Here is a 115,343-nt window from a genome sequence, read left to right as displayed (position 1 = left end):
GCTGCCGAAGCACCGCTCTGATCATTCCAAAGGTTCTTGAAGAAAGTCATGTCTTTTACCCCTATTTCACCGGAAACCAGTTTCCAGCTGCTCTCGCACAGTTCTGCGGAGGGGCCTTTGCCACCTGGCGACCCTAGCAGTGTTTTCCACTCGCCAGGCAGTTGGGCAGTTTCCCGTAGAACTTGTTCCTCAAATTGGCTCAAAGACGGGGTAAGTCAACATGGTAAAAAAAGACTATATTTTACAATATCTTATGCCAATTTTTTGTTAACCATTTTTGATTTCCATACCCACATTCGCAAGTAATGATACAGAATTATTTAGTATATCCTTGGTTATATATCGATTGAAATCAACAGAAATCGATCTATTTACTGTAGGACATTTTTTCGTTTCTACTAATATATCTTGCGAAACTAACAGTAAAACCACGAAAATCGGAAATCTATACTTTTACTTCTTAACAGTATAAAGGTCTAATTAACGATATATATCCATGGCTCTTGGTGGTCCGCCGGACCCCATGCTCGCCGCCAATAGCTCCACCGACCCTTCCGCCCCGTCACCTTTTAAGGGTACCTTCTCGCACCGCCACTCGGCGTCGCCCTCACGCTCCATCGCGAATCAGCAACAACCCGCCGCGCCTCACGGCCCGCGAATCACCCGCATTTTTTTAGAAACGAATCAGCTTGGCTCGCCGCTCTGCCGAACCACGCGATCAGTCCGGCATCACCCGAACGCTCTTCAGGCGCTCACCCGGTTGCGAAAAGTGATGTTCACCCGCTCCGACAGCAGCAGATAGGGCAGCCATAGCGCCGCACTGATCAGCACCTTCTTCATATTGCCGGTCAGCAGGTCGACCAGCGCCAGCTCAACGGCATGGGGCACATCCCCGATGCGCGCCACCAACTGGGCAATGCCCAACTGCGCCATCAGGTCCACGCCCCACACCATCACCAGAAACCGGGGGAACAGCGGCACCATGCGCAACGCCATGGCAAAGGCGAACATGTAAAGGCAGGACAACAAGACCACATCGGCCAGCATCACCGCATACAGGCTGACGAACCAGCCCGGCGCATAGCTGCCCAGTGCAGGCACCGCGCTCAAAAACTCCAGCGTCCGCACCGGGACATTCAGCGCGATACCCAGCAGCAGCGACGCCATCACGCCATACAACCCGAACTGCGACATCTCGCGCGCCTTCAGGCAATCGATCTTACGCCACCGGCCGACCTTGGCCAGCCGAATGCTCGGCTGCGCATGCACGCGCTCGGGCGGAAACAGCTTTAGGCCCAGCAGCAGCGTGGCCACCGGAGCGCCGACGACCAACAGATAGGGCAACAGCCCCGCCTCGCTCGCCCAGGGAACGCTGGCATAGGGCGTAGCGGGAAAGGCCAGCCGCACCCCACAGGCAAAGGCCGCGATCACGACCCAGGCGGCAATGATGCGCTCCAGGTTCAACTGCAACGACAGCACCAGCGCCACGCTCTTGCGGTAAAGATGATCCTGAACCAATCGCACCATGGAAACCCGGACCTCCGCCCCGCCACCTAGAAGGGCCGACTATCAATCATTCTGGTTAACCCCCGGTAAAACGCCTCATCACCCCAAATGGTTCGCCCCAAAAATCCTCCCCATCGAAGATGGGGAGGGGGACCGGCGAAGCCGGTGGAGGGGAAAACGCGCAACACCACCCCAACGCCCCGCCGTCACCCCAGCCCACTCTACCGAGCCCCACCCCCTCACTTCCGAGGCACGGTAATCTGAATCATCGTCCGCCCGCCCAGATTGTGCAAATACACCTCGCCGCCCAATCCCTGTATCCGCCGCATCAACGATCGCGACTGCACCGCGCCGGTAGACCCCAGCCTTGCCAGATTGGGCACACCATCATCCGTCACATGCAACGCGATCCGGTTGCCCGCCGGTCGCAGGGAAAATTCCATCGTCCGCGCCCCGGCATGGCGCACCGCATTGGCGACGATCTCGCGCACGGCAAAGCTCAGTTCCCGGCCGATCATCGCGCTGGTGGCGCAATTGCCTTCCTCCACGCGCAGGTCGCACTGGATGCCCCATTGCTGCGCCAACGACCGGACGACCATCGACAGCGTTTCGGGCAGATAGGCAAAATCCTCTTCATCCAGAACCGGATTGATGATCCACCGGATGGTGCCGATCTGATCCTTCGCAATCTGGTCGATAGTGGTCAGCACGGGTATGGCGTCTTTTACCGTTCCGTTCAGCACCGGCGCGGCCTGATAGCGGATGCTTGCCAGCGCCTGTAGCACGCTGTCATGCAATTCCCGCTGCAACCGCTCGCGCTCCCGCGCTCCCGCGATGACATGGGCCAGGTCCAGGCTGTTGCGGACCATCAACTCCTCGCACGCGCTCTCGAACACTCTCTGCGCGATAGCCGCCACATCCTCATGCGTCGGATCGTCCAGCTGAACCGCACCCGCTGCCTCGAACGTGCCCAGCGAAACGTGCAGCGTCATCACCGTTTCAGCATCCAGCAGGGCCGCCCAGGCCCGGCCACCCCGCGTCAGGGGCAATATCTGGCTCACGCCGTCCTGCGACAGGCTGATCGACGCGCCACGGCGGCAGTCATGCCATCCCGTCTCAACCGCCAGCAATGCGTCGCTGCCCTCCGGCACCTTCTCCCCGGAACGGCTTGATGCAAAGCGATAGGCTTCCGTGCTGGCGGTACGGAACAGCAGCGCGCCATTTTCACCGCCCGTCGCAATCTTCAACGCCTGCAACAGGAAAGCGCCAGCGCCTCCCTTCACCAGTGGCAGGCTGCCTTCCGTAAACCGTCTTGCCCGCTCCTCCTGAAGCAGCTTTTCGCGGCGTGGGCCAAGCAACATGCCCGTCACCGCTATCACCACGGCAAGGTATAGCACGCGCAACGCCACCCATTCCGCCTGTGGTTCCGATGGAATCGCGACCACATCGTCCACCCATATGGTCAGCAGCGCGGTGATCGTGACAAAGGCGCCGATCAACAGATGGAAACGCCGCCGCACGATCAGCGCGATCTCGACGGCGACGAACAGGCTGCCCGGATAATAGGGGCTGGTCGATGCGTTAGTGACGACCAGCAGCCCCAAAAACAGCAATGCGTCCAGATAGACCACCGGCTTGCGAATGCGCATTTCCGTGACCCATGACCGCCCGGACAGGATCAATGCACCCACGGCAAGCAGCAGCATGGCGGCGATGATGCCGTTCTCCGCCGCCTCGGCCCAGGACCGCGGCGTTGCGAAAACGAAGCTCACAAAGCCGTAGACGCTGGCCAGCACAAGCCGCGTGACGTCCAGCATGCGCCATGGCCGAAGCGCGGACAGGGCAAACGAACGACGCATGCTCAAAGTCCGCAGCAGTTCGGCATGTCTTCTGATCATGCTCTCATAACTCCGCCCGCCCATCCTATATGGATGGACATATGTCTTCGGATAAGTATCTGTTGATTTCACTCAATAATGATGAAGTGAACCTAAATGATATATCCGAACAAGAGCAATCATAGATTGCAACGGACGTAGTAAATTAGCAAAAATAGTTGGTGATGATGAACGAAAGCTCATCTTCCTCACGACCCCTTCTCCTGAACCCGCGCCATGATTGTCAGCGTCTAACCGAACCATCGCAGGCCCGCCTTCATTACGCAAGGGCAACAGGAAAAATCAGGGCAAAGTCAATCACATGCCCCACTCATTGCTTCGACACCGAAACAAGATTTCAGGAGATGATTCTTCTCACCATCTCATCCATGAAAATAATCAAAAATCTGCTGCGCCACCGCCTTCGAAACGCCCGGCGCTTTCAGCAAATCTTCCAGCGCCGCGCTTTTCACCGCCTTCGCCGTTCCAAAATGCATCAACAACGCCCGCTTTCGCGACGGGCCAATTCCCGGCACCTCATCCAGCGAACTGGTCGAAATCGCCTTGCTCCGCTTCTGCCGATGCGCCCCGATCGCAAAGCGGTGCGCCTCATCTCGCAATCGCTGCAGGTAGAACAGCACCGGATGATTGATCGGAAAACTGATCTCCCGACCATCGGGCATATGGAAGACTTCCCGTCCATCACGCCCATGATGCGGCCCCTTCGCGATACCGATCATGCAGATATCTTCGATCCCCAAATCTTCCAGGATCGCCCGCGCCGCTGACAATTGCCCCTTGCCACCATCGATCAGCACCAGGTCGGGCCACTCCCCACTATCGCGATCCGGATCTTCCCGCGCAGCCCGGCCAAAGCGCCGCTCGAACATCTCGCGCATCATCGCGAAGTCGTCGCTCGATGTTTCGGGGTTCTTCATGTTGAACTTGCGATAGGCATTCTTGCGGAAACCTTCCGGCCCCGCGACCACCATCGCGCCCAGCGCATGACTTCCCTGGATATGGCTGTTGTCATAAATCTCGATCCGGTCAGGCACGCCATCCAGCCCGAATGTCTCGACCATCTCTTCCAGAATCTTAGCCTGCGTCGTCGTCTCCGCCAGCCGCCGGTCGAGCGCCTCCACCGCATTGCGCTGCGCCTGACGGATCAGCCGTGTCCGCGCACCTCGCTGCGGCACCTCAATCCGCACCTTGCCCCCGGCTCGTTCTCCCAGCGCCTGCGCGATAAGTTCACATTCCTGCGGAGCACGATCCGACAGGATCAGCCGGGGCGGCGGCACTTCCTCGTAAAATTGCGCCATGAAGCTCGCCAGCACCTCATCCTCTGCGACTTCAGCCGTGTGGACAGGGAAGAAGCTGCGATGTCCCCAATTCTGGCCGCCCCGAATGAAGAAGGCCTGGATGCACATCGCCCCACCCTTCGTAGCCAGCGCGAAAATGTCCGCATCGCCCAGCCCTTCGGCGTTGATCGCCTGACTACCCTGAATGAAGGTCAGCGCCTTCAGCCTGTCGCGCAGAACCGCAGCCTGTTCAAAATCCATCGCCTCCGAAGCGGCCTGCATCGCCTCGCCCAGCTTCTTCTGCACGGCAGTCGATTTGCCGCCCAGGAAATCCTGCGCATCCTTCACCAACTCCGCATAGCCCGCCTCGTCGATCCGCTGGACACAGGGGCCAGAGCAGCGCTTGATCTGAAACAGAAGGCAGGGCCGCGACCGATTGGCAAAGAAGCTGTCCGTGCAACTTCGCAGCAGAAACAGTTTCTGCAGCGCATTGATAGTGCGCGTTACCGACCCCGCGCTGGCAAAGGGGCCATAATAGCGCCCCTTATACTTGCGCGCGCCCCGATGTTTCTGGACCCGAGGAAAATCATGATCTTCCCGCAGCAGAATGAAAGGGAAGCTTTTATCGTCCCTCAGCAGCACATTGTAAGGCGGCCGAAACCGTTTGATCAGTTGCGCTTCCAGCAGTAGCGCCTCGGCCTCGCTGTTAGTCGTCACAATTGTCATCGACCGCGTTTGCGCCACCATGCGCTGCAATCGCTTCGGCAGGCGATCCACCTGCGTATAATTCACCACCCGATTGCGCAGCGCCCGGGCCTTGCCAACATAGAGGACATCACCGCGAGCGTCCTGCATCCGGTAAACACCGGGCCGCGTCGGCAAAGTCTTCAACGTGGTACGGATCGCCTCAACCCCCGCCTCAATATCGGGCGTACCTGCTCCGCGTACGGTGAAACTAGCCTTGTCCTCATGAAAGCGGTCGGGAGATTGGGGATGCGACATTGGTGAAGAGATAGCGGTGACACAGACAAGCGCAATGGCTGGGCTCCGCTTCCTGAACCTTGGGGCCTAAATCAGCGCGAACCACCTTGACCATCTTCGGGGTTTTTCACGCGTGGTTTGGCGTCCGCGACATCCGGCCCCCTTTCCAACATCAGAGCGCGGATGGCTGGAAATAATCGTAGAGACTTTGATCCCCGGCAACCCGGAGATGCACGACATCCGCGCGGACAGGGAATCGTTTCCGAGATCGGGATCGTCGCCGTGCACGATATTCAAACTGCTTATAATCGGACGCAGAGGAGCACGCCAAATTCCGCTTCATCACCGACAACAGCAGGCATGCTGATCGATCTTCTCCGGCTCGCACATCGCGCGAAATATTACCTGGTAACAAACAAGGCCGATCCACATCCAGACATGAAAAAGGGCCGGTGCGACAAACCGCATCGACCCTTTTCGAGACGAAATCGTCAGCTTCAGACGCTGGGGCCAAGACCCTTGATTGCGCTATCCACCAACTGCCGATCCGCGCCCGCGTCATGGTTCTGCGCGATTAGCGTTGCAGCCGCGCTGGTGGCAGCGTTGACGGCCTTTGTACGGATGCCCGCAATGGCAGCGCGTTCTGCCGCACCGATCTTGTCCTCGGCCATCTTTTGGCGACGGGCAACCAGCGCCACCGCATTGGCCTTGGCATCTTCAAGCAGCGTTGCCGCTTCGCTCTCGGCCGACTTGCGCATCGCTTCGGCTTCACCAGCCGCATTGGCCAGCTTCGCCTCATATTCAGCCTTCAGCGCGTCAGCCTCGGCGCGCAGCTTGGCAGCTTCCGCCAGCTGTTCCTTGATCTGGGCGATCCGGCCATCGAGCACATTGCCGATCAGCGCGGGGACCTTCTTGATCAGGAGAATGAGGATGAAGACCGCCATCGCCAGGCTGACCCAGGCGGTCGCGTCCATGCCGACGGCCTTCGGATCAGTATGCGGCGCTACCCCTTCATGCGCGACGGTGCCTACCGGCTCCATCCCTTCGGAGTGAATTGCGTCGTCAAGATGCGGAGGCGTACCTTCGCTATGCTGTGCTGCTGCCTCAGCCATGGGCCAGTGCCGCCTTTACTGCGTTGCGGGCCGCTTCGTCCGACGCGTTCACGCCGGATATACGAGCCACCATGTCGCGCGCCGCTTCGGCGGCGACGGTTTCAATCTCTGCCATCGCTGCCTGGCTGGCCGCCTGGATGCGGGCTTCAGCAGCACCGATCCGCGTGGCGATTTCAGCGTCGGCGGCAGCAAGCTGTCCTTCGGAAGCCTTCGCAGCTTCCGCTTTGGCGCGGGCCAGCGTCGCCTGAGCCGCAGCTCGGCTTTCGGCGTCACGGGTGCGATAATCAGCCTCTGCCTCATCGGCGCGGGCGAAGGCAGCCTTGGCCGCGTCCAGATCACCTGTGATCTTCGCGTCGCGCGCGTCGGCCGTCGCCTGAACCTTAGGGACCATACCCTGGCCGATGACGAAGAAGACAAAGCCGAATGTCAGCAGCATCCAGAAAATCTGCGATGCATAGGTTTCGGCAATTTGCGCGATTTGAGGCATTATAGGTCCGTCCGATCAGGGCGCCGTCAATTCATGCGTGCGGACGGGACGGCGACAGCCGCCCTGCCCGCACACCAAGTGCTTGTCAGGCCACGAACACCAGGATCATGGCGATAACGAACGCCAGCAGACCCAGAAGTTCGGCTGCGGCGAAACCGATGAACAGGCGGCCCTGCTGACCGTCAGCGGCGCCCGGATTGCGCAGCGCGCCTTCCAGGAACGATGCGAACACGTTGCCCACACCGAGCGAGGCGAGGCCCGCACCAATCGCGGCCAGGCCAGCACCGAGCAGCTTTGCGGCTTCTGCGTCCATGTCGTAAACTCCCTTTTCTAAACTCGAACAAATGGTTGGAAAAATAAACTTAATGCAGGTTCTCGGCATCGTTCAGATAGACCGAAGTCAGCAGCGCGAACACATAGGCCTGGATCACCGCCACCAGCACTTCCAGAGCGCTGATGCCGATCATCAGGATGAAGCTGGCGGAACCGACCGTCAGGCCATATCCGGCACCCGCGTTGGAGCTGTTGATGACGAACCCGGCCAGCACCTTGAGCAGAACGTGCCCGGCGGTCATCGCAACGAACAGTCGCAAGCCAAGGCTGAACGGCCGCACCATGAACGATACCAACTCGATCGGGAAGATCACCGGGATCATAGGCAGCGGCGTACCATGGGGCACGAACAGCGAGAAGAAGTGCAAGCCATGCTTCCAGAAGCCAACGATCAGCACGATCGAGAAGCTCAGGATCGCGAGGACGCCGGTAGCCGTGAAGTGGCTGGTAAAGGTGAACGGATGCAGACCGATCAGGCCCAGCGGCAGCAGGCCAAGCAGGTTCGCCAGCAGGATGAACATGAACAGCGAGAAGACATAAGGAATATACTTCTTGCCGCCTTCACCCACATTGGCGATCAACAGGCTTTTGATGAAGCCGGTCATATATTCGACCGCCATCTGCCAGCGGCCGGGCACCAACTCACGCTTCATGCCGCCGATCACGAAAATCCACAGCACCACAGCAGCAGCCACCATGTAGAGCGCGCTGTTGGTAAAAGCGATGTTGAAGCCGCCAAGCGACAAGTGATCCGTACCGAACAGCGGTTCGATCGCAAACTGGTGCATCGGATCGATTTTGCCGGATTCTGCCACGTTGACCCCTGTAACGTCTGGTATTCGGACTAAGATAAAAGCGCCCCTATTCGCCGGGACGCTTCGTCGTCGTCAATCTGATGATGTTCCTGAAAGCAACCACGATCCCAAGACCGAGGAATGCCAGCAGGAGCCAAGGGGATGTTCGCAGAAAGTAGTCCAAAGTCCCACCAACCACGGCACCACCGGCAAGACCACCGATCAGTTCTGCGAGAACCCTGTTGCCCAGGCGTGATCCATCGTCCGCCTGTTGCTTAGTGGTCCCTTGTCTGACCTTTTCGGCTCGTTCGGCCTTTGCGATCCGCTCCTCAAGAGAAGTGATACGCTCGTCCTCATCTGCCGGGTCTTGCCCGGGCACATCCTGCGTCATGGCCATTCCTTTTCGTTCAAGCAGATAAGCCAACGTCAGGCGGCATGGCGCGTGCGGTTGCACCCGTCAAGGCGCGGCCCGTTTAGAAAGGGCTTTCGGGATAGTCAACCGTAGTTGGACAGGAGAATTGCGCTTCCGTCGGGCGCAGCGGCGAAACTCCCCGCAGTCGCGTAATTACCCTGCGGTCGCGCAATAGCTCGGCAGGGCGATCGGCCCGGCACCCTTGGTTTGCCAGGGTCCTGCGCCCACGCGATAAACCTGGCCCTGCTTCACGCGGTTGCTCAATGTCTGGCAGCCCGTGGCTGCCGCCATATCCTGAACCGTGACGCCGCGCTTGCTGGCAAGGTCGGTGTAGGCCGCACGTCGTTTGATGTTGATCGATTCGACCTCCGATCGCACCGCCGCGCTCACCGATCCAGCGATGCCCAAATAGCCGTCCGCCTGTTCGCCCACGGCGCCCTCCGCCATTGCAGCGGCAACCGCGCCCGACTGCGCGCGAGCAGGCGCACTTGCAACAAATCCCGTGGCGAGCACAACGGCCGCACCTGCGACGATCATCAAAAGCTTGCGTGTCATTGCGGGAACAACTCCGGGTTATTCTGGATAAGATCCTGTGCATCACGCTGAAGGCGTACGACGACCTCCTGCTGCACCTTTACATTCAGGTTGATTTCGATCGGCTTGTCCGGTGCCTTCACCTGGATGCAGCCCGTCAGGGCCAAACCGGCGAAACCCGCCGCAAAGATAGCTTGTGTCTTCATTTCTGTTCCCTGTTTCTCACAGTGTCGCTTTCCGCAGGGTTAACTGCAATCCCTTCGCGAATCTTCTCCTGCATCTGATCCCCTATGCTGTTCTGGATAAGCGTTGTCGGATCGATGAAGGACTTTGCCGTGCCCAGCAGGCCGCGAAATGGCGCAGCGATCCGCACATTGAAGATGAAGGGCAATCCGGTCAGGTTGCGCGCCATGCCCGCCGGAACATCGCCCAGCTTCCCCCGATTGACGCCGTTGAACACGACATTGGTTACCATCTCCCCATCAAGCGCGCCGTCCATCAGGATGGTGAGGCATTTATATTGCAGATTCTTGAGCGCATCGAAGGCCAGCTTGCCCATCACGCCCAATTGTTCGTTCGAAACCGGCCCAACATAGGACAACGTCCCCGACTGGCGGTTGGGATCACACGGCACCGTGGGCAGCACCCCTTCGGGCATGATGAGCGGCGGCATGCCCTGCTGCCTTGCGGTCAGCACGCCACCCGCGACACGCCCGCCCTGGGCATTGAAGATCAGCGGCATGATCCCATCGAACGTGCCCGTGGCCGATATATTCTCAAGCTCCATCGTCTGGATGAAGGAACCCGCATCAATGCCGATGACGCGGAACGTCAGATAGCGGTCCACATCGGCACTGAAGTCCATGGTCGTCGGCAACAAAACCAGCTGCCCGCCGGAAAAAGGCCATCCGCCGCCCTCGACGCGGACCTTCTGCCCAGGTTCCAGCCTGTAGCGGACAAGGCCGTCGCGCACTTCGACGCCGGGATTGACCATCCTCATCCGCACTTCCTGCCCCAGCGCGCTCACCAGCCCCAATAGATCGGTAAAGCGCAATTCGCCGGACATTCCCTCAACCGGGCCGAACGCCGCCGCCAGCTTGGCGTTGTCGGTGCGGAACACGCCGTCGCTGGTCACATCCGTGCCGTTCCACCGAATATGCCCTTCGCCCGTTACCGTCGCATCGACATTGGCGACAACCCCCAGCGCCAGGCGGCTCACCTCCTCGGGCTGCAAATTGGGACCGAATACCAACCCCGGCACGGTCAGGTCAGCCTTGCCCCGGCCAGAGCCCAGATCATGCACAATGTCCGCACGCGCGACCAGGGCATCGTTGCGCGGCGCCCGCAGCGTTCCTGTCGCCAGGATTCGGCCGTCCCGCAAGCTGAGGGCGAAGTCCGGCACCTTCAACGGCTCGAACCGTCCCGGCGTCTGGGCATCGCGCACCATCACCAACGCGGAGAGCTTCAACGCTCCTTGGGCGAAGCTCCATTCGCCCGCACCATCCTCCACGATCAGCGGAACGGAACCGATTCGCGCGTTGGTTCCTGCCAGCTTTCCCGTCAAGCCCTGCGCCGTAGCCCTGCCGGTCAGCGTTTGCGCGACCAGCCGTACCGGAGATGCTTCAGGCCCGATCGCCAGTTCCGCCCGAGCTAGCGAAAAGCCCTCCTGACCGATGGCGACCCTTGCCCGCTCTGCCGACAGCCGCATCGGGCTTTGGCCGCTACGCCCTCGCAGGTCGAGATCGCGAATCTCGGCCCCCGCGCTCACCCCGCCCGGCCCCGTCGCCACCAGAGCGCCGCCGCCGATTGGGCACAGCGTCTGCCGGGTACGCCCGACCGAAAAGCTGCCGTAGCGCGCCTCCTCCAACGCCAACGGCACGCAGCGTCGGTTGATAGCGATCGCCCCATCAGCATTCAGCTGTCCCGCAACCGGCAGCACAAGCCCGCGCAGACGTCCGCCGGGCAGTGGGCCGTCCAGCCTTGCCACTGTTGAAAAGAGCGTATCTCCCCCAGGTCCGGCGGTGAAACGTACCGGCTCGAGCGCCAGCCTGGCGTCACGAGCAGCATAGGGGTCGATAAAAAGTTGACCGCCCAATCCGCCACCCGGACGCCGCGCCAACCGCAGCGCAGCCTTCGGCAACCCGCCGCCGTCCGTCGTGAGCGCGCCATCCAGCGCCCAGTCGACAGCCGCTCCCGCCTTGCCCGGCCAGGCAATGGTCACCCTGCCATCACCGGGAATCGCCACGCGCGCGCCGCTGCGCGATTCGAATCCACTGTTCGTCAGCACCACGCTTCCACCCTGACCGCTTTGCGCGAAGGCCAGGCTGGTTCGCAACACATTATCCTCCCCGGCGCGGCGCACCGCATCGGCCAGCCGTTCGGCCAGCGGCGCCAGAGGCGTGCCCGCCGCAGACCGCTTCAACCCCGCCAGAGGATCGCGTCCGGGAAGGCTCAGTTGATGCGCCGACAAACGCCCGCTCGCTTGTGACTTGCCTTCCGCTAGGCGCCATGCGCCAACAACCTCCGACCGGCCTGCCTTGAGGCCCGCCATGCCCAACGCCGCCGCACCGATTCGCGCACGACCGGCCGTCTGCGATGCATTGCCGTCGAAGTCTATTCGCCCGGCGGGATTCGCCAGTACCATGCCCGCGGACTTCAACGCCTCCGCTCCCAGCACGACATGGCCGTTCCATCGATCCAGCGCCCTGCCGATCCAGACGTCCATGTCCGCCCTCGGCTTGGCCGCGCCGGTAGCGCCGCTCCTGCATCCAAGAGCCGTCGCCTGCGCCGGTCCGACCAAGTGCGGTCGCTCATTCCTTATTGCGACTTCCAGCAACGCGGTCATACCGGCCAGCTTGCACCCCGCGAACGCCGCCCGTGGCATGGCGGCGGCAAGGCGGCCGTCGAAGCCCGACCTCAGATTACCCTTGCCGTCGATCTGCATGCCGACCACTCCGGCGTCGGTTTCAAGCCGCATGCGCGCATCGCGCAGCGCGAGGACGATGTCCGGCAGACTGAACGGCGCCTTCGACGCAGGATCGCGGAACTTGTCCAGTTCCCCCAGCCGGAGCACCCCGTCACGATAAGAACCGCGCAGCCGCACTCCCCCTGCCCTTACCGCAACCACATGCGGGGACAGGCCAGTGAAGCCCAGATCCACTTCCACCCAACGGGCAGTCAGATCGGGATTCGCGGGATCGCCAAGGACGATATTCTCGATACGCTGGGTGCGCAGGCCGATCTCCTTGAGGTCATAGCTTGCCTGGACGCCGCGCCGGTTCATCTCCCGCCCGATGAAATTTTCTGCGATCGGGGCTCGCTGGGTCCACAACGCAACAAGGATCAGCGCCAGGGACCCCGTCCCTACGCCCAGCCAGCGTAACCAGCCACGGCGAGTTTCCACTTCGCCGTCCTCAACTTCCATGCTTATGGCCAACCCCGGCTTTCACACTTGATCCGTAACGCCTGCATAACGTCTGAGGCTCCCTAAATATCCTTGCTCGATATTTGCGCAACGCATAGGTCATTTTCTCTGAACGGGGGATTATAAGGCATTGGCGGACAGGGATGTTGTGGTCAGCCATGACGGCGTGGGTCATCGCGCCCGGCTGCGGCAAAAGCTGGCGGAGAGCGGCGGTGATGCGTTGCACGATCATGAACTTGTCGAATATCTGCTGGCCCTTGCCATTCCGCGCCGCGACACCAAACCGCTCGCCAAGGCGCTGCTGCGTGAATTTGGCGGCATAGGCGGCCTGATGACGGCGGATTGGCAGGCGATCGCGCGCGTTCCCGGCATGGGCGACACCAGCATTGCTGCTGTCAAGATCGTGCATGCCACCCTGCTGCGCATGCTCCGCAATGAGGTGTCACAGCGCCCGGTCCTTGCAAGCTGGCAGGCCCTACTCGATTATCTGCGCGCTGACATGGCCTATCTGTCGGTGGAGCGCGTCCGCGTGCTTCACCTCAACAGCCGCAACATGCTGATCCGCGACGAACATATGGGCGACGGCTCGATTGATCAGGCCGCCATCTACACACGTGAAGTCATACGCCGCGCTATCGACCTCGGGTCGTCAGCGCTGATCCTGGTCCACAACCACCCCAGCGGTTCGCCCGAACCCAGCCGTCAGGACATCGAAATCACGCGCCAGATCGCCGAAGCGGGCAAGCGCCTCAACATCGCGGTGCATGATCATATCATCATTGGATCGCAGGGGCACAGCAGCCTGCGCGCGATGGGGCTATTGTAGGATCGTCCTTCTTACCCACCGGCAGGAAGGACGTTCCACGGACGTTCCTAACCCTCGAATCCCACCGAAAGGAATTCAGGCACAGGCCCGTTCCAGCCCTCATCCGGACCTTCGTCCCGAACATCGGGGCGACGTGACTTTGCGCCATTACCCTGCTGGCGGGCAGGACGAGGCTCTTCCCGCCGTTCGTCGTCCTTGCGCTTGGCGGGCTTGCGCTCCACATTCCGGCGCGGCTCTTCGGCTTCATCCACCTTTGCAGAGGCACCGGCAGGAGCTGCGATCGTTTCGATCTTCTGCCCGATCAGTTTCTGGATATTGTCGATCGCCTCTGCATCTTCCGGGGTCACAAAGGTATAGGCGACACCCGATGCCCCCGCACGCCCGGTACGGCCAATACGATGAACATAATCGTCCGGATGCCAAGGCGCATCGAAATTGAAGACGTGGCTGACACCCTTGATATCCAGCCCGCGCGCAGCGACATCGGACGCTACCAGGATATTCACCGATCCCGCCCGGAATCGTTCCAGTTCGGCAATTCGCGAAGACTGATCAATGTCGCCATGAATCTCGCCCGACTTGAAACCGTAGCGCTGCAGGCTCTTGTTCAGTTCACGAACCGTCGTCTTGCGGTTGCAGAAGATCACCGCGCTCAGCACTTCCTCATGCTCCAGCATCGCGCGCAGGGCTTCGCGCTTCTTGCGCGAATCAACCTTCACCAGCCTCTGGGTGATGTTGGTGGAGGCAGTGGCGGGCCGCGCCACCTCGATCGACTTGGGATTGCTCAGGAACCGATCCGCCAGCTTCTTGATCGGCGCGGGCATGGTCGCTGAAAACAGCAGTGTCTGCCGCTGCGAGGGCAATTTGGTACAGATTTCCTCAATGTCCGGGATGAAACCCATATCCAGCATGCGGTCAGCTTCATCGATGACCAGCATTGAACAGCCGTTCAGCAATATCTTGCCGCGCTGGAACAGGTCCATCAGTCGGCCCGGCGTGGCGATCAGCACATCGACGCCCTTTTCCAGGGCTTTGAGCTGATCGCCCATCTGCACGCCGCCGATCAGCAGCGCCATGTTGAGCTTGTGATATTTTCCGTACTTCTCGAAATTCTCGGCAACTTGCGCCGCGAGTTCGCGCGTCGGCTCCAGAATGAGCGAGCGCGGCATCAACGCTCTGGCGCGGCCATGGGCCAGAATGTCGATCATCGGCAAAACGAAGCTGGCGGTCTTGCCCGTCCCCGTCTGCGCGATGCCGATAATGTCCTTCATCATCAGCACGGGGGGGATCGCCTGCGCCTGAATCGGCGTGGGCGTATCGTATCCGGCCTCGTTAACGGCCTTCAACAGTTCATCGGAAAGGCCGAGATCGGCAAAAGTCATTCAATTGTCCGGGACAGAGGCTCTCCGCAACGCGCTCATGCATCACGGAAATCGCGCGCGCCTTGCGGAAATATTGGCATCTTGTCAAGAAAATCGCGCATCGCAGCGCGTTTCCATAGACGGTCAATCGTCACCGTCCGCCTCTTCCAATCGCCGGAAACTGTCGATCACGCAACTAAGCCCGCTGCGCGCCTGCAATTCATCGCGCCCAGAACAAAGCGACCCATCCTCATCCGGCTCGACATAAAAGCCTGAGTAGAAGCCTGTCGAACTGCACCCCCGCTCCAGCCGAGCCCTGTAGCGGTGATTATCTGCCAGCAGCAAATCGACGCCATTATCCACAATGACGCTGGCCGACCGGATCGACCGCAAGGCGATGCAGCGCGGCCCCTTCTTTTCCTTCCACGCACGCCGCGCCTGCGGAGCGATGCGCGCGGGCGCTCGTCCCTTTTTCGCCATCGGCACGCGAATGATGATCCGTTGCTCGATCGACATCTGCGCCAATTGCACGGGCTCACTCACGGGCGCGACAAGGAGCAACAGGACGGAATGAAGCAAATCGAACCCCTTTTGGGGCGGCACGCTATGGGCCGGTGGTTGAACCGTCGATGAATTCCGGGGCATAGCATTGCAATATGATAGGGCAAGACATCATCGACAGGTTCACAGCCTTGCTGGGGCCAAAGGGCGTTGTCACCGACGCGGACGACATCGCTCCCTGGCTCACCGATTGGCGGGGACGTTTTCACGGCGCCGCTGCCGCCATTCTCCAGCCTTCCAATACGGAGGAGGTTGCGGCAACCGTGGCGCTCGCGGCCGAACTTCACGTGCCTCTGGTTCCTCAGGGCGGCAATACCTCAATGGTCGGCGGCGCGACTCCTCCGGATGACAGGTCAGCACTCATCCTGTCTCTGCGCCGGATGAACCGCATCCGTTCCCTTTCTCCCGATGACAATCTCGCAATATGCGAAGCAGGCGTCATCCTCGAAACCCTGCACGATGTTGCTGAGGAAGCCGGACGCCGCTTCCCACTCAGCCTCGGCGCGAAAGGATCGGCCACGATCGGCGGCCTCATATCGACCAACGCGGGCGGCACTCAGGTGCTGCGCCATGGCACGATGCGCGCCTTAGTTGAGGGGCTGGAGGCAGTCCTCCCCGACGGCACCATCCTGCATGGCCTCGACGCGCTTAAGAAAGACAATCGCGGCTATGACCTCAAACAATTGCTGATCGGCGCGGAAGGAACGCTCGGCATCATCACCGCCGCCTCGCTCCGCCTCGTCCCTGCGATCGCGATCCGCGCAGTCGGCTGGGTCGGCGTCCGATCGCCGGCCGATGCGCTCGCCCTGCTCCGCCTGACCGAAAGGCAATTGGGTGACAGCGTCGAGGGGTTCGAGATTATCGCCGACGATGGCCTGGGCCATGTCCTCTCCCACATTCCCGGCACCCGCTGCCCGATAGAGACGCGCACGCCCTGGCATGTGCTGATCGAAGTCGATCATGCCGACCTGTCCAGCCCATCCCCCGCCGAGCGTCTTGAGGGAGCGCTGGCTCAAGCGCTCGAACAGGGTCTCGCTGTCGATGCCACGATCGCCGCCAATGATGCTCAGGCAGCGGCGTTCTGGCGCCTGCGCGAATCACTGTCCGAAGCGGAGAGGGCACAGGGACCGGCGCTGCAATATGACATCAGCGTGCCCGTGGCCCGCATGCCCGCCTTCATGATCGACATGGCCGCAGCGGCCGAACGCGCCTTCGCGGGAACCACCGCCTCCTCCTTCGGTCATCTTGGCGATGGCAATGTCCACTTCCATGTCCGCGCGCCCAAGGGAACGACGGACGGCCCCGCCTGGATCGCGGCAGAAGGGAAGTCGATCAACGCCTTCGTCCATGATGCCGTCGTCGCGGCGGGCGGCTCCATTTCGGCGGAACATGGCATCGGCCAGATGAAACGGGCCGAACTCGGCCGCCTTGCCAGTCCTGCCCGGCTACATGCCCTGCGCGCGATCAAGGCTGCGCTTGATCCCCTTGGCCTCATGAACCCGGACAAGCTCATTCCCCGTCCCGAAGAGGGCTAGAGGCGGCGGGGCGGCGGGGCGGCGGGGCGGCGGGGCGGCGGGGCGGCGGGGCGGCGGGGCGGCGGGGCGGCGGGGCGGATCGACAAAGCAATTGCCTCCCACCCACAAGGTCTTTATCGCCCACACCCAGTTTTTAGGAAAGGCAGCGCTGCCAACATGCGCTGCTTCGATAGGATGGAAGAACAGCATCATGGCTAGCGCGCCCGCCAATAATCTCCCCGTGTTTTACAACGACCTGCTCCCGCTCAGCAGCGTCGATCATGCGAGCTATCGCAGCCGCTCGGTGGAATCCGCGCCCTTCCTCACGAAACAGCATGCCGTTCCCCTGACCGTCGATGAATTCGTCGCGGCCCAACGTTTCGTGCCGATCATCTTCTCGGCCGGTGACGAAGCGGTGCCGCTGGCGCTGATGGGCCTGAACGAAGGCGTAAACACCTTCCTCGACGACGAAGGCAAGCTGCGCGGCCCCGCCTATGTCCCCGCCTATGTCCGCCGCTATCCCTGGATGCTGGCGAAGCTGCGCCCCGACACCGACGAACTGTCGCTCTGCTTCGATCCGACCAGCGAAGCGGTCGGCGAGTTTGAGGAAGGCCAGCCCCTTTTTGAGGATGGCAAGCCGACCGAACTCACCCAGGGCGTCCTCAAATTCTGCGAGGATTTCGAACAGGCTGCCGCGCGTACTGGCCAGTTCATGAAGGACCTGAAGGAACTGGACCTGCTGATGGACGGTGAAGTCGCCATCCAGGTGCCCGGCAACGATCAGCCTTTCGTCTATCGCGGCTTCCGCATGGTGAACGAGGAAAAGCTGCGTGACATGCGTGGCGATCAGCTGCGGAAGATCAGCCAGAACGGCATGCTGCCCCTTATCTACGCGCATCTTTTCTCGCTGCAGCTCATACGCGAAGTTTTCGAGTCGCAGATCACGCAGGGCAAAGGTCCGATTTCCGTCCCGGCGGCGCCCCAGACCGCCGACGCCTGACCCTGTAATTTAACCTGCATCAATAATGCGATAGAAAAGGTTTCTGCTCGCCACTTGAAAGTGAGCGGGACCTTCTTTATCTTCCCAAACATACGGCGCACCTGCCCCCCTTTCGGGTGTGTCGTATGGGCGCCTCCCCCTTTTGGAGGCGTCTCCTCCCTGAACCTTGGCCACCCCATGTAATACATGGGGTGGTTTTTTATGGGCCGAACTGGGCAAGGGGTTTCACTTGACGGCGAACCCCTCTCCCCCTAAACGCCACCGCCTGCCAGCCGCCCATGCGGCCATGGCCCCTTCGTCTAGCGGTCAGGACGCGGCCCTCTCACGGCTGAAACACGGGTTCGATTCCCGTAGGGGTCACCATCTGCCCATTTGGGCGCGGAATGCTGCGATTCAGCCTTTCTTGACCTCTCGCTGGTACAGCGCCTTGGTACAGCGAGACGAGAATGGCACAGATGGCACAGCCGTGGCGGCACCCCAAGACAGGCGCATATTACCTCCGCAGACAGATCCCCGAGAACCTCCGCCCCGCTTTCGGCATGCGGGCGGTGCACAAGCAGTCGCTGCGCACGAAGGATTTCGTCCGGGCGGCCCAGTTGTTCATCGCCGTGAACGCGGAGTTCGAGCAGCAGCTCGAGATCGCGCGGCAACGGCTTGCCGCGACGGGAGACCCCCGCCCCTGCCAACGCGACCAAGCTGAGCAGCTCATCCAAGCCTATTTTGAAGGGGGCGCCCCTGACGGTGGGCTGGACGGGCATGAGCGGCTTCGTCTCGCCTTTCAGGAAGTCGATCGGGGCCTATTTGCGGAGGAGCTCTTCGCCTGCCTCAACATACCATTGGCCTCTGCCGACCGCTGGTGGGAGCTTTCGACCAACGCAGCCTTGTTTCGGGCCCATGAAACCAAGCTGCGAGAGAGGGGAGCCGGTCGCTCTTGGCCGAAGCAGGGGATGTGGCGGTCATCTGATCCCATCGCGCAACGGGATGCCCAGCTCGCCCAGGCAGATCGCCTCGTCGAACAGATCGCCCGCTATGCGAATCCTTGTCGCGCTGAAATGCCGGATGGCATCGGCGAGGTCGTTGCCGCCTATCTGGACCTGGCCCGGTTGGAGGAAGAAAGCTCCGCGCGCAAACCTGTCGGCGCGACGTCCCGGCTCCGGCCCGACATGCGGCTCCTCGAACTGTACGAGAAGTGGAAAGAGGGTATGAACCCTCGCCCCCAAACCGCCCGTGAGTATCGCCGCGCAGCTGAGGAATTCATCGATTATATCGGCGACATTCCGGCTATGGAGGTGACCGAGGACGACATCCACAACTGGCTCGATGCGGTGGTCAAGATGCCGTCCCGAATGCCTGCGGCGGACCGCGCCCTCACGTTCACCGCGCGTCTTGCGAAATTCGGCGAGGTCGAGGGAGGAAAAATCAGCGCTACGACCGTCAAGAAGCAGTTGGGCGCGCTTCAGGCAATCCTCGGATAATCATCAACGTTGCGCGCCTCGTGACCGGGCCATAATAGCAGGTCAGCGGGAGCAGCGGTTGTGAGACGGAAGACAGAGGCTAAGCGCACACAGATACTGGAAGGAGCCGCACGCGTCTTCCAACAGCGGGGATATCACGGCACCACGCTCAACGACGTCGCCCGTGAAGTCGGCTGCTCCAAAGTCACGATCTACAATTATTTTGAATCGCGTGAGGATTTGCTGAAAGCCATTATCGTGCAGGGTTCCCGCCCCACGATGGACTATCTCGCGGCCGCTCTTCGGGGCGAAGGCAGTTTGATCGATCGACTTAAGACATTCGCCCGCACTTACCTTATTCTCGTCATGAATGATTATTCCCTGGCGATGATGCGGCTCATGATCGCGGAGAGTGCGAACCATAAATTTTCTCAGATGTTCGCGGATGGGAGCGAGCATGACATCTGGCAGCATGTCAGACTTGCCATCGAGAGCGGGACACAGGGCCGATCATCCTCAATCGATGCAGGTGAACTGTCCAGAAGCTTACGCTCACTTCTGCACGGCGGATCGCATTTTCAATGCCTGATCGGCGCTCAGACAGGGCCGCAAATGGAGGCGCTGCTCGCCGAAGCCGACACCGCAGTCGACCTCATCTCGACCCGCCTGAACGTTTAGAGCGCGCTACGTTTAATCGGACGCAGGTCGCGCGCTCTAGTTTTTTTGTTATCGCATCGTTTTAGGCGCAAAACCGGTTCCCACTTTTGCGCACGAGACTCTAATTCCTCCTACAAATAGCCTCTTGACCACGCCTCCTTAAACTGTACTCATGGGTTCATAATAGAACAGTTCAGAGAGGATGCATTGGGATGATATTTTCACCGTAGCTGCACTCCCCAGCCAAATTTAGTTCTTTTGCAACGGTAAACACACCGGCGGACATCGACCGGTGATCGGGCCACTGTGCCCGAAACAGGGGGGATTATATGCGCTTCAATCGTATCTCGCTTCTTTGCTCGGCGGCCACCGGCGCCCTCATCTTGGCCTTGCCCGTGGCACCTGCCTCCGCGCAGTCCGAAAGTGGCGCCGCTGTGGTGACGGCCGATATCATCGTCACGGCACAAAAGCGTGAAGAGCGGCTTACCGACGTACCGCAGTCGATCAACGTAGTGACCGGGCAGGAAATAGAGCGGTTCAATCTGACCAACTTCTCTGACATCCAAAAGCTTGTACCCGGCCTTGATGTCAGCGGTGGCACCGTTTCCCTGCGAGGCGTCAAGTTCAACACGTTGACGCTGACCCGACCGACCGTGGATGTCTATTTCAATGAGGTGGTTTCCGAACGCGCCGCACAGATCCAGGCGCAATATGACGTCGGCCAGATCGAAGTCCTGCGCGGACCGCAGGGGACTCTGCGGGCGGGCACAGGACCATCGGGTGCAATCCTTATCGCCTCCCGCCGCCCCCTGCTCGACCGCGCCGATGGCTATGCCATGGCAAGCTATACCGATCTGGATGCCCTGAATATTCAGGGTGCGGTATCGATGCCTATCGTCGAGGGTTCGCTCGCCCTGCGCGTTGCGGGCCTGTACGAAAAAGGGCGCGGCGCGGACATCCGCAATGTCGTAAACGGTCAGCGCGATCGGTCCAGGACCAGCAGCGGGCGTGCCAGCCTGACGTGGCAGCCGAATCCCGACCTGCGCTTTGACCTCGTTCATCAACGCCTGCAAAGCCGGGGCAGATCTAGCGCCCAGGTCGAAGGATCAGGTGAATTTGGAACGTTCAGCGCCTCTGATCGCGCATCGGTCGCTGACCTTGCGGGCAGGATCGAGACCGACACGCAGATCACGACCCTCAACGCGGTCTGGGACTTTGCAGGCCACCGGCTAAGCTATACCGGCGGCCATTCCAAGGCGCGTTTTGGCACCACATCGGACAGCGATTCCGGGAACGCTTTGCTAACCACGCCCTTCAGCCGGATACCCATCGCACTGTACACCGACACGATATCAGATCAGCGCGACTGGACGCATGAGGTGCGTATCGAACGGACCGGCGACAACTTCTGGAACTATCGTCTGGGCATCTTCCGCCGAAGCGTCGAGCAGAACGTCAATGTCCTGATCGACTTCACCGGCGCCAATGGCGACTGCCGGACAACGCCGGGGCCACTCGCTGCTTTCGGGCTGCCCTGTACCTTTGTCGATACCTCGGGCTCTCCATCGCAAATCGAAATGGGCTATTTCATGACCCATACCTTCAACCTGTCGCATCGTGACAAGGTCGAAGTCGGAGTAAGGCGTGCAGTCACGGACTCGGCAAAGGCCTGGACCGGCAGCGCGAGCTATACGCATAAGTTCAACGAGAACCTGACGGCTTATGCGAATTGGGGGCGCGCTTTCCGGCCGGGCGGAGACGAGGAATATCTGGTCCTATCCAATCCCCAGATCCCCGCGACCGAGTTCGGATACAAGGCGGAAACGTCCAACTCCTTTGAAGTCGGTTTCAAGGGTTTGTTCTTCGATGAAAAACTCAGCATTGCCGCAGCAGCCTTCTATCAGAAGTTCAACGGCTATATTTCCAACGTCCAGGGCATCGTCTGCACCGGCAATCCTGCGGGCGTAGGGCTGATCCCAGGAACGGTCTTCGCGACGCAGGACGGCCTGCCGCCAAATGGCACCAACCCTTGCGGGACCGGATCGCTCGGCCCGACCTTCAACGGCGATGCAAGCGCGCGCGGCGTCGAGTTCGATGCGCGCCTGGCGATGGCAAAGGGCTGGATGTCGCAACTGACCGTCAGCTACGCCAATGCCCATTTCGACGACGCAGAAATCCCGTGCAACGATTTCAATGGTGATGGCGAGGCTGACTCCCAGGGGATTCCTGCTGTGCAGGCAGGCCGCTACTTCAGCCGTTGCACGTCACGCGCATCCTTGGGCGGTTTGCCGAAATGGCAAGTCAGCGCCAACACGGAATATACCGCTGCCCTATCGGGCAGCCTTGATGGCTTCGTGCGGCTGCTGGCCGATTACTCGCCAGTCGCCCGCGAGCCTGCCGATGGACGCCGCGTTCCATCTTCCTTCCAGGTCGACATGTTCGCCGGTTTGCGTCTCGACAAGGCGAACGCTTCCATCGAACTCTTCGCCCGCAATCTCCTCAACGAACGGAAAAGGATGCCGGGCGGTGGCGAAATCTACAGCCTGTTCGGTGCGCCGACCGGATATTTTCCGGTGAGCATCGGACGCGGCCGCGAAGTCGGCGTACTTGGGCGGGTGTCCTTCTAATGGCCTTCATGGGACAACAAAAAATGCGTCGTTCAATTTCGTCACTCGCCTTCTTGTTGATGATCGGCGCTGTACAGCCCGGCCATGCAGCCGCGACGGTCGGGGCGGGCGCTACGCTGACCGTCAACGATGCCGATGGCCTTGGCCGGGTCGGCGACAAACGCCTCTCGCTGGCCGAAGCCATCCGCCTGGCGAATGGCAGCCTGACCCTTACGCAATTGAGCAAGGCCGAGCGGCGGCAGGTGCGGGGATCGCCTGGGCCTGCGGCTGCTGATCTCATCCGCTTTTCCGTGCGGGGCAATGCCGTTCGCCTTCCCCTTCAGATACTGGCCAAACCCGATCAGCCCTTCGCGCCTTTGATCGTCGACAGCCTGATGCCGATACTGCGGGACAATGATGGCGACACGATCGGCGGAAGGGGCGTGAGACTCACCAACGGCGCAGATGACATGCGCGACACAGTGAACGCTGTCCCCCTTTTCAAAGGCGCGCCGATCGGAGGACTTGGCCTTATCGTGGAAAGCGCCAATGTCACCATCAAGGACCTGGCGTTCGAGCGGTTTGCGACGCCGCTTTCCTTCAGGTCCGCTGATGGTAAAAAGGTGCTTTCCGGCATGCGCGTGACCGGCAACAAATTTCATAATGGAGGCGGCATCACCTTCAGCGCGGTCACTGCCGCCGGGGAGCGTGGCACACTCCGCGACCTTGTCATCAGCGACAATGATTTCCGCGGGCCGCGTCAGTTCGGCGAGGAATTTCCCAGCATGCTGCACAGCGCCATGTCGATCGTGGGCGTCGATAACGGCGTCAAGGACACCAGCGCCTCCGCCCCCGACGGTGTGATCGAAGACGTGACGATTGCTCGCAACAGCGTCAAGGACTTCGCAGGCGGAGTGCATGTCATGCCGCTGCAAACGGTGTTCGCGCCCAATCGGGGGGCTCAGCTGTCGCGCCTGACCGTCGCTGGCAACGACATCGCGCTGCTCGACGAAGCGACGGACCCCGCCATCTACCTCTGGGGCGCGGTTGCCGTGAACGGCCATGCATCGGACGTATCCGTCTCTGATGTACGGGTCGAAGGCAACAAGGTCGTCGGCAACGGCTTCATTGTCTTCATCGCGGGCGTGGAAGCGTTGATGGGGGGGCAGCAGCCTCCCCGCAACATCCACATGAAGGGCATCCGTGTGCGGGGCAACCAGATCAGCCCACGCAAAAGCTGTTCCGTCGGCATCGCCACCATCGGGGGGTTCCCAGAGATGAATGGGCCGCCGGTGACTGAAATTTCCGTCAGTGACATCGAAGTGTCCGGCAACACGGTCGCAGGGTGCGCAACGGGGCTGCTGGCCTCTCCCGTGGTCAACGTCGGTGCGCCGGGGAAAAGTACCGGCAACATGGTTCGCGGCATCAAATATGACGGGAACACCATCACGGGTGCAAAGACCGGCATATTGGTGGCCGGTGGAGCATTGATCGCGGCTGGCGAAGTCAGCGGCTCGGCCGATATCGTGGGCAACCATGTCCACGACGTTCAGGTTATGCGCAACAGCATCGATGCTGACCAGGCTGGCATATTAATCGCTGGCGGCTATGTCGCCAGCAAAGTGAAGGGTTATGTGACCAACAATGAAGTCCAGATCACCCGGATTGCTGACAACAAAGGCACAGGCACTACTCCCTTGTGTCGGGTGGCCGACCAGTTCACCGACGGGGCCGCTCAAGCAGAGGTCCATGGCAATCACGTCATCGCGCAAGGAACCAGTTGTGGGCGGTAGGAACTCGCCCGCAGCCGGAAGCAGTTCGAACTGAACAGGTCGACCTGTTTTCTGCTGCATCACGATCGCGCGTGATCGGACATGCCCTCCGCTCACAATGTCACCAATTTTCATCCGTACCAAGTCACAGCCACGGAGCTTACTGTCGATCGCGCGGTCAAACAGTGCGCGATCGCGCAAAGGGCGGTGCTGATTGAGGTAGAAGCGAATCTCCCATATCTGCTTTGGCTTCAGCGCGCGTTTCGCACCGACGGTCAGACCTGACGCTTGGTCTCAGCGGGTTCTGTTTCAGACATCTCCATTTTTATTCTCCAAGGGCCAGATTAGCCATCTGAAGAACGTTCGCTCGCCTGAAAGGTAGGAATGCCACGAAACTCCAGTCGACCAAAACCTGTCATTCACTCCATCGCGGTGAAAGTCCGGTATTTGACGCAAGCTTTCGATCGCGCCGGTCGCAGCGGACGGTTCCAGCAGTCTGAACAACGCCGACTGGGCGCTCGCTTGGCCGATGTTGGGAGCACCGAGGCTGAGCCGGATTGCCGTCGGCGATATCCTTGTCGAATTCGCTTCGCCAACTTCGCGCCGAACTCCAGCAGCCGCAGGCGCCGGCCGCGGGGCTGCGTCCGGCGGGACGAAATCTGTCACCAGCCGACTTGGGGACGCGTCAACGATCCTGCTAAGTACCCGGAACTGCTGCAAATCATCCTGACCAGACCTTGACTGTATCGGACACGAGGAAATTGCCACCGCCGAGTGGTGGTAGCTACCAACAGTCCGGCCTGTACCGTATGAAGAAGGATGGGTTCATGCCCGTAACATTGCCGCTTGACGGGATAACGACCAATCTACTGAAGTAGCAGATCCCGCCTAGCGCAGCCGATCAGTTAGCTGCGGGTCCAAAAAGTCGTAGGTGCACATAGGGCTTAAGTGATGGAGATCGGCTTATTCTTGGAGACGAGACACCGAAAGGGCTCGACCCGACCGAGGCCGTTTTGCGCGAGCTCTTCCTGAAGTCAAGAAACTTGTGCGTCTAGCCGGGTTGCCGCTCGGCACCGGTGTCGTTTGGCCAGCACCATCTTAACGACCACAGATTGATCAGCACCACAGGGCGATCAATCAGACTAATATTATGTCGCCTAAATATATTGACGGGCGGACCATTGTCGCATTAGGATGCATGCTAACAATAATGAGAGGATCTATATGCGGCTTGATGGAAAGTGGCCATCGCGTCTGGTGCCGCCATGGTCGCAATATCGGCCAGGTGATCGCCCCCTCCCTGCCTGATCGTGTTTGCAGGAGTATCCCTAATGTTCACTAAGATGTTCATGCGCTATCCGATCCGGCAGGTCGCATTTTATGTACCCGACGTGCGCGAGGCTGCCCGTCAGCATGCGGAGGCTTTCGGTTCAGGCCCTTACTTCGTCATGGAGCATATTCCCATGAGCTTGGCGCGTTACCGGGGCAAGCCGGGCGTTTTTGATCATTCCTCCGCCTACGGACAATGGGGTGACGTCATGATCGAAATGGTTCAAGTCCACAGTTCCGAACCCTCGGTCTTTTCAGACCTGTTTCCGAATGGCGGGACCGGTTTCCATCACATCGCGCTGATCGTCGACGACTTACCCGCGGCCATGAAGGAATTCGAAGCCGCGGGATTTCCGGAGGGCTTTTACGGTGAAGTCCAACCGGGGGCCGGATTTGCGATGATGGATGCGACCAAACAATTCGGCCACTTCGTCGAATTGTACGAACCGTCGATACCGCTCCTGTCGGTTTATCACCGGGTCAAGAGCGCGTCCGTGAATTTCGACGGGACCGATCCGGTACGCGATTTCTCCCTCTTGTAGAAGCGATCGAAAACAAGTTGCCGACCGAGAAAATACGAGGATTTTGAGTATATGGCCGATTTGACCTACAATTTCGCGGGCAAGACAGCGTTGGTCACAGGAGCAGCCGGTGGTATCGGTCGGGCGACGGCAATCGCTTACGCTTCTTCTGGTGCGAATGTGGTTGTCACTGATATCCAAGCGGAAGGTGGTGAGGAAACGACACACGCCATCACGGCGGCTGGTGGCACGGCCATTTTCGTCCGCTCCAATGTGACGTCATCCGAAGACGTCGATTCACTGATCGACACTTGCATTGCCACCTACGGACGTCTCGATTTCGCCTGCAATAACGCGGCAGTGGAACTGGAGGATACTGCGCTTGCCGATGTGCAGGATGAGCAGGCCCGCCGCGTCGTCGATATCAACTTCATGGGCGTATTTTTGTGCATGAAACGCCAGATCTCCAAAATGCTCGATCAGGGTGGCGGCTCGATCGTGAATGTCGCCTCAATGAATGCACTGAGGCCGCGGCCCGATAGTGCCGTTTACGATGGCACAAAAGCCGCTGTTCTTGCCATGACGCGAAGCGCGGCTTTGGCTTACACGTCGCGCAAGATCCGCATCAACGCGGTATGCCCTGGCGTGACTGACACACCGATGTTGGCGTATAAAATGGACCTTGTGGGGGCGAAGCGGTCCATGATCGAACAGGTCGCCAATCTGGAAAAACGTCTCGGACGCCCCGACGAGTTGGCTGCTGCCATTCTTTGGTTGAGTTCGGACGCAGCTTCATTGGTCACCGGTCACGCGCTTCCTGTTGAAGGTGGCTATTTGCTGACGGGTGCGATTCCAGCGGGGTGATGCGGCCCGCGAAAGCTACGCGGGATAGCCAGCTTGGATTGACCCAGCCACGATGGGAGATTGAACCATGACTCATTTCGATACCAACGGCGCACCCGATTACCGGGACAGCCCTGCTCCGACATATCAGCAAGTGATTGCGCGCGATCCCATTGAGGCACCCGCGAGTTTACGCCAAATCCATCCCACGCATATCGAAATGCCGCGCGTCCCTCGCGAGCGCTATACCAGCCAGACTTTCTTTGACTTGGAAAAGGAACGGATGTGGTCGCGGACGTGGCAAGTCGCCTGCCGTGTCGAAGAAGTAAGGGAAGTTGGCGATTGCGTATTGTATGAATCGCCCGGTGCGTCGCTGATCATCATGCGCAGTGCTCCGGACGTGATCAAAGCTTTCTATAATGGATGTCTGCATCGCGGCATGAAATTATGCGCGTCGGACACGAGCGTAAACAAAATACGCTGTCCCTATCATGGCATGACTTGGAACCTCGACGGCTCCCTTCAGAATTTACCTGCTCGCTGGGACTTCGATCCGGTCGAAGATTCCGAACTCGCTCTACCAGAAGCGCGCGTTGGCCTCTGGGGAGGTTTCGTATTCGTCAACCACGACCCCGCATCACCATCGCTGGAAACATATTTGGGTCCGCTGATCGCGGAATTTGCCGACTGGTCGCGGGACGACGTCTATCTGGACACCCGCGTAACCAAGGTCATGGAGGCGAACTGGAAGTGTTGCATTGAAGGGTTTGTCGAAGCATTCCATGTCGCCGAACTTCACTCGCAAGCTCTTCCTTTTGGGGGCGACGCCAGCACGCAATATGACGTCTGGGCCGACAATGGTCATGTCAGTCGTTTCTGTGCTCCCACCGGAATTCCCAGCGACCAATACCCCCAGCCGATTACCGAAGCCGAGATATGGAAAGCAACGTTCGGCGCCGTCACTGGCGATACCGATAACGCTCCGCCGCTGCCGGAGGGCAAGACTGCGCGGGGCTATCTGGCAGATATGAACCGCACTGAACTGGGCAAGGTCTACGGACAGGACTTCAGCCATCTGACGGACGCAGAAGCATGTGATCCCATTCAATATTCGCTGTTCCCCAACTTTCTCCTATTCAAGGGATTGCCTTATCCATTCGCCTATCGGTTCGTTCCGATCGACAATAGTCCAGATCGTACGCGCTTCGATTTCATGATCTTCCGGCCAAAGCCGCAAGACGGATCCGATTTTCCAGAAGTCAATCAAATCGACCTTGGCCCTGACGATACTTATGCGGCCAGTGGCGCTTTTCAGCCGTGGCACGGGCTAATCTATGATCAGGACTGCCAAAATCTGGCGCTGCAACAGCAAGGCCTGAAGGCAGGTGGGGTGAAGGACGTCATGTTAAGCCGTTATCAGGAAGTCCGCATTCGTTTCCTTCATAAAACTTTGATGGAATATCTGGACCGGGACTCTTGCCTTAAATAGCTGGAGACTCAGCGCGGTACGCAACCAATAGATTGTGGAAGTGCGTTGCACATCTCTCCATCGTTGAAACCAACACACATTGACCAAAACCCGTGCGTCCACGACCTACGGGCCGGGTATACAGGCGCTGCTGGTGGACTCAATCAGCATTCGGGGTGAGCAGAACGTTAAATCCTATGCTGCCTTTGGCCAGCTTACCTATCCCATCACCGATAACACCAATGTGACGGGCGGCCTGCGTTACACGACCGACAGGGTTGCTGGCCGCAGGACGACCACGACATTGTTCATTCCGGAGCTGCCGTTCCTGCTTCAGAATGTCCCTGCGGTCGCGGGTGCATTCGGTGCGCCGGCCGGAACCGTCTTCGACGCAGCGACAGCCAATGCAGTTGTGGCCGCCGCCCAGACGCCCGTGGACAATGTGCCGGGGGGCGGTGTGGCGCGCAAGACGTTCAAGAAATTGACGTGGAAGGCCTCAATCGATCATGAGTTCAACGACGACATGATGGTTTATACCAACTACAGCCGTGGCTACACAGCAGAGACGTTCAACACGCTGCCCCTAGACCAGGCGGAGCCGCTATCCCCTGGAGTGGTTGATGCCTAGAAATCGGGTTCAAGATGGAACTGGCTGACCGTCGTATTCGCCTGAACGGCGCCCTGTTCTGGAACGACATCAGCAAACCGCAGGTGCAGGCGCAGCGCAATGGTTTGGTTTTCCTTAAAAATGCCGGTTCTGCGCGGACCAAGGGCGCCGAGTTGGACCTGACCGCCGTCGCGGCCGAAGGCCTAACGCTTCGATTGGCTGGGACATATTTGATCGCAAAGTTCCGTGACTTCCCGGATGCCCCTTCCTACTGCCCCAATCTTCAGGTGGATGCAGTCACATGTCAGGCGCTCACTCCTAAAATGCCGCTTGCTCCGGGTAATTTAGACAGCATTATGGTGGATGCTTTTGGCAATTATATGCCCTATGCATCAAAATGGAGCACCTTCTTTTGGACAGCTCTGTTTCCTTCACGCCAACCGCTGCGGAGCATCTGACCTTTCGCTTCTGGATGAAGAACATCACGGGTGAAAAGTTCAACATCAACTATTATGCTCAAGACTCCGGCTCGGCCTTTTCGAGCGCTCCGGGCACACCGCGCACCTATGGTGGTGAACTGATATTCAAGTTTTGAACTTCAGATATATGGTGACGGCGGCGATCGACAGTATCGGCCGCTCAGATTTTGAAATATCCTGCAAGCGAACGGAACAAGCCGGTCGAAGCATGGCATTGTTTCGACTTACCATTACCTTCGTGTGCAGGTCTGATTCTGCCCCTTCTTATCCATAGGAAGTCGGTCGCTTGACGACCTTTGTGGCGCGCATGGGGAAGGTGATCTACCTATGGATGTGGATGACACCAAAGACTGGGAAAAGCAGGCCTCAAGCTTTGTGCCTCACGGCTTTAGACTAAACAGGAGAGCCGCAAGCGCCTGGCGGCGCCTCATTGTTGCTACGGAACGACAAATGCTGTTTTTATGTGGCTTTATCACGACTCTCCCATAAGGACAGCGGATGAAGCAATCACCCAGACATCGCGCGCGGCCCCCGGTTCGGACAGGATTCGACGAGAAGTGGGTTGCGCCCTCGGAATTCGACGCCAAGCTCACTACACCTTATCTCATCACGATGGTGGCTCGCCTCCAGTCTCATCTTTATGCCGTCAGGACCGCCGAAGCCGATGTGAGTCAGGCTGCGGCCTTTCTTCTCCTTGAACTGTATCAAGAAGAGCCTCTTTCGCATTCCGAACTGACCAAGCGGCTCTCGATAGCGCATGCGACGGTATCACAAACACTCAAGCGGTTGGAGCAGCGAGGTCTCGTTGAGCGAAGCGTTTTTGAGGTTGACGCGCGGCAGGTGCGCGTGAGGCTTACTGGTAAAGGCCGCGAAGTGTGCGCGCCGCTACGTGCGGAAGGTGATGTCCTCACTGACGAGATTCGGTCAGTTTTGGGTGCCGAGAGGGAAGAGGCATTGCGAAAGAGTTTAGCGGACCTTGCCGAACACTTCCGTTTTGGCCAGCGGTAGGCCGGGTCCGACCCGTCTTTCGCTCAACGTGCTTTTCTTACCCCATCATCGCATTCACGGACTCAACAAAGTCCTAGCGAAACACTCTCACCTCTTAGGATAATGCAGACGAGGATGCCTGGGGGGCACCTTGCACTTGGCTGCGAAGTCGGGCGATAGCGCATCCCCGGCATTCACGAGCACTGCGGAACCCCGAATCCCGCAGAAGATGCGAACGGGCGCTCCGGCCACCGGCTAACATATTGGAAGCGGGTCCGGCACTCAGAGATTGACCTTGGATGGTCTCGCCGGGCTGCCGCCCAATCGGCTTGCCCAGCGCCAGATTTCGTCCGGACCCATGAACAAAGGCATCAAGCGCTCTCACGGTGCCGCCGCCGAGGCCGGGGCCGGTCAACCCGCAACGTGGATCGGTGACGACCCGTGGGCCGACATCAGTCCGGTTCAGTGCTGCGAAAGCTCGGCAATTTGGGTGTCGTCGTCGCCATCGCCCGAAGTGCTTCCAGTGTGTCGGCGGTAGCCGCCTGGAACGCGGGACGCATGGTCATCCGGCCGATATAGGCTTGGATTTTCGGCATATCCTCGAACCAATTATCAAGATTGGCGAGGAAGAGCGGGAAGCTCAGCATGAAATCGGCCCCGGTCAATTCATCGCCAACGACCCAGCCGGTTTCGCGCAGGTGAGCTTCGAGCATCCGCGCATAGCGCACCGCCTGGCGCTTCCCCTCAAGACCGACGGCGGGAACCGTTTCGATCAGGCAGCCGGGTGGCGGTGCGCAATGGTCCCAGTAGATGCGCTGGTGCACAGCAAACAAGCCTTCCGCCCAGAACATCCATTCATCGACCAGCACGCGCTCATCGCTGCCTTCGGGAACGGCAAAGCGACCATCGCCGTAGCGGCGGAGGATGTGGTTGATCATTGCGCCAGATTCGGTGATCGCGAGAGCGCCATCCGTCATTGTCGGCACCGATCCCATGGGGTTGATCTGGCGATATGCGGGATCATGGCGGTCATAGCGATAGAAATCGAGCGTGACCGTCTCGTACGGGAGGCCCAACTCGTTCAGCAGCCACTTGATGCGGAGCGAGCGTGTGGTCGGAGCGTGGAATAGTTTCAGCATGGAGTTTACTTTCTCGAATCGGGCCGCCGCTAGTAGAGATCATGTAATTCAAGCTAAGTGTAGTTTTGGGCCTTCCTTGGGTGAAACCGGCTAGCGTGGCTGTGCATGCCGTGCCGGTGGCTCGATCTGGAATCTTCCCAAGCGAGCATTTACGCCAGCGAATAGGTGCACAGGCCACGGATGAGCTCTCGGCAAATTGGTTCTGCCTGGGCTTCCCTGAGGCGTTGTAGGGCCACTCGATCCGCATGGCCTGCGATGTACAGACAGGATTATTCGCAAAGCTGATCTGGCCGCGATCATGAATATTGGTATGCACGAATATCATATGCAGACAAACGCATAGCGGCGCTTCGCTAACTCTGCAAGAAGCGAAATAGCATGGCTCATCATCTTTTGTCGGAACGACGCAAGTTGACATCGATCCCCCATGAAATCGATGTGCTTCAGATCGCATTCTTGGTCGGCGTCGGTCCGCTCGTCGACGCCATGTGCAACAGGTTGGTGCGATTCGACCGTTCTATCGCCCCTATCGACCCTCGCGCTGATCAGGCTGCTGTGCCTATTCTACCGACCGTGGCTGTCGGGCGTCAGTATGTCTCCACCAGCAGTCGACTGATGCTGAGCGATGCAATCTTCCACGCGCCGTCGATGCGGCGATAGCGTTCATGGTAATGCCCGTATCCGTAGAAGCGTTCGAAAGGCGTGCCGGACGGCATCCGCAATATGTCCGCCAACGCCCAGATTCCAGTAGCGGCGTCCTCTGACAAGATATCGATTTCTGGCATGTGCCCGTAATGGGCACTGTTGATCGGGTCGATGCCGCTGCTGACATATTCAACAATCGCGGAACGGCCGATGATCGGCTCTTGATCCGGCCCAGGATTTTCGTCGAGCGCTCCACGCACGTCGAATATAGCATCCTCGGTAAATAACTCTGCAAACCCGTGCCAGTCCTTCGTATCCATTAGCCGGAAATAGCGCGCCTTCAGCCGCTTTATTTCTTCGATCGCGAGCAAAGTTTCGACTGTATTCGGCATTAGTCTCTCCGTCGGCAAACAGGTGATGCGCCAGCATTCGATACGCTAGAGTCTCTACCCAAGTAGAGCATGGCAATGAAGGAGCAAGTTGTCTGAGAGGTCCTTTGCGATATCGAAACTAGCGCGGACTTCGCCGTGAGCCTGCCCCATGATGTCAACATCGTTGACTCGATCGGGCTACGCCAAATCTTCGCCACCGATCCCGATGACGTCCGTGTGGAGTTGAACTTCAGCGGCGACTGATATGCCGGATGGCTGACTCGCTTATCAGTGCCACCCGCCCAAAGATCTTCAGCCATCCGTCGGGCTGAAGATCTTTTCCTTGCCGTCCCAGTTAGCGCCAGCCTGCTGAATCATATCGAAAAGGTTCTGGACCCCGGGCTTCAACACGCCGATCTCCAGGATGTTGTTTTCCTTAGCATCCATCGCGAAATAGGCGATCTGGGACCCGTCTGCGAATTCAGCTCCCTGCAGTCGCGTGCCGCCGTGTTCAGCGACCCAAGTTTCCGCATCTTCCATGCTGTCGGAGAAAGCGCATAGATGATGGACGCCTTTACGGCCAGCATCCAGAAACTCTTGGAAGATCGACGGGCCTCGCGGTTCGATAAGTTCGACCATCAGGTCCCCGGAAAATGCGATCGCCGCGCCGTACTGTGCGAAATACTCTTTACCGCGATAATCGCCTCGAACCATCTCGAAAGCAGGAAAGATGAAAAAGGGGCCCACGCCCATCACTGCGGTCCACCAATCGATCGCCTTGTTTAAGTCAGGCACCATATAGGCGATTTGGTTGAGCCGCCCCCAAGGCTTGTGCGCCATAATAATATTGACCTTCCATCTATGTTGATGCGCCAGATAATAATATGTAAGCATTCTATCGGGAAGCTCGGGATGAACCAACTTATAAAATATGGCAGATGAGCATGCATAGGACGAAAAGCCCCGGGCCGCCCGGCCGGATCGATCATCAACTGGTCTGGCTTGCCGCCTTTGCGCGGCGGTAGAGCGATTGGTTGAAGAAATTCGAGCTGATTGAACTCGAACTCAAAACGCGGGAAGCACGCGATGGCGTGGAGGTGATCGATGGCTATCTGACCAGCAGGCCAAGCGATTGGGTAGCATGGATCGGGCGATCGCCTATGAACTCGATCTCTTGTTTGCCGCTGCTGGAGCAGATCGATATCGCCCGGGCGGCGCGACCTCGATCGACATCACGCGCGAGGGCGTGGACAAGGCTTATGGCCTCAAGAAGCTGCGCGACGCGAGCAGGATTGCGCTGGATGACATGATGCTCATCGGCGACGCCCTCTTTCCGGGTGGCAATGACTACCCTGCGAAGGAAATGTGCCTCAACACAGTGCGGGTCCGCGATCCGGAAGAACCGCTGGCGGTCATCGCCGCGATCGTCGCCTGCCAGAAATGAATGTGCGGGGCGGCTGCGGTCGGCCCTTTCACGTCACGCCTTCGCTGCGGATCGCCTACCGGGCAGCGCATTCAACACCGGTGGGTCTGGCTCCGTGGTCCATGCAGCGACCGGGGCAGTCGCTGCATTGCTCAGTCCCAAAACCTCCATCAGCAAGCTATTCACCTTGTCGACGTCATAGATATGGACCGCCTTTTGTCGCGCCGCCTGCGCCATCGCGGCAAGAAGATCGGGATTGTCGAGCAGATGCGTCATGGCCGCAGCCAGTGCGGGCGCGTCACGCGGGGGAATCAGCAGGCCGTTCACCCCCTCCTCGATAGGCTCCCGGCATCCGGGCATATCGGTCGTGATGACGGGACGTCCCGTCGCCAGCGCTTCCAATATGGTGCGGGGCAAACCCTCACGATAGAAAGATGGCAGCACGAAGACATGTGCCGCCGCGATAAAGGGGCGTACGTCGCGTGTTTCCGGCACGAATTCGATCAATCCAGCCCGGCGCCATGCGTCAAGATCCTGTGCTGTATAACCGGTGGGATTTTCCGTCTCTGGCCGGGTGAGGAGCATGAAGCGCACGTCGGGGCGTGTTTCACGCACTATGCGCGCGGCTTCGACATATTCGCCCACGCCCTTGTCGCGCATCAGGCGGCCCATCATCAGGAAGGTCGGGGGGCCATCCGGCAAGGGTTGCTGGGCAAAGTGAGCGGTGTCGATGCCCGATCCGGGCACCTGCATGACAGGTTGGTCGGGCGCGACTATGCCGTTTTCGAGCATGAGCCGACGATCATCCCCGTTGAAGACAAAGATGCAGCCGGCGCGGCGCACCCCAAGCCGGTACAGCCGCGAAACTACCGATCGCAACAGCGGACGACTGTCCGCCTCGGTGCTGAACACATAACCCAGCCCGCTCATGATCGCATAGAAGCGCGCGCGCCCCAGCAGGCGGGTCGCAAGGCCGCCATAGATGATTGGCTTTTGCGTATAGGCCACCACCACGTCGGGACGCTCGGACCGAAGGAGCCGCCAATAGTGGAAGAAGGTCCATGCGTCGCGGAGCGGATTGGTCCCTGCACGCGCCATGGGCGTCAAGCGGAAACGCACCCCCATCTTAGACAGGGCGCCGATCACCTCTGGCTCGCCATCCGGCGCGCAGGCGACAACATCATGCCCGGCCTCGACCATCCGGGCGATCAGCGCGCCGCGAAAATTGATGAGCGACCAGGACAGGCTGGAAAGGATGACGACCTTCATTCCACAGGGTTCCCAAATATGGCGCTTCCTCTCGCCAGACGAAGAATGGCCTACCATGCATTGGCAACGCACTGCGGGCGCATCGGTAGATATCCGTTAGAGGCATCCGCGCCGCGTCGGCGGGGAACACGCCCCCAAAGAGAGGCCTGCTAATCCCATCGGATGGGGCCGGGATAAAGGGATAGTAGCGGATTGAACGCTAACGGCACGCGCCCTGCTTCGATAGCGTGCCGGACATGAAGCAATGCCTTTTCAGAACCCCGCCGACAATCGCTGGATCGCCGCGAGGATCGAGCCGGTGAGGATAGCTGCGCTGACGGACATTCATGCGGTCAGCAGCACGCTGGAGCAGGCGCTGTCCGCCGCTCGGCGGGAGGGCTTCGATGTGCTGTTGCTGATGGGCGATCTGCTGACCTATGGCGTCGCGCCGCTGGAAACGATCGCGCTGGTCAAGGATGCGGTCGCCCGTGACGGCGCGATCCTGATCACCGGCAACCATGACCAGATGTATCAACAGGCGAGCGACACCGGCAGCCGCTATCTAACCAGACTGCCCGACTGGATTCAGGAGACGGTGGCGTGGACGAGCGAACAATTGCCTGCGGGCGTCATGGACGCGTTTGATTGGCAGCAGCACTGGTCCGCTGGCCCCTTGTTCGTCGCACACGCAAACCCCTATGCTTTTGGTGACTGGCGCTACATCAATTCGGCCGAAGAGGCAGACGCGGCCGCCGTCGCCCTTGCCGAGCGCGGCTTTCGCTATGGCCTGTTCGGGCATACGCATCGCGCCCGCCGGTTCGATTGCGCAGCGGCCACGATTTTCACGCTCGGTTCGTTGGGCCAACCAAGAGATGGCGGAGAAGGACATATGCAATGGGCGATGGTAGAGATACGAGGGGATGAGGTCATGGTGAGTCCCCGGCTCCTGCCCTTCGACCGTCATGCCCATTGCCAGGCGATCCGCGCCACCAGCCTGTCAGTGCCGACACAGGACCGGCTCTGCGGATTTTTCGCATGAAGGCGCTCATCACCGGTGCGGGCGCGGTGCTGGGTCAGGGCATCATCAAGTCGCTGCGGCAATCGTCGCTCGACTGCACCATGGTCACCGGCGATCCCAACCCGCTATCCTCCGGCCTCTATTGGGGCGACGCGGCCTATCGCCTGCCCTTGGCGGACGATGCGGCATTCGGCGCACGGATCGCGGAATTGCTGGATCGCGAGCGGCCGGACATCGTGATGGTGGGGACCGATGTCGAATTGCCCTTCTTCGCGGCTCAACGGGCGCAGCTTGAAGCCGCGTTCGACACCAAGATATTGGTAAGCGACCCGCGCGTCATCGCCATCGCCGACGACAAGTTGGAAACCTGCCGTTTCTTCGAACAGGCGGGCCTCAATCCCCCCGCCTCGGCGTCGGGCGACGATCCGGCGGCAATCGCGGCGCTGGTCGAAGCGGTCGGCTTCCCACTGATCGTGAAGCCCCGCATCGGCGCGCGATCCGTGGGCGTATCTGTCGCAAACAACGGGGCCGAACTTGACGACGCGCTCGCCGGTCGAACCGGATTGGTCGTGCAGGAATGTATCGGCGATCCCGACTGCGAATATACAGCCAGCGTCATTGTGTTCGACGGCGCGGTGCAAGCGTCCATCGTGATGCGCCGGGACTTGCGCGACGGGAACACCTATCGCGCCTACACTGGCGATTACGTGGAACTGAACGAAGCGGTTCGCGCGTTCGGCGCCGCGCTGCAACCCTATGGTCCCGCCAATTTCCAGTTCCGCCTCGATAAGCAGGGCGTTCCGCGTGTCTTCGAGGTTAACGGGCGCTTTTCTGGAACCACGCCGCTTCGTGCGATGGTGGGTTTCAATGAAGTCGAAATGTGCCTTCGCAAGCTGTTATATGGGACGCCGATCGTTCAACCACCCATCCGTTCGGGTGTGATTCTGCGCTTTCTGGACGAAATGTTCGTAGCCCAGGAGCGGATTGACGCCGTGCAGTGACGGGTCCGTCCTCAACCATTGCCCTAACGGGCGGCACGGGCTTCATCGGCAAACGCTTCGCCGCTGTCGCCAGGGCCAGCGGTTATCGCATCCGGCACCTGACGCGCCACGCGGTTGGAGACTTTGCCCCCGATGACGAGGCCCGTCCTTTCGATCTGGAGACGCCGGATCATGATGCGGTCAATCTTCGTGGTTGCGCCGCGCTTGTGCATCTGGCGGCCTATATCCCGCGCGACCATGATGACCCGGCGGCGGCGGAACGATGCTGGACGATCAACGCCCGTGGCACGCTCCGCCTGATAGAGGCCGCCGCCGCAGCAGGCATCAAACGCATCGTCCAGACGACGAGCGCGAACGCCTATGCAGGCGGTGTGGACGTGCCCGATGAAAACGCGCCGATGTTCCCGCGCAGCCGAAGCTATTATCTGGGATCGAAGATCCTTCAGGAAATCTATGCCACCGAATTTTGCCGGACCAGAGGTATCGCCTTGACGACGCTTCGGCTGGCGTCCGTCTATGGTCCAGGGCAGACCTCCGGGGCGCTAGGCATCATGGTGCGCGCGGCGCTTGAGGGGCGCCCCATAGAGATTATCGCCGGTGGGCAATTCGGCGCGGATCTGGTCCATCTGGACGATGTCGCGCAGGCGCTGATGCTGGCCATGGAGCGCGGTTTCATCGGCCCGGTCAATGTGGGCAGCGGGGTTCGTACGACCATAGCGCAGTTGGCCCGGATGATTGTGGACCTGACCGGCGGGTCCATCATCGAAAAGCCGAGACAAGGAGCAGCCAGCGACACCGGCTTCCCGCCGCTCGACATCACGCGGCTGCGATCAATGGGCTGCGATCCTGTGCCGTTACCGACTGGACTTGCGGCCATCCTCCATCAACGCATCAGATCACCGGAAGGCCTCAGTTGACGGCGGGCGCACCGCCCCCTGCCCCGTCCCCACCCGCATCAGAAGCTGGCCTGACGCGTGCTGATGCGCGCTCCTTCAGAAATTTTTCCAGGTTGGATTAGCCATCGCTGTCCCATCGGCGGCGCCGCGGGTGATCCAGGGTTAGATCGCGCAGTAGAAAATGACAGTTTTTTGCCATTCCTTGGTTAAGCCAACCCCTTCCGCAGGGGTCGCCAATCTCTCATAGATAATGTGACCGCGAATGTGTCGTACGGACCGTGGTTGCTGTCGCCACCCGCACATCGAACGCTCGTAATTCCAGTGCCGTTCGGCACGTTTGTGACACGGGGATCGAACTAACTTGCGTCTCTGTCGTTTGGTGTTGGGCAATTGTGGAGACGAACCATGCGTAACACATTCTTATTGATGGCAGGATTGGCAGCCGCTGCCAGCGTTGGCGGCTGTTCTCGTGAAACGACGCGCGATGGACTGCGGGGTGCAGGCATCGGCGCGGTCGGTGGCGCGGTAGCAGGTGCGATCGTGCCCGGGCTTGGCGTTGCCGAAGGCGCGGCGATCGGCGCTGCTGGTGGTGCTGTCGTAGGTGCTGCTACATCCGACGGAGAACGCCGGTGGGAACGTGACCGTCGCGGCCGCGAATATTATATCGATCGCAACGGCAATCGCGTCTACCGCTGACGCCAAGTCGCCGCGTGTTGCACCCGGCACTCAGTGACATGACAGCATCTTGGGCGCAGCGATGGCAGGGCCGTGACAGAATCGTCCCCGCTATTGCGGCGCTCTTGGTCAACGTCGTCATCGGCTATGCCCTGATAATTGGCCTTAGGGCGCCTTCATTATTGCGGGTAGCAGATAGCACGCCCTTGGCGCTCTTCGATCTTGAGCCGCCCCAAAGCGAAACCGAACCCGAACCGCCTCCGCGCGAAAAAGAACCCCCATCCGACCGGGAAGGTGGAGCTACAGCGGACTCTCCTACACGCGTCCAGAAGGCTCGGGATCAACCTCCGCACCCTTCTAACCTCGCTTCCCCCGAACCTATAATACGCAGCCCGGCTCCAATCCTGTCTGCCTCACCGATAGTATCCCTCGACAGCGGCGCAGGCGGCACGGGTAGCGGCGCCACGCCCGGCTCTGGCAGCGGGTCCGGAGGCAGCGGAACCGGCACTGGCCGTGGGAATGGCGAAGGAGGCAGTTTCTCGCAGGCGCGACAAACAAACGGCCGCTTCCGCAATTCGGATTTCCCCAACTCTCTGCGCGGCGTCGGCCGCGTGACGATCGGCGTGCGATACGCCATCGGTCCTTCGGGACACGTCGATAGATGCGAAGTTATCGAAGGAAGCGGCTATCCCGAGATCGACGCGATGACTTGCCGCGTCATCATGGAACGATACCGCTTTCGCCCTGCCCGCGATCCCGACGGATATGCCGTTACCGAGGTGCGGGAAGAGGATTATCGCTGGCGTGTGCGCTAGGCAGTTCCTTAACGGACCAGCATCGACACCCACCAACCGGGGAACGCCGCGATCGCCAGACATGTGCCCAGCGGCACTCGCGTTGCCGCCGTCACCTTCCGGCCCGAAGCGACGCTTGCCAGCACGGCTACCAGACCAAGGCCCGCAGCCATCAGCAGGATGAAAGGCAGCGCCTGCCATCCGCACCAGGCTCCTAGCCCGCCCATCAGCTTCGCGTCGCCCAGACCCAATCCATCGCGCCCCCGCGCCATCCGATAGCTGACCGCCACCGCCAGCAGAACGCCATATCCTGCCGCAGCTCCGATCACTCGGTCGGGCAGCGTCGCATCCGTCACCCACAGGCCCAATGTCAGTCCAAGGAACGCCAACGGCAACGTCAGCGCGTCCGGCAACCAGAAATGACGCCAATCGAGGACAGCCAATGTCAGCAGCAGCCATCCCAGCAATGCGCATCCAGCCCCCGCCAGCCCAGGCGCCAGCCCGCAGGCGAGCGCCCCGAGCACCGCGCATCCCGCCTCCACGCGCCCGTGCAGCGGCGCGATCTTCCCGCCGCAGGTGCGACACCTGCCGTGCAACAGCAGCGCGCTTATCATCGGGACAAGATCGACCGCGCTCAGCACCCGCTCGCAGCTATCGCAGGACGACCGTCCACGCATGACGCCGCGACCCTCGGGCCAGCGCAATATCAGCGTCCCTAAAAAGCTGCCCGCGATCGCTCCTGCAATAGCGCCCAGCACCGCCCACAGCGGATCGATCACAGCGTCCCTTCGACCTTCAGCACCCGCGCGCCGCCTGTCCCGGCAAACCCAGCCTTCGCCAGCGCATCGCTAAGGGCCGCGTCCGCCGTCTCCACCCGCATTTCCGCGACATAGCGCCCCGACCGCCATATCCGCAGGTTGATCTTCTCCAGCCCGGATTGGCTCACCAGCGGCAACAGCAACGCCTCGCCATCGCAACTCGCCACGCCCGACAGCCCTTGCGTCAGGTTGAGGCCCGGGAATTGCCCCGCCATTTGCGCTCGCACCCGACCCTCGGCATGGCCGCAACGGTCGCCGGAAAAATAGGCCGTAACATCCTCCATCGCCAGACTGGCGATCGGCATCGGCGCAAAGCTTCGCCCCAGCGGCACCGTGCCCGTCACATCATCAATGCCCACGCGCCCGAAACCCACGGTCAGCGCGCCGCTCAGATCATCCGCCGCACCCTGTCGCCGCCATATGTCAAACCGCGCCCGCCCCATCAGCAGCGACACCGGCGACAAGGCGACGTTGACCGATCCGACCGGCATCGTGCCCAGCATCAGCTGGTCCATCCGCCCGCTCCAAAGCGTCCCCCGCACCTCCCGCGCAGCAACGCCCAGTCGCTCCACCCCGGACAGCCCCAGCGCAATCCGCATCGGCATGAACAGGACGAGCCCGAATGCAAAGAGCAGGACGATCGCAATCCGCGTCCGCCGAGACCAGCCCAGCCGCATCATTGCCCTGCCCCTCTTACCAGCACCGCCTGCACCGAAACACTCCCCGCCGTCGAGGAAGGCCGCGCACTCATCGTCTCCACTCGCACGCCCTGCGCCTCCAGCGCCACCAGCCAGGAAAACAGCGCCACCGGCCGCACAGACGCCATCGCAATCTCGATCCGCGCGCTGCCCTGCGCCTCCGCCCGCTCCAGCGTCAAACCCGCCTCGCCCGCGCTCTGGCTCACCAGTTGGTCAATCGCCGCCGAAGCAGAACCCGCCGACGCTCCACGCGGCAATGTCTTGAGCAACTTCACCTTCGCCCGCATCGCCGCATTGCGATCGGTCGCGGCGAGCAGCCCCTCACGCGCCGACCGCTGCGCCGAAGCCAGCGGCCCCACCACCCCAAGCCACAGCAGCACCACCGCCAGCAGGGCGAACATCACGCCCAGCATCCATTGCTCGCGCGGCGATCTCTCGCCCCACATGGTCTTGACCGTTTCCATCATGATCGCACCGTAATGTCGGCCAGCGCTCGTCCGCCCGGGTCCTGCGAAGGCGTCGCCGTGATGGTGAAGCCCGCGCTCTGCAACGCCAGCAACACAATATTGATCTCTTCCACCTTCGCTGCCGCCAGCGTCGCCCGGATCATCCCGTCCGGGTCTCGCGACAGCGCCATCATCGACACGCCTGGAGCTTCCTGCAAGGCGCTCAGCAAGCCCGCCACCGGCGCGGTAAAGGCATAAGCACCCGCACCCCGCGCCGCCAACTGCCGCTCAATCTCGGCCTCAGCCTGGGTCAAGTCGTCCGCACCCGGCACCACCTGCCGCGCCAACGCCAGACTCTCCGCATCCAGATTGCTCGCCGCCACATGCTGCCGCACCAGCATCGTCAGTGAGATCAAGAGGCTAATGAGCAGGATCAACCCACTCCACAACAGAATGCGACGCAGCACCGCCTTGTCGGCCACCCGGCGCACCCGCTTGGCAAAATCCCCCTGCCGCAGGTCCAGCGGCGGCCGCTCCAAAGCCTCAACCGCCCGCGCCTGCACCAGCTCGGCGGGCACATCCTCGATCGCCGCATCAGCGGCCAGAACCGAAGCCAGATCGCCGCCAAAAGCAACGCCACTCCCTCGCAACACCGCCTCGCCATCCAGCGCGCCACGCACAAAGCCCTCAACAGGCTCCGGCAGTAACAACGGCGCTGGCACGATAATATCCGGGTCCAACCCATGATGCTGCGCCCAGAGCAGCCAATGCTGCATGTCACTCCTTGCAGCGACAGCGACCACATGCGGCCGCGCCGGATCGTCATTCTCATCCGCCGCCGCAAACAGCTGGTCAGAAGGCACAATCCCGCCCGCCAGCGCCGCCAGCCGCGCCGCCGCGCGCCCTTGCCGGGGCGCCAGTTCAGGATAGACCGCCCAATGCAACGTCACCATCGAACCAGGCGGCACCAGCATCACCACCACATCGGGGGGCAACGCCGTCAACCCACATGCGGCCAGCCAATTCGTCCCCCTGCCACTCTGCGCCACGGCGCCATCGACCACGCGCATCCACAGCGCCTCGCCCTCCTCGGGCAGCGCCACGATCAACCCATCCCGCACGCTCACGCGCCAGTCCCCCAACTGCGGCGGATCAACCTCGCCGGGCTCTGCCGGGCATCGATCATGGCCCGCTCCACCACCTGCGTTCCCCCAACGTCCACCGTCACTTCCACCCCGAAAAATCCTGTCGTCAACTTGACCTGATTGGCCGCTTCCTCAAGCGGATTGATACCTTGGGCAGCAAACGGCGCCCAGAATTGCACCGTGCTGCCGTAACCCTCGGCGGGCCGCTGCGCCAGATATTGCCGTGCCTGCGCCACGCTGACCTGCCCCTGCAACAGCATCGCGAACAGCACCGCCTGATCGGGCAACAGCGTGTTGACGTTGATCGGCGACAAATCCGCCGTCGGCAGCGCACAAACCCATGGCCGCGCCAGATCATAGATGGCGGGCGTCACGCCATGAACGGCGCGCAGCTCGCTCGCATCCACCATGAAGCGATTGGCCGTGCGATAGGGCCGCGCCGCCTGCGCATAGACCTCGTCCTCCGCGCCACCGGTCTGCGACACGCTGTCGCTGTCGATCCAGTCGGCCAGAGACGCCGCCGCCACCTGCGCCTGCCGCGCATCTACGCCCAGCGCCTGCAACAGCGCCTGGAACTGCGACACGCCGACCGGACGGACCTTCAAATTGGACTCATTCTCACCAGCCACCACGCTGTTGAGGTTGAAGCAGTTCCCCGCATCACTCACCCGTGCACTCGCCACACCACCGGGAACAGCGACCGGCTGCGGCGTCCCCATCCAATTTCCCGCCAGCGTCGTCTTGCCCGGATTGGCCGCGACCAGATCACCGATCCGCAACCGCGCCATCTCAGCCCCAGCATCGGCAAAAGCGCGCGCCTGATCCACCGCGCCGCCGTTGCCGGTCATCCGCGTCGCCAGCGCCAGCCGCTCCAGCGCCGTCGCAGCAACTACCGCCATCACCGCGATCAACAGCAACACCGTCAGCAGCGCCGCGCCGCGCTCGCTCTTCTTCCGGGGATCAGGCACCAGCCATCTCCCCTTCCAGCTTCTCGGCAGGCCCCGGCCCGACGAGAAAGCGCAGGGTGACAGGCGGCTCCCCCGTGCGCGTCACGACCATCTCGACGGCGCGCGGCATCAGGTCGGGCTGCGTAGGTATCCACTCATTGCGCCACTCACCTTGCCCATCCCGAAAGCGCAGCGCGACATCATCCACATGGTCCAGCAGCGTAGCTGGCTCGTCTCCGGCCGCGCCATCGACCTGCGCATAAGTGCGCCGCTCCAGCCGACCCTGCCGAACCCAATATTCGACCTTTTGTAGCGAAGGGCGCGGCAAATCGCCCAGATTGTCCCAACCGCTCCGCACGAACTGCATCACCGGCACGGCCTCGCCCTCGCGATGCGACCAGAATGCGGGCGCCAGCGTCCCCATCTCCGTGCGGCTGATACGCGGCACCGCCTGCCCAAGATCGGCCGCCAGCGCTCCGCCTGCCCTTTGCACCGCCGCCATGTCATCCAGCCGCGCCTTGATCTGCGCCTGCGCCGAAACGCTGTTCCCCAGCAGCAGCACGCCCGCCGCCGCCAGCATCGCAAAGATCATCAACGCGACGAGCAACTCGATTAGCGTAAAGCCCGCCTGCGCATGTCTTTCCCCGCATGCGCGCGCCATCACTGCACCACCCGTACGAAACTCAACACGACCGGCGAAGACCCCGCCTGCCCATTCACCGTCAGATCAACCTGCAACAGCCGCTTGTCGTTGGTAGCCTTGACCGCCCGCACCCAATGCCAGCGCCGCCCGCCATTATCGACATCACCCTCCTCGCTGCCCAGCGAGGGCGGCGCAGGATCGGTCTGCACCTCCACCATCAGGTTGCGCGCAACAATCTGCCCCAGCGCCTTGCTGTCTAGATCCGCCGCTGTCCGCAACGTCACTCCCTGCAACCGCACCAGCGCCAACGCAGCCAGGCTGAACACCGCCAACGCGACGAGCATCTCCAACAGCGTAAAGCCCGCCTCAGGGTTCCGGCCCACAAACCTCCCCGTTCGGGCTGAGCTTGTCGAAGCCCTTTTCTTTCTTCCAGCAAAGCTGTCGAGGATGCAGGGCCTACCCACCGACCATGACCTTCCCAGCCATGTCCACCGTGACAGAAACCCGCTCCGCCTCCCGCGCCAAAGTCACCGTCATGGCGTCAGTCGGCAGACCAGTCCCATCGAACCCAATCTGTTGCCGCCCATCCTTGCCAACCAGCGCCCGCGTCCCCGCCTTCCAGTTGGCCGTCGCAAACGGCTTCTCCTCCAACGGCACCCATTGCGCCCCATCGCGCCGCTGAAAGCCATAGCCCGACGCGGAAACCCACACCCCCATCGGCCGGGCGGTAACGACCGCTTCGTCGCGCGCGGCAGCAACGCGCGCGGCAAAGCGATCGGCATCCTCGACAACCCGCCCGCGCGGATCAGGCATGGCCAGCACCACCGCAGCCGAGATGAAGCCGATGATCGTCAACACGACCATCAGCTCGACCAAGGTGAAGCCGTTTACGACCGGACGACGAACCACTCCGTCCCGGTTCGGGCTGAGCCTGTCGAAGCCCAACCACGCAAACGGATGGCTAGCCCGATCAAAGCTCGCTGGAATAAATATCCGCATTCTCGCTCTCGCCGCCCGGCTGGCCGTCCGCGCCCAGCGAACTGATATCGAACGCGCCCTTCCGGCCCGGCACCGCATAATGATAGGCCCGGCCCCACGGATCATCTGGCAGCTTCTTGATATAGCCACTCCGGCGATAACGCTGCGGCTGCGCCAGCGATGCGGGCGGATTGATCAGCGCCTGCAACCCATCCGTCTGCGAAGGATAGCTCAGATTATCGAGCCGATATTGCTCCAGCGCCTGCTCGATCGTAGCGATATCCGCCTTCGCCTTCTCCACCCGCGCCGTGTCCGTGGCCGGAATGACGTTGATCGCCACGATCGTCGCCAGCAACCCGATGATGACGATCACCACCATCAGCTCGACCAGCGTGAAGCCGTGTTCGGCCGAACGCCTCGAGAAGGTAAAGCCATCCTCGCCTGCTTTTCGGCCTCCGTTCGCACTGAGCTTGTCGAAGTGCCACTCTTCTTTCTGGAAAAAGCGCATGGCTCTGGAAATAAACATAATCACTCCTCAGGCCCCCGTAAGGCTCTGCAATTGCAGGATAGGCAGCAGGATAGACAAGATAATCACCGCCACGATCCCGCCCATCAATATGATGATCACCGGCTCCAGCATCGCCAGCGCGGCGGAAGTGAAGCTGTCAAACTCCCGCTCCAGATAATCGGCCGCCCGCTCCAGCATCGTATCGAGCCGCCCCGCGCTCTCCCCGCTCGCAGCCAGATAGACCAGCAGCGGCGGAAACACGCCCGCCCGCCGCAGCGCCGCCGACAGGCTCCCGCCCCCGCGAATAGCCTCGACAATTTGCTCTGAAGCCTGCCGCAACACCCTATTGTGCACCGTCTGCGTCGTCAGCGTCAGCCCTTCCATCAGCGGCAGTCGGCTCGCCACCATCGTGGACAGCGTCCGCGCCATCCGCGCCGCATGCAGATCGCGGATCAACCGCCCCAGCAGCGGCAACCGCAACAACAGGCTATCGAACCGATAACGGAACGCCTCAATCTTCAATGCCCGCCAGAAACCAAGGGCACCCAGTCCAATCAAAATCGCCAGAAGCCACCAATAGCCAGCCAGAAAGGCCGAAATCCCCATAACCATGCGCGTCAGCAGCGGCAGATCCTGTCCGACCGTATCGAACTGCTCCACCACCTTGGGCACGACAAAGATCATCAGCGCCGCGACGACACACACCGCAAAGACCGCCAGCACGCCAGGATAAGCGATGGCGACCAACACCTTTGACCGGATCACCGCCTGCCGCTCCATCAGGTCGGACAATCGCTCCATGATCGTCGGCAGGCTGCCCGAACTTTCACCCGCAGAAATCATCGCCCGATAGAGCGCCGGAAAGCTCTTCGGCTCCGCGCCCAAAGCATCGGCCAGCCGCCGTCCCTCCAGCACACCCGAATGCACTTTGCTGACGATCGCGCGCACATGCTCCTGCTCGCTCTGCCGCCCGATGGTGCGCAGCGATTCCTCCAGCGGACTGACCTGGATCAACGTCGATAACTGGCGCGTAAACAGCGTCAGTTCCTTGGCCGACAGCCTCGGTGCACGCAGCGACAATCCCGCACGCTTCGCCGCCTTCTCCACCGCGCCGGGCTCGATCCGCACGATGAACAGCTTGCGCGCGTCCAGCTTCGCCCGCGCATCCTCGACCGTCTCGGCCTTCACCTTGCCGCTGCGTTCCTTGCCCGCCGGATCGATGACCAGATAGTCGAACTCAGCCATCGGCGATGGTTTCCACCTCCGCCGCATCGCGCCGCGACACGCGGATGGCTTCTTCCGCCGTCGTCTGCCCATCGCGCACCAGCGCCCGCGCCGCCGACCCAAGATTGGGCGCGTTCAGAAAAGCGTGCCGCGCGATCAGAGATTCATCGCCCCCGTCATTGATCAACCGGCGAATGGTATCGTCCACCCGGATCGCCTCGAACACGCCGATCCGACCCTTATAGCCGCTACCGTTGCACTCCTCGCACCCCCGCGCGCGATAGATAATCGTTCCGGGATCGAAACCAAGCAGCGCGCTCGCCGACTTGTCCGCCTGCACCGGCTCCCGGCAATGCTGACAAAGCCGCCGCACCAGCCGCTGCGCGATAACGGCGCGCAGCGTCGAGGCAAGCAGGAACGGCTCCACCCGCATGTCCCGCATCCGCGTGATCGCCCCCACCGCATCATTGGTATGCACGGTCGACAGCACCAGATGGCCCGTCAGCGATGCCTGCACGGCAATCTCCGCCGTCTCCCGGTCGCGGATTTCGCCGACCATCACCACATCGGGGTCCTGCCGAAGGATGGCCCGCAACCCCGCAGCAAAGGTCAGCCCGACCTTCGCATTGACCTGCATCTGCCCAACCCCTTCGACCGCATATTCAACCGGGTCTTCCACGGTAAGAATATTGCGCGTCCCATCATTCAACTGCCGCAGCCCTGCATAAAGCGTAGTCGTCTTACCCGACCCGGTCGGCCCCGTGACCAGAATAATCCCGTTCGGTTCATGCAGCCCCTCCCGGAAAATCCGGTCAGCAGCCCCCGCCATGCCCAGCAGGTCCAGGTTCATGCCCGCATTCTCCTTGTCGAGAATACGCAGCACCACCCGCTCCCCCGCCCGGCTAGGCAAGGTCGAAACGCGCACGTCCAGCAGTTTCCCGCCAAGCGTCAAACCGATGCGCCCATCCTGCGGCACCCGCCGCTCGGCAATGTCCAGCCGCGCCATCACCTTGATCCGGCTCACCACCACAGGCGCGACATGCGGCGGCATACGCAAAGTCTCGCGCAGCACCCCGTCGATCCGCATCCGCACGATCAGGCCGGTTTCATAAGGCTCGATATGAATGTCGGACACGCCCTGCCGCGCTGCTTCGGCGATGATCCCGTTGATCAGCCGGATCGCAGGCGCATCATCGGCACTATCGAGCAAGTCGTCAGCGGTCGGAATGTCGGCAGCAAGAATGTCCAGCTCATCGGCGCCCACTTCCAGTGAGCCCGCCATCGCTGCCGCACTGCCCTCCATCGCATAATGGTCGGACAGGTGCCGGTCGAACTGCGCGCCATCAACGAACCGCACATCGAAACTGCGCGCCAGATGCCGCCGCACCTCCAGCAATATGCGCGGATCACTCCCTTCGCGCACGGCTATGGTCAACCGTTCGCCATCCAGCGGCAACATCACCACACCGTGCTTGCGAGCAAAGACATAGGGGATATCGACGGCGCGGGGGGCACTGTGCAGAAGGCTTAACGGTTCGGCAGGCCCGCTCACTTCATCCCCCGTTCGCCCTGAGCTTGTCGAAGGGCTTTTCTTACTTGAAGAGAAGGGAAGGGCTTCGACAAGCTCAGCCCGAACGGAGGTGGAAACGCGTCCGTCACCGCTTGCCCCCTCCCGCCGGAACGTCCACAGGCCGCACCACACCGCTCGATTGCCGCACCGTCGGTTCAATCACTTGCCCCGGGCCAGCGCTGGGCTGCGCCACCGCATCCCCTGCCTGCATCGGCGCAGGCGGCTCCGCGCCCATATAGTCGCGCACCAGCTCGTCGATGCTCGGTTCCTGATCGGGGTTCCGCGCCAACTGCATGTCCCGCACATAGCCATAGCGTTGCTGCGTCAGGCGCTGCGCATCTTCCTTCGACCGCAGGATGGTGGGCCGGATGAAGACCATGAGGTTGGTTTTGCTCCGGCTCTTGCTGCGCGATTTGAACAGCTCGCCCAGCCCCGGAATATCGGACAGCAGCGGAATACGCTCGATCGTCTTGCGCTCATTATCGTCCAGCAGGCCACCAAGCGCCAATATCTCGCCATCATCCACCGTGACCGTCGTCTCGATCTCGCGCTTGTTGATGATGAGGTCGCTATTATTGTTGGACACCGGCCCGGCGACGCTCGACACTTCCTGCTTCAGGAACAATTTGATCGCGCCGCCCGTGTTGATCTGCGGCTTCACCTCCAGCTTGATGCCGACATCCTGCCGCTGCACGGTGCGGAACTGATTGTCGAAATTCTGGCTGAGCGCCTCGCCCGTTGTGATCGGCACCTGCTGCCCGACAAGGATCGACGCCTTCTGATTGTCCAGCGTCATGACCGAGGGAGTCGAGAGGATATTGCTGTCCGTATCCGACCGCACCGCATTGATGATCGCGCCGAAGATGCCGTTACGCCCGATTTGCGTCGCCACCCCGCCAAAGCCGCCCGTCGCATTCATCAGGCTATCGACCGCCGCCTGCTGCAATGTGTTGGCAAGCTGGCTGTTCTCAGTTGTGGTAGTAGTCGTCACCACCCCGCCGTTCACTGTGGTCGTAGTCGTCTTGCCCAACTCATTCGCGCCGATCGCCCCCGCCAGCGTCAGCAGATTGGGGGAAGCATTGGAATAATTGGTCGCGGCAAAGCCCGTCTTGGTGCTGCCGATCAGGAACTGCACGCCCAGCTTCTTGGCGGCGGCATCGCTGATCTCGACAATGATCGCCTCGACCAGTACCTGCTCCCGCCTCGTATCGAGTTGCCGGACGGTCTCACCAAGCATGCGCTGCACGTCGCTGTTGGCCGCAACGATGATCGCATTGGCCCCCTCATAGCGTGTCACGATCGCAGGACCCCGCGTCGAAATGCCGCTACCCGAAGAACCGGCCGAACTCACCGCGGGCGCCGCCGCAACCGGAGCAGCCCCATTGGCCGCAGGAACAGAGGCCGTCACGGCAGAGCTGGACGATTGTCCAACCAACTGCTGCAACACAGGCAGCAGCTTTTCCGCGTCCGCATGTTCCAGCCAGTAGACGCGGATCTCCGTCCCGCTCGCCGCCTGCCGGTCAAGATCGCGCGCCATCTGCGCCAGTCGCGTCACCGTCCCCGCATCGCCCCGGATCGCGACCGAATTACTGCTGTCGATCGGCACGATAGTCGCCGCGCGCTGCGCCCCTTCGCCGCTGCTCTGCACCAGCGCCTGAAGCGACGTCGCGATTTCCCGCGCGCCAGCATTGCGCAGCATCACCGTCTGCGTGGCCGCCGTATCGCGATCGATCCGCGCCAGAACCTGACGGATGCGCCCGATATTGTCGGCATAGTCCGCCACCACCACACTATTGCCCGCGCGATTGGCCGTCACCGAACCATCCTTGCTGACCAGCGGCCGCAATGTCTCCAGCGCGCTGGCCGCATCGATCGATCGCAGCCGGAAGACCTCAGTCACGAACTGGTTGCGATTGGCGCCCCGTCCAACGACGCTAGGTTGCCCCGCCGCCCCATCGGCGGGCTGAATGCGATAAGCACCGCCCGGCGCTGGCACCGCCACCAGCCCGTTCGCCCGCAGCGTCGACAGGAAAATCTCGAAATATTCCGATCGCGACAGCGGCCGATCTGTCACGACCGAAACCTTCCCCTGCACACGATTGTCGATGATGAAGGTTCGCCCCGTCACCCGCGCGGCGTCCTGGATGAAGGCGCGAATATCGGCGTCGCGCACATTCAGCGTCTGCTGTGCCATGACAGGCGAACCGACAGGCGTAGCCAGAGCGAGGGCGGTCGCGGCGGAAAGAAGGAATTTTCTGGTCATTGGCCTTGCAGAGTAAGGTTGATCGTCGAAAGGCTGGCGCCCCGTTCAACGGTCAGAGAGATGCGCGCGCCGGGCATGATCTTGCCTTGCAGCACCTGGAGATCGCTGGGCGAGCCTACCGGCCGCCCATCGACCTGGGTGACGATATCGCCAGGCTGGAACCCGGCATTCTGGAAAGTCGGCCCCTTGGCGGTCAGGATCAGCCCCGTGATCCGGCCATTCTGCATACGCGGCGCAAAGCCGATATCGCGCTTCAGCCCGTCCGCCGTCGGATTGTCGATGCCGTCTGTCGGCGCTGGAACGACGCCACCCTCGCCCGGCGTAGTGGCAGCGGCAGGCGCGGGCTGCGACTGATCGAGGAATATCTGCTCTTCCGCGCCGCCGCGATCGATGGTGACATGGTCGAACGCCACGCCCTTCAACAGCACGCCCGGCAATATCTCGTCACCCACGGCAAAGCTGTTCTGCACGCCATCAGGCCCCGCGATGATGGCCGATCCAAGGCCGGACCCCTCATTCAACCGGATGCCGTAAACGGTCAGCGCCAGCGACGTGACCACCCCCCCGCCAGCCGCCTGCTGCGGACCGGCCCGATAAAAGGGATCGAAGCTTGAAAATAATGCCTGACGCGCGGCGAAATTGGGGAACTGCGCCTGCCGCCCTTCCCACGGTCCAAAGCTGCCAACCGGCGTCAGCACCGCCCAGATTAACCTCGTAATTTGCAGCGCCAGCAGGCCCAGCAACAGCTTTTCAGCCACCCGCATCCAGTCAATCGGCGCCAAACGGCTGCTAAGGCCCTGAAAATTACTGCGAAACGGCACGCGCATGGAACTTGGTGATCCCCCTTGACACCCGCGCTGCTAGGCAATTGTTTTTACTGCTGGATGACAGAATTGTGACCTATCCATGACAAGGGCAATCTGCAAGCGATGACCCTTGCATTTGGAGCGTCGGGCAGTAGCAAAAGGCCCCTCATGCAGAGCCCTTCCATAGCAACAGCCGACGCCGATCCGATCTGGATCGCCTCCCATCCACGTGTGCAACGCGTGCCGAGCCGGGATCTGACGCTCTTCATCCAACGCGACTTCCTGACGGCGGAGGAATGCAAGGGCCTTGTCGATCGGATCGAAGCGCGCCGCCGTCCCTCGACCATCGCCGACGCCAATGGAGACGCAACCTTCCGCACCAGCGAGACGTGCGACCTCGACGGCGCCGATCCCTTCATCGCCGCCATCGATCGGAAACTCGCCGCCTTCGCGGGCATTGATCCCGTCTTCGGCGAACCGATACAGGGGCAGCGCTATGACGTAGGCCAGGAATTCAAGGCCCACACCGACTATTTCGATCCCGCTGGCCTCGACTTTGCCCGCTACTGCTCGGTATCGGGCAATCGCACATGGACGCTGATGGTCTATCTGAACCAGCCCCCCGCAGGCGGCGCGACCCGCTTCGTCAAGATCGGCAAGACGGTTCAGCCCGAACGCGGCAAGCTGCTCGCATGGAACAATCGGCTTGAGCCCGGACGCTATAATGGGGCCAGCCTGCACCACGGCATGAAGGTACGCAGCGGCGTCAAGCACATCATCACCAAATGGTATCGCGAAAAACCCTGGGCCTGAGCTTCAGCGCCAGAAATGCTTGGCATCCGCCAACTCATCATAGGCTTTGCCAGCCGCCGCCAGCAGCTTCTTCTTGCTCCGGCCGCTCTTCACCAGATCAGCATCGACTGGCAGGCCATGCTGCGCCAACAGGGCACGCACGTTGACCAGATCATTGAGCGCGCCCAGTTCGTCCTGCATCCCCTCAAGCGCGTCAACGTAGCGCGCATGCCGCCGCCGCTGTTTCCTGGCGTCGAATAGACCCCCGAAAAATTCGGCCGCGTAGCGCAGCTTCTTCGCCTTCTTGCGCACTTCGTGGCGGTGCGCGTCATCCAGCTTTGCCAGATGCCGTGCATGCTTCATCTGCCAGCGATGGAAATGCTGCAAGCGGTCTGCGGCAAACGCCTCTGCAGCCTCATCGCGCAACCTGCGGCCCTCAGCATCCGGCTCGCCCATGCCAAGCGTCAGCCATTCGACCAGATCGATCATCAAGCCCCCTGCCCGCGCGGATTCCAGCGCCTCGATCACCCTCGCATGGATCACCGCGCGGACGGCGGCCAATTGCTCGTGCAGTTCGCCCGGCTTCATCCGTTCGATCAGCACATCCAGATCACCCGCCTCTCCCAGCAGCTGCGCCAGCCAGCGAAGCTCATCCTGAAATCGGGTCACATCTTGCGCCGCCAGCATTGATCTGAACAGCGTCAGCGCGGAACGCAGCCGCCGCACGGCTACACGCGCCTGATGCACAGCCTGTGGATCATAATGGTCGAGCAGCAAATCTTCGTTCAGCCGATATTGCCGCACGCAGTTACGAATAATCGCCGCGAACGCCGCCTGCGCACTAATACCAGGCTTCAGCGCCAGTCTTTCCGCCTTGAAGCAAGCGGGCGCGGGAGCCAGCAGCCGATAACCTCGTTCAGACTTTGCCGCGACGCCCAGCCGCACCGGCACTGCCGCCTCTATCCGCCTTGCGAGCGCAAACAGGGCGGCGGGCTCTCCCGCCTTCAGCTCCAGTTCGACTTCACAGATGGGCGACTGTCGCTCTCCCGCACGGACCCATCCCCTGTCGAGCACCAATTCGATGTCCGCGCCACCCTCGGCAATCAGCCATGTGCGCCGCTCGACCTCGACCCTGAACGCGGGCTCGATCATCTCCGCTGCATCACCCAGAACGCCCGCAATGGGCGTGCGGCTATCGATCACAGGCTCGTCCTGCGTGACCGGCATTTCCCATTCCGCCCGTGAGAAAAGGGCTCCACCTCGATCTTTGCTGTCGGCCTTGACCGTCTGGACGCACGCCTCCCCTGATCTGCGAATGCGCAGCGTATATCCTCGCGCCTCCAACTGTCTGTCTGGCGTATCGAAATAGACGGCCTGAAGTTGCGCCCGATCGCTCTCAGCGGGCAGCAGCGCCAATTGCTCGAAGGCCTCCGCCGCCTGCTGCGACAGTTCCAGTTTCAGCTCGACTTCCTGCTTCACCGCCTGCCTCCGCTTCAGGCCAATCCCTAACACGGCGCAGGAAAACGCGCGAATCACAGACGGCAAAACGGCCGACCCGCGCGAAGCAGATCGGCCGCCAAGCCTCATCTGAGAAGGTTAAATCAGAGCGCCACGGTCAGTGAAGCCGCAAAGGTCGTTCCTATCTTGTAGCGATTGTAGAACACCTTGTTGCCATCCAGCTCCTGGAACTCCTGGAACTTCCGCCCCGTGATGTTCCGCGCCTCGAACTTGAACTCGCTCTTCACTCCGCCCGGCAGGGTCACGCCCTGCCGCGCCACGAAGTCCAGCGTCAGGCCCGGCTTTTCCTTGATGTCGGGTTGAAGGTTGGGACCACGGCTGGTGACGCGCGGGCTGGCATAGGTCAGCAGCAGCGTCTGCTGCGACAGCCTGTCCGTGTCTTCAAGGCCAAGCTGCAGGTTGACCAGGTGATCCGACTGGCCGGTCAGCGGCACCCCATCCTGGAAATAGTCGGACGCGGCGGGCAACGGGCCGGTCGTATAGCTGTAGGGCGTGGTCGTGTCGCCCGCGCTCACCTTCAGCTTCGACTGCGTATAGGTGTAATTGCCGATCAGCACGATCCTGCGGCTCTGGAAGAAAGGGCTGCTCCAGTTATCGAGCGGCAGATATTTCTGCACCTCAAACTCGACGCCATACAGCGTCGCTTCGGGCGCATTGGCGAAGCTGGTCGTCACGTCATATTTGTCGTTGATCGTCGTGTAGGTTTCGATCGGATTGTCGATCTTCTTCCAGAACGCCGCCGCCGTCAGCCGCTCATCCCGGCCCATATACCATTCCGCGCGCAGATCGGCGTTCCACAACTCACTATCCTGCAGGAAGGGATTGCCGCGATAAAAGCGGTTGGAATCGGTATCGATATAAGGCTGGGCGATCAGCTCGCGGAACTGCGGGCGAGCAATCGTCTTGGAGCCGCTCATGCGGAACTGCAGCCCCTTGGCCGCTTCGACAGCGATGGTCGCGGCGGGCAGCCAATATTCCTTGTTGATGCCGTTCACCGGCTCAACGCCTGTATTGTAGACGTCCACGCCGGTCACCGACTGGCGGCCCTTCTCATAACGCACGCCCGCGTCCACCGTCACGCCCGCGATCGGCTGCACCTTCACCTGCGCATATCCCGCATGTGTCCGCAGCGCCGCGTCATAGACGGGATAGTTGCCCGAAAAGTCCAGCAACGACATGTCGAACAACTGGATCGACGCGTCCGACAGAAGATAATCAGGCCGCAGCTGTTGCACCGCAATCGGCAGGTTGGTCGCGTCGAAATGCAGCTCATAGCGCGAGGATGTGCGCTTCGTATCGCTGAACGCATAGCCGATCGTTGCGGTCAGATCCGGCGAGAATTTGTAGCTGAGGTCCCAGCCCGCCGACCACAAATCTTCGTTGAGATCGCTGAAGGTGATCGACGCATCGCCCCGCTGGCGGTTCAGCGCATTGACGAAGCGATCGCCCACGGGATCGACCGCCAGGTCGCGATTGGTCCGCACATATTCGAACTCCCGCTCATAGGGCGCTTCCCGCTGCGAATTGGCATAGCCGCCGCGCAGGTCGAGGCTCAACCCCTCCATCAGCTTGAACTCGCCCACCATCTGGGTGTCGATTAGCTGCCGCTCATACCAGGCGGTATTCTGCTTCATATAATCCGCGCCCGCGATCGCGCCGTCATTCTGGCCAAGCGTCAGGGCACCGCGCTTCAGCGTGTCGCGGATATAGACGTTGGTCCAGCGGATCTTCTGATCACCCAGTTCAAGGCCAACCCCGAACAGGCTGTTGAATGTCACCTCATTGTCCGTCGATACCTGAACGCCGTTCTTGCCCGGCGCCTGCTCAAGATTGATCGACGCCTGCTGTAGCGAGGACCGTGTGCGCCACTTATTGCTATAGGATGCGGTAAACAGCACGCCCAACCGCCCATCACTACCCACGTCCATCGCCGTCCCGGCATTCAGCGATCCGGAAAAGTTGAACGGCAGGCTGTTGGTGCGCTGAAGCACGGAAGTCTTCGCATTCAGGAACTGCATCGAAATCGCCTGCAGGTCACCGCGCGTCATGTTGGAGAAGGGCACGCCGCTACCGAATGCCTGCGCCAGCAATGGCGGAACGTCGCGCGAACCGTCGTCAAAGCCGGTCCAGTCCGACTTGCTGCCATAATAGGTGTAGCCCATCTGGCCGGAGGTTTCAGTGTTGGCCGAACTACCGATCCCCAGCTCAAGATAGCTTTCAACCGGGATGGCCTTGGTCGTCAGGTTGATGACGCCACCGCCAAACTCGCCGGGGAAGTTCGCAGAATAGCTTTTCTGCACCATCGTGGACGCGATGACGCTGGTCGGGAAGATGTCGAGCGGCACGACGCGCTTCAGCGGCTCCGGGCTCGGCAGCGGTGATCCGTTGAGCAGCGCCAGCGAATAGCGGTCGCCTAGCCCGCGCACATAGACATAACCGCCCGACACGACCGATAGGCCCGTCACGCGCTGGAGCGACCCTGCGATGTCGCCTTCGCCCGTACGCTTGATGTCGGCGGCCGACAACACGGTCACCACCTGCGGCGCGGCCTGGGATATGTTGCTGGTGCGGCGTCCCGTAACGATGATGTCCGATCCGGGCACGGAAACATCGACATTGCCGGTCTGCGCATCGGCCTCTTCGGACGCGCTCGGCACGCCTGACGTCGGCGCGGTATCGGTCGTGGTCTGCGCCATTACCGCCGGAGCGGAAAGGGCGGTCGAAATCAGGAGCATGCGCGCCAGGCTGAGCGGCTTCGACATGGCTTGGAGTCCCCCTTGGGAAAATTCTTTTGCAAAGAGAGCGGGGAAGCGGCTGTGCACGCTCCCCCGCCCTGTTCAGGGTTCAGGTCGATCAGGTGGTCGGGATGGCGGTGCAGTTCTTGCTGCTGCTGCCGAAGCTCGCCGTGATCGAATTGCAGGTCCAGCCTGCGTACCAGCTGTCGTTGCTGTCCTTCACCGCGCCGATATAGTTGGTTGTGGTGAAGTTGCTGTCGATCGTCTTGGGGTCGATCGCGGTGCGGGCCGTTTCCGTCGCGCCGTTGATGAACAGGCTGGTCAGCGAAGGCGTGTAGGCAAAGCTGCTGTTCGGATCGGTCGCGAAGATCGACTGGACCGTCGCGGCATCGACGCCGCCGGTGCCCTTGAACGGGGTAGCGTTGCACTGCATCGCGACCGACAGGTAACGCGGCTTGCCCGCATCCTGCAGCGCCGTGTCGGCGTCACGCACCGTTGCCGCGCTGTTGATGCGCAGGCAGCTCTGGTCAGGGCTGACGATGATGCCGTTCACCATGGCCAGGTCAGCACCGCCGCGCAGCATCATGGTCGCGCCGTCATCGCCGGTATTCGACCGCTGGATGTGCGTGAAGTTCGCAACCTTCAGATACTGGCGAGGCAGCGCGTCTTCGGAGAAGCTGGTGCCGGTCGTCGAACCATTCGAGTCCGTCTCGGTGAAGGTATCGCCTATATTGTTGTTCGCGCGCTGGACCGAGATGACGAACTGCGCCGTACCGCGGAAGCCGACGTCCGTATCCAGATTGTCGTCCTCGTTGCCGGTCAGCACCAGATATTTCATGTGGGTCGAACCGCCGAAAGCCTCGATGCCGTCGTCCGAGCTGTTGTGGACCTGGATATGATCAAGCTGCGTGCCGGTACCGACGCCCGAAGGGGTCAGGCCCTGCAATTCCTTGCCGTTCGCCAGCACGAAACCGGAATAACGGATCTGGACATAGCTCATGCGGCCCGAATTGTCGGCATCATTGTCACCGCCATAGAGCGCGCCGGTCGTGCCTTCGGTGTCGCGCTGGCAGGCGGTGGTGCCCGGAGCCGCGTTAGGCGCCTGATCGCAGTCGGTGATCTTGGCGCGGCCGAGCAGCACGATGCCGCCCCACTGGCCTGACGACTGATCGGTGGCGGAACCGGTGACATTTTCGCGGCTGGTGAAAACGATCGGCTGTGCCGCCGTGCCCACGGCGTTGATCTTGTTGCCGCGATTGACGACCAGGAAGGCGCCGCCGGTGCCGGCAAATACGACCACGCCCGGATCAACCGTCAGCGTTACGTTGGAACCGGTGCTTGCAGCGCCCTGATCGGTGCCGACATCGACGCGGCCGGGGAGCGAATAGATGACGCCCGCCGTCTTTGCGATCGCGGTCGAGCTGTTGAAACGCGCGGGGAAGCCGCAATTGCGCCACGTATTGGTCCCGTCGCTGATGGTGCCAAGATTGGTCAGCTGATCCGCACCGGCAATGGTCGGACAGTCGGCTGCGGCGGTCACATTGCCCGGCGTAGGAGTAGGCGTCGGCGTTGGGCTCGGCGTCGGAGTCGGCGCGGGCAGGACGACTGTCCCCTCGCCCGGCGAGGCGATGTCATCTGCACCGCAAGCGCTCAGAGCAGCGCAGGCGCAGCCCGCCATCAAAATGGTAGTGATACGATTAGTCTTGACCATGTCGTCTCCGCTCCGGCCATGCCGGTCTTTGTTAGGATGCGGAGCGAAGGGGATTCACGAATCGGACAACGCCCCCTGCCGCCCTCAGTCGCCGCAGCTAGGCGCGCCAGATGACAGGGACATTTTGGTTTCGTGACGAAGGCGTGTCTTTGAAATGACAGTTCAAAGACACTTGTTTCACTTTGATGATTGCGAAGGCCGCAAATGCAGAAAAAGGCGCCGTCCCACCGGACGACGCCCACTTTCTCCTGACTTGGCGCGCAGAAATCAGCGCATGGCGTAACTCGCTTCGAGGCGGCCGAGCGCGCGGCGGGCAACATCTCGCGATGATGCTTCTTCGCCATTTGCGAGCAGCAACGTCGATTCCGGAGCGAAACGGGCTGCACCATAAGCCTCTCGGGCATCCTTGATCCGCCCCAGGCCCGCATAGGCATTGCCCAGGTTGATCAATCGGGCCGGATCATTGGCTCCGTCTGGCCACATCGGCGCGAGGCGGCGAGCGGCCTTCTCATAATCCTTCGCGACCAATGCCGGAGCGGCCAATCGCCCATCGGGAACACCGACCACAACCACTTCATCGGATGCAGCCACGGCCGCGCCCGACAAGCCCCCCGCCAGCACCAGCCCGACGATCGCCGCTACCTTCATCATCCAATTTCTCCCGAAAAAACCTTCTACAATAGCCGGGATTATTTCATCTTGATGACATCTGGACAAGCAGCCAACCGTACCCAAAAAAGGATTTTTATATCTTATAATTCAATATGTTATAAAGTTTTCTTTTAACTGTCATAAAACTGTAATTGAACCGTCTTGGTTCCTGACAGTCGATTCGCGGCTACAGATTCAGCTCACGCGGCCCATAGCCGTTGGCCATCCGCCACGCAGGGCAAAATCAATCGAATAAGGAAAGTCCGGAGGATTCTGTTGCCCGGCTCCTCCGGAAGCCGCTGAATTCCCTTCTGTTGCCCGGTGGGTTCAACCGCGTTCTTTTTGGGTAATGTCAGGCCGTGAGGCCATCAATTACGCAGCAAGAGCAAGAGCCTCGTTATCGTTGGCACTTACGTGTTTTGAACATTTTTACGGCTTACTCAGGCCGGGTGAAGACATCGCCTTTCAACACACGTCGATCCTAGTTCGGCCCCGTCAGACACCCCGTACAAGCCGGGATATGTGGTGGAGCCGCCGGGTACTGCCCCCGGGTCCGCTGCGCCTATTACACGACACGATTTATCACCATAGCCGGGCGAACCCGGCAAAACCCATATGGGACAGCGCGCCCCATTTATCAACCTTTTCGGTCAGGCCGGGACCAGATGAACGGCCTTGGGCTTGGCGACCGGCAGTCCGCTCGCCTTCGCTTGCGCCATCAGCTCCTGCTTGCGCGCCATCATCCTGTCACGAAGCTCCACCAGATCCACCTCTGTCTTGCGGCACTGGGCGAACATGCCGTCAGACTGCCTTTCCTCTTCCTTCACATGATGCTTGATCTCCTCGGACAGCACCTTGACCTTGGCATCATAGAAATCATCGTCCGGCGATCCGGCCTCGATATCATTTACCAGCACCTTCGCACCATCATGCTCGACATAGGCTTCGTCCAGCGTGTCATCCTCGATCTTGCCACGGAATGCGGGGTAGAAAATCTCCTCCTCGATCATCGTATGGATCTTCAGTTCGGTGCAGATCTGATACGCGATGTCCTGCTTCCGGTTCGCGGCCCTTGCCTTCTCATACTGGTCGAACAACTCCTCGACCTTGCGGTGATCGGCTTTCAACAGGGCGATCGCATCGGTAAACTCAGCTTTGGCCATTTCCGTCCTCCTCACGAACACATATCGTCAAGAAGCGGCTGACAAGCTTCCGGGTTCCGTCCCGCCATCATTCATAGCCCAGATCATGACCGTGCGGCTTCGCATGACCACCGGCGCGCAGATAACGGCTATCGATTTCGCTGATCAACCGCTCGGCATCCTTGCCCCCGGCCATTTTCAGCAGTTCGTCCACCTTCACTTCCAACCGGTCGTCATTCTCCTTGGAAGCTGGCGAGCCGACATAGAGGAAATAGGCCAGGCCCACGACTTGCCAGATCAGCTGGAGAAATTCCGACTGCCAATTTTCGAATGTGTCCCGGCCCATTTCGATGGCATAGGCCGCCAGTTCAGGCACCTGCCCGTGCGTCTTTGCGTCATCCACATAGGCCCACCAGCCAAACACCCAATGACCCACGATCGACACCAGGAAGAACAGGGCCGTGATCCAACCATAGGCGTAGCGCTTCATACCATCCTCCCTCATGTCGCTCCGGAAGGATAACGCAAAAGCCTGTAGCCGGTTCAGCCAGCTGCAAACGCCGATTCCGATTGGCCCGGCGCGCTTCGCTCTCTATAGCCATGGCCCCATGATCCTCGTCATCGACAATTATGACAGCTTCACCTGGAACCTGGTCCATTACCTCATGGAACTGGGCGCAGAGGTGGAGGTCGTCCGCAACGACGCCATTTCGGCAGGCCAAGCCCTCTCCAGCGGCGCGAGCGCCTTCCTGCTTTCGCCCGGCCCCTGTACCCCTAACGAAGCGGGCGTCAGCCTCGACCTCGTCGCCGCCGCCGCCGACGCAGGCGCGCCCTTGCTGGGCGTATGCCTCGGCCATCAGGCGATCGGTCAGCATTTCGGCGGACAAGTCGTGCGCGGCGGCCTGATGCATGGCAAGACCTCCCCCGTCACCCATGACGGCACAGGGCTTTTCGCGGGCATCCCATCGCCCTTCACCGCGACCCGCTATCATTCGCTCATCGTCGATAACATTCCGCAAAGCCTCATCGTGAATGCGACCAGTGAGGACAGCTCGGTCATGGGCTTCCGCCATCAAAGTCTTCCGATCCACTCGATCCAGTTCCATCCCGAAAGCATCGCCACCGAATATGGCCATGAGATGCTGGCGAACTTCATGCGGATCGCCGGGATTCCGGTAAAGGAACGCGCGGCGGCCTGATTCCGTCGGACTTTCCCGCACCCCGCCCTCGACTCTGGCGGCCCGTCATGATTAAGGCAAAGGCGATGACCCGCCTGCCTGATCCCGCAGCGCCGCTAAGCGCTACCGAGGCCGCCGCCGCCTTCGATCTGCTGTTCGACGGCGACCTGCCCGAAGAAGAGATTGCCGCCTTCCTCGTCACCATGGCCCAGCGTGGCGAAAGCGCGACGGAGATCGCCGCCGCCGCACGCGCCATGCGTGCCCGCATGATCCCCATCGCCGCCCCCGCTGGCGCGATCGACGTCTGCGGCACGGGTGGTGACGGCCATCACACGCTCAACGTCTCGACCGCCGTCAGCCTCGTGGTAGCCGCCGCCGGAGTGCCCGTCGCCAAGCATGGCAACCGCGCCGCCTCGTCCAAGGCCGGAGCCGCCGACACGCTCGAAGCACTCGGTCTCGATCTCGATCGCGTCGCCGATACGGCAGAGGCAACGCTGAGCGACCTCGGCATCTGCTTCCTGTTTGCGCAGAAACATCACCCCGCGCTCAAACGCTTCGGCCCTATCCGCAAAGCCATCGGCCAGCGCACCATCTTCAACCTGATGGGACCGCTCGCCAATCCAGCGGGCGTGCGCCGTCAACTGGTCGGCATCGCCCGCCCCGCCTATGTCCCCATCTATGCCGAGGCGCTGGCCGACCTTGGCGTCGACCGCGCCATGATCGTCTCGGGGGATGAAGGTCTCGACGAGCTCTCCCTCGCGGGCGGCAACGATGTCGCGGAAGTCACTGCGCAGGGCATCGTCGCCATGCGCCGCCTCACCCCGGCCGACGCCGGACTACCTACGCACCCGGTTGAGGCGATACGCGGCGGTGACCCTGCTCATAACGCCGCCGCCCTGCGCGCCCTGCTTCAGGGCGAGACGGGCGCCTATCGCGATGCCGTACTGCTGAACGCAGCCGCCGCCCTTGTCGTAGCTGATGTGGTTGCCGATCTGCGCGAAGGTGTCGAGGAAGCTGCCGAAACCATCGACCGTGGCCTGGCCAATGCGCTGCTCAATTGCTGGATTGCCTATAAATGACGAACAAGCTGATCGAAATCTGCGACACAAAACGTGAGGAAGTGGCCCGGCGCAAGGCCGCCGTCACGGTCTCCTCGCTTCACGCCCGCGCCGCCGAACAAACGCCGCCGCGCGGCTTCCGTCAGGCGCTCGACAGCGCCGCACGTTCCGGCTTCGGCCTGATCGCCGAGATCAAGAAGGCCAGCCCCTCCAAGGGCCTGATCCGCGAGAATTTCGATCCGCCTGCCCATGCGCAGGCCTATGCAGCCGCTGGCGCCGCCTGTCTCTCGGTCCTCACGGACGAACCCTATTTTCAGGGCCATGACGATTATCTCATGGCCGCCCGCTCCGCCTGCGCCCTGCCCGTCCTGCGCAAGGATTTCATGGTCGATCCCTGGCAGGTGCTGGAAAGCCGTTCGCTCGGCGCCGACGCCATCCTCATCATCGCCGCCGCGCTGGACGATAATCAGATGGCCGAGATAGAGGACGCCGCGCTCGGCCTTGGCATGGATGCGCTGATCGAAGTGCATGACGCCCATGAACTGGAACGCGCGCTGAAGCTCCGCTCGCGCCTCATCGGCGTCAACAACCGCGACCTGCGCGACTTCAGCGTCGACTTCGCCCGCACCTATGAGCTGGTCGGCCATGCTCCGGAAGGCTGCACCTTCGTTGCGGAGAGCGGCCTTGGCAGCCATGCCGATCTGGTCGCAATGTCCGAACATGGCGTTCGCTGCTTCCTGGTGGGCGAAAGCCTGATGCGCCAGCCCGATGTCGAAGCCGCAACCCACGCTCTACTGACAGGCGCATGAGCAAGCTCACCCATCTTGATCAGGATGGATCGGCCCATATGGTCGATGTCTCCGCCAAGGCAGTGACTGCCCGTGAAGCCATCGCCACCGGCTACATCGCAATGAGTGCCGAAGCTGCAACCGCCATCGCCCAGGGACTGGTGAAGAAAGGCGATGTCCTGGCGGTGGCACGCGTGGCAGGCATCATGGCGGCGAAGCGCACCGCTGACCTCATCCCGCTCTGTCATCCCATCGCCCTGACCTCTGTCACGATCGACTTCGATCTGGAAACAGAGGGCGTCACCGTGACCGCTACCGCCAGAAGCGCGGGCCAGACCGGCGTTGAGATGGAAGCACTTACCGCCACATCCGTTGCGCTGCTGACCATATACGACATGGCAAAGGCGCTCGATAAGGGCATGATCATCGGCAACGTCCGGTTGCTCGCAAAGTCGGGCGGCAAGTCGGGCGACTGGCGAGCCGCATGAGCCTGCTCCCGGTCGCGGAGGCTCAGGCGCGCCTGCTCGCGCTGGGCCGCCGCTTGCCGGAAGAGGACGTCCCGGTTTCTAACTGCGCAGCCCGCTGGCTCGCGCGTGACATCTTCGCCCTGCGCGATCAGCCTTGGGCAGATCTGTCGGCCATGGACGGCTACGCCATTCGCACGGCAGAATGGCCTGGCCCCTGGCGCCTAACCGCTGAAAGCACGGCAGGCAGCTCCCTTCCCTCCCCTTTGACTCCGGGGGAATGCTGTCGCATCTTCACCGGCGCACCACTGCCGCCCGGCGCCGATACGGTCCTGATCCAGGAAGATGCGCAGCTGGACGGCCAGCTCGTGCACCCCCTCGGCTCTCCACTACCCACAGGACGAAACGTGCGCCCGGCGGCAAGCGACTTTGGCGCAAATCATCTATTGCTCCCTGCCGGTGCCGCATTGGGTCCCGCGCAAATTGCTCTTGCCGTTCTTGGGGGCCACGGAACCCTCCCGGTCGGCAGCCGTCCGCGCATCGCCCTAATCTCAACCGGCAATGAACTCGTCCCCCCCGGAGCGCCCACGCCCTCTGGCCGCTTGCCGTCCTCCAACGCGCCGATGCTTGCGGCCATGCTCGGCCAGGCAGGCGCGGAGGTGATCGACATCGGCATCGTTCTCGACGATCTGGACGCCATGGTCCGGGCGCTCAAAGAAGCCGCTACGGCCGACATCATCGTCTCGACCGGAGGCGCCTCGGTCGGCGATCACGACTTGGTGCGGCCAGCTTTCCAGGCGGCGGGCGGCACTCTGGATTTCTGGAAGATTCGCATGCGCCCCGGCAAGCCGCTCATGGCGGGAAAGCTGGGTGACACCCTATTCCTCGGCCTCCCCGGCAACCCCGTGTCCGCCTTCGTGACAGCAACGCTGTTCCTGCTGCCGCTCGTCCGGCACATCGCCGGAGCCGCCAACCCGCTACCGCGCACGACGATCGCGGAACTCGCCGCGCCACTTCCTGCGACAGGATCGCGCGACGACTATCTTCGCGCCTATCTCACTGATGCTGGTCTGGTCTCGGTTACTTCGCAGGACAGCGCCGCTACCGCGGCCCTGGCTCAAGCGGGGTGCCTGATCCTTCGACCGGCCGACTCACCCCCGGCCGCCGCAGGTGACAAAGTAACCATCGTTCCGCTTTGACAATGAGAAAGGGGCCGCAAAGCGGCCCCTCCCCGTGATCCAACCGAACGTAGATCAGCGCTGCTGCTTGCTGTGATCGCTCTTGTCCTTGCGGCTTTCGCCCATTTGACCTTGGCGATTTTCCTGCTGCTGCTGACGCCCGCCCTGGCTTGAGCGGTCACCACCTTGCTGGCGGCGCTGTTTGTCCTGATCGTTCTGGTTCGCCATCTTACTCTCCTATTCACCCTCTTTGGGAAGGCCGCTATTCAACGGCTGTGACGCAGGTCCGTTCCTTTCGTTACGCTTGGCGCAACCTGCTTGACTTGCCTCCTTACGTTTCCTATGCGTTCTCCATCCGTTCCATGGAGGATAAGTCGGCATGCTGACGCCCAAGCAACAGGAATTGCTCAGCTTCATTCAAACTCGGCTCGAGGAAGGCGGGGTTTCGCCTTCGTTCGAGGAGATGAAGGAAGCGCTCGATCTGCGGTCGAAATCCGGGATTCACCGATTGATTAATGCGCTGGAAGAACGCGGGTTCATCCGTCGCCTGCCGAACCGGGCGCGCGCGCTGGAGGTTCTGAAACTTCCTGAAGCAATGCATCGCGCCCCCAAGGTCGCATCGACACCCAAACCGCAACTGTCGGCCAAGCCCCCGGTCGCAGCCAACGACGTGATCGACATCCCCCTTCACGGTCGGATTGCCGCAGGCGTCCCAATCGAAGCCATGGAAGGACAGAATATGCTGTCCGTTCCTGCGGCTCTACTGGGTGCCGGAGATCATTATGCTCTTGAGGTTTCTGGCGATTCGATGATCGATGCGGGCATCCTCGACGGCGACTTCGCACTGATCCAGCGCACTGAAGTAGCGCGCGAGGGGCAAATCGTGGTTGCACTGATTGAGGATAGCGAGGCGACGCTGAAATATTATCATCGCCAGGGGCCTAAGGTCAGGCTCGATCCGGCCAACAATGCTTATGAGCCGCAAATCTACGATTCGCAGCAGGTGCGCATTCAAGGAAAGCTCGCTGGTCTGCTGCGACGGTACAACTGACCGGATCGGCGGCGCGCCGGTAAATAGGAAGGCCGGGCGACCCACGGATGTGCGTCGCCCACTGTTTTCCCGGTTCGCACGGTTCCTCCATCAAGATCGATCGCCAGCCCGCCGGTATGTGCCAACAGCCGCCGATCCGCTTTAAGCCAACGAGGTTTGCACCATGAAGGCAAGCGACGGTCGGCGATAACTATATCCGCGCGCGCACAATCCCGTATCAGGGTATCCTTGGGCACGACAACGCCGCTTCTTGTTACCAACAGCTGCCATATGCGCTCTCCCCCGCTCAGCGCCACCATGCACAAGTCCAAGGAACAGCGGGCCTCGGGCAAGTCTGCAAGGGCACCCAGCGCACCTTCATAGCCTGCACTTTCCGCGATCATATCGCGGACATAATCTCCGGCCCGTTCGCGCAGGATATGCATGCCGCCGTCCTGCCCGCGCACGGCCACATGACGCCCATCCGCCGTTACAAGAATCTCCGGAGGCGAACTCATCATAATGATCGTCATGCCCAGCACCACGGGAGCCAGTCCCGCCCATCGCCAAGCGCTTCGCCAGAGCAGGCACCAAAGTCCGCCCAGCACGATAATCCCGAAGATCATGTTGGAGATGGAAGGCGCAGTAACGACCGCCCAGGGACTTGCCGCCACCCCATGCGCGATCAACAGCAGCAGATCGAGCGCGCGGGAAGTCAACCACCAGGCAGGAGCCCCCAGACCGGCAACATCCAACAGTAAAGCCAGCGCTTCCAATGGCATCACGACAAAGGTCGTCAGGGGAATAGCCACAAGGTTTGCGAAAGCGCCTATCATGCCCGCCTTGTGAAAGTGGAACAGCGCGATCGGCGCCAGGGCCAGTTCAACCGCAAAGCCCGTGAAAAGCAGGACAGCAAGTTGCCGCAACAATCGGCGATGGGCCAACTCCTCCCGGGCCGCCGCAAACGCGCGAAAACGGGGATGCTCCCCTAGAGCGACAATGGCGATCACGGCGGCGAAGCTCATCTGGAAGCTTGGCCCCGACAGCGCCTCAGGCCACACCAACAGAACCACCAGTGCACCGGCGGCTATTAGCCGCAAGGTGATGGCTTCGCGCCCAAGCGCAAGCCCCCCCAGCACCAGCAATGCAGCGATACAGGATCGAACCGTTGGCACTTCCGCGCCAGTCAACAAAGTATATCCAATGCCCGCCAGCGCGCCACCCGCCGCAGCGATCAGCATCAACGGCCAGTCCAGTGCTGCGCGCCGACTGAGCGCCATGATCCGCATCAGCAGAAAAATGACCGCGCCGATGAGGGCGGTGACGTGCAGCCCGCTGATCGAAAGCAAATGGGCAAGGCCACTGCGACGCATCGCGTCCGCGTCCGCCTCGCTGATGGCGCCCTGATCCCCCGTCGCCAGCGCCGCGGCTATGCCCGCTCCCTCTCCATTCGCATTCTTCAATATGTGCGCGAAAAGACGATTGTGCAGAGGCGGCGCCTCCGTTGATGGGCGCAGCACGACGATAGGCTTGAGCGCGCGTCCTGTTGCCCCAATCCCCTGAAAATAAGCGCGACGCGAAAAATCATAGCTACCCGGCAGGCTCGCTTCGGCAGGAGGCATCAACCGGGTGCGAAAGCGAATGATGGCGCCTTTGCCAACCCCTTCGGGTAGATCCGCCGCCGCTATGTTCACCCGGATCAGGGAAGGCAGCATAGGCATGTTTATCGGACGTATAGATACGCGACTCATCTGCTGCGCAGGCACCGTATCGGCTGACCTGACTTCGCCAGTTACTTCTACAAATGCCGCACGCGGCAATGGCGCCGTGCCGACAATCAGGGCTTTCCCCCATATCAACAGGCAGCCGGACGCCGCGAGCAGACCGCCCCATATAAGCGCATGGCGTATCCGGCCGCCCTCCGGTAGCATCAATCCGCCGCTCGCGATCGCAATCGCGCAACAGCAAAAAGACAACCATGTCAGCTGGTTAGGCAGAAATAACCAGCCCGCTATGCCCAGCCCAAGGCCCACCGGCACCCAAAGCGCGAGTTGCTCACGCTCAGCCTCCAATGCCTGTTCGAGCCGCACGAAAAGCTGATCGCCGCTGCGCCTTATTATCGGGGCAACGGAGGTTTGTCGTGGCTCAAAAGCCATGCTAGGGGGCGTCGCGTTCATGAATGAGCAAGGCGGATGTCGAGGAATAAATCGGTGAGTGCAACGGGTTTGAACAAGCAGGTGGTAACCCGTTTCGCGCCATCGCCCACGGGATTTCTTCATATCGGCGGCGCACGCACCGCGTTGTTCAACTGGTTATTCGCCCGGCACCATGGCGGCAAGTTCCTGTTGCGTATCGAAGATACCGATCGCGCCCGTTCGACCGAGGAAGCTGTCGCCGCGATCTTCGACGGCCTTGAATGGCTCGGCCTTGCAGGCGACGAGCCCGCCGTCTTTCAGTTTGAGCGATCGCAGCGGCACGCGGAGGTCGCTAACCAGTTGCTCGCGGCTGGCCATGCCTATCGCTGCTACGCGACCCCCGAAGAATTGGCTGAACTGCGCGAACAGCAGCGCGCCGCAAAGCAGCCGATGCGTTATGATGGCCGCTGGCGGGGCCGTGATCCGTCGGAAGCTCCGGCCGATGCTCCGTTCGTCATCCGGCTCAAGGCGCCGCGCGAAGGCGAGACGGTCATCGAGGATGCGGTCCAGGGCCGGGTAGTCGTGCAGAATGCGGAACTGGATGACATGATCCTGCTCCGCTCCGACGGGACGCCAACCTATATGCTCGCCGTCGTTGTCGATGATAACGACATGGGCGTCACACATGTAATCCGCGGCGACGACCATCTGAACAATGCGTTTCGCCAGCTCGGCATTATTAAGGCGATGGGCTGGGAAGAGCCGGTCTATGCCCATATCCCGTTGATCCACGGATCGGACGGCGCAAAGCTATCGAAGCGGCATGGCGCGCTGGGTGTCGATGCCTATCGCGATGAGATGGGCATGCTGCCCGAAGCCGTGCTCAATTATCTTCTGCGCCTCGGCTGGGGCTATGGCGATGAAGAAACCATCTCGCGAGATCGCGCGATCGAGCTGTTCGACATAAGCGGCGTGGGCCGGTCCCCCTCCCGCTTCGACATCAAGAAGCTCGAAAATCTCAACGCATTCTACCTGCGCGAGGCCGACGACCAGCGCCTGGCGGAACTGGTCCTGCCGCGCGTGGCGCAACGGCTTGGCACAACCCCGTCGGCTGAGGCGATGGCGCTCCTCGCGCAAGCCATGCCTTCGCTCAAACCGCGCGCGAAGACGCTTAACGAGATTGCCGAGGGCGCCGAGTTCCTATTCAAGGCAAGCCCGCTGGATTTTGACGACAAGGCTATTGCTCTGCTAGACGACTCGGCGCGCGAACTGCTTGGGAAGACCGCCGACGCTCTTGATTCCGTCCCGTCCTGGACGATCGAAGCGATCGAGGAAGCGATCCGCCGCGTGGCAGAGGAAGTCGGATTGGGGTTGGGCAAAGTGGCTCAACCGCTACGCGCGGCGCTAACCGGTCGTACGGTTTCGCCGGGGATATTTGATGTCCTTTTCCTTCTTGGAAAAGACAGGAGCTTGGAGCGGCTCGCGGATGCCAGGCAGGCATCGCGCGCTGATGGCAATTAAGGAGAACGAGATGTCGGACAATAATGCCACTTTGACAGTCGGCGGCGATACCAAGGACTATGGCATCCTGAGCGGTTCCGTCGGCCCCAAGGTCATCGACGTCCGCAAGCTCTATGCCAACACCGGCATGTTCACCTATGATCCAGGCTTCACCTCGACCGCCAGCTGCGATTCCGGCCTGACCTACATCGATGGCGACGCCGGCGTCCTGCTGCATCGTGGCTACCCAATCGATCAGCTTGCAGAACAATCAAGCTTCATGGAAGTCAGCTACCTCCTGCTGAATGGCGAACTGCCCTCGAAGGCGGATCTGGAAGACTTCACCCGCACAATCACGCGCCACACCATGGTGCACGAACAGCTCACCACCTTCTATCGCGGTTTCCGCCGCGACGCGCACCCCATGGCGATCATGTGCGGCGTGGTCGGCGCTCTGTCCGCATTCTACCATGACTCGACGGACATCAATGATCCGGAACAGCGCAAGATCGCGAGCCACCGCCTGATCGCGAAGATGCCGACAATCGCGGCCATGGCGTACAAATATTCGGTGGGACAGCCTTTCGTCTATCCCCGCAACGACCTCAGCTACACCGCCAATTTCCTACGGATGACCTTCTCGGTTCCGGCCGAGGAATATGAGCCCGATCCGGTCATCGTGGACGCGATGGACAAGATCTTCATCCTGCATGCTGACCACGAGCAAAACGCATCGACGTCAACCGTCCGTCTCGCTGGCTCGTCCGGCGCCAACCCCTTCGCTTGCATCGCCGCTGGCATCGCCTGCCTCTGGGGTCCTGCGCATGGCGGCGCGAACGAAGCCGCGCTCAACATGCTGCGCGAGATCGGTACTGTTGACCGCATTCCGGAATATATCGCCCGCGCCAAGAACAAGGATGATCCGTTCCGCCTGATGGGCTTTGGCCATCGCGTGTACAAGAACTACGATCCGCGCGCGACCGTCATGCAGAAGACGGCAAAGGACGTCCTGGCAAAGCTGGGCGTCAACGATCCCGTCTTTGACGTCGCCAAGGAACTGGAGCAGATCGCGCTCAACGATCCTTACTTCATCGAAAAGAAGCTCTACCCGAATGTGGACTTCTATTCGGGCGTGATCCTGTCGGCGATCGGCTTCCCGACCGAGATGTTCACGGTGCTCTTCGCCCTCGCCCGCACGGTTGGCTGGGTCGCGCAGTGGAATGAAATGATTTCTGACCCAGCGCAGAAGATTGGCCGTCCCCGCCAGCTCTACACCGGCCCGGCAGAGCGCGACTATGTTCCGGTTAGCCAACGCTAATCGCGGCCAACCCAGAAAAAAGAACGGCGCCAAATCGGCGCCGTTCTTTATTCTAGCTGCTTGCCGGTAGCGTCAGCATAAATCGCGCACCCCCACCAGGGGCATCGCCGATCTGAATGTCTCCACCCATGGCCAGCGCAAGTCGGCGGGAGATATAGAGGCCAAGACCGCTCCCGCCAGGATCACTCCGGCCGAGCCGTTCGAACTTTTGGAAGATGCGCTCCCGGCTATCTTCCGGGACACCTGCTCCTTGGTCCATGACAGCGATCCAGGCTCGTCCGTCATCGACACCAGTCTCTATCCGCACCTCGCTATCCTCGGGCGCATAGCGCACAGCGTTGCCGACGAGGTTCATCAGGATTTGCAGCGCGCGCCGGAATTCACCCGTCGCGACGGTCTTATGTTCCGCTTCTGGTGGGAAAAGCTTGATTTTGCGGCTCATTGCCTTGACGACAAACAGCCCTGCCGCCCGTCGTCCAATATCGGCCAGGTCCACATCCTCGGTTGCAACGGTGAAGTCCAACCTGTCGATCGCCTGCAAGTCCGCCAAATCATCGATCAGCGCCATCAAATGGCGTCCCGCAGCCGCAATGTCGGAAGCATAACCCGCATAGTCCGGGCGTAGCGGCCCATCGAACTGCGCGTTAATCGAATCCGCATTGGCGATGATCCGACCCAATGGCTGGCGCAGGGAACGATCCAGGCGCCGTCCGAACTCTGCCGGATATATAACAACGGCGGGCGCAGGCGGCACATGAGGGGCCAGAATGGCTCGGTCCAACGGAAATGCCTTGCCCCGGTAACCGAGTAGCTGCCCCGCCAGATCGAACATCGGGAACCCCGAAAGCCGGAAGCATTGCTCAGGTTCGGCAATCAAGGTCGCGATCTGGTCACGGAAGGCCCGGCGCTGCGCAAAGCCGCGCAGAATGGCGAGGTCGCCCTCCTCATCCGGCCGGAGTTCGAAATAGCTGGTCAGACGGCTACCGGGTATCGGGGGCTCCTGGGGCAAAGCACTTTCCGGCCCAGCCCCTTCCAACACCATCTGGAACCGCAGTTGCGTGTCGATTTGCCAGGTCCAGCCTTCCGAGACGGCCGCAATATCTGCTTCACGGCGCATCATGTCGACAGGGGCAACCGTCACAGGCCGCTCATTCCATTCGATCACGGATATCTGCACGCCGTCGGCTTCTGGCTTTGCCCGCACCCACATGTCGATGTCGCCGCGCTCGGCCGCCGCCGTGACCGATCGTGAAACGGTAACAGAAAGGCGCGACGCAAGCCGCGCCAGTGCCGCCAATTGAGGAATAGCCAGCACCGCGCCAAGATCGGATCCCGCCTCACGCTGCAAGGCCAGCAAAGGCGCATCCGCGCTCAGCAGCAATCCATTCGCCGCTACGGTCGCGCGGATAATGGCAGGATGCACCGGCATATTCATCAGACAGTGATCCGCCGCAGATGATCGATTTTCGCACGCAGTGCGCGAGGCGCGCGTAATGCGTTCACCAAACCGTCCGCCTGCGCCTCTGTCAACGCCTGATACCGTTCCGCCTCTACGATGATCGCAGCGTCCGTGAGCGAGGGCCGGACAGGCCGCAATGCCATCAGCAGATGACGATAGTCGGCATCCGATCCCCCTAACGATCGGCAAAGCGCAGCCAGTTCAGGGACCGGCCCCATCACCAATATGTCGGCCACATGCGCGCTATCCATACGCAATCGCCGAGCCGCGAGGGACGCAAATAGCAGGAATCGCCGCTGACCCAGAGCAGCGCCCAGCAATTCGGGCACGTCGGCACGTTCACCCAGGCGGCGCACCAGCCTGTCTGCTGCGGCGATCGGGCTCCGGCTCTCATCATGTTCAGCCAATAAGGCCCACCCCGCTTTTTCAACCGCAGGAAGGATTTCTCCAGCATCCAACAACGACGTCCGCTGAACCACAGCCATCAGGCAAGCGGCGGCCGTCCATAGGAGTTCCGCATAATGTTCGGCAGGAATGTCCGGCGGCATTGGCTCGTCTTCCCCGCCCAGCGTCAGCCAACGTCCCTCCGCCATGGCAAGGGCGGCAAGCGCTTCCGTCACGGCTGGATCACCGGTGGGAAAGATGATCTCTGCTTCTGTCTCGTCCAATCGATCATCGGGCTGACCAAATTGCCGCAGCAATAGCGTAACACCTGCACGCATCTGCATGTGAGAGAGCAACGCCGGGCCTAGCAATGTTGGCTGAGCGCAAATGGTCGGCCAGCAAATCGCTTCGGGCTGCTGCGCCAGCAGGCTCGTCACGTCTGGCCGATCGAGAGCGAATCGCAGGGCCTGTTCGATGCCAGCGACGCAGCCGCCCAGATGGCGCCGCGTTTCGGCCATCAGCGCATCGTGACGTTCCCGCCCTTCATTGGGAAAGAAAAATGCCAGATCAATGGCATGACCTACGGGCACGGCGGACATGCCGACCAGGACGGGTGCCGCAGGCCAGCTGTCCGCCGCCGTTGGTCCGGTAAGGAACGAAAAGGCGCTCATGGCGGCCAACATAGCCGCACGTCCTTAAAATGCACTAAACCCTATGCGTGAAATATATCAGGCGGGCTTGCGCAGGATGATCGCGCCTGCGGATGCTATGGCGGCCAGCATTGCAACTTCAAAACCCATCATCGCCGCGCCCAGCGAAGTCGTCAGCAACAGAAGGATCACTGCGCTTGCGGGTGTGAAGATCATCCAGGCCCTCGCTCCCCCCGTCCTGTTCCAGCGGTCAGCAAATTGGATGATGGAAAGCAGCAGCGCGAGGCATGTCGCCAGCACGCTCCCTCCTGCGAGGGATATCCCGCCAACCGCGAAGAAGGGGACGACGAATGCGGTCCATCCTGCGGGTGGCGATCGGAGGGCCAGCTCATCCAGCCGATCCGCGATTTCCGCAAGCCCCAATGCCAGCAATAACAAAAGGAACCCGGTCGCGGGCCAAAGCAACTCGATCGGCACTAGGGCAATCGCTCCCAATGCCATGGCCGCAATGCGCACCTGTGCCGCCGGGACTTGGGTGCGCATCAGGGCGGGACTGAACAATCGAGCGGCAGGGCACAAAATATAATGTTCAGCCAAGCCGCGCATTCTCTTCGCCGACGAACCAGCGGACATCACCGCTTGAGCGACCAGATCCGCCTGCGCCTGCCCATCGACCAGCGCTACGCGCCCGGTCAGCAGATCATCCTGTGGCACCGTGATTCGGCGAGCGCCATTCTGCACGGCCGCGCGAACGAGTGTCAGCGACAGGTCCCAGTCACCGATCATGTCGAGCGTGCCAAAAAGCAGGTCTGGACTGATCCGGGCTAGGCCAGCCCATCGCTGACCTGCATCGATCCGTTCCAACGGAGCGCTGGCATGACTGTCATCCGTGACCAGAAGGGCGTTGCCCTCGCGCTCGGCTATGGCATCGAGATGACCCTGTGCAATGACGACCCCGTCAGCAACCAGAACCACATCGGCATCACGCGGTGCGTCCCGGACCATGGACACCATATCGCGCACCAGGGCGACGGAAATCCCGTCGGCACTCAACCTGTCCACAGCCTGTGAAAGGGCAGGCGTTATGACACTCACGAGTATCATGATGCGATCTGCCCCAGCCCGGGCAGCTTGGCGCGCCTGATATTCAACCAGCGTCTGCCCCGCAAAATGCAGGCTGGCGCGAAGGACCGCCGAAGAATCGCTGGACGCCCGGCTGGCGCTGAGAATGGCCGCAAAAGTCATGCTGAGATGGAACTGACCCGTTCTTGTGTGAACCTGCCTTTTCGCAAGGCTGCCGCCATCACGCAAGCATGCTGCGATTCAACTCTGTTGAAGTCGGTCAATCGCCATTCGCAACTGACGAAGAATGCGCGGGTCGCCCCTTGCACAATCCGCTGCTTCGTCCGCCAGTGCCATAAGGTGCGTAAGACCAAAACTCGCCGCCAATCCCTTCAGCCGCCATGATGCGACTTCCCAATTCGCGTCGGACTGCGCATTGCGGAGGAGGTCCAGCTGGCGTTCGGCACTTTCCATAAATGCCACCCGCAGGTCCGCGATCAGCGCGAAATCTTCGCCGACAGCGGCAGCAAGAGCAGCATTCAGGGCGCCAGGATCGTATGACATGGGCCGAACGCTATCGGGCTTGCGTTAAGTTTTGGTAACAGGGCATTTTGTTGCGCTGAAAAGATGATAGGATGGGGTCATGACCGGGGGCAGCACCATCGTCGAATTTTGGCGAGACAAAAGCATCGCGACTTCTGACGAGTCGCGGAAGGACGATACACTGCTGTTGGAGCAGGTCGTCCATGACAGCGATGAAGACGGCGAGGGGGAGGAGCACCGCGATCCTTTCAGTCGGCGGACGCAGGCCATATTCGGCTTTGCAGCTCTGCTGTGGCTCGGCTTTGCTGGATGGGCGACAGTCTCGACGAACCAATGGCAGGCAGGCCCTGCCGTTTGGCCTGGCCTGATCACGACCATGTTGCTTCCGGTCGTGGGGCTCGGCGTCTGCTATCTGCTGCTCGCTCGCACCAGCCGAGCCGAGTCGCGCCGCTATCTCGACACGGCGCGCGCGCTACACGCGGAGGCGGAGCAGCTGGAAGCCCGGCTCAGCCGCATTAACAGTCAGCTGGCTAGCGCCCGCGAAGCTATGCAGGACCAGGCCGAACTGCTCGACAGCTACGGCGCGGCGGCCAGCAGCAATATGGAGGCCTCTGCCGAATTGATAGCCAGTCGCGCCCACAGCACGACCGAAAAGGCGGAAGCGGCCGAGCGCGCAGGAGCCGCCCTCGTCACGCGCATGGATGCCCTGATCGCCGCCATGCCGGAACTGGAGGATCGGGCCGGTCGCATGGCAGCGCAGATCATCGATAACGGCCATGCGCTAGCGGAACGGATCGACACGCTGGAGGCTCGGCTTCATGCCCTTGGTGAATTGTCGGACGACGCCCGCGCCCGCACACTGACTGCCACGAAGAGTCTGTCGAGCCAGCTCACCCAGTTGCAGGAGGCTACCCGCTCCGCGACCGAGGAAGTGAACGGCATGGCCGACATTGCGGCTGGGCGGATAGACGCCACAGCGCAAAGCGCCCGCCTGACGATGCAGGAAGGAGCAGCTGAACTGGATCGGCAGGCGAGCACCCTCGCCAGCCTGCTGGAACGCGCACGCGCTGGCATAACCAACAGCGCCGAAGCGACGATCGAATTGCTCACGCAGAACCTTGACCGGGTTGAAGGTGACGTGCGGCAGCGCCTTGAAACGACTGTGGCGCATGCACAGCAGAGCATGGCGGCGGCCGATCGTGATCTGACGGCGCAAGCTGAGGCGCTCCGCGCGCTGGTTGAAACAGCACAGGCGGGCATTGCCGCGACGAGCCAGAGCGCTCTCGCTGCCCTGTCACATGATTCCGAACAGATCGAAGCTCAACTTCGTGAACGCACTGAAGCTGCCTTCGCGCGCGCGAAGGAAGGCGTAACCTTCACTGAGGAAGGCCTCGCGCGGCAAGCTGAGGCTCTCGACGCGCTGGTGACGCGCTCACGCGGCGATATCCAGAGCATCGGTGACGAAACCGTCTCGGCCATTTCCGACCACATGAGCGAGGTCGAAAGCCGCCTCCACCAAATCAACGATCTGGTCGAAGGACAACGCGCGCTCGTGTCCGGCCTGCATGCCACGCTCGGCGAAGCCATCGAAAGCGCGCAGTCGCGATTTGCGGCGCTGGAAGAAAGCGCTTTGTCCCGCAACGATCGGCTTACAGAGGCACTTTCCCGCCTCACTGTCGAAACACAGCGGATCGATGACGCGCTCGCTGCCGGTGGGGTGACAGCGGAAAAGCTGATCAGCTGTGCGGAAACCCTGCTTGTCGCTCTCGATTCGAGCGTTCGGGAATTGGACGAAACCTTCCCCGCCGCATTGCAGCGCTTCGACACGCGCATTTCCACGAGCCGCGAACTGCTTGATAGCGCGGCACCGGAAATGGAGCGGCTGGAGGCCATTTCCGAAGCGCTGGTCGGCCGCACCCAAGAGGCTGAGGAACTGCTGCGTGGTCAGGGCCGCCGTCTTACCGAATGGCTGGAAAGCACGCAAAGCGGGGTGGAGGCCAACCGCGAACTGGTTGAGAAGCTGCGCACCGCACTCGATCACGCTCATCAGGACGCGACACGGATCACCGAAGGCGCTGGCCCATTGCTGGTCACCGCATTGCTGCGCGTCAAGGATACCGCCGATCAAGCTGCCGAGCGCGCACGTCAGGCACTAGGTCGTGCCATCCCTGACGCGGCGCAGTCTCTCGCCGAAGCAAGCGAGGCCGCCCTTCAGCAGGCAGTCGATGACAAGGTAACAGCCCAGATCGAAAAGCTCGCTCAGGTCGCGGAGGAGGCTGTTCGCGCTGCGCATCAGGCGTCCGATCGCCTTACCCGGCAGCTGCTGACAATTGCCGACACAAGTGCGAGCGTTCAATCCCGGATCGAGGAAGCGGAGCGGGCCGCCGAAGACCGCGACCGCGATCATTTTGCGCGCCGATCAGCCCTGCTTATCGAATCGCTCAACAGCACCTCGATCGACGTCGCCAAAATCCTGTCGAATGACGTGACGGACTCCGCCTGGGCCTCCTATCTCAAAGGCGATCGCGGCGTTTTCACCCGCCGGGCGGTCAAGTTGCTGGATGCCGGCGAGTCGCGCGAGATCGCCTTGCATTATGACAATGACGCCGAGTTCCAGGAGCATGTGAACCGCTACATCCACGACTTCGAATCCATGCTGCGGATCATCCTTTCCGCACGGGATGGCAATGCGCTTGGGGTAGCGGTGCTATCCTCCGACATGGGCAAGCTCTATGTCGCGCTTGCTCAAGCGATCGAGCGACTCCGTCAGTAATATCAGGCGCCCCAACAGCCACTCACCCACGAGCAAGGAGCCGGTTATAAAAGACGTGAGGCGTCAGCTGGCACCGCGCGGCTAGGTGTGGGCTACGATAAGGTGAAGTCGGCTAGGAGCCCTTAGCCGTTTCTATGATATTCATATTCAAACGCGCGACCCTGCTGCTTGGTCAGCACGGCGCCAATGATGGCGCCGCCTGCACGGCGCATACGGTCTACAGCCACTCTCAGGCCACCATGATGGTTGCGCCCCCACTCCACGATCAGCACTGTCGCCTCCGCCTTCGACGCGAGTAGCGATGTGTCCGGAACGCCCAGGATCGGGGGCGCATCGATCAGCACCGTGTCATAGCGCCCCTGAACGGCCGCGAGCAGCACGTCCAACGCGGAAGTGGATAGAAGTTCAGCGGGATTAGGAGGAATCGCGCCGCTAGGTAGAAGCGATACCCCGGGGACATCGCTACCGACGATCACATCCTCCGCCCTGGCCTGCCCCGTCATGACTTCGCTGAGGCCGCGTTCGGGCGTGACATGGAATAGGCCATGCTGTCGCGGCCGCCGCATGTCAGCGTCGATCACCAGCACTCGGCGATCGAGCTTGGCAAGGGCGAGAGCCAGTGCGTGAACGGTCGAAGACTTCCCCTCACCTTCCTGCGCGCTGGTAATCAGGATGGAGGCAGGCAATCCCGCCGAGGATGCAAGCAACAGCGAGGATGCAATCGGCACATAGGTTTCCGCAGCCGGCTTGTCGGTCACCGGAACCGTCCCCAGCAGCGGCATGTTGGCACGCTCCGCCAGCGTATCGGCAGAGGTCACGGCATCATCGAACACATGGCGTCCCGCGACCATCAGCAAACCCAGCAACAGACCGCCAAGCGAAGCCATCAGCATCGTGATGCCGATATTGGGCGATGAGGGCCGCGAAGGGACGGCGGCACGGTCCAACGGCTGTATGCGTCCCGCCTGAAAGCCAGCCTGCGATGCCATGTCCCGGTAACGCTGGAGCAGACTGTCATGCAGCAGCCGATATGTATCGACCGACCGTTCCAGGATGCTCATCTGCACGCCCCGCCCGCGCTCCGCCTGCGCCTGGCGCTCTACCCCGGAAATCTCGGCTTCGATCTGCTTCTCACCATGTACGGCAACTTCAAACTGCTCGCGAAGGGAAGCGCGGATGCTGTTCGCCATCGCGGTCGCCTGATCGTCCAACGCGGCCAGCCGCGCCCGGGCCTCCCGCATCTCGGGATGGGCGTCCTTGCGAAACTGCCGCTCTTCCACCACTGCTGCCCGCGCTTGCGCCCGTTGCGTCATCAACTGCTGCATCGCACCGTTGTTCAGCACTTCGGGCAGCGTCTCGACACTGGAAAGGCGGGCACTTTCCCAACGCTTCTGCGCCGCGATCCGATCTGCGGTCGCCTGAGCGCGAAAGGCATTCAACTGCGCAAGTCGCGTCGCGGTCGTGCCGGCAGACTCGGCCGACCTGTCGTCTCCATCCACATCCGTCGCTGAAGGCGCCCCAGTCTGAGCCGCATAGGCGGCAAGGTCCCGTTCGGCGCGCTCCAGATCCCGTCGCGCACTGTCAAGCTCCCCCAACAGGAAGCGTCGTGCCTGAACACCGGATTCAAATCCACGCTTCAGATCCGCTCTGATCAGACTGTCGGCATAGCTGTTCGCGACCCGCGCGGATAAGATGGGATCAGCACTCGTAAAACTGATGCGGATGACACGGCTCTTGCCGGGCAACTCCACTTCCAGGTTTTCGCGCAGAAGGCCGATGACGGCTTCGGTTTCGACCTGTCGCTGGCTGAGCGATCCTGACCCGCGCTCGGGACGCCGCTCATCCATGCCATCAAAAAAGGTTCGGCTTCCGACCAGCGCCAGCTCACGGGCCACATCTTCAGCCAAGGCGCGGCTGCGGAGCACCTCCAACTCGGTCTGCATCAGCGCTTCATTGTCAGCGGGCGCGGCCGATCGCTGGATTGCTCCTGCTCCCGCCGCTCCTGCGGGTACGTCCTCCACCTCGACCGAAGCTGTAGCGCGGTAATCAGGCGTCGAAAGAAGTATGAAGATGATGCCCGCCAGCACACAAAGCGCCATGGTGACCAACAGAATGATACGATGGCGCCATATCGCGGTCCAGGCAGCGCGGGCCGCCGTCACGATGCGAGCGCTGCGTCCCTCCGGCCCTAAGGGCGCATGGTCGTTATCGATGCGGATCGTGCGGCCTGCCATCAATTCTCTCCGTCGAGAGACACAAAGGCTCCCCCCAACACAGGTAGCGCCAGCAACGTGCCGCCCAGGATGGCCTTCGCTCGTGATAGCCCAACTATGATCGTATCGCCCGGCAGAATTTCAGGGTCCAGCGCCTCGCCCCGGCGGATCGCGTTCAAGTCGAACATTGCTGCTTTCCGTTCGCCTTCCACCTGACGAACGACGACGATCTGCTTCAGGCTGGCAAGGCGGCTCGGCCCCCTCGACAACGCGACCGCTTGCAGCAACCCCATGCGTCCTTCGATGGGATAAAGCCCTGGCTGCCTCACCTCGCCATCCACAGTGATACGACGACCGACGGCCTTTTTGACGAAGACGGTAACTTGGGGCGAAACCAGATAACGCTCGCCGAGCTTTCCAGCGATCACGTCTGAGGCCTCACTAGCGGACAAGCCCGCGACCGGCACATCGCCAATCAACGGCAGACGCACCATACCTGCCGCCGTGACCGCCGCATCCTCCAGCGAAAGGCCGGGTTCATGATATACCTGCACCCGCAGCACATCATCGGGAACGATGTGATAGTCCAGACCGACAGCCTGCGGAGCGGGTATCACCGCATAGGCAGCGGCTTCGCGGGGGGCGCCTTCAACCGTTGCACAGCCGCCAAGCAAGGCAGAGGCCAGAATGATGGCCAGAGCCCGATGCTTCCTGTTGGTCGGCCAGCCCATTGGTGAAAATTCCCCACGCCTTTCAAACAGTCCGCCGAGGGGCGAAACGCTTGGGCGGGGTTAGCGAGGCTAAATGGCCATGGCAACTGCGGCCATGGTACTCTGGGCCAAGCAGCTCTCGGTCAACCCGCCATACGCCCCGGCTGATCGTGCGGCAGGCGACGCGGCTGGTCCGGCCATACGCCGCGCGTATCGTAAACCGCCTTGCCGAAGCGCTCGTCCACCGGGACTGATTTGAACATATCATGATCAACCAGAATGACGAAAACGCCGCATTGTTCCAGAGCCGTATCGAGATCGATGAGTTCCGCCCCGGTGCCCGCAAACTCCATGGGCAAAGCCTGCGCGTAGGGCTCAACCAACTTGATGCGGCGGCCGTAACGACGGGCCAGACGGCTCGCCACTTTCACGGCAGGACTTTCCCGGAAATCGTCGATATTTGCCTTGAAGGCCAGGCCGAGACAGGCGACGTCTTCGCCCGGAAACTCGTCGATCAGGTCCGATACCTTGGCAACGACATGGTCGGTCTTAGCATCATTCACCTCGCGCGCAGCGCGGATCAGGCGGCTGTTCTCCGGATCGCCATGCACGATGAACCAGGGATCCACGGCGATGCAGTGCCCGCCGACACCCGGCCCGGGTTGAAGGATGTTCACGCGCGGATGACGGTTGGCGAGGCGGATCACTTCCCACACGTCGATGTCCATGCCTTCCGCAATGACGGACAGTTCGTTAGCGAAGGCTATATTGACGTCGCGGAAGCTGTTTTCGACGAGCTTCACCATCTCGGCAGCACGCGCGCTGGTCGTAATGCAGGCTCCGCGCACGAACTGACGGTAAAAGGCCAGTGCTTTGCGCGCGCATCGCGGCGTTATGCCGCCGATGCAACGGTCATTGTCGATCAATTCGACCAGAATGCGGCCCGGCAGAACGCGCTCCGGGCAATAGGCGATTGCGACGTCCCCGGCCGTGCCTGGCCCCGGCATTTTTAGGTCAGGGCGAATCTTCGCGAACAGGTCCCGCATCGCCTCGGTAGTGCCAACGGGCGAGGTGGATTCCAATATGACCGTGTCGCCCGCTTTCAATACCTCAGCCACAGTCCGCGCCGCGTTCAGCACATAGGAGATGTCCGGCGCGCGATCTTCCGCAACCGGCGTGGGAACAGCGATGATGAATACGTCGCTAGGTTCGACTGTCAGGCTGGCTCGCAGATTACCCCGTGCGACCACGCCCTGCACCAGACCGTCAAGATCGACTTCTTCGATGTGCACTCGGCCTGAATTGACGGTTTCAACCACATGAGCGCTGACATCGACGCCCACAACATGCGCTCCACCACGGGCGATAAGGGCCGCAGTCGGCAGCCCGATATAACCCAGCCCGATGACGGAAACCTTCTGCTGCTTGTCGATAGGCATGCAATAATCCCGGAAAATCTATCAGTTGCCGCTGTTTTTGAAGGCAAATGCTGAAGATTCCGGTAACGAAGGATCCCCGGACGATCAGGTCGGAAACTGTTGGCGAACGCAGGATCAGTAGACGGGCGCGGCCAAGCTATGCCGCCTCCTCCAGACCTTCCGCCTCGACGCTTCCCGACGCGATGACGGCCGCGATCCGCTGCGCCGCGCGCCCATCGCCAAAGGGATTATGCGCCCGTGCCATCGCCCGATAAGCCTCGTCATCGTCGAGCAACGCCAAGACCTCACCAACAATGCGGGTACGGTCGGTGCCCACCAACTTGGCTGTCCCTGCCGCCACGCCTTCAGGGCGTTCGGTAGTTTCGCGCATCACCAATACCGGCTTGCCAAGCGACGGCGCCTCCTCCTGCACGCCTCCGCTGTCGGTCAGGACCAGATGGCATATGTCGAGCAGACGCACGAAATGCGGATAGTCGAGCGGCTCGATCATCGCGACGTTCGACAGCTTCCCAAGGACCGCCTCCATGATCGGGCGCACATTGGGATTGGGATGGACGGGGAAGATCACTGCCACATCCGGGCGCGCCGCGATGTCGGCGATGGATCGGGCAATCGCTTCCATGCCCCCGCCGAAATTTTCCCGTCGATGGCTGGTGACGGCGATGATGCGCTTTCCTGCAAAGCGCGACGCCAGTTCATCAAGGCCCGCCGCGAGCGCAGGCATGCCCGCAATCCGCTCGCGCGTCGCGAGCAGCGCGTCGATCACCGTGTTGCCGGTGATGTGAATGCTGGCCGCATCGCGATTTTCCCGCGTCAGGGCATCGGCCGCCGCCCCGGTGGGCGCAAAATTCATGTCAGCCACGCAAGCGACGACGCGCCGGTTCACTTCTTCAGGCCAGGGATGATAAATATCCCCACTGCGCAATCCCGCTTCCACATGCGCGACCGGAATTTGCCGATAATAGGCGGCGAGGCTCGCGACCATGGTCGTCAGCGTGTCACCATGCACGACGATCCGATCCGGCTTCTCCGCATCGAACGCCTTGCCCAGATCGACGATCAGCTTCGCCGTAAGACCATCCAGTGTCTGGTTCGGCGTCATCACGTCAAGGTCGATGTCCGGCTTGATACCCGCAATGTCGAGTACCTGATCCAGCAACCCCCTATGCTGCGCCGTGACGATCACGCGCACGTCGACATGATCCCGCGCGCGCAACGCGTGAATGACGGGAAACAGCTTGATCGCTTCGGGGCGGGTCCCGAATACCACCGCAACTTTCATCTTTGCCCCCTGATGCGAGCCTTTAAGGCTACCCCCTGCCAGCAAATCGTAACCATCCCCTGAACAAGGGGTAATTCCGACGCGCGCTTTCGCAGGTGCGATGACCTATGCTAGGGCGCAGTCAATCCTTCATTTTTTCGAACGAGGCAGCGGGTAGTTTATGAAGATCACGATGATCGGCACGGGATATGTCGGCCTGGTATCGGGCGCCTGTTTCGCCGATTTCGGCCATGACGTCGTGTGCGTCGATAAGGACGCTGGCAAGATCGATGCGATCTTGTCCGGCCGCATGCCGATCTATGAACCCGGCCTTGATCAGCTCGTCGCCAACAACGCTGCGGCCGACCGGCTGACCTTCACCACCGACCTCGCTGCGGGGGTCAAGGGCGCGGACGCGATCTTCATCGCCGTGGGCACGCCCTCGCGCCGTGGCGATGGCCATGCGGACTTGAGCTACGTCTATGCCGCCGCGCGCGAAATTGCCGAAGCCGTGGACGGCCCGACGGTCATCGTCACCAAATCCACCGTGCCGGTCGGCACGGGTGACGAGGTTGAGCGCATCGTCCAGGAAGTACGCCCAGACCTTGATATCCGGGTAGTCTCCAACCCGGAATTCCTGCGTGAAGGCGCGGCGATCAGCGACTTCAAGCGCCCGGATCGCGTCGTCGTGGGCACCACCGGCAACGAACGGGCCATGACCGTCATGGCGCAGGTCTACCGGCCGCTGAACCTCAACCAGGCGCCCGTCATGTTCACTGGACGGCGCACAGCGGAACTGATCAAATATGCCGCCAACGCCTTCCTCGCGACCAAGATCACTTTCATCAACGAAATGGCGGACTTGTGCGAAGCTGTCGGCGCCGAGGTGCAGGACGTGTCGCGCGGCATCGGCCTCGACAATCGGATCGGCAGCAAGTTCCTTCATGCCGGCCCCGGCTATGGCGGCTCCTGCTTCCCCAAGGACACGCTCGCGCTGGTGAAGACGGGGCAGGATTATGACACCCCGATCCGCATCGTGGAAACGGTGGTGCAGGTAAATGACCTGCGCAAGCGCGCGATGGGCCGCAAGATCGTGAAAGCGCTGGGCGGCGAAGCACGCGGCAAGACGGTTGCTCTGCTCGGCCTCACCTTCAAGCCCAACACTGACGACATGCGCGATGCGCCCAGCCTCGCCATCGTGCAGGCGCTGGAAGATGCTGGCGCTCGCATCGTTGCCTATGATCCCGAAGGCATGGAGGTCGCCCGACCGATGATGTCAGGCGTCACCATGGCGAAAGACGCCTACGAGGCCGCGACTGGCGCCGACGCACTCGTGCTGGTCACGGAATGGGATATTTTCCGCGCTCTCGATCTCAAGCGCCTTGCCGCTTCGATGAACAAGCCTCTGCTCATTGACCTGCGCAACATCTATCCCCGCAGCGAAGCCGAAGCAGCAGGCTTTGCTCTCACCCGGGTGGGCGGCAAGGGCGTCATCTGATGAATGTTCAGCCGGAGGGGGGCCGGGATGATCTCGGTCTTCCCCGTCTCCATCATTGGCTGATCGCGGCAGCGGGTCTGTTCGTCGTGACCCTGACCGTCCCCGTGATAGCGGGCTTCGTCTAAAGCCACTCGCAATCAAGCCTTAAGCTTCCACCCGCGCTTGAGCAGGACATAGCACAGCAGTGCCAGAGCGACGTTGAGCACCAGCAGAACGATGCTTCCCACGACCACATCCCCGTCCGCCGCCGCAACGAACCCATAGCGAAAGCCCGATATCGCGTAGAAAAACGGGTTGGCATGGCTGATCGCCTGGAACACTGGCGCCAGCCGGTCAATGGAATAGAAGGTGCCCGACAGCAGCGTCATCGGCCCGATCACGAAATTGGTGATCGCGGCGGCATGATCGAACTTTTCCGCCCAGATCGATGTCAGTACCCCGATGAACGCTGTCAGCGCCGCCCCCATCAGGCCAAACCAGACGATCGCCCAGGGATGCGCCGGTGTAACATGCACACCCGGCCACAGCGCCATCGCCCCCCACAGCGCCAGCCCCACACAAAACGCCCGCGTCACCGCCGCACCGACCAGCGCCAACAGCAGTTCGCTATTGGACAACGGCGGCATTAGATAGTCGATCAGCGTACCCTGCATCTTCCCCGCCAGCAGAGAGAAGCTGCTGTTGGCAAAGGCATTGTTCATCATGCCCATGATCATGAGCCCCGGCGCGATGAAATCCGCAAAGGGGACGCCCAGCACCAGCCGGTTGGCGCCGCCCAACGCGATCGAGAAAATAATGAGGAACATCAGCGTGGTGACGGCAGGCGCCCAGATGGTCTGGAGCTGCACCTTCATGAAGCGGCGCACCTCTTTCTGGTAGAGCGCTCGGGTGCCCGCCCAGTTGACGTTGCGGATGACAAGCTCACCCGGCTCGTGAAAAGGAGGAGGCGAAGAGGCGGATACGGAAAATTGGGGCTGTTCGTTCATGCTTCGATCGACTATCGGCTGGTCTGTTGTGCCGCAAGGGCGTTGTGCACGGGCTTTAACCTGTGCAGGCGCGTCCCATATAGGGCGCTAGCCAGAGAATTTGAGGAGTCATTCATTGTCCTGGACCGACGAGCGTATCGACCAGCTCAAGGGAATGTGGGAAAAAGGCCTGACCGCCAGCCAGATTGCGGACGAACTGGGCGGTGTCAGCCGCAACGCCGTGATCGGCAAGGCGCATCGCCTTGGCCTGCAATCGCGCCCTTCGCCCGTAAAGCCGAACGAGGCGCCCAAAAAGGCTGCTCCCGTCCGCAAGCCCGCGCCCGAAGCCGAAGCGCCCAAACCCGCCGCGCCCGTGCAGCATAGCGCGCCTGTTCCCGCACGCCCAGCCCCATCTGTTGCGTCTGCGCCCGCACAATCTGCCGCAGCTCCTGCCGCGGACGCACCTGTGCCCGCGCCGCAGCCTCGCATCATATCGGTTGGTCCGGGCGGTTTCCTTCGCCAGGGTCCCGGCGACCAGCAGGCGCCGATTCCGCCTGCCCCTCCCCGCCGCTTGGTCCCTGCCAAGCCTAGCCCGGAAATCGCAGGCAAGACGTCGCTGCTCGACCTGACCGAGCGTATCTGCAAGTGGCCGATGGGCCATCCGGGCGAACCGGACTTCCACTTCTGTGGTGAGGCCGTGAACCCCGGGTTCCCTTATTGCGTGGAACATTGCGGCCGTGCGTATCAGGCTCAGCTGCCGCGTGGCACGCGCCGTCCGCCTCCGCCCCTGCCTTTCGGCGGTCCGCGCGTTCGCTGACCCTTCGTTAGCTCTGAAATTTGAAGGGGCCGGTCGATGAGACCGGCCCCTTCTTCATAGCTCCTGCTTGCACCCGCCGCCGACCCGCTTATAGCTTGTGCGCATGTCCGATCTGTTCGCGAGCCAGCCGCTTTCCTCCTCCGGTTACGATGCATCCTCCATAGAAGTGCTCGAAGGACTGGAGCCCGTTCGCCGCCGTCCGGGCATGTATATCGGCGGGACCGACGAACGCGCGCTGCATCATCTCGCCAGCGAAGTGCTCGACAACAGCATGGACGAAGCGGTTGCGGGGCACGCCACCCGCATCGAAGTCACGCTGGAACCCGGCAACAAGCTGACCATCACCGACAATGGCCGGGGCATTCCCGTCGGCATGCACCCCAAATTTCCCGGCAAATCGGCGCTGGAGGTGATTCTCACTACGCTTCACTCCGGCGGCAAGTTCACCGACAAGGCTTATGCGACCTCCGGCGGCCTGCATGGCGTAGGCATCAGCGTCGTGAACGCGCTTTCGATCGTGACCGTCGTGGAAGTTGCCCTCAACAAGGAATTGTTCCGTCAAAGCTTCGCGCAAGGATTGCCCACCAGCGGCCTCCAGAAGATCGGCGCGGCACCTAACCGGCGAGGCACATCGGTCAGCTTCATCCCCGACCATGAAATTTTCGGCGAGCAAAAGTTCAAGCCGGCCCGCCTTTACCGGCTCGCCCGTTCCAAGGCCTATCTATTCGCAGGCGTCGAGATCCGCTGGAAATGCGCCCCCGAACTCATAAGCGACGATACGCCCGCCGAAGCCGTGTTCCAGTTCCCCGGTGGCCTTGCCGATCATCTAAAGGAACAGGTTGGCACACGCGAATGCGCCACCAGCGCCTTCTTCTCTGGCAGCCAGGATTTTCCTGACACTGCGGGCCGCGTGGAATGGGCGATCGCCTGGCCGCTTTGGTCGGACGGCAGCTACAGCTGGTATTGCAACACCATCCCGACACCCGACGGCGGCACACACGAAACAGGGGTGCGCGCCGCTTTGGTCAAGGGTATCCGCGCCTTCGCCGAACTGGTCGGCAACAAAAAGGCGAAGGACATCACCGCAGACGACATCGTGACCTCTTCGGAAATCATGTTGTCCGTCTTCATCCGTGATCCCCAATTCCAGAGCCAGACCAAGGATCGCCTGACCAGCCCGGAAGCCGCTCGCCTCGTCGAGAACGCGGTGCGCGATCATTTCGACCATTATCTGTCCGACCATATGGAGCGCGGCAAGGCGCTGCTCGCCTATGTCATCGACCGCATGGACGAGCGCCTGAAGCGCAAGGCGGAAAAGGAGGTCAAGCGCAAGACCGCGACCTCGGCCCGCAAGCTGCGACTACCCGGCAAGCTCACCGATTGCTCGACCGACGATCCCGAAGGCACGGAAATCTTCCTGGTCGAAGGCGATTCGGCAGGCGGTTCGGCCAAACAGGCGCGCGACCGCAAGACGCAGGCGATCCTGCCCCTTCGCGGCAAGATCCTGAACGTCGCATCGGCGAACAACGCGAAGATTCTGGCGAACCAGGAAATCGCCGACATGATCCTGGCGTTCGGTTGCGGCACCCGAAAGGACTGCAATCCGGATAATCTGCGTTACGAGCGTATCGTCATCATGACCGACGCGGACGTCGACGGCGCGCATATCGCGACGCTGCTCATGACCTTCTTCTTCCAGGAAATGCCGGAACTGGTGCGGCGCGGGCATCTCTATCTCGCCCAGCCGCCGCTTTACCGCCTCGTTGCAGGGGGCAAGAGCCTCTACGCCCGCGACGACGCCCATCGCGAAGAATTGCTGCGCACCGAGTTCAAAGGAAAGAAGGTCGAAGTCAGCCGCTTCAAGGGGCTGGGCGAAATGAACCCCGGCCAGCTGCGCGAAACGACCATGGACCCCAAGACCCGCAGCCTCATCCGCATCACCCTGCCCGATGACATCGAGGATCGCCAACAAGTGCGCGAACTGGTCGAGCGCCTGATGGGAACCAACCCGGCTCACCGCTTCGCCTTCATTCAGGAAAACGCGGCGACGGTGGACGAAGAAGCAATCGACGCCTGACCCTCTGGCGGGCGAGCATCGCCGCGCGACAGTGCTCCCCCTCCGGATTTCGTGGCTACCGCAGCATTAACCACTGCGGGCGACGGGATGTTCAATCTTCCGCGCGATACGGGCAAGCATGTCAGGCTTCGCCCAGATCCTTCGCATCGCACCGCTTGCCGCACCGGCTCTGCTGCTGTCGGTTCAGAGCGGCACCGCACTCGCGCAACCCCTCGCGCCGTCCGGAATCACCAGCGCCACGTTGAAGGGCACAGACTACGGTCAGGCCGATCGCCTGGCGTCCACCTTGCTCGCAGGCGGCATGAGCCGCCTCGCCGCCATCAGCGCGCAACAGGGCAGCACGTCATCCTTCAACTGGGCGCCGCCAGTCGCCGAACCGCAGGCTATCGTCAACGACAGCCGCATTGGCCGGACACTGTCGCTGATGCCCGGATGGGAACTGCAAGGCATCCGTCTGACGCTCAGCCAGCCTGCACTCAGCTATAAGCAGCCCGACCTCGTGCCCACCTTCATGCGCGACCTCATCACAGCGCCTGCGGCCACCTTCGCCATACCAAAGCCCACCCCGCTGCCATCTGCTCCAGCGCCGCGCGCCGGACAGCCAGACATCTTCGGATCGGTCGCAATGGCAGTCAGCCGGACGCCGCTCGACGACAAATGGGCCGCCGCCCGCTCCGCTCCGGCTACAATCCTGTCGGCCAGCCTCCTGCGGTCGGCGCGCGCCGCCGCCGGACTACGACAGGTGGAGATGGTGAATAGCTGGGTCAACAGCCGCCTGCGCTTCGTTGACGATCGGCAGGGCCGCGACAGCTGGGCTTCAGCCAGCCAGTCGCTCCAACGCGGGGCTGGCGATTGCGAAGATTACGCCATCGCCAAGATGCAGCTTCTGGAAGCGGCGGGCTTCGACCGCCACGCCATGTTCCTCGTCATTGCGCGCGATCTGGTGAGGCAGGCCGATCACGCGGTGCTGGCAGTGCGCGTTGGCAGCGACCTGATGATCCTCGATAATATGACGGATCGGGTGCTGCCTTCTTCAGAGGTCAGCGACTATCGGCCGATCATGAGCTTCAACGCTTACGGACGCTGGACCCACGGCTATCGCGTAACGAAGCCACAGCCGGTCCAGTTCGCCGCTCGCTGAGCGCGCCCACCGTCTTACCTTTCCCGCAGAGCCTCCGACCGCGCCTTCATGATGGGCTTGAGCAGATAGGCCAACACCGACTTGCGGCCCGTCAATATCTCCACATCGCACACCATGCCCGGCGTAATCGGCAGCTTGTGCGCGCCCGTGCCTAGCCATGCGCGGTCGGTTTCCACAACCACCGTGAAATAGGCCTCCCGCGTCGCTTCGTCATAAACGCTGTCAGCCGAAACCTGCTGCACGGTCCCGCTAAGGCCCCCATAGATCGAAAAGTCATAGGCAGTCACCTTCACCACCGCGCGGTCGCCGGTCTTGATGAAGGCAATGTCGTTCGGCTTCACCCGCGCCTCCACCAGCAGCTTGTCACCGATGGGGACGATCTGCATGATCTTCTGCCCCGCCGTCACGAAGCCGCCGATGGTCGTCACCTGCACATCGTTGACCACGCCATCGACGGGCGAACGAATTTCCGCGCGTTGCGCTCGGCCCTTCGCACCACGCAGGGACTCGCTATTGACCGCGATCTTGGCCTCCAGCTGGCTGCGTTCGTTCAGCGCATCCTGCTTGAACTGAAAATTCGCCTCGGACAATTGCGCCTGCGCCTCGCGGATCGCGGCCGATGCACGCGACGCCTGCTGCTGCGCCGCGTTGAGCCGTCCCTGCGCGTCCACCAGATCACGCCGGGCGTCGAGCAGTTCGGTCTGCGGGATGATGGACTTCGCCGCTAGCGGCTCCAGCATCGCCACCCGCTGCCGCGCCAGCTGGACGCTGCCACCCAGGCTGTCGATCGTGGCCTGCGCCTCGCCCAGTTCGCGCCGCCGCTGTTCCACCTGAGCGGAAAGCCCATCCTGCTTGCTGCGGAGCGCCGATTGGCGGACTGCGGCCAGCGCCTGCTCCTGCTGACATTCGGGGCCGCCCGTAGCGCAATTGGCCCCTGTCCCGGTGCCTTCCTTCTCCAGCCGTCCCGCCCGCGCCGTCAGCGATCGCGTCTCGGCCTGCAACTGTCCCAGTTCGGACGCCAGCATCGCGTCGTCCAGACGCACCAGCAACTGGCCCTTGCTGACCTTCTGCCCCGACCGGACCAATATCTCCTCGATCGTGGTCGGCTCGGCGGACTGGATGACCTGCGCTTTGCTGGACGGGATCACCCGCCCCTGCCCGTGCGTCACCTCATCCACCGGAGCAAGGCTGGCCCACAATAGGAACGCGAGCATACCCCCGCCGCTATACAGGATGACCTGCTTGTTGCCCGGCTGCCCCCGCAGCCAGTTGATCCAGCGCCCCATCATGGTTTTGCCTCTTGCATTGCATGTTCATCGGCAGCGAGCGCCACCGCCTTCGCCTTTTCCTGCGCGGCCAGCATGCTGGTGAGAGCGCCGCCGCCTTGCGAAGGATCGGGAATGGACAGCTTCCATCCCTTGGTCGGGTCCATCCGCCCGCCCACATCATTGGCCGCCCGGCGTTCGGGCAGCGCCGCAACCGGAGGATAATCGATCTCCGGCTCCTTCATCGCCACCATCTGCGATGGATCGAAGGCAGGGATATATTCACCCCCGGCATAGCGCCCCGTAAAAGCACGCGGCAGCCCCCATGCGCCCGGCCAGCGATAGAAGATGTGTGCGCCAATCTTCACCAGCTTCGCCAGATGCGGCGCCCATCCAGGGAACACATAATCGGCATGATAATGGGTCGCCGTGCCAACGCTCGGTTCAACCTGTCCCGCCAGCGCCGCCGCCGCGATCCGCTGTGCCCTATTCCACAGGACGGCCATAGGCCGCCGCGCAAGTGACCCATCACATACGAAACTGAACTGGCACACTGACGCGTTGAAACGCTGATACACCACGCCGCACACCGTCTTGGCGAAGGCGGGATGACGCACACGGTTGAGAACGACCTGTGCTACCGCGCGCTGTCCGCTTTCCGGTTCAGCCGCTGCTTCATAATAGATCGCCTGCGTCAGGCATTGCAGCGCGCGGCTCCTGTCCTCGCCTGCGGATTGAAGTGCGTGGAAAGGCGATGCTGCGGCGATGGCTCCGGCCGCAAACCTGAGCCTGCCATTCTGCGCCTCCGCCTCCTGCCCGATCGTTAAGGGCGCGGCTTCGCTCTCTGTGATTTCAACCAGCGCGCGATATTGGCGGGGGATGGCGGGCGCACCGTCCATGATCTTCGTTTCGACGGCAGCCTTGGGTACGTCGTTCCCGCGCCAGCCAACCGTTCCCGCCGCCAAGGCTACAACAAGCGCCCCGCCGAGGCCGAGCATGCAAACCTCAGTCGCTGGCAACCTCCATGTCCGCCCGATCATTGGACCGCTCCTTTTTGAAGCTGCCCAATAACCTCGTCGCGCGGCCCGTCCGCCAGAACCACACCCTGGTCTATCACGATCAGCCGGTCCACGATCCGCAGCAGCGCGTGGCGGTGCGTCGATACGATCAGCGTCTGTTCGGGCTCCAGCGCCTTTGCCAGATGGTCGACAAACAGATTTTCCGTCTGATTATCCATCGCCCCGGTCGGCTCATCGAGGAAGAGCAGCCTGGTCGGCTCCACCAACGCCCGCGCCAGCACCAGGAAGCTCCGCTGCCCGCCCGACAGGCGACTGCCGCGCTCACCGATGTGCAGGTCGAACCCGGCGGCATCCCGCCCGAAGAAGCGCGAGGCCCCCGACCGCTCCAGCGCGTCCAGCAGCTTCTCATCATCTGCGTCCCGCGCGCCCAGCAGCAGGTTTTCCCGCACCGACCCGCTGAACAACTCCGCATCCTGCCCGACATAGCGGAAGGCAGCACGCAGTTCGTGCGGATGATATTGGCGGCTGTCCACATCATCGATGGTCAATATGCCGCCGCCCGGAGGATAAAGGCCGCACAGCACCCGCCCCAGCGTCGATTTGCCCGACGCCACGCGCCCGATGATGCCGATCCGTTCGCCCGGTTCGATGCGCAGGTCGATGCCCTTCAGGCTTGGCTGCGACGCGCCCGGATAGCTGAACTCCAGCGCCTTGGCGACGATCGCGCCCTTGCGCACCTTGGGGATGATGCCGCGCGCTCCGTCCAGCCGTTCGTCCGGCTGGTCGATCAGCGTCTGGAGGCTGCTCAGCGTCGTCATCGCCTGCCGCGCTCGCACGATGACGAAGGCCAGCTGTCCAACCGGCGCCAATGACCGGCCAGCCAGCATCACGATAGCGATGATCGCACCCATGGTGATCTCGCCCGCCGCGAACATGTAGAAGCCGCCGATCACCAGCGCTATGCTCGTCACCTGCTGGCAGAGTGACGCCAGTGTCACGCTGGTCGAACTCAGCCGCCGGAGCTTCTCCTGGGTCGATGCACTCATCCGAGCGTAACGGCGCCACCGGTCCAGCATCCGACCTTCGGCGCGGCATGCCTTCAGCGTCTCCATACCCCCGATCGCCTCCACCAGCGCGGCGCTTTGCAGGCTCGAGTCCGCTTGCGCATCACGCGACAGGCTGGCCATGGAGCGCTGAAGGAAAAAGCCCGCTATGGCCATGATGCCGATCATGACGACAGGCACGACCGCGAGCCAACCGCCCAACAGCGCGATGATGGCGACAAACAGGAAGAGGAAGCTGATATCGACAACCAGCACCACGGTGGTCGATGTGAAAAATTCGCGGACGCTCTCAAATTCCGACACGCGCCGTGCCAGCGCACCAGTGCTGCCCGCACGGCTGGCGAGCGGCACGTTCATCACCTTTTCGAACAGCCGCTGCGAGAGCCGCTCGTCGATTTCCCGGCCAGCCTCATCGACCAGCCGCGCCCGGGCGAGCCGCAAAGCAAAATCCAGCCCAAAGGCCAGCATGACACCCGCACCTAGCACCCAAAGGCTGGAAGCGGCCTTGTTCGGAATGATCCGGTCATAGACGTTCATCGTGAACAGCGGCAGCGCGAAAGCGAGAAGGTTGATGATCCCCGCCGCCAGCATGACATAACCAAAGGACCCACGCGCCCGCCAGACTTCGCGCCAGAACCAATGCTGCCGCGCCCGTTCGTCCCACGGCCTATCCTCGGCCCGTTCGCGGCCATGATCGGCCATGACGGCCAGCGCTTCACCCGTGAAATAAGGCTCCAGATCGGATAGCCGCGCCCATACCGGTTCGCTCGCATGGGGCAGTTGAACCAGCGCGTCGCCCTGCTTGATGTCCAGCAGGAGGAGAAAGCGCTCACCCCTCAGCGGGAGGATGGCTGGCAGGTTGGCGGGCCGCCATTTGTCCAGCCGTCCGCGAACATGGTCGCTCAGCAGGCCAATCTGATCCAGCGCGGACTCCGCCTGATGAAAAGGCAGGCGCCCTGATTCATCGACGGCAAGGCCTGCGCGCAAAGCCACGATACCCGGCGATCGATCGAAATGCCGCGCCACATGGCCGATGCATTCAATCAGTTCGTCACCGGGCGAGCCCTGATGGTCCAGCCATTCGGCCAGACTTAATGTGCTTCGTTCCAACATTGTTTACCCCGCGCCACCCCAGCCGAAGCCGGGGTGACCCCAAAGATGGAAACTTCAGCCCGGATAGCGCCGCCGCTGCAATTCGGCGGGCGGCAGGTCCGGAACATCATATTTCTTGCGCGCATAGGGATTGGCGCCCGAAGGCTGGGCTATCCCCAGAGTGTCGAGCAGCTGATTGGTCGCCGCCAGAATCTGATATTGCGCGAAGATTTCGGAGAAGCGGGCCGTTTCCGTCCGCACCTGCGTATTGAAGCGGGTGTTCTGGCTGTCGAGCACGTCGAGCAGCGAACGGCGTCCCACGTTGAACTGCTCGCGATAGGATACCAGCAGCGAGTCCGAAACCGTCGCCTGCCGCGACAGGTCGGTCAGCCGCTTCTTTTCTGTGTCCCAACGGTTCCAGGCGGTGCGGACATCCTCTTCCGCCTCACGCTGACGTTGGCTGAGGCGGAAACGCGCCTCGCTCGCCCGGCGCGTCATTTCCTGGACCTTCGCCCGGTTGATCCCGCCATCGAACAGCTGCCAGCGCAGGACGACTCGCCCCTGCACATCGTTGGTGCTGCCACGGAAGCCATCCACATCCTCACCGACGCGGCCGCGCCCTTCCAGCACAACCTTCGGCCCGAGATCTGACTCTGCTTCATCCACGACTGCATGCGCCGCCTGGATGTCTGCCTCCGCCTCCCGGATCAGCGGGTTGTTAGTGCGCGCGCCTGCGATCGCTTCATCCAGCGTCGGCGGCACGGCGCTCGTCACCGCATCGGGCATCGATACCTGATCGATCGAAAGACCGGTCAACGTGCGGAAACTGATAGCCGCATTGGTCAGGTCTTGCTCTGCCTCGCTCTTGCGGACCAGCGCGGACTGCAGCCGCTCTTCGGCCTGCTGCTGGTCAGCAATGCTGATCGACCCCTTCGACACACCCTCGCCCAGGTCGCCGAGCAGCTTACGATGGAAAGCGATATTATCCTCCGCCGCAGCGACAACACGCTGCTGGAGCATATAGTCCAGATATTGCCGCGTGACGTTCAGCGCGACGAACTGCGACCGTTCGCCGACGCGCAGCGCCGCGCCATCGATCCGGGCAGCCTGGCGCCGCTTTTCCGCGCTGCGATAGCCCGAATCGAACAGCGTCTGTTCCGCCAGAACGCTCGCTTCCAGTGGATAAAGCGTCTGGTCGCCGATGCCGAGCGTCCGCCGCGTGTTATTCTCCAACCGGCGAATGCCAGCCGATCCTTCCACGCTGACCCGGGGCAGATACAACCCCTTGGCCTGTTCGCGTTCGAACTCGATCGCTTCCTTGTTCTGGATCGCCTGGTTGATTTCCGGATGGCTGTCGATCGCGGCCGCGATGGCGCTCTTCAGGTCCGTGGTCTGTGCCCAACCGCTCGTTACCATTGTCGCGGCGCACAGCGCCATCAGGCTGCCGCATGTCTTGCGCAGGATTGTCATGATTGCGCTCCCCTCAATTCGTGCTGGCAGTGACTTCGACCCGACGGTTCATCGGTTCGCGCACATTGTCGGCAGTTTCGATTTTCAGCTGGGTCTCGCCCAGCCCGCTGACGGTCATTGCGTCCATCGCGATGCCGCCCTGGCTCATCAGCCCGGCGACATTCTGCGCCCGACGCAGCGACAAGCCGTCATTATAGCGCGTCCCGCCCGACGTATCGGTGTAGCCGGTGACGCCAAACCGCGTCCAACCGCACTGGGCGGCCGATTGCGTGATCTGGTTGATCGTCGCGGCGCCCTCGGGCAGCGGCGTGTCCATGTTCCAGTCGAAGAAGATGGACACCGCCGGTGCCGTGCAGTCCAGCGCGGGTGGGGCTGATACTGCGGCCGGCACCGGCGGCGGTGGCGGCGCCGAAAGGCGTGCCACAAAGTCGTCGCACTTATTGATGCTGTCCGCATCCTTAGTGCCGGATTTCATGAAGCCCAGCGCAATGCCGCACTGGTTCTTGGCCTCCACGGCCCAGGTCCAGCGGCTGTCCTGCGCTGCCCGTAGGATTGCGTCGGACGCCGCCGCAACCGCCGTGTCATAACGGCTATTGAGCGCGCCCTTGAGCTCCGAATTGCCCATCTGCAGCAGGGGCGAGGCAGGTGCCGCGAAGGCCCCCGTCGACATCATCCCCGCCGCAAGGCCGAAGGAAGCGATGCTTCTCAACCTGTTCCGCATAATCATTCTCCCCCAAATATTCCCGCGAGAAATCCGAACCATGACGATCACCCGTGAGCGACCGCCATCGCTTCATGCGCGACCATCGCCGCATCGAAGACACTGGCCGCCATCGCCATCAGATGGCCTGCATCGGCAACCTCACCAGCGAAGGGATTGAGCAGCACAGGCGCATGCTCGCCCCCCGGCAATGCGGCCAGCAGTGCATCGATGTCCGGCGCTCCTGCATCGCCTAGCGCTTCGGCCACCACCTGCGCAGCCTGGGCATTCGAAGCCGCCTCATGCACCGCGGCAAGCGCCGCAGCATTGGCGTCGAAGGTCGGCAGCTCGACGGTTTGAGCGAGCAAACCCTGATGATCGTCCAGCGCGGGCTGCGCCTGGCCATCATCATTGGCGGCATGAACCGATGCATCATCGCCGCCCAAAAGCGTCGAATCGGCCGGAGCGGTATCGTCGCTGCCACTGTGGCTCGTCTGCTCAACCGGCTGGTCATCGACTTGGCCGTCCTGGGTTTCGCTCGACGCCGACATGCTTATGTCATCGTCGTTCGCAACGGGCTCCGAGACGCTGCTTGTCGTAGCCTCCGGAGCGGCATCCGTGGTCGTATCATTTCCGGCAACGACCGGAGCAGGCTCCTGCTCCGCCGTCTCGGCAGCACCAGCCACCGCGACCAGGCTTGCCGCGATGAGCGCCTGATTGAAGCTGCTGGTGGTGCTTTCCACGGTCTTGCTGGCGTCGCCGTCTTTGGAACCCGTCGCGAACATCACGTCGCCCACGGTGCCCTTGGTGCCATCCGTGCGGGTAAAGGTCGTTTCGCCCAGCACCGTCACGTCACCGTCGGCCGCCTCATAGCCCGGGCCATGCGGCGTCAGGTTGATCGAAGCGATGCCCATGTCGGCCAGCGACTTGAACTCGCCGCCATCGACCACGCCGTTGCTGTTCAGATCCTGCCAGACGCCGAATTCCGCAAAGGCCGCGTCGTCAGCGTCAAACACACGGTCGCCATTGCTGTCATAGGCAAGGCGCAGACCCTCCAGATCGCTCGTGGCCCCCGGCGCATCGTCGGCAAAGACGATGTCGTAGGAACCGCCAACCGCATGAGCGAGCAGGCCATCGTCGGAAGAGACCCAGGCCGTGCTGACCAGACCGCTGCCATAGTCGTGAGTGACGTCTGCAGAGCGCGAGAGGAACTCAAGGCCGTCACCGTCGAGGTCGAGGGCGACCGGTGGAACACTGGTGGCGTCCACTAGGACCCCGATTGCGATCGGCGTCATCGGATCGCCGTCGCCGTCCGTGCCGTTGACCTGGAAGTTGAGATTCTGGTCGGTCGGAAGAACCAGCCGAGTGACGGATACAGCGGTTGCGAAACGGACCCCGCCGTTAGCATCGACATTGTCGATCCGCAGCTCGCTGAACTCGATCGAAGGGTCGATCGTCACCACGCCCGCTGCCGTCACCTGGAAATTGCCGCTCTCCGTGGCCGCCAGCGAACCGTCGGCATTGTAGCGGTTGGCGGTCCAGGTGAAATCGACCGGACCCTGCTGAACCTGCTGAACGGTCAGCGACAGTGAGTCGAGCAGGTCCGCATTCACCCACGGATTGTCGTTTCCGACCGCCCCCGGATTGTGGAATTCCATGCTGAACCACTCGCCGGGATCAGTCCACTGATTGCTGACGCCGAAGCCCGGCTCGCTGACGTTGACGCCGTTGCCGTTGGATTCGAATTCAACCCGGCCGGTTTCGTCGGCTGCGGTGTCGTCATCGTCTTCCAGTTCACGGAAGCTGGGACCACCTGCGCTAAGCTCGGCGAACGAGATTTCCTCCGTCGTCACCTGTTCCGCGTTGATCAGGTCGAACCGGTAGGTGCCATCGGCGTTGACCGTCAGCTTGAAAAGGTCGTCCGTTGTTCCCGCCGTATGGGTCGTTCCCACCTCGGCCAGCAATTCAGTGCGGAGGAACTGTCCAGTCTGAGGATCGAAGACATCGGTTTCCGTGTAATGGACGCCCGTGATCGCCGGGCCGGTGATGTTGAAGCCAGTGGACGAGGCGCCATCCGAGCCGAACTTCATCGAGAATTGGCCCGTCGCAAAGTCGCCGGTGACGTTGTCGACCGTGATTAACTCCGCGCCGCGCTCTTCACCCACGGTGGGTGCCGAAACAGGGCCGTCATCATGGAAGCTGATCAGGCCCGAAATATCGACCGGTGATGCTGTCGTGACGCTGTCGCCATCGGCATCCACGCGCGTCACGTTTACGCCGACATGACCTGCCAACATTGACACGGCCTCATCAAGGCTGGCGGTGTTGGGATGCTGCAGAGACAGGTATTGCTCAACCTTGACGACACCAGACGCGTCGATGGAAATCGCAAAGGCTGCCTGATTGGCGAAGGCGCCGCTCGCGACCCGGCCGACGATAAGGCCATTTTCCAAAACGAGCGTGATTGCGGAACCGTCGGTAACCGCCAGGCCGGAGGCTGCGTTGCTGACGACCAGACTGTAGGTCAGCGAGCCCTGTCCATCAGCGCCATAGCCGCCGCCGACCGTCACGACCGACTGGCCGCTGGTTGCCGTGCTGAGCAGCAGGCCGCCGCTGACGTCGAGATCATTACCGATATTGCTGACCGCCAGCGTCGGCGCACCACCCGCGAGGGCTACCGTTTCGTCGAGCTGCGCGATGGCCCCTGCATTCAGCGTGGCCGAAACGGTTGGGCTGTCATCATCGATCGTGATCGTGATGGAGCCGGTGGCGCTCTCATTTTCAGCGTCCGTCACCGTCACGCCAATCGTCAGTGTGGCGTCATTCTCGAAGCTGGTGTTCGGTGCAGGCGCCGCATGCTTGACGGGAGCCAGCAGTTCGAACTGATAGGCTCCTGTCGCAACATTGGTGATCGTCAGCTTGAACACATCGGCGCCGGTGACCGAATCCTCGCCGGTGAGGATGTGATTGACCGGGTCCCACACCGTGCGGATGACGTTACCTGCCAAGCTGACCAGGCCAGTATTGGCAACTGCTGCGAGCGTAATGCTGCCAGGACCGTCATTACCATAGCTGAAGCCGGAGAGAGTTCCCGTCGTGAGCACGTCAGCGCCCGCAACGTCACCCGACTGCGCAATGGTGATACCATTGGCCAGACCGTCTTCATCGACAGTGATCGACGCTGCGGCCGAACTGATGGATGGCCCGGTATCGGTCAGGCGAACGGTGAAGGTCGCCGTCGCCGTGTCCCCGTCGCCATCCTTGATCGTGTAGGTGAAACTTTCGTCCACCGGCGCATAGGGCGAGGTGATGTTATGATTGGATGTATAGAGCAGCGTGCCGCCCGCCCCGATCGCGATGGTGCCGCCAAGGCTGCCGGTCGCGATGGTGATGGCAGGCGTGCCTTGCCCGTCCGCTCCATAGCTGTCGTTCGCCAACAGTTCAGCCACCGTACCGACATTCACGGCCGATGCATTGTCGTCGACCGTCTCCAGCAGGCCGTCATTGGCGGCGGACGGCACGTCGTCCGACACCGCCACATTGACCGTCGCCGTCGCGCTGTCGCCGTCCTGGTCGGATGCCACGACCCCGATCTGGCCGAGCTGCGCGGTGTCATCCTGCGTGAACAGCGGATGGCTGTCATAATTGTTGAGCAGGGTCGCGGTGACCTGCGCCGTGCCGTCGCTGTTCGCGCCGATAGAAGCGGGCGGCGTCAGCGTCAGCTGCACAATCTTCACCGGGCCGTCCCAACCCTCGATCAGCGTGGCGCTGACCCATTCCCACGTCAGGCCGCCGCCCAACCCGCTCAGATCCTCCGAGAAGGCAAAGCTGGTGAGTGCATCGGAACCCGCCCTGAAGCTGACATTGCCCGATTGGAAGTCCGGGCCTGCCGACGTGCTGCCATCCGACAGATTCTGGTCATCGACCAGCAGGTTCAGCGCCGGGCCAGCGGTCGGGTCCGCGCCATCACCGATGGTGATGGTCTGCACGTCCTGCGCCACGTCATTGTCGGCGTCAGTCACCTTGACGGTGAAGCTGATCGACTGCGCCACGCTCTGGTTTAGGTTGCCCGCAGCAGCAAAGCTCCAGGTGCCATTGGCGTTGACCGTCAGGGTGCCCTTGCCCGTGTCGATCGGTGTGCCGAGCGCGTAGGGCGTGCCGTTGAACACCACCTGCGTCACATTGCCGGGCTGATCCGCGCCAACCACCTGCGACCAGGTGCCGTTGACGCTCGCCCCTTCGACGACGCTCGTCGGGCCGATTACGTCCAGCGTCGGCACATCGTCCGACACCGCCACATTGACCGTAGCCGTCGCGCTGTCGCCGTCCTGGTCGGATGCAACGACGCCAATCTGGCCGAGCTGCGCGGTGTCATCCTGCGTGAACAGCGGATGGCTGTCATAATTGTTGAGCAGGGTCGCGGTGACCTGCGCCGTGCCGTCGCTGTTCGCGCCGATAGAAGCGGGCGGCGTCAGCGTCAGCTGCACAATCTTCACCGGGCCGTCCCAACCCTCGATCAGCGTGGCGCTGACCCATTCCCACGTCAGGCCGCCGCCCAACCCGCTCAGATCCTGGGAGAAGGCAAAGCTGGTGAGTGCATCGGAACCCGCCTTGAAGCTGACATTGCCCGATTGGAAGTCCGGGCCTGCCGACGTGCTGCCATCCGACAGATTCTGGTCATCGACCAGCAGGTTCAGCGCCGAGCCAGCGGTCGGGTCCGCGCCATCACCAATGGTGATGGTCTGCACGTCTTGCGCCACGTCATTGTCGGCGTCGGTCACCTTGACGGTGAAGCTGATCGACTGCGCCACGCTCTGGTTCAGATTGTTGGCAGCGGCAAAGGTCCAGGTGCCGTTGGCGTTGACCGTCAGGGTGCCCTTGCCAGTATCAATTGCCTGACCCAGCGCATAGGGTGTGCCATTGAACACCACCTGCGTGACGCCCGGCTGATCCGCGCCAACCACCTGCGACCAGGTGCCGTTGACGCTCGCACCCTCGACCACGCTTGTGGGACCGGCCACGTCCAGTGTCGGCGCGTCGTCCTGGACCGTCACGTCGATGCTGGTGACGGTCGACACGTCGCCATCGCTGTCAGTCGTGCGGACGGAGAAGCTGTCACCCGGCTGTGCATCCTCTGCGCCGCTGATGCCGTCGCCATCATTGGGATTGAAGTCCGGATGGGTCGGATCGTTGACCGCCAGCGTATAGCTGTAGCTGTAATGGCCCAGGCCGTCCGACGTCACCGTCAGCGTGCCCGCATCGCCCTGCACGACGACCGGCGAACCAACCGTCGCGCCAGTCACGTCGATCCAGGCGCCGTTCTTGTCCTGCACCTCGACCGTGTCCAGCGTATCGCCGCCGGTCGTGATCGTCATCGATCCCGTTGCGGTTTCACTGTTCCCCGCAGCCGCCGACCCGTTCGGCAGCCCCGCTTCCGAAACGACGAGGTCACCGACAGTGACGGTCGGCACGGAGTCGCCCGCCAGCTGGATGGTCACCGTCGCGGTCGAGCTGTCCCCGTCCCCATCGGTGATGGTGTAGGTGAAGCTGTCCTGCCCCTCTGCACCCGCATTGGCGGTGTAGAGGAACACGCCGTTGCCTTGATAGACCGCCGTGCCCAGGCTCGGCCCACTAGTCAGGACCAGCTTTCCGCCAGCGACGGTCAGGTCGACCCCATCTGCCCCCAGCGTGTCGGCGCCCCCCGATCCGCTCAGCGTGCCCGCGCCTGTCACGACATTGATCTGAACGGTCGCATTTTCCGAAGCCTGCGCTGCGACATCATACCGCGCGGTCGGCAGGTCATCGACGACCTGAACGTCGATCGAACCCGACGCCGTCGATCCGTTCCGATCCGTCGCCACGATGGCGAAGTTCTGGAACAGGCTGTCAGCGCCCGCCACGTCATGGTTCAGGCTGTTGTCGGTCAGGACAAAGCTGTAGGTGAAGGTGCCAGCCGTCGGTGTCCCGCCCTGCTGCGCCGTCGCAGTGAAGCCGGTGATCGTCAGCGTGCCGAGCGGCGTCGTCACCACTTCTCCCGGCACGAATGCGCCGTTGTTCAGCACTGTCACGCCACCCACGGTCACGGAGGTCAGACCGTCCGCGCCAGACACGCCGAAGGACCCAGTCCGCGTCAGAGCCGCCGCATCGGGCGAACTGCCGTCAGACAGGTCATTTTCCAAAACGACCAGCTCAGCGCCCTCAGCGCCCGGCTCGCCGTTCACGCCGGTGATGGTCACGCCATCGTCCGCGCCGTTGATGGTTATGGTCAGCGTCGCGCTGGATGTGTCGCCATCCGCGTCCGTGATTGTATAGGCAAAGCTTTCGGTCAGCGTCTGACCCGGCGTCAGGAACTGAACCGCCGGGTTGTCATTCGCCAGCGTATAGCTGTAGCCGCCGCCCGCGCTGATCGTCAGCACGCCATAGGTGCCCTGGAAGGTCCCAGTAGTGGTCACGCTCGCGCCGTCGGCGCCCTGCACGTCAGCGACGCCGTCGGTCGTGTTGGCATCAGCCCCGCCGCTGCCGGTGAAGAGATTGCCGTCGGCCACGACCTGGCCGTCCTCGGTCACGCTGTCGGCGTCGTTCGTTGCGGACGGTGCATCGTCGGCGATGGAGATGGTCAGCGTGGCGGTCGCCTGGTCGCCGTCGCTATCGGTCACCACGACGGTGAAGATTTCGACAGGCGGCGGGCCTACGACATTATCCGCCAACACGTAGCGATAGCCGATCTGCCCATTCTCGATCGAGGTAATGATCAGGGTGCCGATCGGTGTTTCGAAGGACTGGTCGACAGCGGTCACCGCCACGCCGTTGATCGTAACAAGAGACGGACCATCGTCAGCTGAAAAGATGATGGTGCCGCTGGTCTGCTCACCATCACCAGCAGCGGCCGATCCGGCGGGCTCGCCACCGCGCGCGGGCAAGCCCGCTTCGCTGACGCCAGCCGTGGCGTCGGTCGCACCGGCCGGCTGATCTGGCGTGACGATCAAGACTTCCGGCGTGTCATCCTCATCCGGCGCGATGGGGAGGATTTCCCGCTCTTCAGGCTGCGTAAAGGCCAATTCGGTCGGTGGGAGCAGATCGCCCAGCGCGAAAGGATCACCGATCGCACCATCATCCGCCAGGAAATTGCCGCCAGAGCTGCGGGCTGGCCCGGCGGCGGGCTGCGGTTCATCGCCGATCAACAGCGCCGCAAGGTTGACCGAAGGGATTTCGACGTCGCCGACAACGATGTGCGGCATTACGACCGCGCCGTCCAGGATTACCATCTGGGTGCCGTCAGGCAACGTGACGATCAGGTTGCGGCCATCGACCTCTATTTGATTGATGTCGGTTCCGGCAGGAAGGACGACGACGCCGTCAGGGCCTGCGGCCACCGTCCGCATTGTGCCTGGCTGGATGTTGTGCCCCTTCACCCGAGCGGCGAGTGCATCCAGGACCGGGTCATGCGCCTGCTGACGGTCAGCGGCGGCATCGGCATTCCATTCGCGCTCGAAATCCATCTTTCCATCCCACCTGTCGTCATGGGACGGATCAAAGAAGTGCGCAGAAGAGCGCTTCCTCAACGCGCATGCATTGAGAAATGCCATCTTCATCGACTCATGGCATTAGCGGATCAGCTATTGCCCATTGTCTGCGATCTTCCGTTGGCAAGGCCTTATTGGCCCTCCCCGCCCCGGATTAATCCTATCGTCTTATAGTTCTGACCCGATGAGCGATCATATTAGGCGGGGATAAATAGAGTCACCAAAAATCAACTTTTGTTAACCATTTAAATACGATAGCGGCCAAAAAATAACCCATGCTCTATTACTTGCGATATAGGTATTTCACATACAGTATATCGTTGGTCTTATACCCTGCATTTAATGCAGGCTAATGATCGGAGTGCTGTCCGGCAACGACTCGGAACGCATCGCCGAAGCTATGGAGCTACTGTCGGGTCTCCTGGTGACCACGAACGTCTCGGAAACGATAAGCGGACGGCCAGCCCTTCGGCCAGCCGCCCGCTCATTTTTGCGACCCAACGGAATTATGTCCCGTGCCGACGCCCACTCCCCCCAACTCGCACCAATGCATGCACTGGCCAAACATCAGGGGAAAATGAACGCCGCCGTCCGATGGTGCAGTGGGGATAGCAGCGCCGGATGGTTTAGCAATTCACCCTAAGGGCTATAATCATCGATATAGTCGGCGAATGGAGGCGGAAACGCGATCGTCAGTTCACCGGAATAGCTGGATCGGGCTTGGACATTTGCGCCGCTATTTTTTCCATGCGCTGCGTGCGCTCGCTGGTGGCGCCTGTTGTCCGGCGAAAAAGATCCAATGCATAGCCCACCAACGGCCCAGCCGCGTCCGTCCGTTTGCGCGCCAGATAGAAATCGATCAGGTTTTCCAGCGCCATCTGGCAATTGGGGTCATCTTCGCCCCGCGTCCGCAAATAGCTGTCGAAGACGCGGCGGAGCAATTGTTCAGCCTCGCGATGATTGCCTATTCCTTCCAGCAATAGAGCCAGATCATTTGCGGAAATCAGCGTGCGTGGATCATCAGGTCCGAACAGTTCGTCAGCCAGCGCCAACGCCTTGCGCGCAGCTTCTGTGCCTTCAGACAGTCGCCCGCCTGTGTAAGCGGTCTGCGCTTCTGCCACCAATGATCGCCATTGCTTCTCTCGCGCCTCGGTAACATCGGCAACATAGGGTGCTTGCCCCCATGCGGGAGGCGCCAGGAAAAGCAGCAGCAGTGCACATGCTCGTCCGCTATGGTTGAAGCCGCGAAAGGTCATCCGCTTACTCCTCGATGCGCGCGACGGCCTCGCCCCAGCAAAAGGCCGGAAGCGAAAGCCTCGGTTCAGGAGAGAAGCGCCTCGATCAGCGCCTTCACCTTCTTCTGCCGCCATTGGGGCAGCGGCGCGATCAACCAATAGGCCAGCGCAGACGCCTCCGGCTCCCCCACTTGCCGCACCCGCCCCGCCTCGATATCAGCCTGTGCGAGCAGCAGCGGCACGGTGGCTCGTCCAAAGCCGTTGATCGCGGCTTCGATGGCGAGCCCAGCGTCGGCAACCCGGATCGCTGCCGGTTCACTCGCTGCGGGACAGCCGGGCCAATCGACGCGATGCTCCGGACCTCCCCCAGCCGCTTCGACAGTAACGAAGCTCGCCTCGCCCAGCTTCACCCCTTCATGTTCACCCGGCCCGTCAGCCAGCCGCAAGGCAAGGTCCAGATTGGCCTCTGTAAAATCCAGCGTCTCGTCCGCTGCCACCAGAGCGAATTTGAGATCGGGCTGGCTCGCCGCATAGCTGGCGAGGCGCGGTTGAAGCCATTTGGCCGTGACGTCTCGCGGCGCGGCGATGGTCAGCGAAGAACTGGACTGCCCCGCCTGCATGGCTCGCACTGCTTCCTCAAACTCCAGAAAGCCCGCGCGCAAGGCTTCAAGGCCCGCTTCGGTTTCCGGGGTCAGTTCCAGACCCTTGGGCGTCCGGCGGAACAGGACAACGCCCAGCAAATCCTCCAGCGCCCGGATCTGCTGGCCAACGGCTGCCGGTGTCACCGCCAGTTCATCGGCTGCCCGGGTAAAGGAAAGGTGCCGCGCGGCCGCATCCAGCACGCGCAGGCCGTTCAACGGCAAATGCGTACGCTTCATTCGGCAACCGCCGGGGCTACGAGCGCGAAATGAGGGATAGCGATGTCGAACGTCTCCCCGCTGGCGCCAATCATATGATAATGCCCGCGCATCGATCCTGTCGGCGTGTTGAGGGGGCAACCCGAAACATAGTCATAGCTTTTCCCCGGCTGTACCACCGGCTGCTCGCCCACGACGCCATCACCGTCCACCCGATGCTGCGCGCCACGTCCATCGATGATCACCCAATGGCGCGTCAGCAACTGCACGGGCTGATCGCCGCTATTCTCGATACGAATATGATAGGCCCAAAACCAGCGCCCCCGGTCAGGCTCTGACTGTTCCGGCAGGAACGTAACGGCAACATGCACGTTGATATCACGTGTGGTCGCATGAAAGGGAAAGAGCGCGTTCACGGTAAAAGAAATGCGCCTTTCCCCCTGCTTTCGTCAACGGCCTATCGACTTCAGAGCGCGATCAAGATCCTCGATCACATCATCCGCATCTTCAAGGCCGACATTCAGCCGCAGCATATCCTCGGTGATGCCGACCTCCAGCCGCGCCTCTTCGGCCATACCGAAATGCGTCGTCGAAGCGGGATGGGTCATCAGGGACCGGGAGTCCCCGATATTATTGCTGATATCGACCAGCTCCAGCCCGTTAAGCAGGCCATGGGCCTCTTTCCGTCCGCCACCGACATAGAGGGAGAAGATAGGTCCTGCCATCTCCATCTGCTTTGCAGCCAAAGCATATTGCGGATGGCTTTCCAGCCCCGGATAAAGGACCTTTGCCACCCGGCCCTCCAGAAACTTCGCTACCTTAAGGGCATTCTCGCTCTGGCGGCGGATGCGCAGGTCCAGCGTCTCCAACCCCTTCAGCACCACCCAGGCATTGAAGGCGCTCAGCGTCGGCCCGGTATTGCGGTGGAACGGCAGCAACGTGTTGATGATGAAATCCTCGGTGCCACAGATAGCACCGGCCAGAACACGGCCCTGCCCGTCCATCATCTTGGTCGCGCTATAGGCGACCACGTCCGCCCCGAATTCCATCGGCCGCTGAAGTGTTGGCGTCGCAAAGGCATTGTCGACGACGCTCGTGACGCCATGCTTCTTCGCGATGCCGCACACCGCCTCCAGGTCCACGACATCCATTGTGGGGTTGGCGGGCGTTTCGAAGAAGAAAACCTTCGTGTTGGGCCGCACAGCCGCTTCCCAGGCAGCATTGTCGGTTGCATCGACGGTGGTCGTCTCGATCCCGAACTTGGGCAGCAGCGTGTCCGTCAGCCAGCGGCATGACCCGAACAGCGCCTTCCCAGCCACCACATGGTCGCCCGCCGACAACTGACACAGCAGTGCCGCCGTCATCGCCGCCATGCCGGTGGCGGTCGCACGGCATGCTTCGGCGCCTTCCAGCAGCGCGATGCGCTTTTCCAGCATCTCGACCGTCGGGTTTTGCAGGCGGCTGTAGGTCATGCCCTGCTGCTCGCCGGCGAAGCGCGCCGCTGCGTCTTCGGCGCGATCGTAGCAATAGCCGCTGGTCAGAAACAGCGCTTCGGACGTTTCGCCCCACTCGCTGCGCGCGCTGCCGCCCCGCACCGCAAGCGTAGCAGGCCGCCAATTCTTGGTGATCGCCGGGTCCTGCCCGCTCCTGCGCTTCATTGCTTCTTCCTTACTTCAAAGCCGCCAGTACCGCGTCGCCCATCTCGACCGTAGTCATGTTTCCGCCAAGGTCAGGGCTGCGCGCGCCATTGGCAAGCGCCTTGGCAACGGCAGCCTCGATCCGGTCGGCCTGTTCCGGCATGCCCAGCGAGTAGCGCAGCATCATCCCCGCCGACAGGACCGTTGCCAGCGGATTGGCCTTGCCCTGCCCGGCGATGTCGGGAGCGGAGCCATGGATCGGCTCATACAGACCCTGCTTGCTGTCGTTGAGTGTGGCCGAAGCCAGCATGCCGATCGATCCGACGCACATGCTCGCCTGATCCGACAGGATATCGCCGAACATGTTGCCAGTAACGATCACGTCGAACTGGCCCGGATCGCGCACCAGCTGCATCGCGGCATTGTCCACATACATGTGGGACAGGGCAACGTCGGGATATTCGGCCGAAACCTCGATCATCACGTCGCGCCACAGCTGGCTGGTTTCCAGAACATTGGCCTTGTCCACCGAGCAGAGCTTGCCCCGGCGGGCACGCGCAGCCTGGAAGCCCTGATGCGCAATCTTGCGCACCTCCTCTTCATTATAGGACATGACGTCATAGCCTTCGCGCAGCCCTTGGGCCGTCTTGCGCATGCCCTTTTCACCAAAATAGACGTCGCCATTGGTCTCGCGCACGATCAGCAGGTCGATGGCGCTCGCCACCTCCTTCTTCAGGGCAGACGCGTCCGCCAGCTCCGGAAAGACCTTCGCGGGACGCAGGTTGGAGAACAGCCCCAGTGCCTTGCGCAGGCCAAGGATCGCCTGCTCAGGCCGTAAATGCCGCTCCAGCGAGTCGCAATCGGGATCGCCGACAGCGCCAAACAGGATGGCGTCCGCGCGGCGTGCGATATCCAGCGTTTCGGGCGGCAGAGGATGTCCCACCGCCTTGTAGGCAGCGCCGCCAACCAGCCCTTCCTCATAGGTCAGACCGTCAATCGCCAAGGCGTCGAGCACGCGCCGTGCCTGCGCAATGATCTCTGGGCCGATACCATCTCCGGGGAACAGGGCGATCAACATGGCGCGAAAACTCCTTCAATGTCGTGGCCGCCCCTTATGAAGCCGCCGCGCCTCACGCAACCGCTCTTTTCAACCTGTCGACCAGCCTTTCGCGCGCGGCCAGCGTATCGGCCCGCCAATCGGTCAGCACCGACCGTTCCAGAAAAAAGCCGGTCAGCCGTAATCCGTCCAATATGCCGGGCCAGTCGCCGCTGCTTCCCTCCAGCAGAAAAGGCGGCAGCGGCAGCAACCGGCTCTCATATCCAGCAGCGCCCGCCCTGCTGACCGCCGCCGCGCTGCGCGGGCTGACAAAGGCCAGATCTTCGGCACCACCTGTCGCTGCGCACCGACCAAAATCGAGACCAAAGCCGAGTTCCGCCAACAACAACAATTCGTAGCGCACCAGCGCCGCCGCCCATCCCCGCGCGGCGGGCGCCGCGTCGATCGCGCCCAGCACGCCATCTAAAGCCTGATAGAGTGTCGGATATGGCGTCCCTTCCGGTAGAGCCGCCGCCGTCAGCGCGCAGACCCAGTCGATCGCTGCGGCAGGCAAGGGCTCAGATAGCAAAGGTGCGCGGCTATGTTCCATTTCGACGGTCAGCCCGGCAAGCTGCTCTTCAGTGCGGGCACGGAACTCCGCCTTTACGCTATTTCCGGGCAGCAGAACCGGGCGCAAGGCGCGGGATCGGCCTCCACGCACATAGCCCGCCAACAGTCCATGATCCGGCGTCAGAAGGCGCGCAATGGCTCCATGTTCGCCATGGGAACGGACCCCGCAAACCAGGGCAGGAGTGATCAGCACCGCCATGCATCATCCTTAACCGTGCAGAACCCTTCGCGCCACTGCTGGGGAGGCACCAGATGCCGGGTCGATATAGGTTGTTTCTGTTGCCCGCCTGTGGTGAAACATAGGTGTGGGAGTCGGGGGACAAGCCACCATGTTGAATATGCGCAAGGCGTCATCTTCCGTAATGGAGCGCCTGGTGCTCTGGTTGGGTCGATCACCGACGCTGGGTTTTGCCGTATCCCGCGTCGCCTTTGCCGTTGCCGCCACTTGGCAGATCGGCGCGATGTTCAACAACGAACCTGACTTCGCCCGCACCATCACACTTTTGCACGGTGGCGTCTGGCTCTGGACCCTGTTCGGCATTGTGCAGCATATGCTGGCGCCACCGCTTGGCTTGCTGGTCCGGCCTCTGTCACTGATCCTCGACGCGATCATCTTCCTGACGGTGATCGCCCTCTGCCAGCCTTTGCAGATCGCAGCCCTCGCCTGCCTGTTCTTCGTCGCCTGGTCAGCCTCGGAACGCTTTGGCCGTGGCTCGATAATCGTCCTTGCGCTTTGCCTCGTTCTCGCATTCCTGGCGCGGGGTTCCTACGAAAGCTGGGCCGCCGAACGCCATGTGGCAGAGGTGGATCGAGCGATCGATGGGATCACCGTGATCATCGGCTGCACCATCGCCGCGGCGATGCTCAGCATGTCGATACTTGAAAGGCGGCTGATCGATTGGTCGGAACGACTGCAGGCCGTCGGGCTATCTTTCCAGAAATCTCTTCCGCGCTTCGTGGTGGAGCAGGTATCGGAACTGATGGCGGCACGCTATTGCGCCCTCGTCTGGCAGATGGACGATGGCCCCATCAACTGTGAGCTTATCAATGCCGACGGCGTCCATGCCATCAGTCTGCCACAGCCGCAGGTGGAAGCATTGCTGGGCATCGCACCACCGGAAGCGCCCTTTCTCTATTCCGGTCAATCGAGCCGCCTGTTGCTGCGCAACCGCCTCGGCATAACTCGAAATGAAAAGGCTTCTCACCTGACGGAAGCGATATCCGACCTGCTGGGCGCAGGTCAGGGTTTGAGCTTTCAGGTCCAGGCCGGTGATCTGCGCGGCCGCATTTTCGTCGGCACGCGCCACGGCTGGTCGCCCGCCGCCCTCTTGCGCGCGCTGCGCATCCAGGAAGGGCTTGAGCTATTCCTCGATCGGCATTTCTTCCTGCTCGCCTGGCGCGATCGAACCTTTGCCGAAGCACGTCTCGCGCTCAGCCGCGATCTGCACGACAGCGTTCTTCAGACCCTTGCCGCTCTTCGCGTCCGCCTCGTGACCGCGCAACATGGGCTTGCCGCTAGCGATGCCCCGCATCACCTGGCCGAATTGCATGCGATGGAAGAACTTGTCACCGCCGAACAGGCCCATCTGCGCCGCCTGCTCAATGTGACCGGCACCAGACCGGACGATGTCGATCTGGTCCGCGATGTCGAAAGCTGCTGCCGCTTCATTGCCCTGCAATGGGGAATTGAGTGCCGATTGAACCCGGTAGACCATCCCATGATGGTCACGTCCGAAACGGCCGCGGAAGTGGAGTTCCTGCTCCGGGAGGCTACCGCCAATGCCGTAAAGCACGCCGCCGCCCAGCATATTACCATCTCACTTGCTCAGGCCGACGACGAGATAATGATCGCGCTCAAGGACAATCCGGGCGACCGGGGGATCGAGCAGCAAAGCTATACCGGCGACTTCGAATTGCAATCGCAGTCCATCATGAAACGGTTGGGCAAGATCGGCGGCACCGCCTATTTCCACAACTTAAGCATGAATTCATTAATTTCCATTAGATTACCTTCATCCTTACCGAGGTCCGCAATATGATGGCTCAGATAGCGATAGTCGACGACCACCCCATCTTCCTCGATGGCATGGCGCAGTTTCTGAGCTCGCACGGGCACGACGTCGTCTTCTGCGCGCGTTCTGTCGGCGAAGCCGTTTCGCGCCTTCGGGAGGATCAGCCGGACCTGCTGATCCTTGATGTGAGCATGAAGGACGGTGGCGGCCTCGCGATCCTGTCTGCCATCCGCGACAGCGGCAGCAATGTTCCCGTGATCTTCATGACCGTTCACATCCGCCCTGACCAGACGCTGGAGGCGATAAAGCTCGGCGTCGATGGCGTGGTCCTGAAGGATAGCGATCCCAATGAACTGCTCTCCTGCATCACGCAGGTTCTGGGCGGCAACAAAAGCATTGCGCCCGCCGTGATGGAACAGGCCCTTGTGCACAGCATCTCGGCCCCGCCCAACGACAACAACGCGCTTTCCAGCCTGACCGACAGGGAAATGGAGATCGCCGGATTTATTCGGGCCGGCCTCCGCAATCGCGAAATCGCCGCACGGTGCGGCCTGACCGAAGGAACGGTCAAGGTGCACCTGCACAGCATCTTTCAGAAGCTCGGCATCAAGTCCCGGTCCGAACTGATCATCATGATGTTGTCGATGGACAGCGCTATACCGGCGGTGGGCCTACACTGAGCAGATCAGCTATCCCCACAACTCGGCCCGTTTCCGGGCCGAGCTTGTCGAAGCCCGCAACCGCCTCGGAGCGAACATCATCTCACGGCCATCACGAAGGATGCGTCAGCCGGTCCAGCGTGACCCAGCCCTCGACATAATTGGCATAATATAGCCCGAACAACATCGCCGACAGGACCGTCGCACGTAACGCAACGATGCCGGGCCGGAAGTTGCTGGGCGCGCTCTCAGCCTGCCCTTTCAGCATCACCTCACCCGTTTCATCGGGCGTGCGGATGCCGAAAGGCAGAACGATGAACGCGCTGATCACCCAGAACAGCACATAAATAGCCAGGATTGCGTACCAGTTCATGATGCGGAGCCTTAGGCGCGAATGAGCAGAACGTCCACCACCGGCTTCTTGCCGGTCCAGCGCGTGGCCGTCCGCCGCACTGCCAGCCGCACACGCTCGCGCAACGCTTCCTCTTCCTGAGACCCCTTGCCCACGGCCTCCGCCGCTTCCTCCGCAGCTTCTGCCAGGAAAGCTGCCTTATCCTCTTCCACCGGCACGCCTTGGGTCCGCAATGCCGGATCGCCCACGACCTTGCCCTTGCGGTCCAGCGCAACGGCCACGCTGATCTGCCCGTGCAGCGCGATCTTGCGGCGCTCGTTCATCGTCGATCCGTCTGCAGGCAGGATCACATCGCCATCCAGCACGAGCCGCCCTGTGGCCTCATGCCCGATGATCTCGGGACCATTGGGCGCCAATCGCAACATATCGCCATTGGACTGCACGATGGCGCTGGGGACGCCACTTGCCAGACCAAGCCGCGCCTGCTCCGCCATGTGCCGCCGCTCGCCATGGACGGGCAGCAATATCTGCGGCCGGACCCAGCGATACATGGCTTCAAGTTCGGGTCGCCCCGGGTGGCCCGAAACATGGACCTCGGCCTGGCGATCCGTCACCATCAGCACGCCCTTGGTCGCCAAAGCATTCTGGATACGCCCAATCGCGATCTCATTACCCGGTATCTGCTTGGACGAGAAAACCACCAGATCCCCGGTGTCCAGCTTGATCGGATGACTGTCGAAAGCAACGCGAGACAAGGCCGCACGCGCTTCACCCTGCCCGCCCGTGGCGATGATCATCACCTCGTTACGGGGCAGCGCCATCGCGTCATCCCAATCGACCGTCGGCGGGAAATCCTTGAGATATCCTGCTGCCTTAGCGGTTGAGATGATCCGGTCCAGCGATCGCCCGGCCACGCACAGCTTGCGTCCGACCGCATTCGCCACTTCGCCGAGCGTCTGCAAACGCGCCGCGTTGGAGGCGAAAGTGGTAACCAGCGCCCGCCCCTTCGCGCCGGTGATCGTCTGCATCAGCCCTTCGCGCACATCAGCTTCGGAGCCGCTCGCCTCGGAATTGAATACATTCGTACTGTCGCAAACAAGCGCCAGCACGCCCTCATCACCGATCGCGGTCAGCTCCTCGGGGGTCGAAGGCTGGCCCAGCAATGGCTTCTCGTCGATCTTCCAGTCGCCCGTGTGGAAAACACGTCCGTGAGGCGTGTCGATCAGCACAGCATTGCCCTCGGGGATCGAATGGGCCAGCGGCACATAGCGGAAGCCAAACGGCCCCAGCGCGAAGCTGCCTTCATTGTCGATGACATTCAGCTTGACCTCTTTGGTCAGCCCCTCTTCCTCCAGCTTCAACCTGATGAGGCCCGCCGTGAACGGCGTCGCATAAAGCGGCACGCCAAGGTCAGCGGCCAGATAGGGGATGGCACCGATATGATCCTCATGCCCATGGGTGAGCACGATGCCCAGCAGGTCGTCGCGACGCTCTTCGATGAAGGACAGATCGGGCAGCACCAAATCAACGCCGGGATAAGCCGGGTCCGCGAAGGTCAGGCCAAGATCGACCATCACCCACTTGCCCTGGCAACCATATAGATTGACGTTCATGCCAATCTCTCCCGACCCGCCAAGGGCCAGGAAGAGCAGCTCGTCTTTAGGTATCATCAGTTCTTCAAACTCCGTTCGTGCAACAGCGCCAGACCCAAAATGGTCAGGTCCGGCGCGATCGCATCGAAAATTTCACTATTCTCATCAAACAGGACGGCCAGGCCGCCTGTCGAAATCACTTTGGCTGGGCGGCCAATCTCCGCCCGCGTTCGGGCAACCAGCCCTTCCATCATCGCGACATAGCCCCAGAACACGCCGATGTGCATCTGCGCTTCCGTCGTGCGACCGATAACCGAACGGTTCTCCGGCGGCGCAATGGCAATCTTTGGAAGCTTGGCAGCGGCCGCGACCAATGCATCGAGCGACAGGTTGATCCCCGGCGCAATGATGCCACCCTTGTACGTCCCCTGATAATCGATGACGTCGAAGGTGGTCGCTGTTCCAAAATCGATGACGATCAAATCGCCTTCGTACAAATGGTGGGCGGCAATGGCGTTTACAACCCGGTCGGCACCCACGGAAGCAGGCTCCGCCACGTCCAGTTCAATGCCCCATTCGACCGGCGCCTGCCCCGCGACCAGCGCGGCTGTCTTGAAATATTTCTCCGCCAGCACCTGAAGATTATGCAGCGCGCGCGGCACGACGGTGGCGATGATGACCGCATCGACATCCGCAAGGGCATAGCCTTCCAGCATCAGTAACTGGTTCAGCCACACGGCATATTCATCCGCCGTCCGGCGAGGATCTGTCGCGATCCGCCAACGCGCGCGAATCTCCCGCCCTTCAAGCAGCGCGAAAACCACATTGGTATTGCCCGCGTCGATCGCGAGAAGCATGGCCCGTCCCCGGATATCAGATGAGAAGGATGTCGCCCGCATGAATGGCACGGGTGTCGCCATTCGCCAAGCGGAGGATCAGCATGCCCTGCTGATCAAGCGTATCGAAACTGCCCTCGACGGTCTCGCCGTCAGGCTGGACGACCCGCATCGC

At 61.7% G+C, this 115,343-nt stretch carries 100 protein-coding genes, 1 tRNA gene, 1 other RNA gene and 2 pseudogenes (2 of these 104 cut by a window edge); 38 read left to right on the top strand and 66 right to left on the bottom strand.

Annotation, left to right across the window (positions count from 1 at the left end; genetic code table 11):
• From ACZ5TB_RS02885 to ACZ5TB_RS02830, 12 genes are all read right to left on the bottom strand, one after another.
• Positions 1–50 carry the start of a Flp family type IVb pilin gene (locus ACZ5TB_RS02885; RefSeq protein WP_464792471.1) on the bottom strand. It extends 130 nt beyond the left edge of the window, so the window shows 50 of its 180 coding nt (coding positions 1–50); the start codon lies at positions 48–50; its stop codon lies off the left edge, out of view.
• A 694-nt stretch (positions 51–744) separates the two neighbouring features.
• A complete protein-coding gene (locus tag ACZ5TB_RS02880; RefSeq protein ID WP_464791940.1) occupies positions 745–1,527 on the bottom strand; it encodes a DUF2569 domain-containing protein in 783 nt (260 codons plus the stop codon).
• A 218-nt stretch (positions 1,528–1,745) separates the two neighbouring features.
• Positions 1,746–3,404 carry a sensor histidine kinase gene (locus ACZ5TB_RS02875; RefSeq protein WP_464791939.1) on the bottom strand — a complete coding sequence of 553 codons (1,659 nt, stop codon included), beginning with the start codon at positions 3,402–3,404 and terminating at the stop codon, positions 1,746–1,748.
• 362 nt (positions 3,405–3,766) lie between these two features.
• Positions 3,767–5,683, bottom strand: a complete 1,917-nt coding sequence (gene uvrC, locus ACZ5TB_RS02870; RefSeq protein WP_464791938.1) for an excinuclease ABC subunit UvrC — start codon at positions 5,681–5,683, stop codon at positions 3,767–3,769.
• Between the two features lie 476 nt (positions 5,684–6,159).
• Positions 6,160–6,774, bottom strand: coding sequence for a F0F1 ATP synthase subunit B family protein (locus ACZ5TB_RS02865; protein WP_464779282.1), 615 nt, complete (start codon positions 6,772–6,774; stop codon positions 6,160–6,162).
• Complete coding sequence (locus ACZ5TB_RS02860; RefSeq protein WP_464772526.1) at positions 6,767–7,261, bottom strand: F0F1 ATP synthase subunit B family protein; 495 nt, start codon at positions 7,259–7,261, stop codon at positions 6,767–6,769. Before ACZ5TB_RS02860 ends, ACZ5TB_RS02865 begins: the two co-directional genes overlap by 8 nt.
• Positions 7,262–7,346: 85 nt before the next feature.
• Complete coding sequence (locus ACZ5TB_RS02855; RefSeq protein ID WP_021240110.1) at positions 7,347–7,574, bottom strand: F0F1 ATP synthase subunit C; 228 nt, start codon at positions 7,572–7,574, stop codon at positions 7,347–7,349.
• Between the two features lie 49 nt (positions 7,575–7,623).
• Positions 7,624–8,409 carry a F0F1 ATP synthase subunit A gene (locus tag ACZ5TB_RS02850; RefSeq protein WP_196225809.1) on the bottom strand — a complete coding sequence of 262 codons (786 nt, stop codon included), beginning with the start codon at positions 8,407–8,409 and terminating at the stop codon, positions 7,624–7,626.
• A 46-nt stretch (positions 8,410–8,455) separates the two neighbouring features.
• Positions 8,456–8,779, bottom strand: coding sequence for an AtpZ/AtpI family protein (locus ACZ5TB_RS02845; RefSeq protein WP_464791937.1), 324 nt, complete (start codon positions 8,777–8,779; stop codon positions 8,456–8,458).
• A gap of 174 nt (positions 8,780–8,953) precedes the next feature.
• A complete protein-coding gene (locus ACZ5TB_RS02840; RefSeq protein WP_464791936.1) occupies positions 8,954–9,355 on the bottom strand; it encodes a DUF1318 domain-containing protein in 402 nt (133 codons plus the stop codon).
• On the bottom strand, positions 9,352–9,540 hold the full coding sequence (locus ACZ5TB_RS02835) for a YnbE family lipoprotein (protein WP_196225806.1): 189 nt from the start codon (positions 9,538–9,540) through the stop codon (positions 9,352–9,354). The genes ACZ5TB_RS02840 and ACZ5TB_RS02835 overlap by 4 nt, the downstream gene beginning before the upstream one ends.
• A complete protein-coding gene (locus tag ACZ5TB_RS02830) occupies positions 9,537–12,758 on the bottom strand; it encodes an intermembrane phospholipid transport protein YdbH family protein (protein ID WP_464791935.1) in 3,222 nt (1,073 codons plus the stop codon). Before ACZ5TB_RS02830 ends, ACZ5TB_RS02835 begins: the two co-directional genes overlap by 4 nt.
• A 130-nt stretch (positions 12,759–12,888) precedes the next feature.
• Here ACZ5TB_RS02830 and radC point away from each other — a divergent pair, with 130 nt between their 5' ends.
• Positions 12,889–13,584, top strand: coding sequence for a RadC family protein (gene radC / locus ACZ5TB_RS02825; RefSeq protein WP_464791934.1), 696 nt, complete (start codon positions 12,889–12,891; stop codon positions 13,582–13,584).
• A 47-nt stretch (positions 13,585–13,631) separates the two neighbouring features.
• Here radC and ACZ5TB_RS02820 read toward each other — a convergent pair whose 3' ends face one another.
• Together ACZ5TB_RS02820 and ACZ5TB_RS02815 are read right to left on the bottom strand one after the other, a co-directional pair.
• Positions 13,632–14,966 (bottom strand): DEAD/DEAH box helicase, encoded by a 1,335-nt coding sequence (locus tag ACZ5TB_RS02820; protein WP_464791933.1) that lies wholly within the window; start codon positions 14,964–14,966, stop codon positions 13,632–13,634.
• Positions 14,967–15,089: 123 nt separating this feature from the next.
• Positions 15,090–15,524, bottom strand: coding sequence for a hypothetical protein (locus tag ACZ5TB_RS02815; protein WP_196225802.1), 435 nt, complete (start codon positions 15,522–15,524; stop codon positions 15,090–15,092).
• 77 nt (positions 15,525–15,601) lie between these two features.
• On the opposite strand from ACZ5TB_RS02815, the gene ACZ5TB_RS02810 reads away from it, so the two are divergent.
• The 7 genes from ACZ5TB_RS02810 to ACZ5TB_RS02780 all read left to right on the top strand — a co-directional run bounded on the left by ACZ5TB_RS02810 (position 15,602) and on the right by ACZ5TB_RS02780 (position 24,530).
• Positions 15,602–17,041 (top strand): FAD-binding oxidoreductase, encoded by a 1,440-nt coding sequence (locus ACZ5TB_RS02810; protein ID WP_464791932.1) that lies wholly within the window; start codon positions 15,602–15,604, stop codon positions 17,039–17,041.
• 190 nt (positions 17,042–17,231) lie between these two features.
• Positions 17,232–18,020 carry a SapC family protein gene (locus tag ACZ5TB_RS02805; RefSeq protein ID WP_449473299.1) on the top strand — a complete coding sequence of 263 codons (789 nt, stop codon included), beginning with the start codon at positions 17,232–17,234 and terminating at the stop codon, positions 18,018–18,020.
• Between the two features lie 288 nt (positions 18,021–18,308).
• Positions 18,309–18,383: transfer RNA gene (locus ACZ5TB_RS02800), tRNA-Glu, on the top strand.
• 83 nt (positions 18,384–18,466) lie between these two features.
• Positions 18,467–19,495 carry a DUF6538 domain-containing protein gene (locus ACZ5TB_RS02795; protein ID WP_464791931.1) on the top strand — a complete coding sequence of 343 codons (1,029 nt, stop codon included), beginning with the start codon at positions 18,467–18,469 and terminating at the stop codon, positions 19,493–19,495.
• 60 nt (positions 19,496–19,555) lie between these two features.
• Complete coding sequence (locus ACZ5TB_RS02790; protein ID WP_464791930.1) at positions 19,556–20,152, top strand: TetR/AcrR family transcriptional regulator; 597 nt, start codon at positions 19,556–19,558, stop codon at positions 20,150–20,152.
• A gap of 308 nt (positions 20,153–20,460) precedes the next feature.
• Positions 20,461–22,758, top strand: a complete 2,298-nt coding sequence (locus ACZ5TB_RS02785; RefSeq protein WP_464791929.1) for a TonB-dependent receptor — start codon at positions 20,461–20,463, stop codon at positions 22,756–22,758.
• A gap of 59 nt (positions 22,759–22,817) precedes the next feature.
• Complete coding sequence (locus ACZ5TB_RS02780) at positions 22,818–24,530, top strand: right-handed parallel beta-helix repeat-containing protein (RefSeq protein ID WP_464791928.1); 1,713 nt, start codon at positions 22,818–22,820, stop codon at positions 24,528–24,530.
• 9 nt (positions 24,531–24,539) lie between these two features.
• On the opposite strand, the pseudogene ACZ5TB_RS02775 reads toward ACZ5TB_RS02780, so the two are convergent.
• Positions 24,540–24,788 (bottom strand): annotated as a pseudogene (locus ACZ5TB_RS02775) (site-specific integrase); the annotation flags it as partial.
• Positions 24,789–25,858: 1,070 nt separating this feature from the next.
• Here ACZ5TB_RS02775 and ACZ5TB_RS02770 point away from each other — a divergent pair.
• The 7 genes from ACZ5TB_RS02770 (at position 25,859) to ACZ5TB_RS02740 (ending at position 30,764) form a co-directional block, all read left to right on the top strand.
• Positions 25,859–26,380 carry a VOC family protein gene (locus tag ACZ5TB_RS02770; protein WP_464791927.1) on the top strand — a complete coding sequence of 174 codons (522 nt, stop codon included), beginning with the start codon at positions 25,859–25,861 and terminating at the stop codon, positions 26,378–26,380.
• A gap of 51 nt (positions 26,381–26,431) precedes the next feature.
• Complete coding sequence (locus tag ACZ5TB_RS02765; protein WP_464791926.1) at positions 26,432–27,223, top strand: glucose 1-dehydrogenase; 792 nt, start codon at positions 26,432–26,434, stop codon at positions 27,221–27,223.
• Positions 27,224–27,290: 67 nt separating this feature from the next.
• Positions 27,291–28,691, top strand: a complete 1,401-nt coding sequence (locus ACZ5TB_RS02760) for an aromatic ring-hydroxylating oxygenase subunit alpha (protein ID WP_464779270.1) — start codon at positions 27,291–27,293, stop codon at positions 28,689–28,691.
• A 133-nt stretch (positions 28,692–28,824) separates the two neighbouring features.
• A complete protein-coding gene (locus ACZ5TB_RS02755; RefSeq protein WP_464791925.1) occupies positions 28,825–29,298 on the top strand; it encodes a TonB-dependent receptor domain-containing protein in 474 nt (157 codons plus the stop codon).
• Positions 29,299–29,312: 14 nt separating this feature from the next.
• Positions 29,313–29,735, top strand: a complete 423-nt coding sequence (locus ACZ5TB_RS02750; RefSeq protein WP_464791924.1) for a TonB-dependent receptor domain-containing protein — start codon at positions 29,313–29,315, stop codon at positions 29,733–29,735.
• 14 nt (positions 29,736–29,749) lie between these two features.
• Positions 29,750–29,872, top strand: a complete 123-nt coding sequence (locus tag ACZ5TB_RS02745) for a hypothetical protein (protein WP_464791923.1) — start codon at positions 29,750–29,752, stop codon at positions 29,870–29,872.
• Positions 29,873–30,254: 382 nt separating this feature from the next.
• Positions 30,255–30,764 (top strand): MarR family winged helix-turn-helix transcriptional regulator, encoded by a 510-nt coding sequence (locus tag ACZ5TB_RS02740; RefSeq protein ID WP_464779267.1) that lies wholly within the window; start codon positions 30,255–30,257, stop codon positions 30,762–30,764.
• Between the two features lie 431 nt (positions 30,765–31,195).
• On the opposite strand, the gene ACZ5TB_RS02735 is transcribed toward ACZ5TB_RS02740, so the two are convergent.
• The 3 genes from ACZ5TB_RS02735 to ACZ5TB_RS02725 form a co-directional block, all read right to left on the bottom strand.
• On the bottom strand, positions 31,196–31,882 hold the full coding sequence (locus tag ACZ5TB_RS02735) for a glutathione S-transferase family protein (protein WP_464791922.1): 687 nt from the start codon (positions 31,880–31,882) through the stop codon (positions 31,196–31,198).
• A 587-nt stretch (positions 31,883–32,469) separates the two neighbouring features.
• On the bottom strand, positions 32,470–32,919 hold the full coding sequence (locus ACZ5TB_RS02730) for a nuclear transport factor 2 family protein (protein WP_464779265.1): 450 nt from the start codon (positions 32,917–32,919) through the stop codon (positions 32,470–32,472).
• A 291-nt stretch (positions 32,920–33,210) separates the two neighbouring features.
• Entirely contained in the window at positions 33,211–33,738 is a 528-nt protein-coding gene (locus tag ACZ5TB_RS02725; protein WP_464791921.1) for a VOC family protein, read from the bottom strand.
• 370 nt (positions 33,739–34,108) lie between these two features.
• On the opposite strand from ACZ5TB_RS02725, the pseudogene ACZ5TB_RS02720 reads away from it, so the two are divergent.
• Positions 34,109–34,342: pseudogene (locus tag ACZ5TB_RS02720) on the top strand (HAD hydrolase family protein); the annotation flags it as partial.
• Between the two features lie 33 nt (positions 34,343–34,375).
• Here the strand turns inward: ACZ5TB_RS02720 and ACZ5TB_RS02715 are convergent.
• Positions 34,376–35,590 (bottom strand): glycosyltransferase family 4 protein, encoded by a 1,215-nt coding sequence (locus ACZ5TB_RS02715; RefSeq protein WP_464779263.1) that lies wholly within the window; start codon positions 35,588–35,590, stop codon positions 34,376–34,378.
• 244 nt (positions 35,591–35,834) lie between these two features.
• On the opposite strand from ACZ5TB_RS02715, the gene ACZ5TB_RS02710 reads away from it, so the two are divergent.
• From ACZ5TB_RS02710 to ACZ5TB_RS02690, 5 genes are all read left to right on the top strand, one after another.
• Positions 35,835–36,608, top strand: a complete 774-nt coding sequence (locus ACZ5TB_RS02710; RefSeq protein WP_464791920.1) for a metallophosphoesterase family protein — start codon at positions 35,835–35,837, stop codon at positions 36,606–36,608.
• Positions 36,605–37,588, top strand: coding sequence for an ATP-grasp domain-containing protein (locus ACZ5TB_RS02705; RefSeq protein ID WP_464791919.1), 984 nt, complete (start codon positions 36,605–36,607; stop codon positions 37,586–37,588). Before ACZ5TB_RS02710 ends, ACZ5TB_RS02705 begins: the two co-directional genes overlap by 4 nt.
• Positions 37,585–38,505, top strand: a complete 921-nt coding sequence (locus tag ACZ5TB_RS02700) for an NAD-dependent epimerase/dehydratase family protein (RefSeq protein WP_464791918.1) — start codon at positions 37,585–37,587, stop codon at positions 38,503–38,505. Before ACZ5TB_RS02705 ends, ACZ5TB_RS02700 begins: the two co-directional genes overlap by 4 nt.
• Positions 38,506–38,889: 384 nt before the next feature.
• A complete protein-coding gene (locus ACZ5TB_RS02695) occupies positions 38,890–39,180 on the top strand; it encodes a hypothetical protein (protein WP_464779259.1) in 291 nt (96 codons plus the stop codon).
• 590 nt (positions 39,181–39,770) lie between these two features.
• Positions 39,771–39,974 carry an energy transducer TonB gene (locus ACZ5TB_RS02690; RefSeq protein ID WP_464791917.1) on the top strand — a complete coding sequence of 68 codons (204 nt, stop codon included), beginning with the start codon at positions 39,771–39,773 and terminating at the stop codon, positions 39,972–39,974.
• Between the two features lie 8 nt (positions 39,975–39,982).
• On the opposite strand, the gene ACZ5TB_RS02685 is transcribed toward ACZ5TB_RS02690, so the two are convergent.
• The 13 genes from ACZ5TB_RS02685 to ACZ5TB_RS02625 form a co-directional block, all read right to left on the bottom strand.
• Positions 39,983–40,732 carry a prepilin peptidase gene (locus ACZ5TB_RS02685; RefSeq protein WP_464791916.1) on the bottom strand — a complete coding sequence of 250 codons (750 nt, stop codon included), beginning with the start codon at positions 40,730–40,732 and terminating at the stop codon, positions 39,983–39,985.
• A complete protein-coding gene (gspN, locus tag ACZ5TB_RS02680; protein ID WP_464791915.1) occupies positions 40,729–41,451 on the bottom strand; it encodes a type II secretion system protein N in 723 nt (240 codons plus the stop codon). Before gspN ends, ACZ5TB_RS02685 begins: the two co-directional genes overlap by 4 nt.
• Entirely contained in the window at positions 41,448–41,936 is a 489-nt protein-coding gene (gspM, locus tag ACZ5TB_RS02675) for a type II secretion system protein GspM (protein ID WP_464791914.1), read from the bottom strand. Before gspM ends, gspN begins: the two co-directional genes overlap by 4 nt.
• Complete coding sequence (gene gspL / locus ACZ5TB_RS02670; RefSeq protein WP_464791913.1) at positions 41,933–43,042, bottom strand: type II secretion system protein GspL; 1,110 nt, start codon at positions 43,040–43,042, stop codon at positions 41,933–41,935. Before gspL ends, gspM begins: the two co-directional genes overlap by 4 nt.
• Entirely contained in the window at positions 43,039–44,028 is a 990-nt protein-coding gene (gene gspK / locus ACZ5TB_RS02665; protein ID WP_464791912.1) for a type II secretion system minor pseudopilin GspK, read from the bottom strand. The genes gspL and gspK overlap by 4 nt, the downstream gene beginning before the upstream one ends.
• Entirely contained in the window at positions 44,021–44,668 is a 648-nt protein-coding gene (gene gspJ, locus ACZ5TB_RS02660) for a type II secretion system minor pseudopilin GspJ (protein WP_464791911.1), read from the bottom strand. The genes gspK and gspJ overlap by 8 nt, the downstream gene beginning before the upstream one ends.
• Complete coding sequence (gspI, locus tag ACZ5TB_RS02655; protein WP_464779946.1) at positions 44,668–44,994, bottom strand: type II secretion system minor pseudopilin GspI; 327 nt, start codon at positions 44,992–44,994, stop codon at positions 44,668–44,670. The genes gspJ and gspI overlap by 1 nt, the downstream gene beginning before the upstream one ends.
• A gap of 112 nt (positions 44,995–45,106) precedes the next feature.
• Positions 45,107–45,514 carry a GspH/FimT family pseudopilin gene (locus ACZ5TB_RS02650; protein WP_464779945.1) on the bottom strand — a complete coding sequence of 136 codons (408 nt, stop codon included), beginning with the start codon at positions 45,512–45,514 and terminating at the stop codon, positions 45,107–45,109.
• A gap of 106 nt (positions 45,515–45,620) precedes the next feature.
• Positions 45,621–46,136, bottom strand: coding sequence for a type II secretion system major pseudopilin GspG (gene gspG / locus ACZ5TB_RS02645; protein ID WP_464792470.1), 516 nt, complete (start codon positions 46,134–46,136; stop codon positions 45,621–45,623).
• 27 nt (positions 46,137–46,163) lie between these two features.
• Entirely contained in the window at positions 46,164–47,381 is a 1,218-nt protein-coding gene (gspF, locus tag ACZ5TB_RS02640; RefSeq protein WP_464791910.1) for a type II secretion system inner membrane protein GspF, read from the bottom strand.
• Entirely contained in the window at positions 47,374–48,912 is a 1,539-nt protein-coding gene (gspE, locus tag ACZ5TB_RS02635; RefSeq protein WP_464791909.1) for a type II secretion system ATPase GspE, read from the bottom strand. The genes gspF and gspE overlap by 8 nt, the downstream gene beginning before the upstream one ends.
• Positions 48,913–49,015: 103 nt before the next feature.
• Positions 49,016–51,193, bottom strand: coding sequence for a type II secretion system secretin GspD (gene gspD / locus ACZ5TB_RS02630; protein ID WP_464791908.1), 2,178 nt, complete (start codon positions 51,191–51,193; stop codon positions 49,016–49,018).
• Complete coding sequence (locus ACZ5TB_RS02625; RefSeq protein WP_464779248.1) at positions 51,190–52,020, bottom strand: type II secretion system protein N; 831 nt, start codon at positions 52,018–52,020, stop codon at positions 51,190–51,192. Before ACZ5TB_RS02625 ends, gspD begins: the two co-directional genes overlap by 4 nt.
• A 147-nt stretch (positions 52,021–52,167) precedes the next feature.
• Between ACZ5TB_RS02625 and ACZ5TB_RS02620 the strand changes: the two genes are divergently transcribed.
• Positions 52,168–52,812, top strand: coding sequence for a prolyl hydroxylase family protein (locus ACZ5TB_RS02620; protein ID WP_464791907.1), 645 nt, complete (start codon positions 52,168–52,170; stop codon positions 52,810–52,812).
• A gap of 3 nt (positions 52,813–52,815) precedes the next feature.
• On the opposite strand, the gene ACZ5TB_RS02615 is transcribed toward ACZ5TB_RS02620, so the two are convergent.
• From ACZ5TB_RS02615 to ACZ5TB_RS02585, 7 genes are all read right to left on the bottom strand, one after another.
• Entirely contained in the window at positions 52,816–54,303 is a 1,488-nt protein-coding gene (locus tag ACZ5TB_RS02615; protein WP_464791906.1) for a CYTH and CHAD domain-containing protein, read from the bottom strand.
• 89 nt (positions 54,304–54,392) lie between these two features.
• A complete protein-coding gene (locus ACZ5TB_RS02610; protein ID WP_464791905.1) occupies positions 54,393–57,071 on the bottom strand; it encodes a TonB-dependent receptor domain-containing protein in 2,679 nt (892 codons plus the stop codon).
• A gap of 91 nt (positions 57,072–57,162) precedes the next feature.
• A complete protein-coding gene (locus tag ACZ5TB_RS02605) occupies positions 57,163–58,755 on the bottom strand; it encodes a hypothetical protein (RefSeq protein WP_464779244.1) in 1,593 nt (530 codons plus the stop codon).
• 267 nt (positions 58,756–59,022) lie between these two features.
• Positions 59,023–59,406 carry a tetratricopeptide repeat protein gene (locus ACZ5TB_RS02600; protein WP_464791904.1) on the bottom strand — a complete coding sequence of 128 codons (384 nt, stop codon included), beginning with the start codon at positions 59,404–59,406 and terminating at the stop codon, positions 59,023–59,025.
• Positions 59,407–59,706: 300 nt separating this feature from the next.
• Positions 59,707–60,051, bottom strand: a transfer-messenger RNA (tmRNA) gene (gene ssrA, locus ACZ5TB_RS02595).
• Between the two features lie 5 nt (positions 60,052–60,056).
• Complete coding sequence (locus tag ACZ5TB_RS02590; protein ID WP_464779242.1) at positions 60,057–60,569, bottom strand: hemerythrin domain-containing protein; 513 nt, start codon at positions 60,567–60,569, stop codon at positions 60,057–60,059.
• A gap of 67 nt (positions 60,570–60,636) precedes the next feature.
• Positions 60,637–61,038 (bottom strand): DUF6766 family protein, encoded by a 402-nt coding sequence (locus ACZ5TB_RS02585; RefSeq protein WP_464791903.1) that lies wholly within the window; start codon positions 61,036–61,038, stop codon positions 60,637–60,639.
• Between the two features lie 118 nt (positions 61,039–61,156).
• Here ACZ5TB_RS02585 and ACZ5TB_RS02580 point away from each other — a divergent pair, with 118 nt between their 5' ends.
• The 5 genes from ACZ5TB_RS02580 to ACZ5TB_RS02560 all read left to right on the top strand — a co-directional run bounded on the left by ACZ5TB_RS02580 (position 61,157) and on the right by ACZ5TB_RS02560 (position 65,235).
• Entirely contained in the window at positions 61,157–61,747 is a 591-nt protein-coding gene (locus tag ACZ5TB_RS02580) for an anthranilate synthase component II (RefSeq protein WP_464791902.1), read from the top strand.
• 65 nt (positions 61,748–61,812) lie between these two features.
• Positions 61,813–62,805 carry an anthranilate phosphoribosyltransferase gene (gene trpD / locus ACZ5TB_RS02575; RefSeq protein ID WP_464792469.1) on the top strand — a complete coding sequence of 331 codons (993 nt, stop codon included), beginning with the start codon at positions 61,813–61,815 and terminating at the stop codon, positions 62,803–62,805.
• Positions 62,802–63,593, top strand: coding sequence for an indole-3-glycerol phosphate synthase TrpC (gene trpC / locus ACZ5TB_RS02570; RefSeq protein ID WP_464791901.1), 792 nt, complete (start codon positions 62,802–62,804; stop codon positions 63,591–63,593). Before trpD ends, trpC begins: the two co-directional genes overlap by 4 nt.
• Positions 63,590–64,060 carry a cyclic pyranopterin monophosphate synthase MoaC gene (gene moaC / locus ACZ5TB_RS02565; protein ID WP_464791900.1) on the top strand — a complete coding sequence of 157 codons (471 nt, stop codon included), beginning with the start codon at positions 63,590–63,592 and terminating at the stop codon, positions 64,058–64,060. Before trpC ends, moaC begins: the two co-directional genes overlap by 4 nt.
• Entirely contained in the window at positions 64,057–65,235 is a 1,179-nt protein-coding gene (locus tag ACZ5TB_RS02560; protein ID WP_464791899.1) for a molybdopterin molybdotransferase MoeA, read from the top strand. The genes moaC and ACZ5TB_RS02560 overlap by 4 nt, the downstream gene beginning before the upstream one ends.
• A gap of 54 nt (positions 65,236–65,289) precedes the next feature.
• Here the strand turns inward: ACZ5TB_RS02560 and ACZ5TB_RS02555 are convergent, their stop codons facing one another.
• Positions 65,290–65,442, bottom strand: coding sequence for a hypothetical protein (locus ACZ5TB_RS02555; RefSeq protein WP_196225777.1), 153 nt, complete (start codon positions 65,440–65,442; stop codon positions 65,290–65,292).
• A 151-nt stretch (positions 65,443–65,593) separates the two neighbouring features.
• On the opposite strand from ACZ5TB_RS02555, the gene lexA reads away from it, so the two are divergent.
• Positions 65,594–66,265, top strand: coding sequence for a transcriptional repressor LexA (gene lexA, locus ACZ5TB_RS02550; RefSeq protein ID WP_464772071.1), 672 nt, complete (start codon positions 65,594–65,596; stop codon positions 66,263–66,265).
• Here the strand turns inward: lexA and ACZ5TB_RS02545 are convergent.
• A complete protein-coding gene (locus ACZ5TB_RS02545) occupies positions 66,226–68,400 on the bottom strand; it encodes a ComEC/Rec2 family competence protein (RefSeq protein WP_464779236.1) in 2,175 nt (724 codons plus the stop codon). The genes lexA and ACZ5TB_RS02545 overlap by 40 nt on opposite strands.
• A gap of 36 nt (positions 68,401–68,436) precedes the next feature.
• On the opposite strand from ACZ5TB_RS02545, the gene gltX reads away from it, so the two are divergent.
• Both gltX and ACZ5TB_RS02535 read left to right on the top strand, forming a co-directional pair.
• The gene (gltX, locus tag ACZ5TB_RS02540; protein ID WP_464791898.1) at positions 68,437–69,900 is read left to right on the top strand and encodes a glutamate--tRNA ligase; all 1,464 of its coding nucleotides are present in this window, start codon (positions 68,437–68,439) and stop codon (positions 69,898–69,900) included.
• Positions 69,901–69,910: 10 nt separating this feature from the next.
• Positions 69,911–71,197, top strand: coding sequence for a citrate synthase (locus ACZ5TB_RS02535; RefSeq protein WP_464779234.1), 1,287 nt, complete (start codon positions 69,911–69,913; stop codon positions 71,195–71,197).
• Between the two features lie 52 nt (positions 71,198–71,249).
• Here ACZ5TB_RS02535 and ACZ5TB_RS02530 read toward each other — a convergent pair whose 3' ends face one another.
• From ACZ5TB_RS02530 to ACZ5TB_RS02515, 4 genes are all read right to left on the bottom strand, one after another.
• Positions 71,250–72,632: a sensor histidine kinase gene (locus ACZ5TB_RS02530; RefSeq protein ID WP_464791897.1), complete on the bottom strand. Its 1,383-nt coding sequence runs from the start codon at positions 72,630–72,632 to the stop codon at positions 71,250–71,252.
• Entirely contained in the window at positions 72,632–73,711 is a 1,080-nt protein-coding gene (locus ACZ5TB_RS02525; protein ID WP_464791896.1) for a DUF2336 domain-containing protein, read from the bottom strand. The genes ACZ5TB_RS02530 and ACZ5TB_RS02525 overlap by 1 nt, the downstream gene beginning before the upstream one ends.
• Positions 73,712–73,768: 57 nt before the next feature.
• Entirely contained in the window at positions 73,769–74,935 is a 1,167-nt protein-coding gene (locus ACZ5TB_RS02520; protein ID WP_464791895.1) for a hypothetical protein, read from the bottom strand.
• 78 nt (positions 74,936–75,013) lie between these two features.
• Positions 75,014–75,316, bottom strand: coding sequence for an Hpt domain-containing protein (locus ACZ5TB_RS02515; RefSeq protein ID WP_464779230.1), 303 nt, complete (start codon positions 75,314–75,316; stop codon positions 75,014–75,016).
• 79 nt (positions 75,317–75,395) lie between these two features.
• Between ACZ5TB_RS02515 and ACZ5TB_RS02510 the strand changes: the two genes are divergently transcribed.
• On the top strand, positions 75,396–78,068 hold the full coding sequence (locus tag ACZ5TB_RS02510) for a coiled-coil domain-containing protein (protein ID WP_464791894.1): 2,673 nt from the start codon (positions 75,396–75,398) through the stop codon (positions 78,066–78,068).
• Positions 78,069–78,190: 122 nt separating this feature from the next.
• Here the strand turns inward: ACZ5TB_RS02510 and ACZ5TB_RS02505 are convergent, their stop codons facing one another.
• From ACZ5TB_RS02505 to wecB, 4 genes are all read right to left on the bottom strand, one after another.
• Positions 78,191–80,302 carry a GumC family protein gene (locus ACZ5TB_RS02505; protein ID WP_464791893.1) on the bottom strand — a complete coding sequence of 704 codons (2,112 nt, stop codon included), beginning with the start codon at positions 80,300–80,302 and terminating at the stop codon, positions 78,191–78,193.
• The gene (locus tag ACZ5TB_RS02500; RefSeq protein WP_464791892.1) at positions 80,302–81,012 is read right to left on the bottom strand and encodes a polysaccharide biosynthesis/export family protein; all 711 of its coding nucleotides are present in this window, start codon (positions 81,010–81,012) and stop codon (positions 80,302–80,304) included. The genes ACZ5TB_RS02505 and ACZ5TB_RS02500 overlap by 1 nt, the downstream gene beginning before the upstream one ends.
• Positions 81,013–81,134: 122 nt before the next feature.
• On the bottom strand, positions 81,135–82,430 hold the full coding sequence (wecC, locus tag ACZ5TB_RS02495) for a UDP-N-acetyl-D-mannosamine dehydrogenase (protein WP_464788431.1): 1,296 nt from the start codon (positions 82,428–82,430) through the stop codon (positions 81,135–81,137).
• 136 nt (positions 82,431–82,566) lie between these two features.
• Entirely contained in the window at positions 82,567–83,712 is a 1,146-nt protein-coding gene (gene wecB, locus ACZ5TB_RS02490) for a non-hydrolyzing UDP-N-acetylglucosamine 2-epimerase (RefSeq protein ID WP_464791891.1), read from the bottom strand.
• Positions 83,713–83,872: 160 nt separating this feature from the next.
• Here wecB and ACZ5TB_RS02485 point away from each other — a divergent pair, with 160 nt between their 5' ends.
• Positions 83,873–85,189, top strand: coding sequence for a UDP-glucose dehydrogenase family protein (locus tag ACZ5TB_RS02485; RefSeq protein ID WP_464791890.1), 1,317 nt, complete (start codon positions 83,873–83,875; stop codon positions 85,187–85,189).
• Positions 85,189–85,314, top strand: a complete 126-nt coding sequence (locus ACZ5TB_RS02480; RefSeq protein WP_464779223.1) for a hypothetical protein — start codon at positions 85,189–85,191, stop codon at positions 85,312–85,314. Before ACZ5TB_RS02485 ends, ACZ5TB_RS02480 begins: the two co-directional genes overlap by 1 nt.
• A 12-nt stretch (positions 85,315–85,326) precedes the next feature.
• Here the strand turns inward: ACZ5TB_RS02480 and ACZ5TB_RS02475 are convergent, their stop codons facing one another.
• Complete coding sequence (locus ACZ5TB_RS02475; RefSeq protein ID WP_464779222.1) at positions 85,327–86,175, bottom strand: ABC transporter permease; 849 nt, start codon at positions 86,173–86,175, stop codon at positions 85,327–85,329.
• Between the two features lie 115 nt (positions 86,176–86,290).
• On the opposite strand from ACZ5TB_RS02475, the gene ACZ5TB_RS02470 reads away from it, so the two are divergent.
• The 3 genes from ACZ5TB_RS02470 to ACZ5TB_RS02460 all read left to right on the top strand — a co-directional run bounded on the left by ACZ5TB_RS02470 (position 86,291) and on the right by ACZ5TB_RS02460 (position 90,189).
• Positions 86,291–86,971, top strand: a complete 681-nt coding sequence (locus ACZ5TB_RS02470) for a GcrA family cell cycle regulator (protein WP_464779221.1) — start codon at positions 86,291–86,293, stop codon at positions 86,969–86,971.
• 103 nt (positions 86,972–87,074) lie between these two features.
• On the top strand, positions 87,075–89,048 hold the full coding sequence (parE, locus tag ACZ5TB_RS02465; protein ID WP_464791889.1) for a DNA topoisomerase IV subunit B: 1,974 nt from the start codon (positions 87,075–87,077) through the stop codon (positions 89,046–89,048).
• A gap of 118 nt (positions 89,049–89,166) precedes the next feature.
• Entirely contained in the window at positions 89,167–90,189 is a 1,023-nt protein-coding gene (locus ACZ5TB_RS02460) for a transglutaminase-like cysteine peptidase (RefSeq protein WP_464791888.1), read from the top strand.
• A 14-nt stretch (positions 90,190–90,203) separates the two neighbouring features.
• Here ACZ5TB_RS02460 and ACZ5TB_RS02455 read toward each other — a convergent pair whose 3' ends face one another.
• The 12 genes from ACZ5TB_RS02455 to recO all read right to left on the bottom strand — a co-directional run bounded on the left by ACZ5TB_RS02455 (position 90,204) and on the right by recO (position 109,916).
• Positions 90,204–91,478 carry an HlyD family type I secretion periplasmic adaptor subunit gene (locus ACZ5TB_RS02455; protein ID WP_464791887.1) on the bottom strand — a complete coding sequence of 425 codons (1,275 nt, stop codon included), beginning with the start codon at positions 91,476–91,478 and terminating at the stop codon, positions 90,204–90,206.
• The gene (locus ACZ5TB_RS02450; protein WP_464791886.1) at positions 91,475–92,452 is read right to left on the bottom strand and encodes a cell wall hydrolase; all 978 of its coding nucleotides are present in this window, start codon (positions 92,450–92,452) and stop codon (positions 91,475–91,477) included. The genes ACZ5TB_RS02455 and ACZ5TB_RS02450 overlap by 4 nt, the downstream gene beginning before the upstream one ends.
• A gap of 38 nt (positions 92,453–92,490) precedes the next feature.
• The gene (locus ACZ5TB_RS02445) at positions 92,491–94,650 is read right to left on the bottom strand and encodes a type I secretion system permease/ATPase (protein WP_464791885.1); all 2,160 of its coding nucleotides are present in this window, start codon (positions 94,648–94,650) and stop codon (positions 92,491–92,493) included.
• Between the two features lie 54 nt (positions 94,651–94,704).
• Complete coding sequence (locus ACZ5TB_RS02440; RefSeq protein ID WP_464791884.1) at positions 94,705–96,099, bottom strand: TolC family protein; 1,395 nt, start codon at positions 96,097–96,099, stop codon at positions 94,705–94,707.
• A gap of 13 nt (positions 96,100–96,112) precedes the next feature.
• Positions 96,113–96,820 carry an OmpA family protein gene (locus ACZ5TB_RS02435; RefSeq protein ID WP_464791883.1) on the bottom strand — a complete coding sequence of 236 codons (708 nt, stop codon included), beginning with the start codon at positions 96,818–96,820 and terminating at the stop codon, positions 96,113–96,115.
• 47 nt (positions 96,821–96,867) lie between these two features.
• Entirely contained in the window at positions 96,868–104,298 is a 7,431-nt protein-coding gene (locus ACZ5TB_RS02430) for a beta strand repeat-containing protein (RefSeq protein WP_464791882.1), read from the bottom strand.
• A 716-nt stretch (positions 104,299–105,014) separates the two neighbouring features.
• Positions 105,015–105,578 (bottom strand): tetratricopeptide repeat protein, encoded by a 564-nt coding sequence (locus ACZ5TB_RS02425; RefSeq protein WP_464791881.1) that lies wholly within the window; start codon positions 105,576–105,578, stop codon positions 105,015–105,017.
• A gap of 65 nt (positions 105,579–105,643) precedes the next feature.
• Positions 105,644–106,435: a LysR family transcriptional regulator gene (locus tag ACZ5TB_RS02420; RefSeq protein ID WP_464791880.1), complete on the bottom strand. Its 792-nt coding sequence runs from the start codon at positions 106,433–106,435 to the stop codon at positions 105,644–105,646.
• Complete coding sequence (apaG, locus tag ACZ5TB_RS02415; RefSeq protein ID WP_464791879.1) at positions 106,432–106,830, bottom strand: Co2+/Mg2+ efflux protein ApaG; 399 nt, start codon at positions 106,828–106,830, stop codon at positions 106,432–106,434. The genes ACZ5TB_RS02420 and apaG overlap by 4 nt, the downstream gene beginning before the upstream one ends.
• A 33-nt stretch (positions 106,831–106,863) precedes the next feature.
• Positions 106,864–108,072 (bottom strand): O-succinylhomoserine sulfhydrylase, encoded by a 1,209-nt coding sequence (metZ, locus tag ACZ5TB_RS02410; protein WP_464791878.1) that lies wholly within the window; start codon positions 108,070–108,072, stop codon positions 106,864–106,866.
• A 10-nt stretch (positions 108,073–108,082) separates the two neighbouring features.
• Complete coding sequence (leuB, locus tag ACZ5TB_RS02405; RefSeq protein ID WP_464791877.1) at positions 108,083–109,129, bottom strand: 3-isopropylmalate dehydrogenase; 1,047 nt, start codon at positions 109,127–109,129, stop codon at positions 108,083–108,085.
• 52 nt (positions 109,130–109,181) lie between these two features.
• Complete coding sequence (recO, locus tag ACZ5TB_RS02400) at positions 109,182–109,916, bottom strand: DNA repair protein RecO (RefSeq protein ID WP_464791876.1); 735 nt, start codon at positions 109,914–109,916, stop codon at positions 109,182–109,184.
• A gap of 163 nt (positions 109,917–110,079) precedes the next feature.
• On the opposite strand from recO, the gene ACZ5TB_RS02395 reads away from it, so the two are divergent.
• Both ACZ5TB_RS02395 and ACZ5TB_RS02390 read left to right on the top strand, forming a co-directional pair.
• The gene (locus ACZ5TB_RS02395) at positions 110,080–111,756 is read left to right on the top strand and encodes a sensor histidine kinase (RefSeq protein WP_464791875.1); all 1,677 of its coding nucleotides are present in this window, start codon (positions 110,080–110,082) and stop codon (positions 111,754–111,756) included.
• The gene (locus ACZ5TB_RS02390) at positions 111,753–112,409 is read left to right on the top strand and encodes a response regulator (protein WP_464791874.1); all 657 of its coding nucleotides are present in this window, start codon (positions 111,753–111,755) and stop codon (positions 112,407–112,409) included. Before ACZ5TB_RS02395 ends, ACZ5TB_RS02390 begins: the two co-directional genes overlap by 4 nt.
• 91 nt (positions 112,410–112,500) lie before the next feature.
• Here ACZ5TB_RS02390 and ACZ5TB_RS02385 read toward each other — a convergent pair whose 3' ends face one another.
• The 4 genes in view from ACZ5TB_RS02385 to ACZ5TB_RS02370 are tightly spaced (at most 16 nt apart) and all read right to left on the bottom strand, a layout consistent with a single transcriptional unit that may run on beyond the window.
• Positions 112,501–112,761 (bottom strand): DUF1467 family protein, encoded by a 261-nt coding sequence (locus ACZ5TB_RS02385; protein WP_464791873.1) that lies wholly within the window; start codon positions 112,759–112,761, stop codon positions 112,501–112,503.
• 11 nt (positions 112,762–112,772) lie between these two features.
• The gene (locus tag ACZ5TB_RS02380) at positions 112,773–114,410 is read right to left on the bottom strand and encodes a ribonuclease J (protein WP_464791872.1); all 1,638 of its coding nucleotides are present in this window, start codon (positions 114,408–114,410) and stop codon (positions 112,773–112,775) included.
• Positions 114,410–115,189 (bottom strand): type III pantothenate kinase, encoded by a 780-nt coding sequence (locus ACZ5TB_RS02375; protein WP_464779205.1) that lies wholly within the window; start codon positions 115,187–115,189, stop codon positions 114,410–114,412. The genes ACZ5TB_RS02380 and ACZ5TB_RS02375 overlap by 1 nt, the downstream gene beginning before the upstream one ends.
• Before the next feature lie 16 nt (positions 115,190–115,205).
• On the bottom strand, positions 115,206–115,343 hold the end of the coding sequence (locus ACZ5TB_RS02370) for a biotin--[acetyl-CoA-carboxylase] ligase (RefSeq protein WP_464791871.1). 522 nt of this gene lie beyond the right edge of the window; the window shows 138 of its 660 coding nt (coding positions 523–660); the start codon falls outside the window, past its right edge — the gene reads right to left on this strand; the stop codon is at positions 115,206–115,208.

The organism is Sphingobium sp. TomTYG74, from assembly GCF_055393875.1.
This window is presented reverse-complemented; position numbering and strand designations above follow the sequence as displayed.

What these genes read in the sequence shown, in the direction of transcription:
- ACZ5TB_RS02760 (WP_464779270.1), top strand. Translation starts at nt 27,291, where the DNA reads ATGACTCATTTCGATACCAACGGCGCACCCGATTACCGGGACAGCCCT.
- ACZ5TB_RS02770 (WP_464791927.1), top strand. Translation starts at nt 25,859, where the DNA reads ATGCGCTATCCGATCCGGCAGGTCGCATTTTATGTACCCGACGTGCGC.
- ACZ5TB_RS02835 (WP_196225806.1), bottom strand. Translation starts at nt 9,540, where the DNA reads ATGAAGACACAAGCTATCTTTGCGGCGGGTTTCGCCGGTTTGGCCCTG.
- gspM (WP_464791914.1), bottom strand. Translation starts at nt 41,936, where the DNA reads ATGATGGAAACGGTCAAGACCATGTGGGGCGAGAGATCGCCGCGCGAG.
- wecC (WP_464788431.1), bottom strand. Translation starts at nt 82,430, where the DNA reads ATGCCTATCGACAAGCAGCAGAAGGTTTCCGTCATCGGGCTGGGTTAT.
- ACZ5TB_RS02605 (WP_464779244.1), bottom strand. Translation starts at nt 58,755, where the DNA reads ATGGTCAAGACTAATCGTATCACTACCATTTTGATGGCGGGCTGCGCC.
- ACZ5TB_RS02460 (WP_464791888.1), top strand. Translation starts at nt 89,167, where the DNA reads ATGTCAGGCTTCGCCCAGATCCTTCGCATCGCACCGCTTGCCGCACCG.
- ACZ5TB_RS02390 (WP_464791874.1), top strand. Translation starts at nt 111,753, where the DNA reads ATGATGGCTCAGATAGCGATAGTCGACGACCACCCCATCTTCCTCGAT.
- ACZ5TB_RS02525 (WP_464791896.1), bottom strand. Translation starts at nt 73,711, where the DNA reads ATGAGCGCCTTTTCGTTCCTTACCGGACCAACGGCGGCGGACAGCTGG.
- ACZ5TB_RS02740 (WP_464779267.1), top strand. Translation starts at nt 30,255, where the DNA reads ATGAAGCAATCACCCAGACATCGCGCGCGGCCCCCGGTTCGGACAGGA.
- ACZ5TB_RS02380 (WP_464791872.1), bottom strand. Translation starts at nt 114,410, where the DNA reads ATGATACCTAAAGACGAGCTGCTCTTCCTGGCCCTTGGCGGGTCGGGA.
- ACZ5TB_RS02625 (WP_464779248.1), bottom strand. Translation starts at nt 52,020, where the DNA reads ATGCGCGTGCCGTTTCGCAGTAATTTTCAGGGCCTTAGCAGCCGTTTG.
- ACZ5TB_RS02535 (WP_464779234.1), top strand. Translation starts at nt 69,911, where the DNA reads ATGTCGGACAATAATGCCACTTTGACAGTCGGCGGCGATACCAAGGAC.
- ACZ5TB_RS02450 (WP_464791886.1), bottom strand. Translation starts at nt 92,452, where the DNA reads ATGCTCGGCCTCGGCGGGGCGCTTGTTGTAGCCTTGGCGGCGGGAACG.
- ACZ5TB_RS02420 (WP_464791880.1), bottom strand. Translation starts at nt 106,435, where the DNA reads ATGAAGCGTACGCATTTGCCGTTGAACGGCCTGCGCGTGCTGGATGCG.
- ACZ5TB_RS02765 (WP_464791926.1), top strand. Translation starts at nt 26,432, where the DNA reads ATGGCCGATTTGACCTACAATTTCGCGGGCAAGACAGCGTTGGTCACA.
- ACZ5TB_RS02735 (WP_464791922.1), bottom strand. Translation starts at nt 31,882, where the DNA reads ATGCTGAAACTATTCCACGCTCCGACCACACGCTCGCTCCGCATCAAG.
- ACZ5TB_RS02865 (WP_464779282.1), bottom strand. Translation starts at nt 6,774, where the DNA reads ATGGCTGAGGCAGCAGCACAGCATAGCGAAGGTACGCCTCCGCATCTT.
- ACZ5TB_RS02650 (WP_464779945.1), bottom strand. Translation starts at nt 45,514, where the DNA reads ATGGTCGTGTTGACGATCATCGGCTTCATCTCGGCTGCGGTGGTGCTG.
- gspN (WP_464791915.1), bottom strand. Translation starts at nt 41,451, where the DNA reads ATGATGCGGCTGGGCTGGTCTCGGCGGACGCGGATTGCGATCGTCCTG.
- ACZ5TB_RS02830 (WP_464791935.1), bottom strand. Translation starts at nt 12,758, where the DNA reads ATGGAAGTTGAGGACGGCGAAGTGGAAACTCGCCGTGGCTGGTTACGC.
- ACZ5TB_RS02695 (WP_464779259.1), top strand. Translation starts at nt 38,890, where the DNA reads ATGCGTAACACATTCTTATTGATGGCAGGATTGGCAGCCGCTGCCAGC.
- ACZ5TB_RS02520 (WP_464791895.1), bottom strand. Translation starts at nt 74,935, where the DNA reads ATGACTTTTGCGGCCATTCTCAGCGCCAGCCGGGCGTCCAGCGATTCT.
- ACZ5TB_RS02425 (WP_464791881.1), bottom strand. Translation starts at nt 105,578, where the DNA reads ATGACCTTTCGCGGCTTCAACCATAGCGGACGAGCATGTGCACTGCTG.
- gspD (WP_464791908.1), bottom strand. Translation starts at nt 51,193, where the DNA reads ATGACCAGAAAATTCCTTCTTTCCGCCGCGACCGCCCTCGCTCTGGCT.
- ACZ5TB_RS02555 (WP_196225777.1), bottom strand. Translation starts at nt 65,442, where the DNA reads ATGGCGAACCAGAACGATCAGGACAAACAGCGCCGCCAGCAAGGTGGT.
- ACZ5TB_RS02375 (WP_464779205.1), bottom strand. Translation starts at nt 115,189, where the DNA reads ATGCTTCTCGCGATCGACGCGGGCAATACCAATGTGGTTTTCGCGCTG.
- gspG (WP_464792470.1), bottom strand. Translation starts at nt 46,136, where the DNA reads ATGCGCTTTTTCCAGAAAGAAGAGTGGCACTTCGACAAGCTCAGTGCG.
- ACZ5TB_RS02440 (WP_464791884.1), bottom strand. Translation starts at nt 96,099, where the DNA reads ATGACAATCCTGCGCAAGACATGCGGCAGCCTGATGGCGCTGTGCGCC.
- ACZ5TB_RS02475 (WP_464779222.1), bottom strand. Translation starts at nt 86,175, where the DNA reads ATGAACGAACAGCCCCAATTTTCCGTATCCGCCTCTTCGCCTCCTCCT.
- ACZ5TB_RS02745 (WP_464791923.1), top strand. Translation starts at nt 29,750, where the DNA reads ATGAAGAACATCACGGGTGAAAAGTTCAACATCAACTATTATGCTCAA.
- ACZ5TB_RS02730 (WP_464779265.1), bottom strand. Translation starts at nt 32,919, where the DNA reads ATGCCGAATACAGTCGAAACTTTGCTCGCGATCGAAGAAATAAAGCGG.
- ACZ5TB_RS02485 (WP_464791890.1), top strand. Translation starts at nt 83,873, where the DNA reads ATGAAGATCACGATGATCGGCACGGGATATGTCGGCCTGGTATCGGGC.
- parE (WP_464791889.1), top strand. Translation starts at nt 87,075, where the DNA reads ATGTCCGATCTGTTCGCGAGCCAGCCGCTTTCCTCCTCCGGTTACGAT.
- gspF (WP_464791910.1), bottom strand. Translation starts at nt 47,381, where the DNA reads ATGGCTGAGTTCGACTATCTGGTCATCGATCCGGCGGGCAAGGAACGC.
- ACZ5TB_RS02395 (WP_464791875.1), top strand. Translation starts at nt 110,080, where the DNA reads ATGGAGCGCCTGGTGCTCTGGTTGGGTCGATCACCGACGCTGGGTTTT.
- recO (WP_464791876.1), bottom strand. Translation starts at nt 109,916, where the DNA reads ATGGCGGTGCTGATCACTCCTGCCCTGGTTTGCGGGGTCCGTTCCCAT.
- ACZ5TB_RS02810 (WP_464791932.1), top strand. Translation starts at nt 15,602, where the DNA reads ATGATAGGGCAAGACATCATCGACAGGTTCACAGCCTTGCTGGGGCCA.
- ACZ5TB_RS02545 (WP_464779236.1), bottom strand. Translation starts at nt 68,400, where the DNA reads ATGGCTTTTGAGCCACGACAAACCTCCGTTGCCCCGATAATAAGGCGC.
- ACZ5TB_RS02580 (WP_464791902.1), top strand. Translation starts at nt 61,157, where the DNA reads ATGATCCTCGTCATCGACAATTATGACAGCTTCACCTGGAACCTGGTC.
- ACZ5TB_RS02785 (WP_464791929.1), top strand. Translation starts at nt 20,461, where the DNA reads ATGCGCTTCAATCGTATCTCGCTTCTTTGCTCGGCGGCCACCGGCGCC.
- ACZ5TB_RS02855 (WP_021240110.1), bottom strand. Translation starts at nt 7,574, where the DNA reads ATGGACGCAGAAGCCGCAAAGCTGCTCGGTGCTGGCCTGGCCGCGATT.
- ACZ5TB_RS02620 (WP_464791907.1), top strand. Translation starts at nt 52,168, where the DNA reads ATGCAGAGCCCTTCCATAGCAACAGCCGACGCCGATCCGATCTGGATC.
- trpC (WP_464791901.1), top strand. Translation starts at nt 62,802, where the DNA reads ATGACGAACAAGCTGATCGAAATCTGCGACACAAAACGTGAGGAAGTG.
- ACZ5TB_RS02805 (WP_449473299.1), top strand. Translation starts at nt 17,232, where the DNA reads ATGGCTAGCGCGCCCGCCAATAATCTCCCCGTGTTTTACAACGACCTG.
- lexA (WP_464772071.1), top strand. Translation starts at nt 65,594, where the DNA reads ATGCTGACGCCCAAGCAACAGGAATTGCTCAGCTTCATTCAAACTCGG.
- ACZ5TB_RS02780 (WP_464791928.1), top strand. Translation starts at nt 22,818, where the DNA reads ATGATCGGCGCTGTACAGCCCGGCCATGCAGCCGCGACGGTCGGGGCG.
- ACZ5TB_RS02845 (WP_464791937.1), bottom strand. Translation starts at nt 8,779, where the DNA reads ATGACGCAGGATGTGCCCGGGCAAGACCCGGCAGATGAGGACGAGCGT.
- ACZ5TB_RS02505 (WP_464791893.1), bottom strand. Translation starts at nt 80,302, where the DNA reads ATGGCAGGCCGCACGATCCGCATCGATAACGACCATGCGCCCTTAGGG.
- ACZ5TB_RS02585 (WP_464791903.1), bottom strand. Translation starts at nt 61,038, where the DNA reads ATGAAGCGCTACGCCTATGGTTGGATCACGGCCCTGTTCTTCCTGGTG.
- gspJ (WP_464791911.1), bottom strand. Translation starts at nt 44,668, where the DNA reads ATGGCGCGCGCATGCGGGGAAAGACATGCGCAGGCGGGCTTTACGCTA.
- ACZ5TB_RS02560 (WP_464791899.1), top strand. Translation starts at nt 64,057, where the DNA reads ATGAGCCTGCTCCCGGTCGCGGAGGCTCAGGCGCGCCTGCTCGCGCTG.
- ACZ5TB_RS02750 (WP_464791924.1), top strand. Translation starts at nt 29,313, where the DNA reads ATGGAACTGGCTGACCGTCGTATTCGCCTGAACGGCGCCCTGTTCTGG.
- gltX (WP_464791898.1), top strand. Translation starts at nt 68,437, where the DNA reads ATGTCGAGGAATAAATCGGTGAGTGCAACGGGTTTGAACAAGCAGGTG.
- ACZ5TB_RS02445 (WP_464791885.1), bottom strand. Translation starts at nt 94,650, where the DNA reads ATGTTGGAACGAAGCACATTAAGTCTGGCCGAATGGCTGGACCATCAG.
- ACZ5TB_RS02455 (WP_464791887.1), bottom strand. Translation starts at nt 91,478, where the DNA reads ATGATGGGGCGCTGGATCAACTGGCTGCGGGGGCAGCCGGGCAACAAG.
- ACZ5TB_RS02705 (WP_464791919.1), top strand. Translation starts at nt 36,605, where the DNA reads ATGAAGGCGCTCATCACCGGTGCGGGCGCGGTGCTGGGTCAGGGCATC.
- ACZ5TB_RS02710 (WP_464791920.1), top strand. Translation starts at nt 35,835, where the DNA reads ATGCCTTTTCAGAACCCCGCCGACAATCGCTGGATCGCCGCGAGGATC.
- uvrC (WP_464791938.1), bottom strand. Translation starts at nt 5,683, where the DNA reads ATGTCGCATCCCCAATCTCCCGACCGCTTTCATGAGGACAAGGCTAGT.
- ACZ5TB_RS02385 (WP_464791873.1), bottom strand. Translation starts at nt 112,761, where the DNA reads ATGAACTGGTACGCAATCCTGGCTATTTATGTGCTGTTCTGGGTGATC.
- leuB (WP_464791877.1), bottom strand. Translation starts at nt 109,129, where the DNA reads ATGTTGATCGCCCTGTTCCCCGGAGATGGTATCGGCCCAGAGATCATT.
- metZ (WP_464791878.1), bottom strand. Translation starts at nt 108,072, where the DNA reads ATGAAGCGCAGGAGCGGGCAGGACCCGGCGATCACCAAGAATTGGCGG.
- ACZ5TB_RS02435 (WP_464791883.1), bottom strand. Translation starts at nt 96,820, where the DNA reads ATGCGGAACAGGTTGAGAAGCATCGCTTCCTTCGGCCTTGCGGCGGGG.
- ACZ5TB_RS02860 (WP_464772526.1), bottom strand. Translation starts at nt 7,261, where the DNA reads ATGCCTCAAATCGCGCAAATTGCCGAAACCTATGCATCGCAGATTTTC.
- gspI (WP_464779946.1), bottom strand. Translation starts at nt 44,994, where the DNA reads ATGCTCGTCGCGTTGGCGGTGTTCAGCCTGGCTGCGTTGGCGCTGGTG.
- ACZ5TB_RS02875 (WP_464791939.1), bottom strand. Translation starts at nt 3,404, where the DNA reads ATGATCAGAAGACATGCCGAACTGCTGCGGACTTTGAGCATGCGTCGT.
- ACZ5TB_RS02510 (WP_464791894.1), top strand. Translation starts at nt 75,396, where the DNA reads ATGACCGGGGGCAGCACCATCGTCGAATTTTGGCGAGACAAAAGCATC.
- ACZ5TB_RS02840 (WP_464791936.1), bottom strand. Translation starts at nt 9,355, where the DNA reads ATGACACGCAAGCTTTTGATGATCGTCGCAGGTGCGGCCGTTGTGCTC.
- ACZ5TB_RS02430 (WP_464791882.1), bottom strand. Translation starts at nt 104,298, where the DNA reads ATGGATTTCGAGCGCGAATGGAATGCCGATGCCGCCGCTGACCGTCAG.
- ACZ5TB_RS02880 (WP_464791940.1), bottom strand. Translation starts at nt 1,527, where the DNA reads ATGGTGCGATTGGTTCAGGATCATCTTTACCGCAAGAGCGTGGCGCTG.
- ACZ5TB_RS02590 (WP_464779242.1), bottom strand. Translation starts at nt 60,569, where the DNA reads ATGGCCAAAGCTGAGTTTACCGATGCGATCGCCCTGTTGAAAGCCGAT.
- trpD (WP_464792469.1), top strand. Translation starts at nt 61,813, where the DNA reads ATGACCCGCCTGCCTGATCCCGCAGCGCCGCTAAGCGCTACCGAGGCC.
- ACZ5TB_RS02515 (WP_464779230.1), bottom strand. Translation starts at nt 75,316, where the DNA reads ATGTCATACGATCCTGGCGCCCTGAATGCTGCTCTTGCTGCCGCTGTC.
- moaC (WP_464791900.1), top strand. Translation starts at nt 63,590, where the DNA reads ATGAGCAAGCTCACCCATCTTGATCAGGATGGATCGGCCCATATGGTC.
- ACZ5TB_RS02500 (WP_464791892.1), bottom strand. Translation starts at nt 81,012, where the DNA reads ATGGGCTGGCCGACCAACAGGAAGCATCGGGCTCTGGCCATCATTCTG.
- ACZ5TB_RS02610 (WP_464791905.1), bottom strand. Translation starts at nt 57,071, where the DNA reads ATGTCGAAGCCGCTCAGCCTGGCGCGCATGCTCCTGATTTCGACCGCC.
- ACZ5TB_RS02480 (WP_464779223.1), top strand. Translation starts at nt 85,189, where the DNA reads ATGAATGTTCAGCCGGAGGGGGGCCGGGATGATCTCGGTCTTCCCCGT.
- ACZ5TB_RS02820 (WP_464791933.1), bottom strand. Translation starts at nt 14,966, where the DNA reads ATGACTTTTGCCGATCTCGGCCTTTCCGATGAACTGTTGAAGGCCGTT.
- ACZ5TB_RS02530 (WP_464791897.1), bottom strand. Translation starts at nt 72,632, where the DNA reads ATGAATATGCCGGTGCATCCTGCCATTATCCGCGCGACCGTAGCGGCG.
- ACZ5TB_RS02725 (WP_464791921.1), bottom strand. Translation starts at nt 33,738, where the DNA reads ATGGCGCACAAGCCTTGGGGGCGGCTCAACCAAATCGCCTATATGGTG.
- ACZ5TB_RS02715 (WP_464779263.1), bottom strand. Translation starts at nt 35,590, where the DNA reads ATGAAGGTCGTCATCCTTTCCAGCCTGTCCTGGTCGCTCATCAATTTT.
- ACZ5TB_RS02600 (WP_464791904.1), bottom strand. Translation starts at nt 59,406, where the DNA reads ATGATGAAGGTAGCGGCGATCGTCGGGCTGGTGCTGGCGGGGGGCTTG.
- wecB (WP_464791891.1), bottom strand. Translation starts at nt 83,712, where the DNA reads ATGAAAGTTGCGGTGGTATTCGGGACCCGCCCCGAAGCGATCAAGCTG.
- ACZ5TB_RS02795 (WP_464791931.1), top strand. Translation starts at nt 18,467, where the DNA reads ATGGCACAGATGGCACAGCCGTGGCGGCACCCCAAGACAGGCGCATAT.